At 55.1% G+C, this 82,899-nt stretch carries 84 protein-coding genes, 5 tRNA genes and 2 pseudogenes (1 of these 91 running past the window's edge); 53 read left to right on the forward strand and 38 right to left on the reverse strand.

Going from position 1 to position 82,899, the window contains the following annotated elements; all coding sequences use genetic code 11:
• Nucleotides 1–235, forward strand: partial view of a hypothetical protein gene (locus ACMWJS_RS07650; protein WP_414746885.1) — the 3' portion only. The gene continues 83 nt to the left of window position 1, outside the view; only the last 235 of its 318 coding nucleotides appear in the window; its start codon lies beyond the left edge, outside the window; the stop codon is at nt 233–235.
• A gap of 8 nt (nt 236–243) precedes the next feature.
• On the opposite strand, the gene ACMWJS_RS07655 is transcribed toward ACMWJS_RS07650, so the two are convergent.
• On the reverse strand, nt 244–426 hold the full coding sequence (locus tag ACMWJS_RS07655; RefSeq protein ID WP_414746886.1) for a hypothetical protein: 183 nt from the start codon (nt 424–426) through the stop codon (nt 244–246).
• Between the two features lie 761 nt (nt 427–1,187).
• Here ACMWJS_RS07655 and ACMWJS_RS07660 point away from each other — a divergent pair.
• From ACMWJS_RS07660 to ACMWJS_RS07705, 10 genes are read left to right on the forward strand one after another with little or no spacing between them, the layout of a single operon-like run.
• Entirely contained in the window at nt 1,188–1,442 is a 255-nt protein-coding gene (locus ACMWJS_RS07660) for a hypothetical protein (RefSeq protein ID WP_023305898.1), read from the forward strand.
• A gap of 58 nt (nt 1,443–1,500) precedes the next feature.
• Nucleotides 1,501–1,860: a hypothetical protein gene (locus ACMWJS_RS07665; protein WP_414746887.1), complete on the forward strand. Its 360-nt coding sequence runs from the start codon at nt 1,501–1,503 to the stop codon at nt 1,858–1,860.
• Nucleotides 1,860–2,684 carry a chromosome partitioning protein ParB gene (locus ACMWJS_RS07670; protein WP_414746888.1) on the forward strand — a complete coding sequence of 275 codons (825 nt, stop codon included), beginning with the start codon at nt 1,860–1,862 and terminating at the stop codon, nt 2,682–2,684. The genes ACMWJS_RS07665 and ACMWJS_RS07670 overlap by 1 nt, the downstream gene beginning before the upstream one ends.
• The gene (locus ACMWJS_RS07675; protein WP_414746889.1) at nt 2,684–3,763 is read left to right on the forward strand and encodes a DGQHR domain-containing protein; all 1,080 of its coding nucleotides are present in this window, start codon (nt 2,684–2,686) and stop codon (nt 3,761–3,763) included. The genes ACMWJS_RS07670 and ACMWJS_RS07675 overlap by 1 nt, the downstream gene beginning before the upstream one ends.
• Nucleotides 3,760–4,269 carry a hypothetical protein gene (locus ACMWJS_RS07680; RefSeq protein WP_414746890.1) on the forward strand — a complete coding sequence of 170 codons (510 nt, stop codon included), beginning with the start codon at nt 3,760–3,762 and terminating at the stop codon, nt 4,267–4,269. The genes ACMWJS_RS07675 and ACMWJS_RS07680 overlap by 4 nt, the downstream gene beginning before the upstream one ends.
• Entirely contained in the window at nt 4,266–4,610 is a 345-nt protein-coding gene (locus ACMWJS_RS07685; protein ID WP_143344951.1) for a hypothetical protein, read from the forward strand. The genes ACMWJS_RS07680 and ACMWJS_RS07685 overlap by 4 nt, the downstream gene beginning before the upstream one ends.
• Nucleotides 4,603–4,908: an ASCH domain-containing protein gene (locus tag ACMWJS_RS07690; protein WP_414746891.1), complete on the forward strand. Its 306-nt coding sequence runs from the start codon at nt 4,603–4,605 to the stop codon at nt 4,906–4,908. Before ACMWJS_RS07685 ends, ACMWJS_RS07690 begins: the two co-directional genes overlap by 8 nt.
• Entirely contained in the window at nt 4,898–5,167 is a 270-nt protein-coding gene (locus ACMWJS_RS07695; protein ID WP_414746892.1) for a hypothetical protein, read from the forward strand. The genes ACMWJS_RS07690 and ACMWJS_RS07695 overlap by 11 nt, the downstream gene beginning before the upstream one ends.
• Nucleotides 5,168–5,200: 33 nt before the next feature.
• Nucleotides 5,201–5,428 carry a DUF4224 domain-containing protein gene (locus ACMWJS_RS07700; protein ID WP_016063584.1) on the forward strand — a complete coding sequence of 76 codons (228 nt, stop codon included), beginning with the start codon at nt 5,201–5,203 and terminating at the stop codon, nt 5,426–5,428.
• Nucleotides 5,428–6,438 carry a tyrosine-type recombinase/integrase gene (locus tag ACMWJS_RS07705; protein WP_414746893.1) on the forward strand — a complete coding sequence of 337 codons (1,011 nt, stop codon included), beginning with the start codon at nt 5,428–5,430 and terminating at the stop codon, nt 6,436–6,438. The genes ACMWJS_RS07700 and ACMWJS_RS07705 overlap by 1 nt, the downstream gene beginning before the upstream one ends.
• 126 nt (nt 6,439–6,564) lie before the next feature.
• On the opposite strand, the gene ACMWJS_RS07710 is transcribed toward ACMWJS_RS07705, so the two are convergent.
• The 6 genes from ACMWJS_RS07710 to uvrY form a co-directional block, all read right to left on the reverse strand.
• Nucleotides 6,565–6,651, reverse strand: a tRNA-Leu gene (locus ACMWJS_RS07710).
• 11 nt (nt 6,652–6,662) lie between these two features.
• Nucleotides 6,663–6,736, reverse strand: a tRNA-Cys gene (locus ACMWJS_RS07715).
• Nucleotides 6,737–6,782: 46 nt separating this feature from the next.
• Nucleotides 6,783–6,858: transfer RNA gene (locus ACMWJS_RS07720), tRNA-Gly, on the reverse strand.
• A gap of 152 nt (nt 6,859–7,010) precedes the next feature.
• The gene (gene pgsA, locus ACMWJS_RS07725) at nt 7,011–7,559 is read right to left on the reverse strand and encodes a CDP-diacylglycerol--glycerol-3-phosphate 3-phosphatidyltransferase (RefSeq protein ID WP_008500348.1); all 549 of its coding nucleotides are present in this window, start codon (nt 7,557–7,559) and stop codon (nt 7,011–7,013) included.
• A gap of 56 nt (nt 7,560–7,615) precedes the next feature.
• Nucleotides 7,616–9,448 carry an excinuclease ABC subunit UvrC gene (gene uvrC / locus ACMWJS_RS07730; RefSeq protein WP_008500347.1) on the reverse strand — a complete coding sequence of 611 codons (1,833 nt, stop codon included), beginning with the start codon at nt 9,446–9,448 and terminating at the stop codon, nt 7,616–7,618.
• Nucleotides 9,445–10,101, reverse strand: a complete 657-nt coding sequence (gene uvrY, locus ACMWJS_RS07735) for a UvrY/SirA/GacA family response regulator transcription factor (protein ID WP_008500346.1) — start codon at nt 10,099–10,101, stop codon at nt 9,445–9,447. Before uvrY ends, uvrC begins: the two co-directional genes overlap by 4 nt.
• A gap of 465 nt (nt 10,102–10,566) precedes the next feature.
• On the opposite strand from uvrY, the gene ACMWJS_RS07740 reads away from it, so the two are divergent.
• Entirely contained in the window at nt 10,567–10,791 is a 225-nt protein-coding gene (locus ACMWJS_RS07740) for a DUF2594 family protein (RefSeq protein ID WP_008500345.1), read from the forward strand.
• A gap of 66 nt (nt 10,792–10,857) precedes the next feature.
• On the opposite strand, the gene sdiA is transcribed toward ACMWJS_RS07740, so the two are convergent.
• From sdiA to ACMWJS_RS07785, 9 genes are all read right to left on the reverse strand, one after another.
• On the reverse strand, nt 10,858–11,580 hold the full coding sequence (gene sdiA / locus ACMWJS_RS07745; protein ID WP_045908171.1) for a transcriptional regulator SdiA: 723 nt from the start codon (nt 11,578–11,580) through the stop codon (nt 10,858–10,860).
• A gap of 221 nt (nt 11,581–11,801) precedes the next feature.
• The gene (gene tcyN, locus ACMWJS_RS07750) at nt 11,802–12,554 is read right to left on the reverse strand and encodes an L-cystine ABC transporter ATP-binding protein TcyN (protein WP_008500343.1); all 753 of its coding nucleotides are present in this window, start codon (nt 12,552–12,554) and stop codon (nt 11,802–11,804) included.
• Nucleotides 12,551–13,219, reverse strand: coding sequence for a cystine ABC transporter permease (gene tcyL, locus ACMWJS_RS07755; protein WP_014884380.1), 669 nt, complete (start codon nt 13,217–13,219; stop codon nt 12,551–12,553). Before tcyL ends, tcyN begins: the two co-directional genes overlap by 4 nt.
• Before the next feature lie 21 nt (nt 13,220–13,240).
• Entirely contained in the window at nt 13,241–14,227 is a 987-nt protein-coding gene (gene dcyD / locus ACMWJS_RS07760; protein WP_134350728.1) for a D-cysteine desulfhydrase, read from the reverse strand.
• A gap of 107 nt (nt 14,228–14,334) precedes the next feature.
• Nucleotides 14,335–15,135: a cystine ABC transporter substrate-binding protein gene (gene tcyJ, locus ACMWJS_RS07765; protein ID WP_045908169.1), complete on the reverse strand. Its 801-nt coding sequence runs from the start codon at nt 15,133–15,135 to the stop codon at nt 14,335–14,337.
• A gap of 86 nt (nt 15,136–15,221) precedes the next feature.
• The gene (fliZ, locus tag ACMWJS_RS07770; protein WP_008500339.1) at nt 15,222–15,773 is read right to left on the reverse strand and encodes a flagella biosynthesis regulatory protein FliZ; all 552 of its coding nucleotides are present in this window, start codon (nt 15,771–15,773) and stop codon (nt 15,222–15,224) included.
• 54 nt (nt 15,774–15,827) lie between these two features.
• The gene (locus ACMWJS_RS07775; protein WP_008500338.1) at nt 15,828–16,547 is read right to left on the reverse strand and encodes an RNA polymerase sigma factor FliA; all 720 of its coding nucleotides are present in this window, start codon (nt 16,545–16,547) and stop codon (nt 15,828–15,830) included.
• A 129-nt stretch (nt 16,548–16,676) separates the two neighbouring features.
• Nucleotides 16,677–17,882: a flagellin lysine-N-methylase gene (fliB, locus tag ACMWJS_RS07780; protein WP_414746894.1), complete on the reverse strand. Its 1,206-nt coding sequence runs from the start codon at nt 17,880–17,882 to the stop codon at nt 16,677–16,679.
• Between the two features lie 62 nt (nt 17,883–17,944).
• Entirely contained in the window at nt 17,945–18,769 is an 825-nt protein-coding gene (locus tag ACMWJS_RS07785) for a flagellin (protein ID WP_045908167.1), read from the reverse strand.
• A 401-nt stretch (nt 18,770–19,170) separates the two neighbouring features.
• Here ACMWJS_RS07785 and fliD point away from each other — a divergent pair, with 401 nt between their 5' ends.
• Genes fliD through amyA form a run of 4 tightly spaced genes read left to right on the forward strand, consistent with a single transcriptional unit; the run spans nt 19,171 to nt 22,940 of the window.
• Nucleotides 19,171–20,595 carry a flagellar filament capping protein FliD gene (fliD, locus tag ACMWJS_RS07790; RefSeq protein WP_045908166.1) on the forward strand — a complete coding sequence of 475 codons (1,425 nt, stop codon included), beginning with the start codon at nt 19,171–19,173 and terminating at the stop codon, nt 20,593–20,595.
• 21 nt (nt 20,596–20,616) lie between these two features.
• Nucleotides 20,617–21,021 carry a flagellar export chaperone FliS gene (gene fliS, locus ACMWJS_RS07795; RefSeq protein ID WP_023312296.1) on the forward strand — a complete coding sequence of 135 codons (405 nt, stop codon included), beginning with the start codon at nt 20,617–20,619 and terminating at the stop codon, nt 21,019–21,021.
• 5 nt (nt 21,022–21,026) lie between these two features.
• On the forward strand, nt 21,027–21,401 hold the full coding sequence (gene fliT / locus ACMWJS_RS07800) for a flagella biosynthesis regulatory protein FliT (protein ID WP_045908165.1): 375 nt from the start codon (nt 21,027–21,029) through the stop codon (nt 21,399–21,401).
• 51 nt (nt 21,402–21,452) lie between these two features.
• A complete protein-coding gene (gene amyA / locus ACMWJS_RS07805) occupies nt 21,453–22,940 on the forward strand; it encodes an alpha-amylase (RefSeq protein WP_048029478.1) in 1,488 nt (495 codons plus the stop codon).
• Between the two features lie 44 nt (nt 22,941–22,984).
• Here the strand turns inward: amyA and yedD are convergent, their stop codons facing one another.
• Together yedD and fliE are read right to left on the reverse strand one after the other, a co-directional pair.
• Nucleotides 22,985–23,398, reverse strand: coding sequence for a lipoprotein YedD (gene yedD, locus ACMWJS_RS07810; protein WP_048029396.1), 414 nt, complete (start codon nt 23,396–23,398; stop codon nt 22,985–22,987).
• Nucleotides 23,399–23,472: 74 nt separating this feature from the next.
• The gene (fliE, locus tag ACMWJS_RS07815) at nt 23,473–23,787 is read right to left on the reverse strand and encodes a flagellar hook-basal body complex protein FliE (protein WP_008500329.1); all 315 of its coding nucleotides are present in this window, start codon (nt 23,785–23,787) and stop codon (nt 23,473–23,475) included.
• Between the two features lie 228 nt (nt 23,788–24,015).
• Between fliE and fliF the strand changes: the two genes are divergently transcribed.
• The 14 genes and pseudogenes from fliF to rcsA all read left to right on the forward strand — a co-directional run bounded on the left by fliF (nt 24,016) and on the right by rcsA (nt 35,550).
• Nucleotides 24,016–25,695, forward strand: a complete 1,680-nt coding sequence (fliF, locus tag ACMWJS_RS07820) for a flagellar basal-body MS-ring/collar protein FliF (RefSeq protein WP_048029395.1) — start codon at nt 24,016–24,018, stop codon at nt 25,693–25,695.
• Entirely contained in the window at nt 25,688–26,686 is a 999-nt protein-coding gene (gene fliG, locus ACMWJS_RS07825; protein ID WP_008500327.1) for a flagellar motor switch protein FliG, read from the forward strand. The genes fliF and fliG overlap by 8 nt, the downstream gene beginning before the upstream one ends.
• Nucleotides 26,679–27,386, forward strand: coding sequence for a flagellar assembly protein FliH (gene fliH / locus ACMWJS_RS07830; protein ID WP_045908162.1), 708 nt, complete (start codon nt 26,679–26,681; stop codon nt 27,384–27,386). Before fliG ends, fliH begins: the two co-directional genes overlap by 8 nt.
• On the forward strand, nt 27,386–28,756 hold the full coding sequence (gene fliI, locus ACMWJS_RS07835) for a flagellar protein export ATPase FliI (RefSeq protein WP_045908161.1): 1,371 nt from the start codon (nt 27,386–27,388) through the stop codon (nt 28,754–28,756). The genes fliH and fliI overlap by 1 nt, the downstream gene beginning before the upstream one ends.
• Nucleotides 28,757–28,777: 21 nt before the next feature.
• Nucleotides 28,778–29,221, forward strand: coding sequence for a flagellar export protein FliJ (gene fliJ / locus ACMWJS_RS07840; RefSeq protein ID WP_021241386.1), 444 nt, complete (start codon nt 28,778–28,780; stop codon nt 29,219–29,221).
• Nucleotides 29,218–30,450: a flagellar hook length control protein FliK gene (fliK, locus tag ACMWJS_RS07845; RefSeq protein WP_414746895.1), complete on the forward strand. Its 1,233-nt coding sequence runs from the start codon at nt 29,218–29,220 to the stop codon at nt 30,448–30,450. The genes fliJ and fliK overlap by 4 nt, the downstream gene beginning before the upstream one ends.
• 106 nt (nt 30,451–30,556) lie before the next feature.
• Nucleotides 30,557–31,027 (forward strand): flagellar basal body-associated protein FliL, encoded by a 471-nt coding sequence (gene fliL, locus ACMWJS_RS07850; RefSeq protein ID WP_021241388.1) that lies wholly within the window; start codon nt 30,557–30,559, stop codon nt 31,025–31,027.
• A 4-nt stretch (nt 31,028–31,031) separates the two neighbouring features.
• Nucleotides 31,032–32,036: a flagellar motor switch protein FliM gene (fliM, locus tag ACMWJS_RS07855; protein ID WP_008500320.1), complete on the forward strand. Its 1,005-nt coding sequence runs from the start codon at nt 31,032–31,034 to the stop codon at nt 32,034–32,036.
• Entirely contained in the window at nt 32,033–32,446 is a 414-nt protein-coding gene (gene fliN / locus ACMWJS_RS07860) for a flagellar motor switch protein FliN (RefSeq protein WP_008500318.1), read from the forward strand. Before fliM ends, fliN begins: the two co-directional genes overlap by 4 nt.
• Before the next feature lie 2 nt (nt 32,447–32,448).
• Nucleotides 32,449–32,823, forward strand: a complete 375-nt coding sequence (fliO, locus tag ACMWJS_RS07865) for a flagellar biosynthetic protein FliO (protein ID WP_028016024.1) — start codon at nt 32,449–32,451, stop codon at nt 32,821–32,823.
• Nucleotides 32,823–33,560 carry a flagellar type III secretion system pore protein FliP gene (gene fliP / locus ACMWJS_RS07870; protein ID WP_008500316.1) on the forward strand — a complete coding sequence of 246 codons (738 nt, stop codon included), beginning with the start codon at nt 32,823–32,825 and terminating at the stop codon, nt 33,558–33,560. Before fliO ends, fliP begins: the two co-directional genes overlap by 1 nt.
• Before the next feature lie 9 nt (nt 33,561–33,569).
• On the forward strand, nt 33,570–33,839 hold the full coding sequence (gene fliQ, locus ACMWJS_RS07875) for a flagellar biosynthesis protein FliQ (RefSeq protein WP_008500315.1): 270 nt from the start codon (nt 33,570–33,572) through the stop codon (nt 33,837–33,839).
• Between the two features lie 7 nt (nt 33,840–33,846).
• Nucleotides 33,847–34,639 (forward strand): annotated as a pseudogene (gene fliR, locus ACMWJS_RS07880) (flagellar biosynthetic protein FliR); the annotation flags it as partial.
• A gap of 287 nt (nt 34,640–34,926) precedes the next feature.
• A complete protein-coding gene (gene rcsA, locus ACMWJS_RS07885) occupies nt 34,927–35,550 on the forward strand; it encodes a transcriptional regulator RcsA (RefSeq protein ID WP_008500313.1) in 624 nt (207 codons plus the stop codon).
• 102 nt (nt 35,551–35,652) lie between these two features.
• Here rcsA and dsrB read toward each other — a convergent pair whose 3' ends face one another.
• The gene (gene dsrB / locus ACMWJS_RS07890) at nt 35,653–35,841 is read right to left on the reverse strand and encodes a protein DsrB (protein WP_008500312.1); all 189 of its coding nucleotides are present in this window, start codon (nt 35,839–35,841) and stop codon (nt 35,653–35,655) included.
• 129 nt (nt 35,842–35,970) lie between these two features.
• Here dsrB and yodD point away from each other — a divergent pair, with 129 nt between their 5' ends.
• The gene (yodD, locus tag ACMWJS_RS07895; RefSeq protein ID WP_013097742.1) at nt 35,971–36,198 is read left to right on the forward strand and encodes a YodD family peroxide/acid resistance protein; all 228 of its coding nucleotides are present in this window, start codon (nt 35,971–35,973) and stop codon (nt 36,196–36,198) included.
• A gap of 301 nt (nt 36,199–36,499) precedes the next feature.
• Nucleotides 36,500–37,300, forward strand: a complete 801-nt coding sequence (locus ACMWJS_RS07900) for a mannosyl-3-phosphoglycerate phosphatase-related protein (protein WP_262820916.1) — start codon at nt 36,500–36,502, stop codon at nt 37,298–37,300.
• Here the strand turns inward: ACMWJS_RS07900 and dgcQ are convergent.
• The 3 genes from dgcQ to ACMWJS_RS07915 form a co-directional block, all read right to left on the reverse strand.
• Nucleotides 37,285–38,985 carry a cellulose biosynthesis regulator diguanylate cyclase DgcQ gene (gene dgcQ / locus ACMWJS_RS07905; RefSeq protein ID WP_167211355.1) on the reverse strand — a complete coding sequence of 567 codons (1,701 nt, stop codon included), beginning with the start codon at nt 38,983–38,985 and terminating at the stop codon, nt 37,285–37,287. The two genes, ACMWJS_RS07900 and dgcQ, sit on opposite strands and share 16 nt — an antisense overlap.
• Before the next feature lie 73 nt (nt 38,986–39,058).
• Nucleotides 39,059–39,241, reverse strand: coding sequence for a YodC family protein (locus ACMWJS_RS07910; protein WP_023618677.1), 183 nt, complete (start codon nt 39,239–39,241; stop codon nt 39,059–39,061).
• Between the two features lie 78 nt (nt 39,242–39,319).
• Nucleotides 39,320–40,231: a DUF808 domain-containing protein gene (locus ACMWJS_RS07915; protein WP_008500306.1), complete on the reverse strand. Its 912-nt coding sequence runs from the start codon at nt 40,229–40,231 to the stop codon at nt 39,320–39,322.
• Between the two features lie 178 nt (nt 40,232–40,409).
• Here ACMWJS_RS07915 and yedA point away from each other — a divergent pair, with 178 nt between their 5' ends.
• A complete protein-coding gene (gene yedA / locus ACMWJS_RS07920) occupies nt 40,410–41,324 on the forward strand; it encodes a drug/metabolite exporter YedA (RefSeq protein WP_414746896.1) in 915 nt (304 codons plus the stop codon).
• Here the strand turns inward: yedA and ACMWJS_RS07925 are convergent.
• From ACMWJS_RS07925 to ACMWJS_RS07935, 3 genes are all read right to left on the reverse strand, one after another.
• Entirely contained in the window at nt 41,296–41,787 is a 492-nt protein-coding gene (locus ACMWJS_RS07925) for a very short patch repair endonuclease (protein ID WP_414746897.1), read from the reverse strand. The two genes, yedA and ACMWJS_RS07925, sit on opposite strands and share 29 nt — an antisense overlap.
• The gene (locus tag ACMWJS_RS07930; RefSeq protein WP_045908154.1) at nt 41,768–43,183 is read right to left on the reverse strand and encodes a DNA cytosine methyltransferase; all 1,416 of its coding nucleotides are present in this window, start codon (nt 43,181–43,183) and stop codon (nt 41,768–41,770) included. Before ACMWJS_RS07930 ends, ACMWJS_RS07925 begins: the two co-directional genes overlap by 20 nt.
• Nucleotides 43,184–43,244: 61 nt before the next feature.
• Nucleotides 43,245–43,946 (reverse strand): phosphohydrolase, encoded by a 702-nt coding sequence (locus ACMWJS_RS07935; protein WP_277719047.1) that lies wholly within the window; start codon nt 43,944–43,946, stop codon nt 43,245–43,247.
• Nucleotides 43,947–44,229: 283 nt separating this feature from the next.
• Here ACMWJS_RS07935 and ompC point away from each other — a divergent pair, with 283 nt between their 5' ends.
• Entirely contained in the window at nt 44,230–45,372 is a 1,143-nt protein-coding gene (gene ompC / locus ACMWJS_RS07940) for a porin OmpC (RefSeq protein WP_196346883.1), read from the forward strand.
• A gap of 57 nt (nt 45,373–45,429) precedes the next feature.
• Here ompC and ACMWJS_RS07945 read toward each other — a convergent pair whose 3' ends face one another.
• Entirely contained in the window at nt 45,430–46,293 is an 864-nt protein-coding gene (locus ACMWJS_RS07945; RefSeq protein WP_167211369.1) for an N-acetylmuramic acid 6-phosphate etherase, read from the reverse strand.
• A gap of 165 nt (nt 46,294–46,458) precedes the next feature.
• On the opposite strand from ACMWJS_RS07945, the gene ACMWJS_RS07950 reads away from it, so the two are divergent.
• Together ACMWJS_RS07950 and dcuR are read left to right on the forward strand one after the other, a co-directional pair.
• Nucleotides 46,459–48,075, forward strand: coding sequence for a sensor histidine kinase (locus ACMWJS_RS07950; RefSeq protein WP_048029384.1), 1,617 nt, complete (start codon nt 46,459–46,461; stop codon nt 48,073–48,075).
• Entirely contained in the window at nt 48,072–48,791 is a 720-nt protein-coding gene (gene dcuR, locus ACMWJS_RS07955) for a two-component system response regulator DcuR (RefSeq protein WP_069718955.1), read from the forward strand. The genes ACMWJS_RS07950 and dcuR overlap by 4 nt, the downstream gene beginning before the upstream one ends.
• Here dcuR and ACMWJS_RS07960 read toward each other — a convergent pair.
• Together ACMWJS_RS07960 and ACMWJS_RS07965 are read right to left on the reverse strand one after the other, a co-directional pair.
• Nucleotides 48,772–49,734, reverse strand: coding sequence for an FAD:protein FMN transferase (locus ACMWJS_RS07960; protein ID WP_414746898.1), 963 nt, complete (start codon nt 49,732–49,734; stop codon nt 48,772–48,774). The two genes, dcuR and ACMWJS_RS07960, sit on opposite strands and share 20 nt — an antisense overlap.
• Nucleotides 49,735–49,828: 94 nt before the next feature.
• Nucleotides 49,829–52,609: a flavocytochrome c gene (locus tag ACMWJS_RS07965; protein ID WP_196351842.1), complete on the reverse strand. Its 2,781-nt coding sequence runs from the start codon at nt 52,607–52,609 to the stop codon at nt 49,829–49,831.
• Nucleotides 52,610–53,217: 608 nt separating this feature from the next.
• On the opposite strand from ACMWJS_RS07965, the gene ACMWJS_RS07970 reads away from it, so the two are divergent.
• Both ACMWJS_RS07970 and fumA read left to right on the forward strand, forming a co-directional pair.
• A complete protein-coding gene (locus tag ACMWJS_RS07970) occupies nt 53,218–54,726 on the forward strand; it encodes an anion permease (protein WP_008500292.1) in 1,509 nt (502 codons plus the stop codon).
• 52 nt (nt 54,727–54,778) lie between these two features.
• Nucleotides 54,779–56,428 (forward strand): class I fumarate hydratase FumA, encoded by a 1,650-nt coding sequence (gene fumA / locus ACMWJS_RS07975; RefSeq protein WP_063622025.1) that lies wholly within the window; start codon nt 54,779–54,781, stop codon nt 56,426–56,428.
• On the opposite strand, the gene ACMWJS_RS07980 is transcribed toward fumA, so the two are convergent.
• Complete coding sequence (locus ACMWJS_RS07980) at nt 56,417–57,310, reverse strand: LysR family transcriptional regulator (protein WP_045908145.1); 894 nt, start codon at nt 57,308–57,310, stop codon at nt 56,417–56,419. The genes fumA and ACMWJS_RS07980 overlap by 12 nt on opposite strands.
• 106 nt (nt 57,311–57,416) lie before the next feature.
• On the opposite strand from ACMWJS_RS07980, the gene ACMWJS_RS07985 reads away from it, so the two are divergent.
• From ACMWJS_RS07985 to ACMWJS_RS07995, 3 genes are all read left to right on the forward strand, one after another.
• A complete protein-coding gene (locus ACMWJS_RS07985; RefSeq protein WP_414746899.1) occupies nt 57,417–58,715 on the forward strand; it encodes a serine hydrolase domain-containing protein in 1,299 nt (432 codons plus the stop codon).
• 280 nt (nt 58,716–58,995) lie between these two features.
• A complete protein-coding gene (locus ACMWJS_RS07990; protein WP_048223899.1) occupies nt 58,996–60,309 on the forward strand; it encodes an MFS transporter in 1,314 nt (437 codons plus the stop codon).
• A complete protein-coding gene (locus ACMWJS_RS07995; protein ID WP_414746900.1) occupies nt 60,306–61,094 on the forward strand; it encodes a substrate-binding domain-containing protein in 789 nt (262 codons plus the stop codon). Before ACMWJS_RS07990 ends, ACMWJS_RS07995 begins: the two co-directional genes overlap by 4 nt.
• Here the strand turns inward: ACMWJS_RS07995 and ACMWJS_RS08000 are convergent.
• The 3 genes from ACMWJS_RS08000 to ACMWJS_RS08010 all read right to left on the reverse strand — a co-directional run bounded on the left by ACMWJS_RS08000 (nt 61,069) and on the right by ACMWJS_RS08010 (nt 63,735).
• Nucleotides 61,069–61,968 carry a LysR family transcriptional regulator gene (locus tag ACMWJS_RS08000; protein WP_414746901.1) on the reverse strand — a complete coding sequence of 300 codons (900 nt, stop codon included), beginning with the start codon at nt 61,966–61,968 and terminating at the stop codon, nt 61,069–61,071. The two genes, ACMWJS_RS07995 and ACMWJS_RS08000, sit on opposite strands and share 26 nt — an antisense overlap.
• Nucleotides 61,969–62,062: 94 nt before the next feature.
• Nucleotides 62,063–63,592, reverse strand: coding sequence for a cryptochrome/photolyase family protein (locus tag ACMWJS_RS08005; RefSeq protein ID WP_414746902.1), 1,530 nt, complete (start codon nt 63,590–63,592; stop codon nt 62,063–62,065).
• On the reverse strand, nt 63,589–63,735 hold the full coding sequence (locus ACMWJS_RS08010) for a DUF2256 domain-containing protein (protein ID WP_414746903.1): 147 nt from the start codon (nt 63,733–63,735) through the stop codon (nt 63,589–63,591). Before ACMWJS_RS08010 ends, ACMWJS_RS08005 begins: the two co-directional genes overlap by 4 nt.
• Before the next feature lie 216 nt (nt 63,736–63,951).
• On the opposite strand from ACMWJS_RS08010, the gene mtfA reads away from it, so the two are divergent.
• The gene (gene mtfA, locus ACMWJS_RS08015) at nt 63,952–64,749 is read left to right on the forward strand and encodes a DgsA anti-repressor MtfA (RefSeq protein WP_048029376.1); all 798 of its coding nucleotides are present in this window, start codon (nt 63,952–63,954) and stop codon (nt 64,747–64,749) included.
• Here the strand turns inward: mtfA and ACMWJS_RS08020 are convergent.
• On the reverse strand, nt 64,746–65,957 hold the full coding sequence (locus ACMWJS_RS08020) for an MFS transporter (RefSeq protein WP_414746904.1): 1,212 nt from the start codon (nt 65,955–65,957) through the stop codon (nt 64,746–64,748). The two genes, mtfA and ACMWJS_RS08020, sit on opposite strands and share 4 nt — an antisense overlap.
• Before the next feature lie 138 nt (nt 65,958–66,095).
• Between ACMWJS_RS08020 and ACMWJS_RS08025 the strand changes: the two genes are divergently transcribed.
• From ACMWJS_RS08025 to ACMWJS_RS08050, 6 genes are all read left to right on the forward strand, one after another.
• Complete coding sequence (locus ACMWJS_RS08025; RefSeq protein ID WP_414746905.1) at nt 66,096–67,838, forward strand: IucA/IucC family protein; 1,743 nt, start codon at nt 66,096–66,098, stop codon at nt 67,836–67,838.
• Nucleotides 67,838–68,785: a GNAT family N-acetyltransferase gene (locus ACMWJS_RS08030; protein WP_414746906.1), complete on the forward strand. Its 948-nt coding sequence runs from the start codon at nt 67,838–67,840 to the stop codon at nt 68,783–68,785. The genes ACMWJS_RS08025 and ACMWJS_RS08030 overlap by 1 nt, the downstream gene beginning before the upstream one ends.
• A complete protein-coding gene (gene iucC, locus ACMWJS_RS08035; protein ID WP_414746907.1) occupies nt 68,782–70,524 on the forward strand; it encodes an aerobactin synthase IucC in 1,743 nt (580 codons plus the stop codon). Before ACMWJS_RS08030 ends, iucC begins: the two co-directional genes overlap by 4 nt.
• The gene (locus tag ACMWJS_RS08040) at nt 70,521–71,846 is read left to right on the forward strand and encodes a lysine N(6)-hydroxylase/L-ornithine N(5)-oxygenase family protein (RefSeq protein ID WP_223539215.1); all 1,326 of its coding nucleotides are present in this window, start codon (nt 70,521–70,523) and stop codon (nt 71,844–71,846) included. The genes iucC and ACMWJS_RS08040 overlap by 4 nt, the downstream gene beginning before the upstream one ends.
• A gap of 26 nt (nt 71,847–71,872) precedes the next feature.
• Entirely contained in the window at nt 71,873–74,062 is a 2,190-nt protein-coding gene (locus ACMWJS_RS08045; RefSeq protein ID WP_414746908.1) for a TonB-dependent siderophore receptor, read from the forward strand.
• Nucleotides 74,063–74,226: 164 nt separating this feature from the next.
• Nucleotides 74,227–74,302, forward strand: a tRNA-Asn gene (locus ACMWJS_RS08050).
• A gap of 143 nt (nt 74,303–74,445) precedes the next feature.
• Here the strand turns inward: ACMWJS_RS08050 and ACMWJS_RS08055 are convergent.
• Complete coding sequence (locus ACMWJS_RS08055) at nt 74,446–74,862, reverse strand: RidA family protein (protein WP_414746909.1); 417 nt, start codon at nt 74,860–74,862, stop codon at nt 74,446–74,448.
• Nucleotides 74,863–75,003: 141 nt separating this feature from the next.
• Between ACMWJS_RS08055 and ACMWJS_RS08060 the strand changes: the two genes are divergently transcribed.
• Together ACMWJS_RS08060 and ACMWJS_RS08065 are read left to right on the forward strand one after the other, a co-directional pair.
• Complete coding sequence (locus tag ACMWJS_RS08060) at nt 75,004–75,924, forward strand: LysR substrate-binding domain-containing protein (RefSeq protein WP_414746910.1); 921 nt, start codon at nt 75,004–75,006, stop codon at nt 75,922–75,924.
• Nucleotides 75,925–76,173: 249 nt separating this feature from the next.
• On the forward strand, nt 76,174–76,671 hold the full coding sequence (locus tag ACMWJS_RS08065; RefSeq protein WP_414746911.1) for a hypothetical protein: 498 nt from the start codon (nt 76,174–76,176) through the stop codon (nt 76,669–76,671).
• A gap of 130 nt (nt 76,672–76,801) precedes the next feature.
• Here ACMWJS_RS08065 and ACMWJS_RS08070 read toward each other — a convergent pair whose 3' ends face one another.
• A complete protein-coding gene (locus ACMWJS_RS08070) occupies nt 76,802–77,929 on the reverse strand; it encodes a cytoplasmic protein (protein ID WP_414746925.1) in 1,128 nt (375 codons plus the stop codon).
• A 132-nt stretch (nt 77,930–78,061) separates the two neighbouring features.
• Here ACMWJS_RS08070 and ACMWJS_RS08075 point away from each other — a divergent pair, with 132 nt between their 5' ends.
• On the forward strand, nt 78,062–79,615 hold the full coding sequence (locus tag ACMWJS_RS08075; protein WP_414746912.1) for a bifunctional metallophosphatase/5'-nucleotidase: 1,554 nt from the start codon (nt 78,062–78,064) through the stop codon (nt 79,613–79,615).
• 188 nt (nt 79,616–79,803) lie between these two features.
• Here the strand turns inward: ACMWJS_RS08075 and ACMWJS_RS08080 are convergent.
• Nucleotides 79,804–80,209: pseudogene (locus ACMWJS_RS08080) on the reverse strand (LysR substrate-binding domain-containing protein); the annotation flags it as partial.
• A 113-nt stretch (nt 80,210–80,322) separates the two neighbouring features.
• Here ACMWJS_RS08080 and ACMWJS_RS08085 point away from each other — a divergent pair.
• Complete coding sequence (locus ACMWJS_RS08085) at nt 80,323–80,478, forward strand: hypothetical protein (protein ID WP_414746913.1); 156 nt, start codon at nt 80,323–80,325, stop codon at nt 80,476–80,478.
• A 42-nt stretch (nt 80,479–80,520) separates the two neighbouring features.
• Here ACMWJS_RS08085 and cbl read toward each other — a convergent pair whose 3' ends face one another.
• The gene (gene cbl, locus ACMWJS_RS08090; RefSeq protein WP_414746914.1) at nt 80,521–81,471 is read right to left on the reverse strand and encodes an HTH-type transcriptional regulator Cbl; all 951 of its coding nucleotides are present in this window, start codon (nt 81,469–81,471) and stop codon (nt 80,521–80,523) included.
• Nucleotides 81,472–81,567: 96 nt separating this feature from the next.
• Nucleotides 81,568–82,485 carry a nitrogen assimilation transcriptional regulator NAC gene (gene nac, locus ACMWJS_RS08095; protein WP_045908128.1) on the reverse strand — a complete coding sequence of 306 codons (918 nt, stop codon included), beginning with the start codon at nt 82,483–82,485 and terminating at the stop codon, nt 81,568–81,570.
• Between the two features lie 320 nt (nt 82,486–82,805).
• Here nac and ACMWJS_RS08100 point away from each other — a divergent pair.
• Nucleotides 82,806–82,881: transfer RNA gene (locus ACMWJS_RS08100), tRNA-Asn, on the forward strand.
• Nucleotides 82,882–82,899 lie beyond the last annotated feature (18 nt).

The raw sequence follows: 82,899 nt of genomic DNA on the forward strand, positions 1-82,899 counted from the left end.
CTATGGTAATGGTGGAGGCGGTGGAGGAGATGACATGCTTCAGCGAGTTAAAGATCTTGAAAAAGATGTCCAACAAATGAAAACTGATATAGCAGTTATGCGCTCCAACTACGCAACAAAAACTGATGTCAGTGACGCTAAAAACTCGATCATTATCTGGGTCGTTGGTGCAGTGGTATTCTCTCAACTTATACCAGCGATACCAAACATACTGAAAGTTTTTACGCATCAATAGAACCCGATTTAGTATCGGGTTTTATTGCTTTTCTTCACAAAATCCGCAGCATCCCTGTTAAATCCCTTGCCGATCACATTGCCCTTCTCTCTGCGATAGTGTTCCAACTTCTCAATGATAGCTTCCTGCGTCACTGGTTGATCTGACAGCGATAAGCCCCCAACTTCCCTGCCTATAGCATGGGCCATCATACACACCCTTCCTTCGTCTAATCTCATAACCTCCCACTTCTTTGGTGATCTTTTAATCACATCATCGGTAATTAAAAATAAAAACGTTAATTTACAATAATTTATAAAACAAACCCCTCTTAATTGTACTTTTGGTACTTTACTTAATTGAACTATTAGTACATATTAAGTTCATCGGCATATGGCACATGTGCCGCAGCGGTCCGGGGATTCCTTGCAAGACAATATCCAGATCCAGCGGGTAGCCGGAATGTGCAAGCCAGTTGTGTACGACAGCCAGAGACGTTTCACCAGCGTGGCGATCAGGTGACAGCCCAGACGATATCTGAGTGGCTTAAAAAACAGATGGGAGCCGGTGGAATCCCGGCACACAACATGAAAGCGCACTCCATCAACTATCGGTTGTGGATGACAGGTAAGTAAACGAACGGAGTGCGCTTCCAGTTGTGTAAACCGTAGTCGCTGTACCAGATGCTGTGTGTAGTCTTGGCGGTCGGCAGTTTGAAATCCCTTAATGTCGACCGCCCCTTTTACACAACTGAAAGCGCGTTCAGCCGGTTCCTTGAGAGGCCTCAGTCGTTAAATCAACCTCAGGAGAACGCGCTCCCAATTGTGGAGAAGCTAACAGGCGGTGGCAGCCGCCCGTTTCACTAAGTGCCTTGGTTGGGTGCTTACTAAAACGAAACCCCTTTATGTTTTGTCGCCAAATGGCGAGGGATTCGTGCAACCAAAATTCAGCGGATGTTTCCACTGGAGGAACGATGAACCACCTCGAATTTATAGAGAAAAACGTGAGGGAACAGCTGATAAAGCAAGGCTTTTCCTCTTCGGTGGCTCAGGGGGGGGCGTGGCAAGCGATTGATTTATATAAGCGCATGTCACAGGCCAGTAAGAAGGGTGCGATTTTCGACGATGTAATGAGGCACGCAAAAGCCTGGGCAGACAAACAGGTTTCAAAGGCTGAAGTTACCAGGCGGAAACGAACCTCCCCTAAAGACCAAGGTGGCCTCTTCTAAGTTGTAAGGCCAAGAATTCCGCGCTGTGCAGAGCGCTTATAACACGGAGAAACTAATCATGACGAACACACAGAATGTCACCGAGTTACAACCACGCATGACCAGGGAGCAGCTTATTGACGCAGCTCGCAAGGCCGCCCCTCTCCTTCCTGCCGCTTATGGTTGGATGGTTAACGAACTGGCTAACCGCCTGGACTATACCAGCGTCGCACTGTGTGAAGCGCTGGCGCAGCGGAAGGAACTGGCTGACCAGAACGCCACCCTTCGCCAGGATGTAGCGAGTTGGGCCAAAGAGTGCGACCGCATTGTGGAACGCCACACTAAGACCCGAACCAATATGCACCTGCTGCAAGCTCAGCGAGAACTCCGTGAGCTGCCTCGTGTCGTCATTTCCATGAATAACGAGGTTGTTCTCTAATGGCTAACTCATTCAAGCAAATGACCAAGGCCGGTGTAATTAAGCGCACCGATACCGGGATGTTTATCGCTCTTTCAGATATCCACGTTCGTGAAGGATTCAACAAGCGTGAAGACGATGAACGCACCCGCCAGGCTGATGATGACCTGTTCAATTACCTGATGAACGGCGGTTCAGTTCCACCGCTGGAGGTTATCGCTCGTGATGAGGGTGGCGTGTGGGTTGTTGAAGGTCACCGCCGTCGTCGCTGCTATGCGCGCTGTGCTGAAGCTGGTAAGCCAGTAGACCGCATCCACATCATGCCGTTCAACGGTAACGATGTTCAGCGTCTGGCGCGGATCATGACCAGTAACAACCAGCTGCCGCTCTCCGATATGGAACAGGCTGCAGTCATTCAGGAGCTGCACAACGCCTTCAACCAGACCACCAGCGAGATCGCAAAACTGGTCAATAAGTCTGTACCTACTGTCGAAAAGCTCCTGCTACTTAGCACAGCTAACCAGGACGTTCAGAAAGAAGTTAAATCCGGAAACGTGTCCGTAGATGTGGCTGTTGATCGAGTAAAAGAGTTCGGCGAAAAGGCCGGTGAGGTTCTCCAGAAGGATAAAGCTTCCGCTGCCGCAAAGGGTAAGAAGAAAGTTACCCGCAGCGTTATAGCGCCGGAAGTTAGCGTGAAGAAAGCGCGTCGCCTTGTTGATCTTATTAGCAAAGCAGGCATCAGCGAAACAGGTGTTATCTGTCTTGAAGGTTTAGCACATGCCGAAGCAGTGCAAATTATTGATGAGCACAACTCGTTAGTTACATCACGTCAGGGAGAAGCCTAATGAGTAAGGTTGGAGATTATTTCTTTGAGTTCCCGGCGTCTCGAGGCACTCAGGGCAGCACAGTGACTTATATGATCACCGCACCTGCCCGCGCACTTACCCGTATTCTTGCGTCTGATAATCATGGCAGCACGCTCGAACGCTCTCAACGTGAAATCAATCAGGCTCGGGTTAAGAAGTTTTACCAATACCTCGTCAATGCATACCAAAACAAAGAGCCCTTCATCATCCCGCCGCTGGTCGGCAACTGCGACGCGGTTATTGAGTTTGAAGAGTTCGGCAATACGAATGTGGGCGTCGCACGCTTCCCTATGGATGCGGTTATCAAGCTGTTCGACGGCCAGCACCGCGCCGCCGGGTTAGCGGAGTTCTGCCGGACATACGGAGAGCCGATCAGCATCCCGCTGATGTTGACGCACAATCTTCCGCTGAAAGCCCGTCAGCAATTCTTCTCCGATATCAATAACAACGTGTCGAAACCATCGGCTGCGATAAACATGGCTTATGACGGGCGTAATGATGTTGCCCAGGGGATGGTGACGTTCTTGTCTCAGCACGACACCTTCGCAGAGGTGACAGACTTCGAACACAATGTCGTTCCAGCGAAAAGTAAGTTGTGGGTGAGTTTCAAGGCCCTTAGCGACGCGACTGCAAAGTTTGCAAGCGCGGGCAGTAAGCCGCTGGAAATGGGCGACATAGAATCAATCTGGGAGGCCTGGTTGTCTCTTACACAGATCGAAGCTATTCGCCACGGAACCTGCCAGGCAGACTACAAGCGTGACTACATTCAGTTCCACGCTGTGATGATCAACGCCTTCGGTTATGCGGTTCAGAGACTAATGGCAGAGAACTCAATAGTAGATATTGTCCAGATGATTAAGACTCTTGCCAGCGATGTTGGCTCATCTGCTATGGAAGATTTTTTCCTGATCTCGAAATGGGGTGGTATATGCGCAAATACAGCGAAAGAGAAACCTTCGGTCATTGCTAACGTGCCAGCGCAGAAAGCTGCAGCTGAGATGCTTGTAAAGGTAATTAGGAATTGTTCCATCAATGCAGCCTCGGAGACAGAACAATGACTGACGAACAAATGGATGAACTGATGATTGTTGCAGTCAACATGCAGCGCGATGCTGAGACCGATTGTAACCGCCCTTCCGCTATGTTCGCTTATGCAGTTCAGGTTGCTGTTCTGGAACTGCGTAAGGTTCGCAATGATGCTTCTGCGCTGGCTGCGGAGAATGAGCTTATGAAAAAATCGGAGCCAGCACCATTCAGTAAGCTGATGATGGAGGCGCTTGATGTTTATCAGGCCGGCGCTGATGAAGTGCCGGAGCTGGCAATGCTGAGTGCGTATAAAAAGCTGCGAGATGGCCTAAAAACCCCGGCGACGGACGCTTTCCTGGCTGAGATTCGGGCGCAGGCGAAAGCCGATGGCGTACAGGAATACGCCGATAGCTTCCGCCACTCTGCATCAAAGATCCGTGAATGTCATGGCGACACTATCCGTGTCCGCGCTCTTCTTCATGAAGCCAATAATGCCGATGAGTTCGCCGCCCAGCTTCGCAAAGGATTACAGTCATGAGCAAATCACTTAATTCTCGTTGCATTCGTCGCTGGGAAGTTGAGTTTAAGGGCGTCTGCGATTCAAAGTTAAGTCCATGGTGGCGCAAGCGTGACCTGCGCGGTTATATCCGCGATGCTGCGCTGACAACCGCTGACTGCATGGTTCAGAGCATGGCCGAAAGAAATGCCAGGGTTGATTTTTGTGGTGTCGATAACGGATGGTCTCCGGAGTTCTCTGCCTGGTATGGCGAACGTCGCGAACAATACCTTAAAGAGGCGCGAGACTACCTCAACGAAGAAGCCAGCAACGATGAAATCGACGAAGAGATTCAGAACGAGCTGGAGGCCTGGAATGACTAACCTGCAGTTAGCTGTTAACGGTGAATACTTCGACCAGATGAAGTCTGGTGAGAAAACCGAAGAGTATCGCCTGGTAAATCCATACTGGTGCCGAAGGCTCTCACATGGCCATAACCAGCAATTACCTCGTCGCTTCGACCGCCTGATTATCACCCGAGGCTATCCTAAGCGCGACGACGAGAACAAACGCATCGACGTTCCGTATGCTGGTTACGAAGTGAAGATGATAACACATCCGCACTTCGGGCCCGACCCGGTTAAGGTCTTTGCTATCAAGATCAATATCGATGGCCAGTAAACTCAAACATCGGCGCATGCGCCGCCTTAAAGCTGACGCAGCATGGTGGCGCGAGGAGGCAGAGGATTGCCGCTCCCGCCTGCTGGAACTGGCCGGAGAAATCGACAGGCTCAAAAAGCTGGTTATCCGCGTGCCGATGCCGGTTCTCATGCCGAAGGAGATGGTCCACCAGCTCTATTACACCGAAACAAAAAGATGTCGTACCTGCAATGATGGGCTCCGTGGCGGTTGCTCATCTTGCATTTTCTATAAGAGATAGCCGGGTGCAGCCGGTTAAGTGGAGAGCTATACGATGAGCGGACAAAGCCAACGTTTTCTTACCCCTGATGACCTCTATCAGCTTACTGGTTATCGTCGCCCTTCCCTTCAGTGCCGAGCGCTGAAAGAAAGCGGTGTATTTTTCGTGCCCCGAAAAGACGGCAGGCCAGGAACTACATGGGATCATGTAACTAATCCTGCAGGCCTAAAGCTGGTAGTGAACAATCCAGAGGAAGAAGAACCAAACTTTAAGGACATGTAATGCCCAGAATCCGCAAAAACCCAGATGATAACTGGATGCCGCCCCGCGTTCGCCGGGGCAAATCAGCATATGAGTTCAGAACCCCTGACGGAAGAACAGTCAGATTGTGCAACCACGATCTAACCAAGTCTCAGGTCTGGACAGCCTATGAAAACTTCATCAACGATATCAAGGCTGGTTCCAATTTCCATGCCCTATGCGAAGAGTTTTTTAACTCTGGTGACTTCCATGAGCTGGCAACAGAAACCAGAAAGGATTACCGGAAATATGGTTCAAAGGTAAATGTCGTTTTCGGAAAAATGAAACCAGAAAATATCAAGCCAGAGCACATCAGAAAGTATATGGATAAGAGGGGGGTTAAGAGCAGAGTTCAGGCGAACCGGGAGAAAGCCTTTATGTCTAGGGTATTCAGGTGGGCATATGAGCGCGGCAAAGTTAAAATGAATCCATGCCAGGGTGTGAAGCAGTTTAAAGAGCAGGCGCGCACCCGGTACGTGACGGACAAAGAATATGATGCACTATTCAGCGTTTCGTCGGTACCGGTGAAGATTGCCATGGAGTTGGCCTATTTATGCTGCGCACGCCAGGGAGACATTCTGGATCTTAAAAAGAGTCAGATACTGGATGAAGGGATTTTAATTCAGCAAAGCAAGACGGCAGTGAGTCAGATAAAGGCGTGGACAGTACGCCTGTCAAATGCGGTCACCCTGGCTGATTCTCTGCCTTTAAATAGTGGTATGGTGAGCCTTTACGTAATCCACCAGCAGTCTGGTTCTCGTTATACACGTGATGCTTTTAATGCTCAGTGGATGAAGGCGAAAAAGTTAGCCGCAGAAAAATTTCCTGAGCTCGAATTTAACTTCACGTTCCATGATCTGAAAGCTAAAGGGATATCTGATCTGGAAGGAACGCTGCATGAAAAACAGGAAATATCAGGCCACAAAAATGCTTCGCAGACTGCACGATATAACCGCAAAATATCTGTAGTCCCGGTGGTTGGGGGGCAGTAATGCCCTCTTTCTATGGCGAAGTTGAATGGCGAAACAATGGCGAATGGCGAAAAATAAGCAATAAAAAACCACCTTTCGGTGGTTTATACGACACTGCTTATCATTGATTTTATTCTAGTTTTCCCATGGTAGCCGGAGTGGGACTTGAACCCACACAGCGCGAACGCCGAGGGATTTTAAATCCCTTGTGTCTACCGATTCCACCATCCGGCCAGGGAAGAAAGTGGAGGCGCGTTCCGGAGTCGAACCGGACTAGACGGATTTGCAATCCGCTACATAACCGCTTTGCTAACGCGCCGTAAAACTTTTCAAACTGACACCCGCTAATGCGCATGTCTTTAATCTGGAGCGGGAAACGAGACTCGAACTCGCGACCCCGACCTTGGCAAGGTCGTGCTCTACCAACTGAGCTATTCCCGCATGTTATCAAGTAAATGTCTAACCACTTGATTTCATTATCGTCCGGCTGACTGTGCCGCCGTTCGATGCGTTGCATTCTACTGATATGACGTTATGAGTCAACGTTATTTTTTACATCCCCGGATCGTTTGCTGAAAATTACGGCGAAACGATCACTGATCAAGCAAATCCCCGCGCGCAGCGTTCAAATATTGCAGCATTGACCACAGCGTCAGCACTGCCGCCACCCACAGAAGGCCAATCCCCGCCCACTCAACCCAGGCGTTCGGACGCCACAGCATCCAGACCAGCGCCGCCATCTGCGCCGTCGTTTTCACTTTACCAATCCAGGAGACCGCCACGCTGCTGCGTTTTCCCAGCTCCGCCATCCACTCGCGCAGCGCAGAGATAATAATCTCACGGCCGATCATGGTTGCCGCAGGCAGCGTCACCCACCAGGTATGATAGTGCTCGGCCACCAGCACCATCGCAATCGCGACCATCACCTTATCCGCCACCGGATCGAGGAAGGCGCCGAAACGGGTGCTTTGATTCCAGCGGCGCGCCAGGTAGCCATCAAACCAGTCTGTGACCGCTGCAATAAGGAAGATCAATGCACAGGCAAAGGGTGCCCAGACAACCGGCAGGTAAAACGCCAGCACGAAGAACGGAATGAGTACGACACGAAAAAGAGTGAGCAACGTAGGGATATTATATTGCATAGTGACGGTAACTATTTGTTGTCAGTAAAATTTAGCTCTATGTTGCTACAGAGCCCTCAATGTTTCAACGAGTAGTAGATCTTTTCTGCCAGCCCTTGCGAAATACCCGGCACTTTTGCAATTTCCTCCATGCTGGCGTTGAGTAATCCTTGCAATCCGCCCATATACTTCAGCAGCATCTGGCGACGTTTTGGCCCCACGCCTTCTATAGTCTCGAGTGAACTGGTGTTTTTCACCTTCGCCCGTTTTTTGCGGTGACCGCTGATGGCGTGATCGTGCGATTCATCGCGAATATGCTGAATGACGTGCAGCGCCGGAGAGTCCGGCGGCAGGCTGAAGCCCTCACCTTCCGGCTCGAAGAACAGTGTCTCCAGACCGGCCTTACGATCGGCCCCTTTTGCAACGCCCAGCAGCAGCGGATGGTTTTTATCCCAGCTGACATCAAGCGATTCAAATACCGCTTTCGCCTGGCCGAGCTGCCCTTTCCCGCCGTCAATCAGGATCACATCCGGGATCTTGCTCTCTTCTATGGCTTTACCATAGCGACGACGCAGCACCTGATTCATCGCCGCATAGTCATCGCCCGGCGTGATGCCGGTGATGTTATAGCGGCGATACTCGGCGCGCAGCGGGCCGTTAGCATCAAACACCACGCAGGACGCGACCGTCTGTTCCCCCATCGTATGACTGATGTCGAAACACTCCATCCGTTTTACTTCCGGAAGCTTCAGCAGCGCCGCCAGGGCCGTTAAACGCTGGTGCACCGTCGACTGCTGCGACAGCTTCGTGCTCAGCGCCGTTGCCGCGTTGGTCCGCGCCAGCTTCAGATAGCGCGCACGATCGCCGCGCGGTTTGGTTTGTACATTGACCCGGCGTCCCGCCAGTTCAGAGAGTGAATCGGCCAGCAGGGTTTTATCGTCAAGATTAAAATCGAGCAGGATCTCAGAAGGCAGCGTGCGCATCTGGCTCCCCTGCAGATAGAACTGGCCGACAAAGGTTTCCACCACTTCGCCCAGTTCGGTACCGCCAGGCACTTTCGGGAAATAGCTGCGGCTGCCGAGCACTTTGCCCTGGCGTATGAACAGCACATGCACGCAGGCCATCCCGGCGTCAAAGGCCACGCCGATCACGTCGAGATCGTCACCGGTATTCGAGACAAACTGTTTCTCCGTGACTCTGCGCACCGCCTGGATTTGATCGCGGATACGCGCGGCCTCTTCGAACTCGAGTGCGGCGCTGGCTTTTTCCATCCGCGCAATCAGCTGCGTTAACACCTGATCGTCTTTACCGGCCAGGAACAGGCGCACGTACTCCACCTGCTGGGCATACTCTTCTTCACTCACCAGTCCGGCCACGCACGGCCCCAGGCAGCGTCCAATCTGGTACTGCAGGCACGGGCGCGAGCGGTTACGGTAAACGCTGTTTTCACACTGGCGGATCGGGAAGATTTTTTGCAGCAGCGCCAGCGTTTCACGCACAGCATAGCCGTTGGGGAACGGTCCGAAATATTCACCCTTCGCATGTTTTGCACCACGGTGCATGGCGAGGCGCGGATGGGTGTCACCGCTCAGAAAGATAAACGGATAGGATTTATCATCGCGCAACAGGACGTTATAGCGCGGCTGGTACAGCTTAATATAGTTGTGCTCAAGCAGCAGCGCTTCTGTCTCCGTGTGCGTGACGGTGACATCAATATTCTGGATGAGTGAGACCAGCGCTTCGGTTTTACGGGAGGCCAGGTTGCTGCGAAAATAGCTGGAAAGGCGTTTTTTAAGATCTTTTGCCTTCCCCACATAGATAACCGTACCGCCAGCGTCATACATGCGATAGACGCCAGGCTGGCTGGTTACGGTTTTCAGGAATGCTTTTGAATCGAACACATCACTCACTGACTTAACAACGTCTCCGCATTACACAAACCATGTCGGATGGCCAGATGCGTCAGTTCGACGTCACCATGAATGTTCAGTTTACTGAACATCCGATAACGATAGCTGTTTACCGTTTTCGGGCTGAGATTCAGCTGTTCCGAGATCTCATTCACCTTCTGACCTTTGGTGATCATCAGCATAATCTGCAATTCACGCTCGGACAAACTGGCAAACGGTGATTCGGTTTTCTCGGGCTCGATCTGACTCAGCGCCATCTGCTGAGCGATGTCGGACGCAATATAACGCTGTCCGGCAAACACGGAACGGATAGCATTGACGACTTCCTGCGGTGCAGCACCTTTACTCAGGTAACCCGCGGCCCCCGCCTGCATCACTTTCGCGGGCAGTGGATTTTCGGTATGCACGGTCAGCATGATGACTTTGGTGTCTACAAAGGTACGCGCGATTTTGCGTGTTGCCTCAAGACCACCGATACCGGGCATGTTCATATCCATCAGCACCACATCGGCGGAGTGAGTACGGCACCATTTTACCGCATCTTCACCACAGCATGCCTCACCGGCAACTTTAATACCTTTAATATCTTCAAGAATGCGTCGTATCCCTGCGCGCACCAGTTCGTGGTCATCAACAAGAAGGACGTTGATCAAAGGAAATGTCTCCAGAATAGGGATAACGCTACTGAGTGATAATTTGGTTTATATTAACGGTTTTCATGACAAGATTAAAACGTTAAAAAACCGGCTATTCGATTTTGCTCTCGTTTTTGGAAATTAGCCTGTACAGGCGGTGGAAAGAAAGCCCGTGTTTTTAGGGCTCTTGCGGCTTTTTTTAATCATCTGTATTCAAAAAGTTACAAAAAGCGTGCTGCCTTAACCTGCACAAAAACAGGGATCAACTTTTTGTAACAATAATTAACGGCAAGCGGACCCGGCCTAAACAATTAATAGTCATTAACCCAGTTGAGTTTACCGGTACGATCTGTTTACGCAATTAAACACCCGCGTAAAAGTACGAAAAACAACCGCTGCATTTTTTGCGTTAGCTTGTGGTATACTCCGCCGCCTTGACTTTCGTCGTCGCGCTCTAGCGCCGTTTAATAATGAGGAAAATAAATGAGCACACCTGAATTTGCCACTGCGGAGAATAACCAGGAACTGGCACAGGAAGTAAACTGCCTGAAGGCACTGCTGACGCTGATGCTGCAGGCGATGGGCCAGGCTGATGCCGGCCGTGTGATCATTAAAATGGAAAAACAAATCGCGGAGATGGAAGACCAGGCTGAATCAGCGGTATTTGCTAACACCGTTAAGCAAATCAAGCAAGCCTACCGCCAGTAACAAAAAACGGCTGGATGCAGTGCATTCAGCCGTTCGCTCGTCTGTCACGCAGAACGTTTTACGGAGTCAGATCAGTCCCGTTGCCGCCGCGTAACACGCGATCTGAGTCTTATTGGGCGCGTTAAATTTCTTCTGCATATTCTTCTGATGGAAGTTAACGGTATTCTCTGAGATCGAGAGAATGATCGCTATTTCCGCTGACGTCTTCCCTTCCGCAGTCCATTTCAGAATTTCACGCTCGCGCTTGCTGAATTTCATTTCGGGCGGCATGACCATCTCATGGTCAAAACGCATCAGGGAGGTTAAAGCCATTTGCACCAGCATTTGCAACCGCAGTTCTATTTCCTCATGGGCTAATGGCCCTTCCTGTACGCGACTACGGGAAACAGACAGGAAGCCGAGCGCATGATTCGGCAGCATCAGGCACTGCGTTATTCCGGCGCGTAAACCGTGGTCCTGGGCGCTATGCCATAATTCCTGCGCCTCAGCGAATAATGCGTCTGTCCAGGGGAGATGCCCCTGAATGAAATTCTCCGGTTTTAAAACCGGATCGATCGCGAAATAGTTCGCGGATTGATATTGCGCCATCCACAGTTTTGGGTAAGTGGTATGCAGGGAGATCTTAGGGCGCGTAAATGGCACGGGATGGCGCACACAGAGCGCATAATAATCGAATTCCAGCGCCTGAGTTTGACGCTCCAGCTCCTGATATACCTCGGCGGCACAGGTCAATTCCTGAAACCGGAGGGAGCATTCCCGTCGCCAGGTGAAAAAGTCTAAATCCTTCATACTTACTAAATGAAGCCTCTGAACAGATAATCATTATTATGGTGAATATAAGCTAACACAGAAAACTTTTTTCTAACCACAAAATATCGGCAATAGCACAATTAACTTTACTATCGATAAGGTTTATCCGATCCGGATGGAATAAAAAAACAGGGGACCTCGTCCAGAGGGAGAATAATTTGCTCCAGAGTAAATTTCTGGAGCAAATGCGTGCAAAAATGCTACTGCATAAGGAATTTTTCAAGGAATTGACGGGTTCGCGGCTGTTGAGGGTTAGCGAACAGGCTTTTCGCTGGCCCCTGCTCCACAATCCGCCCCTGATCCATGAAGATGGCTCTGTCAGCGACATCGCGCGCAAAGCTCATTTCATGGGTCACGATCACCATCGTACGTTTCTCCTGTGCCAGCTGGCGAATGGTGTTCAGCACCTCACCCACCAGTTCCGGATCGAGCGCAGAGGTCGGTTCATCAAACAGGATCACGTCAGGGCGCATCGCCAGCGCACGCGCTATCGCCACGCGCTGCTGTTGGCCGCCAGACAGGCGACGCGGATAGCTGGTCTCTTTTCCCGCCAGCCCAACTTTGGCGAGCAGTTCGCGAGCCCGCGCCGTCGCTTCCTCTTTGGGCTCACCTTTAACGATAACCGGCCCCTCAATGATGTTCTCCAGTACCGTACGATGTGGGAAAAGATTGAAGTTCTGGAAAACAAAGCCGACATGCTGGCGCAAGCGGCGAATCAACCCTTTCTGCTGGCTGATGGATTTCCCGGTATCAATCGTTATCTCCCCGACCCGGATGGTGCCGCCTTCCGGCTGTTCAAGCAGGTTAATGCTGCGCAGCAGCGTCGTCTTTCCCGAACCGCTCGGTCCGATAATCGCCACCACTTCGCCCTGCTCGACCTCCAGATCGATTCCATGAAGCACCGTTTGACCGTGGAATTTCTTCACCAGGTTTTTGACGTCAATTGCACTCATTTTGGATCACGCTCCTGGCGGTTAAGCTGGTTTTCGAAATAGTTTTGCAGAGCAGAGAGCACTGTCGCCATCACCCAGTAAATCAGCGAGGCGGCCAGATACATGGTAAAGACCTCGAGCGTACGGGAGGTGATGAGCTGTGCCTGACGGAAAAGCTCCGGAACCTGAATCGTTGCCGCCAGAGAGGTATCTTTCACCAGGCTGATAAAGCTGTTGCTGAGCGGCGGAAGCGCCACGCGCGCCGCCTGCGGCAGAATGGCGCGGCGCAGCGTCTGCCAGGGCGTCATCCCGATACTGGCCGCCGCTTCCCACTGCCCTTTGTCAATGGAGGAGATGGCCGCTCGCAGGGTTTCGGAGGTGTACGCCGCGGTGTTGAGCGACAGGCCAATCATTGCTGCCGGGATCGGATCCAGCTCAATACCAAACTGTGGTAAGCCGTAGTAAATCATAAAGAGCTGGGCGATAAGCGGCGTACCGCGAAACACGGAGATGTAAAAGCGCGCCAGCCAGCGCACCGGCAGGATAGGCGACATGCGCATCAAGGCCAGCACAAATCCCAGAACCAGCCCAAAGAACATCCCGCCGATACTAAGCTGTAACGTAAATACCGCACCTTTCAGCAGATACGGCAGAGAATCAATAACCAGTTGAATACTTTCTTGCATTATTATTTTTCGACCTGATTTTTAGACATGAGGATGGTAGGCAAACAGCGCAGGCGCTCCGCCGGTATGGACAAATAAAATCGGCCCTTCATCCTTAAAGCGTTTTTGCGCAATGCCGTCGATCAGTCCGGCCATCGCTTTGCCGGTATAGACCGGATCGAGCAGTATGCCCTCGAGGCGCGCCAGCAGTTTCACCGCTTCCATTCCCTCTTCGTTCGGCGTGCCGTAACCCGGCGCAAAATAGTCATCCCAGAGCAGAATATCGGCCTTTGCCTTCAGCTCCAGCTGCTCTGCGACCGCCTGCTGTAACGTAACCACTTTTGGCTTCTGATCCGCGATGCTGCGGGACACCGTCACGCCAATCAGTTCGACGTCCGGCAGCAGTTGCTCCAGCCCCACCGCCAGCCCGGCATGGGTACCCGCACTGCCGGACGCGACCACCACGGAGGAAAGACTCACCGCGCCCTCGCACTGCTGCGCGATCTCCAGCGCGCTTTCCACATACCCCAGCGCACCCAGCGCATTCGACCCGCCGACGGGGATAACGTAGGGGCGGAACCCCTGCGCTTCCAGACGCGTCGCCAGCTCATCGAGCTGGGCGGTCGGGTCGGTCAGCGCGTCAACCATCTCAACCTGCACGTTAAACAGATCCAGCAGCAGGCGGTTACCGTTGGTGAGATAGTTTTCAGCCCGCGTGCCAATCGGGTTTTCCAGCAACGCCACGCAGTGGAGCCCAAGTTTCGCCGCTACGGCCGCCGTCTGGCGAACGTGGTTGGACTGGATGGCCCCGGCAGTGATGAGCGTATCCGCGCCTTCACGCAGGGCGTCCGCCGCCAGAAACTCCAGCTTGCGCAGCTTGTTGCCACCCATCGCCATGGGCGTCACGTCATCACGCTTAATAAAAATATCGCGCCCTAAATAATCAGAAAATCGCGGCAGATACTCCAGCGGCGTCGGCGCGCCGATAAACTCCAGGCGAGGAAAGCGCGTTAAATTCTGTAGTGACATGGATGCTCCGGTAACTCTGACAAAATGTAATATTTTTCATTATGCACGCAGACGCGTAAGAAATAAAAAAGGCGCTTTTAAAAGCGCCTTTTTTTTACGTCCGAAACTTATTTCGTGACGTCTGCCCCGAACCACTTCTCGGAAAGCGCTTTCAGGCTGCCGTCTTTTTGCATATCCGCAATCGCCGCATCAATCGCTTTCACCAGGTCTTCGTTACCTTTACGAACAGCCACACCGGATTCCTGACGAGAGAACGCATCACCCGCGACCGCCAGGGTGTTGTTGGTTTTCTTCACCAGATCCAACGCCGCCAGGCGGTCAACCAGAATGGCGTCGATACGGCCCACGCGCAGATCCTGGTACTTCGTCGGGTCATCATCATAGGTACGGATATCTACGCCCTGCACGTTCTGGCGCAACCACTCTTCGTAGTTGGTTCCCAGACCGACACCGACTTTCTTCCCTTTCAGGTCCGCGGCGGTTTTAATCCCACCTTCATTGCCTTTCTTCACCAGCGCCTGAATACCGGATACGGTATACGGGGTGGAGAAGTCATACTTCTTCTTACGCTCGTCAGAAATGGTGACCTGGTTGATGACCACATCAATACGTTTCGAATCCAGCGACGCCAGCATACCGTCCCATTTGGTCGGTTTCAGGGATGCTTTCACGCCGAGGTGTTTCGCCAGCTCTTCAGCAAACTCCACTTCAAAACCGGTCAGCTTACCGTCATCGCCCTGGAAGCTGAACGGAGGATAGGTTCCTTCCAGCCCGACCAGCAGCGTACCGCGCTCTTTCACTTTATTCAGCAGGTTTTCTGCGGCGAACGTTTTCACGCTCATGCCTGCAACCAGCGCAACGGCCATAACACCCATCAGCGCCTGACGACCCAGAAGTGCAAATTTCATAAATACCCCGATATAGTGGAATTTTTACGTAGTGTAGAGAAATCGCCTGCAACGTCAAAGGCGACTGCGCTACATCTTATTCTTTTTTAATATATATCAGAAGTTGTTCCGGCGTGGGCTTTCTGCTTTATCGCACCCGGCATTTGTACCTTATATTGTGCATACTTGCGCAGCGCAATTCGGTAGTTGTTGGTGCTGGTCGCAGGCAGCCACGGCTCCAGGTTCTCGTCCAGATAACCGGTTTTCAGCAGATCGCGCGAAATGTTGTTCACGGTCAGATGTTGTCCGAGGCGACGCAGGCGAACCACATATTCGCGAACGGTGCCGTGGCTCATCTCCGTTTGTTCAAACAGGAATTGCTTGAAGCCGATAATGTCGAAGAAGTCGCTTTGCTCTTTGCAGTGGAGATCGCCACAGAAACGGCAAAGCGCCACCCACTCTTTTTGCTCTTCGAGCCATGCTGCTTCGTCCATCAACGTGTCGAGGCGAGAAATCGCGATCTTATTGACGATTTCGCCACGGCGAACCAGCGTGATACGATCGAGTAACTTGTTACAGTGGGCGCAATGCGTCTGGCTGTGTTTAAAGTCTTTCAGGTAGCGGCTTAAAGGCCGTCTTTTAGATTGCTGCACCGTCATGATAACTCCTGGTTGTCAATACGTTGTGCGGCATTTTTAAGGTGAATCAATCACCTATAACTTACCCAGCTTGGTTCGTAAGCGTTTAATGGCCTGGCTGTGCAGCTGGCTCACCCGCGACTCTCCCACCTCCAGAACAGCGCCAATCTCTTTGAGGTTAAGCTCTTCCTGGTAATAAAGGGTCAATACCAGCTGTTCGCGTTCAGGCAGAGCTTCAATAGCTTCCATGACGCGCTGGCGTAAATTCCCTTCCATTAAATGGTGTAACGGGTTTTCTTGCTGGTGCTCATCCGTCACCAGCTCGATGCTATCGCCATGCTCTTCTCGCCACTCGTCATAAGAGAAGAGTTGGCTATTATTGGTATCGAGCAACATCTGACGATACTCTTCAACAGCAATGCCAAGACGATCCGCCACTTCGGTTTCCGTTGCGTTGCGTCCCAGTTCCTGTTCCAGCTGCCCCATCGCATGCGCCACTTCGCGTGCGTTGCGGCGAACACTGCGCGGTACCCAGTCACGGCTGCGCAGCTCGTCCAGCATCGCACCACGAATACGCTGAACTGCGTAAGTCGTAAATGCCGTTCCTTGCAGAGCGTCGTATCGGTCAACTGCATTCAATAACCCGATACCGCCCGCCTGTAGCAGATCGTCGAGTTCCACGCTCGCCGGCAAGCGCACCTGGAGGCGCAATGCTTCGTGACGCACCAACGGGACATAACGCTGCCACAGCGAGTGTTTATCCATTACACCTTCAGCGGTATAGAGTGAATTCACGATAAACAGCCCTGCGTTAGTTGAGTTATCGGCATGATTATCCGATTCTGCAGGGCGTTCAATTGGATGAAAAAGGGGGATAAAGTGAGGTTATTCTGAGGTTGCCCTCAACCGGGGCAACTTTTCTGCCTAAATTAACAGTTGCAACAATGAAAGATCGTCGCCCAGTTTGACGCTATCTATATGTTGATGAAAGAGCTTTCCCGCTTCCTGATTATGCTGGCTAAGGGAGTGGAAGCTGTAAATAACATCAATGATATTATCTTGTTCAATTTTCCCCGCCACGATAGCCTGACCAGCAAGTAACGTTTTAAGGAAATAGTACTCCGCAACGATTAAATAAAGATTATTCAACATGCTGCGGCCGTTGTTCTGCGGAAAGGCCTGCTCCCACAGTTTGTATTTAAAAAAGTTCTTAAATAAATGGTCGTTGGTCGCCAGGTAACTGCCCGCCACATCGCCCCAGACGGACTCGATGTTCTCCATGACCTTCTCTGCCGGTACGGCATCACCGACAGATTCGAACTGTTGATAAAGCTGGGCAAAATAGTGATTTAACACCGCACCACCGCGGGCCGTCGCTTTCTTCGTAAAGTAACTCTGGATGAGCGAAATTAACGCGAATTTCAGACTGTAGTTCTGATTAAATCCGCCCAGCTCCGTCTTGATTTTACCGCTCACCAGTTCGTTAACCAGCGAGAAATAAACCGTTTCGAGCGTGCCGATATTTTCTTCCAGGTTTTCGAGTTTTTCAGCCACCATGAGGAACTTCACCACGGCGTAAACCTGTTCTTCAACGCTAACGTCCTCAACGCTGAATATATTCTGGCAGAAGAGATTGATGACTTTTGCCTTTAAATCAATCATCGGCGCAGTATTGACGTCCTGCTGGACAATGACCGATTCCATCATCGACATAGACTCCCGATCGTTCAACAGAAGTCGGGTGACTTCCGGACACGAGAGATTCAATGATTTTTCGATTTCATTTTTATAGACCCGGTTTGTCCGTGGAAACGACGAACAGGTTGGGCTTAAGGCCTGCGCGCCCATGGCGCTGTGAATAGAACAGAGTTTTTCCGTATCCATAAACGGACAGTTTTTACTTTCCGTATGGAAAATCACTTCGCCCCAGTGGCCATACTGTTTTTTGGTAACTTTTATCGCCGTTTTCGCCGTGTGACGAATGGCAGCATTTTTACTGTTCAGATAGCGATTAACGGAGGATTTATCAAATGCGATGGTCCAGCCCTGACAACAATGTTCACGGCATTCCCCACCGACACATGAAAAATCTGCGACCAGCTTTGGTTGAGTGACACTGATTTGTTTCACAGGCGGATTCTCAAATAGCAGAGATAAAAAAACCCCGCCGAAGCGGGGTTTCGTGCGTAAAATTAACGCAGCAGAGACAGAACGGTCTGTGGAACCTGGTTTGCCTGAGACAGAACAGAAGTACCAGCCTGCTGCAGGATCTGCGCGCGAGACATGTTGGAAACTTCAGTTGCGTAGTCAGCGTCCTGGATACGGGACTGAGCAGCAGACAGGTTGTTAGAGGTGTTGTTCAGGTTGTTGATTGCAGAAGTGAAGCGGTTCTGCACAGCACCCAGGCCTGAACGTGCTTTATCAACGGTAGCGATAGCTTTGTCGATGGTGTCCAGATCGGTAGCACCCATAGCTTTCAGGTCGATTGCGTTCACGCCCAGAGTCGTGGTGTCAGCTTTAGCGCCGCTCAGGTCCAGATCGATGGTGTCGCCGTCGTTCACGCCAACCTGAATTTTAACAACGCCCGCAGTACCTGCAGTGCCGTCCAGCAGTTTGATGCCGTTGAAGTCAGTTTTGCCCGCAACACGGTTGATTTCAGCCAGACGAGCGGTAACTTCATCCTGCAGAGAAGCCAGGTCAGATGCGCTGTTGGTGCCGTTGCTTGCCTGAACAGCCAGTTCACGTACACGCTGCAGGTTGTTGTTGATTTCGTTCAGAGAACCTTCAGCAGTCTGCGCCATGGAGATACCGTCGTTGGCGTTACGTGCTGCCTGGGTCATCCCTTTGATCTGAGCGGTCATGCGGTTTGCAATCGCCTGGCCAGCAGCATCGTCTTTCGCGCTGTTAATACGCAGACCGGAAGACAGACGCTCGATAGCAGTGCCCAGAGAAGACTGAGATTTGTTCAGGTTGTTCTGAGTGGTCAGGGACAACAGGTTAGTATTGATAACTGCCATAATTTTCTTTCCTTCAAAAATTGGGTTTTAGGTCCGGTGCCTAACACTCACAGCGTCTCTCACCGTCAACAAGGTTATCGACGGGTCCCCAAAAGACTTTAGAATCAATTTTGAAAAAATTACAAGCAACTGATTATTAACGTATTTATTTTTAAAAAATCAATTAAGGTCCGTCAACGTGTTATTATTTACGCTTTTTTAACGCGCAAAAAGATGACAAAAAAGGCACACACTTATTCGTGTTTTCAATGCGCGGATAATGATCCTAAAGTGCAATCCTTTCATTTACCCCGCCAGGACGTGCCTATTCTTTGGATTATTTTTTTCTCACCATCGTAAACTTTTACGTTAAGAGGCCGATAAGAGTCCTGAACTACTTTCGTATTTTAAGGAAAATATGCATGGCTACTATCAGTAACCTCGGGATAGGTTCTGCAGGACTCGGGGATTTATATAATCAGTTGGAAGCGGCAGAGAAAACCAAGCTGACGACGATTACTTCCCAGCAATCAACGTATAACGCACAGTTAAGCGCTTACGGCAAGCTGCAGAGCGCCATGACATCGCTGCAGACTGCCACCGCTGCACTGGGTAAAGCCACCACCTGGAACTCAACGTCCGTGAGCAGCACCAACACGGCCTTTACCGCCACGACGACAGCTGATGCGTCCGTGGGTTCCTTTGTGGTTAACGTCAACCAGGTTGCAAAAGCACAGGCGCTCACTACCGGCTCCTATGCAAACAACACGGATCTGCTCGGCGATACGACAGGGACGACGCGTAAAATCACCATCACCCAGCCGGGCACGAAAACGCCTTTAGAGGTCACGCTGGCCGATGGCGATACGTCTCTGGCCGGGATCGCGAGCGCCATTAATAAAGCGAACGGCAATGTCACCGCCAGCGTCATTAAAGCGAAAGACGGTGATTACCGCCTGATGCTGTCATCAAAAACCACCGGTACCGATGGTGCGATGACCGTCAGCGTCACTGGCGACGCCAAGCTGCAAAGCGCCATTGGCTACGACTCAACCACTAAAACGGGCGCGCTGACGGTGAACACCGACGCGCAGAACGCCATCGTGGTGGTGAACAACATCTCTATCGAGCGCCAGTCGAATACCATTACCGATGCGCTGCCTGGCGTCACCTTCTCGGTGAAGGCCGAAAGCAAAGCTGATGAAACCCTTGAGGTTTCACGCGCAACGGATGCAAACCAGAAGGCGATTACGGACTGGGTCACGGCGTACAACTCGCTGCAGTCCACCATTAACAGCCTGACGAAATATGTGCCAGTCGATGCAGGCTCCGGCAGCCAGTCTACCAGCAACGGCGCGCTGGTCGGTGATGCGAACGTGCGCGGAGTTCAGTCTCAGCTGCGCGGTCTGCTGACCGAAGTGCAGGCCGGCTCGGTTCAGATCATGGCCCAACTGGGGATTACCCAGGACCCGGTTAAAGGCTCAGACGGCACCGTCGGTAACCTGAAGGTCGATACCGACAAGCTGAAAAAAGCGCTGACCGACAACCCGAACGCCGTACAGCAGTACTTTGTCGGTGACGGAAAGAAAACCGGTATGGCCACGCAGATGAACAACACGCTGACCGCCATGCTCAGCACCAGTACCGGTAGCGCCGGGGTGATCCAGAACGCGAAAGACGGGATCAACAAAACGCTGAAAACCCTGGGCGAACGCTACGATGCCATGGATGCCCAAATTGAAGCCACCATGGCGCGTTACAAAACCCAGTTCACCAGCCTGGACGTATTAGTCACCAAAATGACCAGTACAGCCAACTACCTGACCCAACAGTTCTCACAAAAATAGTCGTCGCATTGAGGAGTGGAAATGTATAAGACCTCTGGTGTTCAATCCTATCAGCAGATAGGAGTCGAAAGTGCAGTGATGAATGCCAGTCCACACCAGCTGATTGTCATGTTGTTCGACGGGGCGCATAGCGCCCTTGTTCGCGCGCGTTTGTTCATGGAAGCCGGACAAATTCGTGAGAAAGGCGAAGCGTTATCGAAAGCCATCAACATCATCGACAACGGTTTAAAAGCAGGACTGAACATGGAGGTTGAGAGCGAGTTGTCCGGTAACCTTGCCTCCTTGTACGAATATATGGTTCGACGTTTGTTACTGGCGAATGTCAGTAATGACGTAGACGCAATTGTTGAAGTCGAGGGTTTATTAAACAACATTGCGGATGCGTGGAAGCAAATCGGCCCCAATGCGTCCTCTATTTCAGGATAATTTTGATGAATAATCCCAGCGCAGCGCTTAGCCACTGGCAGGCGTTACATGCTCAGAGCATTGCTATGCTAAATCTCGCACATTCTGGTCAATGGGATGCGCTTATCGAGCAGGAAATGCATTACGTACAACTGGTGGAAAGGATTTCTCAAACGCCCATCATGTCATGCCCTCCGGCTCAGGTTGAGCAAGCGCGTGCGCTGCTGGAAATGATCCTTGAAAATGAAAATGCGCTTAAGGCGCTGCTGAAAGTCCGCATGGACGAACTGCGCAGTCTGATCGATCAAACCGGCAAACAGCAATCCATCACGTCTACCTATGGAAAGCTGTCAGGGAATATTCTTTATCCAGAAAGTTTTACCCGCGACACACAACTATGATTTCTTCATCCATACTCCAGAAGTCTGCCAATGGCTTCTGGAGCAAGGATGATGAAAAACCCCACCCTGTTACAATGTTTTCACTGGTACTACCCTGCTGGCGGTGAATTGTGGCGAGAGGTCACGGCGTTAGCACCCAATCTTAACGAAATCGGTATCAACATGATCTGGCTACCGCCCGCCTATAAAGGCGCGTCAGGCGGCTATTCTGTCGGCTATGACTCCTATGACCTGTTCGATCTGGGCGAGTTTGACCAGAAAGGCAGTATCGCCACCAAATACGGTGACAAAGCGCAACTGCTGGAGGCCATCGACGCCCTCAAGCGCAACGACATTGCCGTGCTGCTGGACGTGGTGGTCAACCACAAAATGGGCGCCGATGAAAAAGAGCCTGTGCGCGTTCAGCGCGTGAACGAGCAGGATCGCACGCAAATCGATGATGAGGTCATCGAGTGTGAAGCCTGGACCCGCTATACCTTCCCTGCCCGCGCCGGGCAATATTCCCAGTTCATCTGGGACTACAAATGCTTCAGCGGCGTCGACCACATTGAAAACCCCGATGAAGACGGCATCTTTAAAATCGTCAACGACTACACCGGCGAAGGCTGGAACGATCAGGTTGATGATGAGATGGGTAATTTCGACTATCTGATGGGCGAAAATATCGACTTTCGCAATCACGCCGTCACCGAGGAGATCAAATACTGGGCCCGTTGGGTCATGGAACAGACGGGCTGCGACGGTTTTCGTCTGGACGCCGTCAAGCATATTCCCGCCTGGTTCTACAAAGAGTGGATTGAGCACGTCCAGGAAGTCGCCGACCAGCCGCTGTTTATCGTGGCGGAATACTGGTCCCACGAGGTGGATAAGCTTCAGGCCTATATTGACCAGGTCGAAGGCAAAACCATGCTGTTTGATGCCCCCCTGCAGATGAAATTCCACGAGGCGTCACGTCAGGGTCGGGATTACGACATGAGCCAAATCTTCACCGGCACGCTGGTGGAAGCCGATCCGTTTCATGCGGTGACCCTCGTCGCGAACCATGACACCCAGCCTTTGCAGGCGCTGGAAGCCCCGGTCGAAGCCTGGTTTAAACCGCTGGCGTATGCGCTGATCCTGCTGCGGGAAAATGGCGTGCCGAGCGTCTTTTATCCGGACCTCTTTGGCGCCAGCTATGACGATACGGGTGGAGACGGAGAGACGTACCATATTGATATGCCGGTCATTGAGCAGCTCCACGAGCTGATCCTCGCGCGCCAGCGTTTTGCCCACGGCGTGCAGACGCTGTTTTTTGACCATCCTAACTGCATCGCCTTCAGCCGCAGCGGTACGGATGACGATCCCGGCTGCGTGGTGGTGATGTCGAACGGCGACGACGGCGAGAAGGTAATTTGCCTGGGGGAAAACTACGGTAATAAAACGTGGCGTGATTTTCTCGGCAATCGCGAAGAAACGGTCACCACAGCGGCGGATGGCGAAGGAACGTTTACCTGCAAAGGCGGAAGCGTCAGCGTGTGGGTGATTGAGGATGCGTTGTAGAAACAATGCCGGGTGGCGCTGACGCTTACCCGGCAAAAAAACGGCTACGGTAGTTTACTCGCCAGCGGATTCTTGCTCAGGTAATCGGCACACTCAACCGTTGGGCGATCGACCTTCTGCAGCTCCAGCCCGTCGTACTCAAGCGTCGAGCCATCGCGCTCCAGCGGATAGATATCCAGCTTACGCGTCACGTTGTAATAACTGTCTGAACGCAGCATGATTTTACCCGGCACGGCAATCACGCGCTGCCACTGACGGCAGTCCAGCGTATCGCCCTCTTCCGTCACCACCAGCGTGGCAATCGCTTCAGGGCTGACCATGTTGCTCTGCGGCCCTTTCGACTGCCAGTATCCCGCCAGATGCGCCGGGACAGGATGCTTGATCACGTCGTTATAATTATCGACCTGAACGCACCCGGTCAGTGCCAGCAGCGCGCCAGCAATTGCTATTTTTTTCATCATCTTTCCTGCATTCGAAGAAAAAAATATTGTGGCATTAAAGCGCTGCGGCTGCCAGCGAAGATCGACAGGTCTTAGACCTGCATCCCCATCACTTCCTGGTAGGCCGACACCAGCTTGTTACGCACCTGGATCCCCATCTGCAGGGAAACCGAGGCTTTTTGCAAATCGGTCATCACATCATTTAGCGCCACGCCCGGCTCGCCGAGGGTGAACTTCTCAGCCTGAGTGCGCGCTGCTGTCTGGGTATCACTGATACGGTCAAGAGCGGCATGCAGTTGCCCTGCAAAGCTGATGCTTGGCTGCTGATCTGCCACATTCTGGTTACGGGCCGTCATCGCCGTTGCCTGCAACTGACTGATTACCCCTTCAATGCCCTGTATAGCCATGACTCTCCCCTGGATGGTTTTTTACGCGGTCAAGACTAACAGCTTGTCAATAAGATAATGGCGGTAAATAGCATGAAAAAACCAGGTTATTTGACGCATAGAAAATCACGAATCATCAAATAATGGCAGGGCCATCAATATGGAACTTTTGTCGTGTTTGCCGACCCGGGAGTCAGTTTTGTTTCTCTACACGAATAACGTAAACCACCAGGATTTAAGAGGTGCGCAATGAGTGCAACAGCATCGACAGCGCCGCAGAATAAATCACTCGAGTGGATGAACCGCCTTCGCGCGAATCCTAAAATCCCGTTGATCGTGGCAGGCGCTGCCGCAATTGCGATCCTTGTAGCGATGGTCCTGTGGGCGAAAAGCCCTGATTACCGGACGCTCTACAGTAACCTTTCCGATCAGGATGGTGGCGCCATCGTCACCCAGCTGACCCAGATGAACATCCCTTATCGCTTTGCCGATAATGGCGGTGCGCTGGAGGTCCCGGCAGATAAGGTGCACGAACTGCGTCTGCGCCTGGCCCAGCAGGGGCTGCCGAAAGGCGGCGCGGTAGGCTTTGAGCTACTGGATCAGGAAAAATTCGGTATCAGCCAGTTCAGCGAGCAGGTGAACTACCAGCGTGCGCTGGAAGGTGAACTGGCCCGCACCATTGAAACATTAGGCCCGGTGAAGAGCGCCCGCGTGCACCTGGCGATGCCTAAACCTTCCTTATTTGTCCGCGAACAGAAATCACCTTCGGCTTCCGTGACCGTGAACCTTGAGCCTGGCCGCGCGCTGGACGAAGGGCAAATCAGCGCGGTGACGCATCTCGTCTCCAGCGCCGTCGCCGGTCTGCCGCCGGGTAACGTGACGCTGGTTGACCAGAGCGGTCACCTGCTGACGCAATCCAACACCGCCGGTCGCGATCTGAATGACGCGCAGCTGAAATATGCCGCCGATGTCGAAAGCCGTCTCCAGCGTCGTATCGAAGCGATCCTCGGCCCGGTTGTGGGCAACAGCAACGTGCACGCGCAGGTCACCGCGCAGATCGACTTCTCGAATAAAGAACAAACCGAAGAGCAGTACAGCCCGAACGGCGATGCGGCTCAGGCGGTCATGCGTTCGCGTCAAATCAACTCCAGCGAGCAGGTTGGCGGTGCCTACCCGGGCGGCGTGCCGGGCGCGCTGTCTAACCAGCCTGCCCCGGCAAACGCGGCGCCGATCTCTACGCCGCCGGCCAATCAGCAGAACGGCCAGCAAAATAATCAGCAGACCACCTCTACGGCGAATAACAGCGGCCCACGAAACACCAGCCGTAACGAAACCACGAACTACGAAGTGGATAGAACGATTCGTCACACTAAACTGAACGTGGGCGATATTCAGCGTCTCTCTGTTGCGGTAGTGGTGAACTACAAAACGCTGGCGGATGGCAAACCGTTGCCGTTGACCGCCGAGCAGATGAAGCAGATTGAAAACCTGACCCGTGAAGCGATGGGTTACTCCGAGAAGCGCGGCGATACCCTCAACGTGGTGAACTCACCGTTCAACTCGGTTGAAGAGACCGGCGGTGAACTGCCGTTCTGGCAACAGCAGGCGTTTATCGACCAGCTGATGTCCGCAGGACGCTGGCTGCTGGTGCTGATTGTCGCGTGGCTGCTGTGGCGTAAGGGCGTTCGTCCACAGCTCCAGCGCCGTGCCGAAGCTGAAAAAGCGGCTCGCGAGCAGATGAATGCGCGTCAGGAAACGGAAGAAGCGGTTGAAGTTCGCCTCAGTAAAGATGAACAGATGCAGCAGCGCCGTGCTAACCAGCGCATGGGTGCCGAGGTGATGAGCCAGCGCATTCGCGAAATGTCAGATAACGATCCGCGCGTCGTGGCGCTGGTCATCCGCCAGTGGATGGGTAACGAACATGAGTAATACGCTTACGGGCACCGATAAAAGCGTCATCCTGTTGATGACCATTGGCGAAGATCGCGCGGCAGAGGTGTTTAAACACCTCTCCCAGCGAGAGGTACAGATTCTCAGTGCGGCCATGGCCAACGTGCGCCAAATCTCCAACAAACAGCTGACCGAAGTGCTGTCGGAGTTTGAGCAGGAAGCCGAACAGTTTGCCGCGCTCAACGTCAACGCCAACGACTACCTGCGTTCCGTGCTGGTCAAGGCGCTGGGCGAAGAGCGTGCCGCCAGCCTGCTGGAAGATATTCTGGAAACGCGCGATACCGCCAGCGGTATCGAAACGCTCAACTTTATGGAACCGCAGAGTGCCGCCGACCTTATTCGCGACGAGCACCCGCAGATTATCGCCACCATCCTTGTCCACCTCAAACGTGGTCAGGCAGCCGATATTCTGGCGCTGTTCGAAGAGCGCCTGCGTCACGATGTGATGCTGCGTATCGCCACCTTCGGCGGCGTCCAGCCTGCCGCGCTGGCGGAGCTGACCGAGGTGCTGAACAACCTGCTCGACGGTCAGAACCTCAAGCGCAGCAAAATGGGCGGCGTGAGAACGGCGGCGGAAATCATCAACCTGATGAAAACGCAGCAGGAAGAGGCCGTCATTACGGCGGTTCGCGAATTCGACGGCGAGCTGGCACAGAAAATCATCGACGAGATGTTCCTGTTCGAAAACCTCGTCGAAGTGGACGACCGCAGCATCCAGCGCCTGCTCCAGGAAGTGGATTCCGAGTCGCTGCTTATCGCCCTCAAAGGCGCCGAGCAGCCGCTGCGCGAGAAGTTCCTGCGCAACATGTCTCAGCGTGCGGCCGATATCCTGCGCGACGACCTTGCCAACCGCGGCCCGGTTCGTCTGTCTCAGGTGGAAAACGAACAGAAAGCCATTCTGCTTATTGTTCGTCGTCTGGCGGAAACCGGCGAGATGGTGATTGGCAGCGGAGACGACACCTATGTCTAATGAGCTGCCGTGGAAGCGCTGGACGCCGGACGATCTGGCCCCTCCCCTCTCCGAGTTCACGCCAGCCGTGATCCCGACCGAGGAGCTTGACCCGGACGTCGAACAGCCTGAGCTAAGCGAAGAAGAGCAGCAAGCACAGATGCTGGCTCAGCTGCAAATGCAGGCGCACGAGCAGGGCTACAATGCCGGTCTGAACGAAGGCCGGCAGAAAGGCCACGAGCTGGGGTATCAGGAAGGCCTGTCAAAAGGGTTAGAGCACGGTATCGATCAGGCGCGCCAGCAGCAGGCGCCGATCCATGCCCGCATGCAGCAGCTGGTCAGCGAGTTTCAGCACACGCTGGACGCGCTGGACAGCGTGATTGCCTCGCGACTGATGCAGATGGCGCTGGAAGCCGCGCGTCAGGTGATCGGCCAGACGCCCGTCGTGGATAACACGGCGCTGATCAAACAAATTCAGGGCCTGCTGCAGCAGGAGCCGCTGTTCAGCGGTAAGCCGCAGCTGCGCGTCCATCCGGACGACCTGCAGCGCGTGGAAGAGAGCCTGGGCGCGACGCTAAACCTGCACGGCTGGCGTCTGCGCGGCGATCCGTCGTTACATCACGGCGGCTGCAAAGTCTCAGCCGATGAAGGCGATCTGGATGCCAGCGTCGCCACCCGCTGGCAGGAACTGTGCCGCCTGGCGGCACCGGGAGTCGTCTGATGACCGCACGCCTCACCCGCTGGCTCACCACGCTCGACAATTTTGAGACGAAGATGGCGCAACTGCCCTCTGTTCGTCGTTATGGACGACTGACGCGCGCCACCGGTCTGGTACTGGAGGCCACCGGCCTGCAGCTGCCGCTGGGCGCGACCTGCGTGATCGAGCGTCAGGACGGTCTGGAAACGCGTGAAGTGGAAAGCGAAGTGGTCGGGTTCAACGGTCAGCGCCTGTTCCTGATGCCGCTTGAAGAGGTGGAAGGCATTCTGCCCGGCGCGCGCGTGTATGCCAAAAACACCTCTGGCGATGGGCTGCAAAGCGGGAAACAGCTGCCGCTTGGTCCTGCCCTGCTGGGGCGCGTGCTGGACGGCAGCGGGAAGCCGCTCGACGGGCTGCCCTCGCCGGACACCACCGAAACCGGCGCATTAATCACCCAGCCGTTTAACCCCCTGCAGCGAACCCCTATCGAGCATGTGCTCGATACCGGCGTACGCCCGATTAACGCCCTGCTGACCGTGGGACGCGGACAACGTATGGGCCTCTTCGCCGGGTCAGGCGTGGGTAAATCCGTTCTGCTCGGCATGATGGCGCGCTATACCCAGGCGGACGTTATCGTCGTGGGCCTGATCGGCGAACGTGGTCGCGAAGTTAAAGATTTCATTGAAAACATTCTGGGTGCGGAAGGCCGTGCCCGCTCGGTGGTCATTGCCGCACCGGCAGACGTATCGCCGTTACTGCGTATGCAGGGGGCAGCGTATGCCACCCGCATCGCCGAAGATTTTCGTGACCGCGGCAAGCACGTGCTGCTGATCATGGATTCGCTGACCCGCTACGCGATGGCGCAGCGTGAAATCGCGCTGGCTATCGGTGAGCCACCGGCGACCAAAGGCTACCCGCCTTCGGTCTTCGCCAAACTCCCTGCCCTGGTGGAACGTGCGGGGAACGGTATCAGCGGCGGCGGCTCCATCACCGCGTTCTATACGGTGCTGACCGAAGGCGATGACCAGCAGGATCCGATTGCCGACTCCGCGCGCGCGATCCTTGACGGCCACATTGTGCTGTCGCGTCGTCTCGCCGAAGCCGGACACTATCCGGCAATTGATATTGAAGCCTCTATCAGCCGCGCAATGACGGCGCTGATAACCGAGAAGCACTACGCCCGCGTGCGTAACTTTAAACAACTCCTCTCCAGCTTCCAGCGCAACCGCGATCTGGTCAGCGTGGGGGCGTATGCCAAAGGCAGCGACCCGATGCTCGACAAAGCGATTACCCTGTGGCCGCAGCTGGAGGCATTTTTACAACAAGGTATTTTTGAACGTGCCAACTGGGAAGATTCAATTCAGGCACTGGAGCTGATTTTCCCGCAGGTGTAACACAGGTGGAGGGCGAAGGTCATGGCGCAAAACAGCGCGTTATCAACGCTGAAAGATCTGGCTGAAAAAGAAGTTGATGATGCCGCATTGCAGCTTGGCGCAATGCGACGCGGGTGCCAGCAGGCTGAAGAACAGTTGAAGATGTTAATCGACTATCAGCATGAATATCGCACCAACCTCAATACCGATATGACACAGGGCATTGGAAGCCAGCGCTGGATTAACTATCAGCAGTTTATCCAGACGCTGGAGAAGGCGATAGATCAGCATCGCCAGCAGCTTCACCAGTGGACCCAGAAAGTCGATACCGCGCTGAATTTCTGGCGCGAGAAGAAGCAGCGACTGCAGGCCTGGCAGACCTTACAGGACCGACAGATTGCGGCAACGACCCTGGCGGAAAACCGTCTGGATCAGAAAAAAATGGATGAGTTTGCCCAGCGCGCATCAATGAGGAAACCGGAATGATCACACTGCAACAACTGCTGATGAGCGACAGCGACCTGTCAGGCGGTACGCAGACGGGGAAAGGCACCGACGGTGCACAGGACTTTCTCGCGCTGCTCGCGGGCTCCCTGTCGGACGCGACGGGCAAGGGCAAAGATGCGCCACTGACCCTGGCTGACCTTAAAGCCGCCGGCAGCAAGCTGTCCCACGTTGCTCAGGACGCCAAAGGGGATACCACCCTGCAGGCCAAAATTGCCGACCTGCTCTCGCGCCAAACCGCGCTGAATGGCGACGAGACGGCGCCCGTCACCTCGCTTGATACGCTGGTTTCCGGACTGGTGCCGCTGTCTAAAGGTGACGCACTGAAGACAATCAATGCCGCGAACAGCAAAGATGACGGTAAAAGCGAGCTGAGCGAAGAGGAGCTGGCCGGATTGAGCGCCCTGATGGCGATGCTGCCGCACCAGCAAACTACCGCCTCTCGTGTAGCTGGCAGTGACGGCGTTTCCGCCACCGCAACGCTGAGTACAGCGGCGCTTGCGCAAAACGGCGCGGGCCAACCGTCCCTGAACGCGCTTCCGGGAAGCCATGATAAAGCGCTGAGTGCTGCGCCTTATCAGAGCCAGGCGAAAAACAGCGACCCGGCCCTGTCGGGCAACGCGCCGGCCACGCCGGTCGTGGCTGCAACCACAGAGAAGCAGGAGCTCGCCAGCGCCTCCTCCTCATCATCGCCGACGGCTACCCTGGCACCGATTATGTCCAGCCATGCAACCAGTCAGACGGCCGCCACCGTTGCTCCCGCGCCGGTGTTAAGCCAGCCTCTGGGCACGCATGAATGGCAGCAGTCCCTGAGCCAGCACATCACCCTGTTCACCAAACAGGGCCAGCAGACGGCCGAGCTGCGTCTGCACCCGGAAGATCTGGGTCAGGTGCAAATTTCGCTTAAGCTGGATGATAACCAGGCGCAGTTGCAGATGGTCTCTGCGCACAGCCATGTCCGCGCGGCGCTGGAAGCCGCGCTGCCGGTACTGCGAACCTCGCTGGCAGAAAACGGCATTCAGCTTGCGCAGAGCAGCGTCAGCAGCGAGAGCTTTGCCGGGCAGCAGCAGTCCTCATCCCAGCAGCAGCACCAGGCTTCGCGTTCCGGCAACACCGGCGGTTTTAATGAAGAGAGCGATGAACTACTGCCCGTTCCTGCCGCCCTGCAATCCGCCGCGCGCGGTAACAGTGCCGTAGACATCTTCGCCTAAACGCCAGAGGTAGCGTGATTATCCCCGTCTTTTCCACGCTTTGACGACAGCAGGACACGGGATAATCACCTTATTAAGCTGTACCGAAACAGGAAGCTCGTATCAGATGACTGACTCCGCTATCACCAAAAAAAGTAAGCGTTCCATCTGGATCCCGCTGCTGGTGTTGATCACGCTCGCCGCCTGCGCTACCGCGGGCTATAGTTACTGGCGTATGCAGCAGGAACCTTCGACCGCTGCGGCCAAAGCCGAACCTGCACCGCCACCGGCGCCGGTATTTTTCCCTCTGGACACCTTCACCGTGAATCTCGGTGACGCGGATCGTGTGCTGTACGTCGGTATTACGCTGCGCCTGAAGGATGAAGCCACGCGCGCGCGTCTGAATGATTATCTTCCGGAGGTGCGTAGCCGCCTTCTGCTGCTGTTCTCTCGTCAGGACGCTTCGGCGCTGGCCACCGATGTGGGTAAGCAAAAGCTGGTCGACGCCATTAAACAAACGCTGGCGACCCCGCTGGTAAACGGCCAACCTAAGCAGGAAGTCACTGACGTTCTGTATACAGCCTTCATTCTGCGGTAACGACATGGGCGACAGTATTCTTTCTCAGGCAGAAATCGATGCGCTGCTCAACGGCGACAGCGATAAAAGTGATGATCCGCAACCGGGTATCGGCGGCGATAGCGATATTCGTCCCTATGACCCGAATACCCAGCGTCGCGTGGTACGTGAACGTCTGCAGGCGCTGGAGATCATTAACGAACGTTTTGCACGTCAGTTCCGTATGGGGCTGTTTAACCTGCTGCGTCGTAGCCCGGATATCACGGTCGGTGCGATCCGCATTCAGCCGTATCATGAGTTTGCCCGCAACCTGCCGGTGCCAACCAACCTTAACCTGATTCATCTGAAGCCGCTGCGCGGTACCGGTCTGGTGGTGTTTTCCCCAAGCCTGGTGTTCATTGCGGTGGATAACCTGTTCGGCGGCGACGGGCGTTTCCCGACCAAAGTAGAAGGTCGTGAATTCACCCACACCGAACAGCGCGTCATTAACCGCATGCTGAAGCTGGCGCTGGAGTCTTACAGCGACGCGTGGAAAGCGATTAACCCGCTGGAAGTGGAGTACGTCCGTTCTGAGATGCAGGTGAAATTTACCAATATCACCACCTCCCCGAACGATATCGTCGTGAACACCCCGTTCCACGTGGAGATCGGTAACCTGACCGGCGAGTTCAACATCTGCCTGCCGTTCAGCATGATCGAACCGCTGCGCGAGCTGCTGGTTAACCCGCCGCTGGAGAACTCTCGCAACGAAGACCAGAACTGGCGTGAAAACCTGGTCCGCCAGGTCCAGCATTCGCAGCTTGAGCTGGTGGCGAGCTTCGCCGATATCCCGCTGCGGTTATCTCAGATCCTGAAATTACAACCCGGTGATGTTTTGCCGATAGAAAAACCCGACCGCATTATTGCCCATGTGGATGGTGTCCCCGTGCTGACTAGCCAGTACGGCACGATTAACGGTCAGTATGCGTTACGCGTTGAGCACTTGATCAACCCGATTTTGAATTCGCTGAATGAGGAACAGCCCAAATGAGTGACATGAACAATCCGTCCGATGAAAACAGCGGAGCACTGGACGATCTGTGGGCTGACGCGTTAAACGAGCAAAAAGCGACCCCGGCCAAAAGCGCAGCGGATGCCGTATTCCAGCAGCTCGGCGGCGGTGATGTCAGCGGCACGCTGCAGGACATCGACCTGATTATGGATATCCCGGTTAAGCTGACCGTTGAACTGGGACGCACCCGTATGACCATTAAAGAGCTGCTGCGCCTGACGCAGGGTTCCGTGGTGGCCCTTGACGGCCTGGCCGGTGAGCCGCTGGATATTCTGATCAACGGCTATCTGATTGCTCAGGGTGAAGTGGTGGTGGTAGCCGATAAATACGGCGTACGTATCACCGACATCATTACCCCGTCTGAACGTATGCGTCGTCTGAGCCGTTAAGCATGAAAACCCAGGCAACACTATCGCAACCTTCTGCCGTTCCCGGCTCACCTCTGCTCCAGGTGAGCGGGGCGTTGTTCGGTATTATTGCCTTTATTCTTATCGCCGCCTGGCTGGCGAAGCGCTTTGGCCTGGCGGGGAAAACCGCCGGCGCCCGCGGGCTGAAGGTCAGCGCCAGCACCACCCTGGGACCACGTGAACGTGTGGTCATCGTCGAGGTGGACGATGCGCGTCTGGTTCTGGGCGTCACGGCGTCAAACATCAGCGTATTACATAAGCTGCCGCCCGCCCCTGCTGTGGTGGACGAGCGTGCAGAGGCCCCTGCGGATTTCCAGTCCGTGATGAAGAGTTTGCTTAAGCGTTCCGGGAGATCCTGATGCGCCGTTTGTTATCCCTGACGCTTGCGGGCGTTGGCCTGTTTGCTCCCGCGGTCTATGCGCAACTGCCCGGTCTGGTGTCAACCCCTCTCGCAGGCGGCGGCCAAAGCTGGTCGCTTCCGGTGCAGACGCTGGTGTTCATCACCTCGCTGACGTTTATTCCGGCTATCCTGCTGATGATGACCAGCTTCACCCGCATCATCATCGTTTTTGGTCTGCTGCGAAACGCGCTCGGCACCCCTTCCGCTCCGCCAAACCAGGTTCTGCTCGGACTGGCGCTGTTTTTGACCTTTTTCATTATGTCGCCGGTGATCGATAAGATTTACACCGACGCCTATCAGCCGTTCAGCGAAGATAAAATCTCCATGCAGGAAGCGCTGGATAAAGGCGCGCAGCCGCTGCGGGAATTTATGCTGCGCCAGACGCGCGAAGCGGATTTGGCCCTCTTTGCCCGCCTGTCCAACACCGGCGAGCTGCAAGGACCAGAAGCGGTACCCATGCGTATTCTGCTGCCCGCCTATGTGACCAGCGAGCTGAAAACCGCGTTCCAGATCGGCTTTACCATCTTTATCCCGTTCCTGATTATCGACCTGGTGATCGCCAGCGTCCTGATGGCGCTCGGGATGATGATGGTGCCGCCCGCGACCATCGCCCTGCCCTTTAAGATCATGCTCTTTGTGCTGGTCGACGGCTGGCAGCTTTTGGTCAGCTCGCTGGCGCAGAGTTTCTACAGTTAAGGAACGGCAATGACACCCGAATCGGTCATGATGATGGGCACGGAGGCGATGAAAATCGCGATTGCCGTTGCCGCTCCGCTGCTGCTTGTCGCGCTGGTTACCGGTCTGATTATCAGTATTCTGCAGGCCGCCACGCAGATTAACGAAATGACGCTGTCGTTCATCCCGAAAATCATCGCCGTGTTCGTGGCGATTATCGTGGCCGGACCGTGGATGCTGAACCTGCTGCTGGACTATATGCGCAACCTGTTTACCAATCTGCCGTACATCATCGGCTGACCTGACGATGCTGCACTTCACCAGCGACCAGTGGGTTCAGTGGCTCGGCGTCTACTTCTGGCCGATGCTGCGCATCATGGCGCTGATCTCCACCGCCCCCATTCTCAGCGAGAAATCGATACCCAAGCGTGTCAAAGTGGGGCTGGGGATTATCATCTCCATTATCGTCGCACCGTCTCTCCCTCCCGTGGATATTCCGATCTTCTCGGCGAATGCGGTGTGGGTCGCCCTGCAGCAGGTGATGATTGGCGTTGCCGTCGGCTTTACCATGCAGCTCGCTTTTGCCGCCGTGCGTACCGCGGGGGAACTGATTGGCCTGCAGATGGGGTTATCGTTCGCCACGTTTGTCGATCCCGGCAGTCATCTCAACATGCCGGTGCTGGCACGCATTATCGATCTGCTCGCCATGCTGCTGTTTCTGTCGTTCAACGGCCATCTGTGGCTTATCTCCATGCTGGTGGACACGTTCCATACGCTGCCGATTGGCGAAAATCCGGTAAACAGCAACGCTTTCCTGGCGCTCACTCGCGCCGCGGGGCTGATCTTCCTGAACGGGCTGATGCTGGCGCTGCCGATCATCACCCTGCTGCTGACCGTCAACCTGGCATTAGGTTTACTGAACCGAATGGCGCCGCAGCTTTCTGTGTTTGTCATTGGTTTTCCGTTAACGCTGACGGTCGGAATTTTATTAATGTCATTACTGATGCCACTGATCGCTCCCTTCTGTGAACATTTATTCGGCGAGATATTCAACCTGTTAGCGGATATTGTCAGCGAACTGCCTCGTAAATAATAGACCGTACTGTTGCTACTGTCTTTCTGAGGATATTCCTAAAATAAAACGCGAAAAACATCTTCCAGGATATATCTGACGCGGTTTAATTGTTTCTAACCACCTCACAATACTTAATATTTACTTTACTTTAAGAAGATTCCTGGCAAATTATACGTAACTTTACGGGATAGTGAGTCCGCCTGAAAGTCTTTGTCATGCTCACAGGTTTATTATTTTTTTCCATCCCGTATGGCTGTTTTGAGCTCTCAGGCAGATGGTGAATTATCGTTACGCATTGAGTGAGGGTATGCCATGTCAACGATCATTATGGATTTATGCAGCTACACCCGGCTAGGGTTAACCGGGTACCTGGCAAGCAGAGGGGTAAGAAAGAGAGACATCAACGATGCACACACCGTTGACGAACTCGCAGCCGCTTGTGACGAACTAAAACCAGGCGTGGTGTTTATTAATGAGGACTGTTTCATTCACGATCCAGCCAACAGTCAGCACATTAAGCAAATCATTAATCAGCATCCAAAAACCCTGTTTATTGTTTTTATGGCGATCGCGAATATCCATTTCGATGAGTATTTGTTGGTCCGTAAAAATTTATTGATCAGTTCTAAATCGATTAAACCCGAGTCGCTGGATGACATTTTGGGTGATTATTTGAATAAAGAAGTTAAAAATGTAGGAGCGGTTAACTTACCCACCCTATCATTAAGCAGGACTGAATCAAGTATGCTGCGAATGTGGATGGCGGGACAAGGAACTATTCAGATCTCCGACCAGATGAATATTAAAGCGAAAACCGTTTCATCACACAAAGGAAATATTAAACGGAAAATTAAAACGCATAATAAGCAAGTGATCTACCACGTGGTACGCCTGACCGATAATGTGACGAACGGGATTTTCGTCAACATGCGTTAGTCGCTTAAGACCCTGTGCACCCTACCTTTGATCTCTGGCCTGGCCAGAGATTTTTGCTTCTGCAGAGGGTGTCGGGCACGCGATATGCTACCCGACGCCGTGTTAGTCTGCTTTCTCAACAAAAATACCGTCCGGATGCCCCAGTTCGTTAAAAAACCAAATGCCGAGCGGGTAGTCTTCCAGTGATACCAGGTACATTGTCCCTTCGCTAAACTCTTCAATTGCCAGCACCACACCCGGGCGGCGCGGCCCACCGTCCGTTTTAACGGTTACCCGATCGTTGACCTTCATACATTCCTCCTCTGGTTTTGAGCCAGTGTAGAACAAAACGCAAAATCGCACATCGCCGCCCGGTGTGAATGGCGTTTTTATCTACAGTCTATACTTAGCGATGGACCCGGCTGAATGAGGAACCCCGCAATGAAGACCGATAAAGAGTACAGCGACACCATCAAGCGCGAAGTCGAGGTGGATGTCGATGCCCTGCTGGCCGCCATCAATGAGATTAGCGAGTCAGAAGTCCGCAGGACGGACGACAATTCGGACCGCGTCATTGTTAACGGAAGGGATTATCACACCTATCGTGAGCTGGCGGAGGCCTTCGAGCTCGATATTCACGACTTTAGCGTGTCGGAAGCCAATCGTTAGGGCGAAAAAAATCCCGGTCATGGGGATGACCGGGATCAAAACTTGCTTATGCAAGAAGCACTTGAAAATTCGTTACACCAGGAAATCTGATGTACAAGCCACACTATCCCCAACGAATTTGTCTGACAAGCATATATTCTTATGATGAATATAATATTTTTAACATAATGCTTTTCGTTATGAGCAATAACTTACGCCGAATGCGGGTTTGCCAGGGATTGTTCCCATTTCATCTGTTAACAATTCGGTTATTTTTTAGGAATTTTCTTAGAACGAAACGCAACCGTCATCGGGAGTCACTATGCCTTCACTGCGGGATACCTTGCTGATTTTTTCTGACCTGGATGGCGCGTTGCTGGATATTCATACCTACGACTGGCAACCCGCAATGCCCTGGCTGGACAGGCTACAGGATAACCAGATTCCGATTATTCTCTGCAGCAGCAAAACCGCGGCAGAGATGCTGGATATTCAGCAGGATCTGGGGCTGGAAGGCTTGCCGTTTATTGCCGAGAACGGCGCGGTAATACAGCCTGACGTGCGCTGGGACAAGGTCCAGCGTCAGATCCGGGGGATGACGCACCGGGATATTCGCCCGCGAATCGAGCAGATTCGTCTGCAGACGGGCTTTAAATTCACCACCTTTGACGATGTGGATGAGCACGTTATCAGCGAGTGGACCGGACTGACGCGCTACCGTTCGACGCTTGCCCGCAAGCATGAAGCCTCCGTCACGCTCATCTGGCGCGATACCGACGAGAAATTGGTCCAGTTTGAAGAGCAACTGGCGCACATCGGCCTCAAGTGTGTGCAGGGGGCGCGCTTCTGGCATATTCTCGACGCCCGCTGCGGTAAAGATGTGGCGGTTAGCTGGCTGATTGAACAGTATCGCGAGCAGGACGAGATCGAGCCCACCACGCTGGGGCTCGGCGATGGCCCTAACGATGCGCCGCTGCTCGACAGCATGGACTTCGCGGTGGTCATCAAGGGGATTAACCGCCAGGGCATCACGCTACGGGACGATAACCCTGAGCGGGTCTATCACACCCAACAGACCGGCCCGGCAGGCTGGCAGGAGGGGCTGGATCACTTCCTGTCCTGATCCCGCCACACGACCCGGTTACGCCCGCTCTGCTTAGCCTGATAGAGTCTGACGTCCGCCACGGACTGCAGCTGTTCAAAATCGTAGTTGCCCGTTTCATCCGCGCTGCTGACGCCCAGCGACGCGCTGATGCGCAGGGTGGTGCTCTTCTTCACCAGGATCTCCTTACTGGTGATTCGGCAACGAATGCGGTCAGCGACGCCTCTCGCCTCCTCCAGACCAATGCCGGGAAGGACCACACAAAACTCTTCTCCGCCGACGCGCCCGGCCACATCATTCTTGCGTAACGCGCTGGCAATCACGCCTGCTGTATGGGAAAGCACCTTATCACCGGCCTGATGGCCGAAACGGTCGTTAATGCTTTTAAAATGGTCGAGATCGATCTGAATCACCGAGAACGGCAGCGCCTGCTGGCGGCAGGTTTCCGCCAGCAATTTTGCGCGGTCGAACAGCGCGCCGCGATTATTGAGCCGTGTCAGCGGATCGTGCCAGGCCTGCCACTGGAGGGAGTGCTGAAGCGTGTACATGTTACTCACCATCCGACGGATCACCAGCCACGAGATCAACAGCATGGCGGTAAAGAGTGCCCACAGCAGCGCCAGCACGATACTGATACTGCCGAAATCATCCTGCACCCCTTCATGCAGGGTGTGGATCCGCAGGACGACGCCATCAAAGTGATCGAGCCGCTCCCAGGTGATAAACCGGCTCCCGAGGCGGATCCCGCCGCCGGTATCATGCTCAATCGCCTGAGCAATCTGCGCCGTTTCGCGTTCGTCAAAATGGTTAACCAGGCTTCCCGCGTGGGCAGAGGTGGCTATCATATTAAGCCGGGTATCGTACAGCTGATACTCCCCCTCCGTCCGGTCTTCCGTCGCGTCGGTCAGCAGACGCTGCATCGTGTCTAAGGTAAAGTCCATCGCCACGACGCCGTACCAGTAGTGATCGAAATAGATGGGGACGCTGGCGGTGATCGTGCGTTCATCCCCGGTCCAGGATGAAGGGGTAGAGATAAACCAGCGCACGGCGCGCGCGCGATTGTTACGCTCTGACTGCTGGGTAAACCAGGACTGCGTGACCAGATGATAATAGCGGGCGGTAATATCGCCCGCCCGATCCGGCGTATCCGTGGAAAGGAAAAAACCGGCGCGAGAGACGTAGATCACCCGCGCTTCTGTTTGTGCTCTCGATGATGCCAGCCTGAGCAGATACCCCACTTCGAGTGCGGCAGAAATTTCATGACTGATGCGCTCAGCGTCCCGGTTCAGAAGGGTGGTTTTATCCACGAATGCATCCGAGACCCCGTTAAGGGGAAGCGTGCGCTTTTTATCAACGGCAAGCTGCCAGGTGGGGAGCATGCGGACGGTATTAAAGCGTGACACCGCATCCTGTAAGACATCAAAGGCCAGCGGCGTCTCGATTGCATCATGCATGCCCTGGCGGAATAACAGCATCCTGTCGACGCTGTTCTGTAACTGCCTGTCCAGCGAACTGGCCACCGTATCCAGATGGTTGCGCTGGCTGGAGATGTACGCCTCTTCCAGCACTACCACCTCACGCCAGGTCAGGAGCGTGGAAAACACCAAAACGATCAGAAAACAGAGATTAACAATCCGCCCCGGATTGCTACGCTTATGCAGCCATTGCAAAAAAGTTTGTCTTACAACAAAGGTATCGCGCTGCACACACACTCCCTGATTACTGCTCTTTACCCGAAACCTGAGATAAAAACGCCCGGCAAAGCCGGGCGTTATGTGATTAAGCCTTGTCCCGCTGGTGCTGCCCGTCACCCGGCTGAAGCTCATCTTCACGGAATGCTTCCCGCTTGATGCTATAGCCATCGTGCCACCGACATTCCACCATTCCGCTGGAATACCCGGTGACGATCATACGTGGGCCGCCCTTCTTAGGCTTAACTTCATCACTGACCAAAAAGACCATACCTGCCTCCTGTATCAGGGTGAAACTTTTTCAATTTAGACGAGGAATGGTCTTTTTGCATCCTGCCGCGGGTAACAATTAGTGCGACGTGCCGCGAATTTTCTCAACCAGCTTCACCGCCGCGACGACGATAGCGCCAATGATAAAGCCCAGCACCAGATTCAGCAGCGTAGGCAGAATCGCCGCGATAACGGCCCCCTGCGTGGAGGAGAAATGTTCGATGGCATGGTGCAGCGGCGCAATGCCGTGAACCACAATTCCGCCGCCCACGAGGAACATCGCCAGCGTGCCCACCACCGACAAACTCTTCATCAGCCACGGGGCCAGCACCAGCAGGCTTTTGCCGATGCCTCTTGCTACCGCGCTCGATTTTTCCTCCAGCCAGTAGCCAATATCGTCCAGCTTGACGATCAGCCCCACCAGACCGTACACGCCCACGGTGACCAGAATCGCGATGCCGGAGAGGATCAGCACCTGATTCAGGAGCGGCGCGTCAGAGACAATGCCCAGCGTAATCGCGACGATTTCCGCAGACAGGATAAAGTCGGTCCGAATAGCGCCTTTGACCTTATCGCGCTCGAAGGTTTTCGGATCCTGCGCGGCCAGCGCTTCAAGACGCTGCTGGCGCACCTCCGGCGTATCGCTCTGCTTGCGCGCGCTAAAGGAGTGCAGCACCTTCTCCACGCCCTCGAAGCAGAGAAATGCCCCGCCAATCATCAGTAACGGCGTGATGGCCCAGGGAATAAACGCGCTGATCAGCAGCGCCAGCGGCACCAGAATCACCTTGTTCAGGAAGGAGCCTTTCGCCACGCCCCACACCACCGGCAGTTCACGGTTTGCCCTCACCCCACTCACCTGCTGGGCGTTAAGCGATAAATCATCGCCCAGCACGCCTGCGGTTTTCTTCGCCGCCAGTTTCCCCATCACTGAAATGTCGTCCAGTAAAGTGGCAATATCATCCAGCAATGTTAATAAGCTACTTCCTGCCAAAATCTTAATCCTTCATTTTTTGGTAATTAAGTGAATAGTATGGAGCAAAAGCGCCAACCCGGAAACAGGCACCTTACGTCAACAAAAAATTCACATCTGCCACACAATTAAAGGGCTCGCCAGCGAGATAGTTTTCGCGTTTACTATCAGCGAACTTTTTATTTCGTCGTGAGGGATTATGCGTTTCCGGCAATTGCTACCGCTCATCGGGGCACTCTTTTCGCTGTACATCATCTGGGGGTCAACCTACTTTGTCATTCGCATCGGCGTGGAAAGCTGGCCGCCGCTGATGATGGCGGGCATTCGCTTCCTCTCGGCGGGCATCCTGCTGCTGGCCTTCCTGCTCCTGCGCGGGCATAAGCTTCCTCCGCTACGCCCGATGCTGAATGCCGCCCTGATCGGCCTGCTGCTGCTGGCGGTGGGTAACGGGTTTGTGACGATTGCCGAGCACCAGAACGTCCCGTCCGGGATCGCCGCCGTGGTCGTTGCCACCGTACCGCTGTTTACCCTCTGCTTTAGCCGCCTTTTCGGCATCCGCACTCGCAAGCTGGAATGGCTGGGGATTGGGATTGGCCTGGCCGGCATTGTTCTGCTCAACAGCGGCGGCAACCTGAGCGGGAATCCGTGGGGCGCGGTGATTATCCTGATTGGCTCGATGAGCTGGGCGTTGGGTTCCGTCTACGGGTCGCGTATCGAACTGCCGACCGGCATGATGGCCGGTGCGATTGAGATGCTTGCCGCGGGGATTATCCTGCTGCTGGCTTCCGCGCTGACGGGAGAAACGCTGACGACCCTGCCGCCGCTGTCGGGCTTTCTGGCGGTTGGCTACCTGGCGCTGTTTGGCTCTATCATCGCCATTAACGCCTATATGTTCCTGATCCGCAATGTCTCTCCGGCTGTCGCCACCAGCTACGCCTACGTCAACCCGGTCGTGGCCGTGCTGCTCGGAACAGGACTGGGGGGAGAAACGCTCTCACCTGTGGAATGGATTGCTCTTGGCATCATCGTGTTTGCCGTCGTGCTGGTCACGCTGGGCAAATATCTGCTGCCGGCAAAACCGGTGGTCACGCCTTGCGAGGTGGAGAAACCGTAAGCAGGTGAATGCCCTGCGTGTCGATCTGCGCGGTCTGGCCGCCGCCGCAGATCCACTCTTCCAGCCGTTCGCTCAGATCGGCATCGTTCAGCTTTAATCTGCCTCTCAGCGCACACTCCCAGACGATCAGCACCCGCCAGCCCTGCGCCATCAGCGTGCCCAGATCCCGCCTGTCGCGCTCGACGTTCTTGCCAATCTTATCCAGCCAGAAATCGGTGCGCGTCGCCGGGACTTTAAACAGGTAGCAGTCGTGATGGTGCCAGAAACAGCCGTGGGTAAAGATGATGCACTGCCAGGCGTCGATGACGAAATCCGGGCGTCCCGCCAGGGCGGGATCCTGCACGCGGAAGTCAAACCCCGCCTGCGTCAGCAGCGCGGCCAGGCGCTTTTCAATGGCGGTGTCACGCGTGCCAATGGCACGCATGTTTTTACTGCGCGTCGCCTTATCGTGAACATCCGTCATTGACGGCCTCACCCTGACGAAGTGCCACCGCCTGTCGGATGCGCGAGGCCAGCAGTTTTGCGACAGCCGCGAACGCGGGAACCACCACCGAGTTACCAAACTGACGGTACGCCTGGGTGTCCGACACCGGAATGCGGAAGCGATAACCCTGCGGCGTTTCAAAGCCCATCAGCCGGGCGCATTCCCGCGGCGTTAAGCGCCGTGGGCGATGGCGCTGGTTGTGCGGATCGTCGAAATCTTTTTCACCCAGCGCCTTGTCCCAGCCTCTGTCGATCAGGATTTCCGCGCCGTCTTTATAGTAGCGAGCAGACAGCGTGCGGGTGACGCTGTGCGGATCGTTCGGGTTTACCATCCCAAAGCCGAAGCCGTTGCCTTTCGCCTGGTGCTTCTTGGCATAGCGGTAGAGGTATTTCCACAGCACCGGGGTCAGGATAAATTTCGCGTCGACGACGGGTTCCAGCAGATCGGCCACGGTGGGGCGGCGCTCGGGATACAGAGAAGGAATATCCCGCAGAGTAAAATCGCCTTTCAGATTGAGATCGCGGCGGAAACCCACCAGCACGATACGTTCGCGATGCTGGGGCAGGAAATGTTTCCCATCAATAATTTTAGGATCGTCCGCGCCCATGTCCTCTGAATCGGCCACGTCATAACCCAGCTCATCCAGCGTTTGCATGATAATGCGGAAGGTTTTCCCGCCGTCGTGGCTTTTTAAATTTTTGACGTTTTCCAGTACAAAAATGGCCGGACGACGGGCGTCAATAATGCGCGCCACGTCAAAAAACAGCGTTCCCTGCGTATCGCAGGCGAAACCGTGGGCGCGTCCAAGGGCATTCTTTTTGGAGACACCGGCCAGCGAGAACGGCTGACACGGGAAGCCTGCCAGCAGCACGTCATGCGCCGGGATCGTCTGACGAATGTGCTCGGCGGCCTGTTCATCGCTCACGCCGCTTTTATGGCTCAGGGTCACATCGCGGATATCCGCGTTGAAATGATGCTCGTGCGGATCGCAGTACCAGTTTGCCTTGTAGGTGCGCACGGCGTGCTTGTTCCACTCGCTGGTAAACACGCACTGTCCACCGATGGCTTCAAAACCGTGCCGAATGCCGCCGATACCGGCAAACAGATCGATAAACCGGAAGGCATAGTTCGGGTGCGCGGCAGAAGGACGCGGAAGCAGGTTTTGCAGATAACGAAACTCGCCTTCACTCAGGCGACGCCCTGCTCGCTCGCTGGTCAGCAGACGTTTAAGGATCGCCGGGCTCCAGTGGCTCTCGCCGTGCGCCACCAGCAGGCTGGCCAGCGTTTTAGCATCATAGATATCCAACAGCTGGCGCAGTAAGGCCTGCACCGTTGCCGTTGATTTCTCAGCCTGCGCGGGCGCGGGCTCTGTCACTGATCGATTTTCCTGCATTCTTTTAACCGGAGAGTAAAGACTGGGAACAGATTACCACAGTTCAGTTGCGCAAACTGCGACGGAAGCGGCTCAACACCTGGCTATCCAGCCCGAGGCAGTCGCCGTGTAATTCGGCGCTGAGTTTCGCCATAAACTGGATCAGGAAATCGGCATTGTGACGTGCCAGTTCGCGGCCCATGTCCGTTTGCATTGTATCAGGCAAACGCAGCAGCTTGGTCTGAAAATGGTCGAGGGCAAACGCGCGGTCGTCGAGGGGACGCGCATCGGCAAAGGGATCGTCCGCGTCAAATAGCGGCACGCCCAGTGCGCCCGAGACGGCAAAAACGCGCGCCAGGCCGATAGCGCCTAACGCTTCCAGCCGGTCAGCGTCCTGCACAATTTTGGCTTCTATACTTTGCGGCGCAATGCCGGCGCTGAAGCTGTGCGCCTCAATCGCGTGCGCGACGGCGGCAATATGCTCGGGCGGAAAGTCCGGGAAGTCGCGGCGCAGTATGTCGCTCGTCTTGCGAGCAGCAAGCCGTGAAGACTGGCTGCGTTCAGGATGGTTCTTCGGCAGGCTGACAATATCGTGAAAATAGCAGGCTGCCAGAATCACCCGCGGCTCGGCCGTGTGGTGAACCATGATTTTTTGCGCCGTCATCCACACCCGACGAAAATGCGAAATATCATGTGCGGTATCGTCGTTCTGGTGATTTTCCTTGAGCCAGCGCTCAAAGCCATGCTGCCACCGGGCCAGTTCCATCATCATGTCCTGTTGTTTAAAGAAGGTGAATTATAACATAGCCAAATTAAATGAATTTAAAAATAGCGCTGCGAAATATTTAATAATAATTACTCCTTATAAATCCACCCCAATAATTCACAAGAAAAATAATGAGATTAATAGAAATAATTTGAAATATTTCATCGAATTTAATTACATTTATTTTTGAAACTAAATCACAAGCCATAGAATAGTATCGAACCTGTAATTACGGAGGGTGATTACATATATTCATATAAATTATCTTTAAAGGGAATATATAATGAAAAGAAAAGTTCTGGCATTTCTGGTACCCGCGTTATTAATGGCAGGCGCAGCGAATGCGGCTGAAATGTATAACAAAAATGGCAACAAAGTTGACCTGTACGGTAAGGTTGACGCGCGTCATACCTTCTCTGACAACCCTGGTGATGATGGCGATGAAACCTATGTACAGGTTGGTTTCAAAGGCGAAACCCAGATTACTCGCGATCTGGTCGGTTACGGTCAGTGGGAATATAAAACGTTCGCTAACGATACCGAAGGCGCGGGTGACAAATCCTTTAACCGTCTGGCCTACGCTGGCCTGAAATATGGCGAATACGGTTCATTTGATTATGGCCGTAATTACGGCGTCGTGTACGACGTTGAAGCCTGGACCGATATGCTGCCGGTATTTGGCGGTGATTCTTACACCTGGACCGATAACTTTATGAATGGCCGTGCCAACGGTCTGGCAACCTACCGTAATAGCGATTTCTTCGGTCTGGTTGAGGGTCTGAATTTCGCGCTGCAGTATCAGGGTGCTAACGAAAGTGCAAACGCTAACGAAGATCAGGAAGGTACGAAAAACGGTCATAAAGACGTACGCTTCCAGAACGGTGACGGCTTCGGTATGTCTACCTCCTATGACTTCTCTGGCGATCTCTCCGGCCTGAGCCTGGGTGCGGCGTACTCTTCTTCTGATCGTACCAACGACCAGGTAGCTTACGGTAAGAGCCTTGAAGGTGTGGGTTTTGCGGGTGGCGAAAAAGCCGAAGCCTGGACTGTTGGCGCAAAATACGATGCTAACAGCGTCTACCTGGCGATGATGTATGCGGAAACCCGCAACATGACGCCTATTGGCAACTTTGGTATCGCCAACCAGACTCAGAACTTTGAAGCGGTGGCACAGTACCAGTTCGACTTCGGTCTGCGTCCTTCCCTGGCATGGGTTTACTCAAAAGGTAAAGACCTGGACGGTCAGGGATTCAATCAGGATCTGGTTAACTATATCGACCTGGGCATGACCTATAGCTTCAACAAAAACTTCTCCACCTATGTTGATTACAAAATCAACATGCTGGATCAGGACGAAGCGCTGTATGACGCATATGGTATTTCCACCGACGACATCGTTGGCGTCGGCATGACCTACCAGTTCTAATCTTTAAAAATACCAAAGGCCGCATCTGCGGCCTTTTTTATTTCTTCGCGGTCTGTGTTACGGCGCTTCCTGCAGCGCCACGCGGATGAACCCGTTATTCTGCGCCAGCAGTTCATGGGCTTTCCACGCATCCAGCCCTGTCAGCACCATCAATACCGCCGTTTTACAGTGATGGTTACAGCTCTCCAGCGCGGCTTTTGCCTCCGCCCGGGAGCATCCCCCTGCTTCCATCACAATGGCGATTTGGCGTTCGGCCCATTTGGTACTGCTTGCCTCGAGATCCACCCGCAGGTTGCTGTAAACGCGCCCGGTCCGAACGGCCAGCCCGGTGGCGATCATCGAGAGGATCATTTTCTGCGCAATCCCCGCTTTGGTGTTGAGATAGCCGGCCACCACATCGGCACCCAGTTCGGGAGCAATAACCATACTCGCCAGCTGCGCGGCTTCACTTTGCGCATCACCGGTAATGACGGCGACCGGCGCCCCCAGCGACCATGCATGGCGCATTGCCCCCCACACCCACGGTGTTTTTCCGCTGACGGTCACGGCCAGCATCATATCGTGTTCACCAAACTTAATGGCCTGCAGATCGGCAACGCCGCGCTCGTAGCTCCCTTCCCCCTCTTCTGCCGTGACGGCCACCACAGGGGTTTTGCCCGGCGCATAGTCATCAGCAACCTGTTGCGCGACCCGACCAGACGGTCCCGCCCCGACAATCACCAGACGGCCACCGTGATTGAGGGTCGCGGCAGCGTTATCCACCGCGCGGGCAATCACAGGTAAGCAAGGGGTGAGTGCAGCAGAAATGAGTGCATCATCCTGGTGAATGACTTTCAGCATGTCCAGCGTGGACAATCGATCGATATTCATCGTGCTGGCGTGCCGTCTTTCCTTGACCGAACCGGTAAGCAGAATGCTCATAAACAGCCTCCTTATTATGAGTACCCACATACTATAAAGTGTTTTATATAGATGACCTGCGAGAAGGGTCACGAAAAGAGGACCAAATCCACGCCTTTACATGGCTTTAAGAAAAGCGCGTCATCGGCGATAATTACCCCCTTACTTAATCATCGCGGAGTATTGATGAGCGATTTGCAGCCTTTCCTTCCGACGCGCAAGCGCCCCATGAAACTCAATACGCTGGTCACGCTGATGGTATGCGCGATTATCGGTTCAGTGCTGCTGGTGGTCTTTGCGCTCTATTCGGTGCAAATCACCCGCGCCACACGCGATGATGTCAAAGACACCGCGCTCGGCATTGCCCGCACCCTCGCCGACAGCCCCGAGATACAGCGCGGCCTGATGCAGGCGCCGCAGGAGAATATTATTCAGCCCATCGCCCAGGCGGTGACGAAACGAAACGATCTGCTGTTCACCGTGGTCACCGATATGCGCGGGATCCGCTATTCTCACCCGAACGAGGCGCTGCTAGGGCTGCATTTTATCGGCGACGATTTAACGCCCGCGCTGGAAGGCAAAGAGAACGTATCGGTTAACCGGGGTGCGCTCGCCGAAGCGCTGCGCGTATTTACCCCCGTCTACGACGGCCAGCACGAGCAGATTGGCGTGGTGGTGGTCGGTATCTCCCTCAATAAGGTGGAAGAGCAGATTACCCGCGGGCGGCTAAACGCCGTCTGGACCATTTTGTTCAGCATTTTTATGAGTTCGATGGCGATTTGGGGTCTGGTGCGGGTCCTGAAACGCATCCTGTTCGGACTCGAACCCTATGAAATTTCCGCCCTGTTCGAACAGCGCCAGGCGATGCTGCAGTCGCTTCGTGAAGGGGTGCTGGCCGTTGATATTCACGGGCGCGTGACGATGATCAATCAGACCGCCAGAGAAATATTGCTTCTCCCGTCCGGCAAGCAGACCGAAAACACCAGCGCACCCCTGCTGGCCAGCCTGCGTGACGTCTCGAAGACGGGCGTCGCGCGCCAGGATCAGGAGATCAGCTGCAACGGCCGGCTATTGCTGTGCAACATGGTCCCGGTGAAAAGCCAGGATCGGGTGATCGGCGCCATCACCACCTTCCGTGATAAAACGGAAATCAGCCAGCTGATGCAGCGTATTGATGGCATGGTGAATTACGTCGATGCCCTGCGCGCCCATACACACGAGTTTATGAATAAACTGCATGTGATCCTGGGCCTGCTGCACATGAAGCGCTACGACAAGCTGGAAGAGTACATCCTGCAGACGGCACATCATTACCAGACGGATATCGGTACGATACAGAGCAAGGTAAAATCCCCGGTGGTAGCCGGGTTCCTGCTGGGTAAAATCAACCGGGCGAAAGAAGCGGGCGTCACCCTGACGCTGGCGGATGAAAGCCAGATACCGGATACCGCAAGTGAAGAGCAGGTCGCGGTGCTGATCACCGCGCTGGGCAACCTCATTGAAAACGCGCTCGACGCGATGGAAGGACAGCAGGAAGGTGAGATTGGCCTGCTGCTGCATTATCAAAATGGCTGGCTCAGCTGTGAAGTCAGCGACGATGGCCCCGGCATTGATCCCACTCAGCTGGAGTCTATTTTTACAAAGGGCTTCTCAACAAAAGGCGACAACCGCGGCGTTGGGCTGTTCCTTGCTCGCCAGCAGATTCAGAACCTTGGCGGCGATATCAGCGTCGAGTCTGAGCCCGGCGTATTTACCCAATTTTTTGTTCACATCCCCTGGGATAGCGAGAGGAATATCGCGTGATAAATGTATTAATTGTCGATGATGACGCCATGGTGGCCGACCTCAACCGTCTGTACGTCAACCGTGTTGAAGGCTTTACCTGCTGTGGCGTCGCCTCCACGCTAAACCAGGCCGAGGCCATCATTAATGACCCCAGCCATCCTGTCGATCTGGTGCTGCTGGATGTCTATATGCAGCAGGATAACGGGCTGGATCTGCTGCCCGTCATTCGCGCATCCGGCCGCCAAATCGATGTGATCATGATCACCTCGGCCGCCGACGCCGCCACGATCCAGACCTCCATCCATTATGGCGTGGTGGATTATCTGATTAAGCCGTTCCAGTTCCCGCGCTTTGAAGAGGCGTTGAACGGCTGGAAGGCAAAGCACAGCCTGATGGGGTCGCATCAGTATTACGAGCAGGCGGACGTCGACCGTCTGATCCACGGCGGGGCACCGGAACTGGCAGACAGCAAAAAGCTGCCGAAAGGGTTAACGCCGCAAACGCTGCGCACGATTTGCCAGTGGATTGACGCACACCCGGAGACGGAGTTTTCTACCGATGACCTGGCAAACGCGGTCAATATTTCCCGCGTGTCCTGCCGCAAATATCTGATCTGGCTGGCGCAAATCAATATTCTGTTCACCAGCATTCACTACGGCGCCACCGGGCGTCCGGTGTATCGCTACCGTCTCCAGCCGGAGCAGACGGGCCTGCTCAAGCAATACTGCCAGTAATGCGGTAGGTATCGTCCAGCAGGGTAAAGCGGAAGTGGTGTGCTGAAGAGAACACCACTTCTTTTGTTTTGGTCACAAAGATCGCTTCTATGTCTGGACGCGCACGCAGCGCGGCGCAGCCCTTCTCCACACCCATGCCGTACATCAGCGTGGTCCAGATATCGCCGTCGATGGAATCTTTTGAAATGATGGTCACGCTGTCCAGTTCGTTGTCCAGCGGATACCCGGTGCGCGGATCGAGAATGTGGTGATAGCGTTTGCCGTTGTGTTCAAAGTAGCGCTCGTACGTTCCCGACGTCACGACGGAGAGGTTCTCGACGACCATCGCGCCGATCAGCGCATCCCCGGCGAACGGTTTTTTCAGCCCGACGCTCCAGCCCCCTTCCGGGGAGCCTAAGGTCTGAATGTTTCCGCCAAGGTTAATCAGCCCCAGCTCAGCGCCCTCTTTACGCAGGTAATCCCGCACCCTGTCGGCAATATAGCCTTTGGCAATCGCCCCCAGATCGATCTCCATCCCCGCCCGGGTCAGAAACACGCTGCTGCTGGCCTCATCAAGGAGAACATCCTCTGGGCAGGTAATCGCCAGCAGCGACGCGATTTCATCGGCAGGCGGAACGCTGTCCCCCTGAAAACCAATCTTCCAGCGCTTCACCAGCGGACCGATCGCCAGATTAAAGGCGCTGTCCTTGAGCAGGCTTGCCGCTTTTGCACAGCGGATCAGATCAAACACTGGCCGACTGACGGTGACCGGATGCTGGCCGGCCGCATGGTTGATGTCCATCACCTGCGAGTGCGCACGGTTGACAGTGAGCAGGTCTTCGTACTGTTTGATCAGTCGAAACACGCGGGACGCGAGGGCTTCGTCATGTGAGAAGAGCTTCAGGAGGATGGGTGACCCCATCAGGACGGCGGAGTAACTGTAAACGCGATGGCTATCAGGCATGGCAGGAGTCCTCAGCTGAAGCCCCGGCAGGCACCGCGCCGCCGGGGAAAATGCCGGATAACGCTGCGCGTATCCGGCCTGGGATGCAGGAGCCTTACCTCTTTTTCGAACGCAGAGCCGCCTGATGTCCTGCAAGGGTACCAAAAATAATGATATCTGCCACCGCGTTACCGCCGATACGGTTAGCACCGTGGATCCCGCCGACCACTTCACCGGCTGCAAACGCGCCTGGCAGCACGTTGTGGTTGCTGTCCAGCACGCAGGTTTCGGTGTTGATGGTCACGCCGCCCATGGTGTGGTGCACGCCCGGCGCAATCTGAATGGCGTAGAATGGCCCTTCATTGATGGGCGCACGCAGCGCGGTGGTACGACCAAAGTCGTCATCATGCTGTTTTTCAACGAAACCGTTGTAACGTTCCAGGGTCGCCAGGAAAGCGTGGTAATCCATGCCGAGCGCTTCCGCCAGGGCTTTCGGCGAGCTGGCGCTGGTCACGAAGCCTTTGGCAATGTACTCATCCGCGGCTTTGTTTTTGGCGCGTACGTGCTCGTCAAAGACGATGTAAGCGTATTTCTCCGGCAGGGCGATGATTGACGCTGAGACTTTATCGCGGGTCGACATTTCGTTGTAGAAGCGTTCCCCTTTCTGATTGACCAGAATCGCCCCGCCCCCGCGGATGGATTCGGAAATCAGGTACGAGGTTTTCTGCTCTACGGTTGGGTGAATTTGAATCTCGCCCATATCGACAGTGCCAGCCCCGATACGCTCCAACAGCGCGATACCGCCACCGGTCGCCCCTTTATGGTTGGTGGTGACGAAACCTTCCAGATCCGGACGGTATTTCACGACCATCTGGCTGTTAGCGCTGAAGCCGCCGGTTGCCACAATCACGCTTTTCGCTGCCACGGTGATGGTTTCATTCTCTTCGGTGGTCAGGCGCACGCCGGTGACTTCACCGTTTTCGAAGAGAATGTCGCTGACGGAAGTATCCAGCATCACTTCGATGTTGCGTTTGTTGACATTACGCACCAGGCCGCTAATCAGGTAACCGCCCACCGCAGAACCGTCTTTTGGACGGTGAGTACGGTCGATGCTCATCCCGCCGGTGGTGGTGATGTCGTTCAGCATGATGCCGCGGGTTGCCAGCCACTCAATTGCCTGCGGCGCGTTCTCGACGAAGCGGCGCAGCAGTTCAGGGTTGTTCTTGTTGCCGCCACCTTTCAGGCTTTCCTGGTAGAACAGCTCTTTGCTGTCCTGAATGCCCTTCACACGCTGGAAGCGGGTTTCGGCGGCGTTCATCCCGGCAGAAGCTTTAATGGTGTTCCCGCCGATGGTTGGCATTTTCTCAACAATCAGCACGCTCGCGCCTTCGTCGTGAGCCTGAATCGCCGCCGCCAGACCGGCGCCGCCGCTGCCGACAACCACCACGTCCACGCTGCGGGTTTCGTTCGGGTCAACGCCCTCTTCCGCTGCCAGTGCTTTGCTGGATTTCAGCATTGCTTTAGAGACCGCTTTCTTCACCGCTTCACTCTGGCTGGTTGCGCCGGTGATGGCATCCACGTGCGGGGTATTGGCATCCAGAATGCGGGTGCGGATCTCTTCAAAGCTGGTGACGAACTCAACGTCTTCGCTCGGGCCAGACGCAAGCTCGATATCCGCAATGCGGTCAGTCTCCAGGCTGACGTTAATCACCAGCTCATTCGCGTCGTCCTGCACCTTCTCGGTGAACATGCCCGGTTTGAATTTTGATTCGCCCATGCTCATGTCGCGGATCATCGCTTCCACCAGCGAGAAGCGCCACAGCGGTTCAGGAATGTTCAGCGCCTCGCGCTGGGTGCTGTCCATAAACAGCTCCAGCGTTTCCCCGGCCGCGATGCGGTCGGTCCAGTCCGGATAGGCGATGGTGGCACGGCCCACGGCAATCAGGTCGTAACCGTGTTCCAGCGCTTCATTGGCATCGGCGGCATTTACCACGCCACCCACGCCCATGACCGGAACCTGCGCCAGCGTTTCAGAACGCATCGCGCAGTATTTTTCGATAAGCGGCGTTGGGTCCTGGGTGTCGACAATGGAAGGACGCAGGGTCGCGCCGACGGAGAAGTGCAGGTAATCCACGCCGCGCGCCGCCAGTTTTTCCAGCAGGTACATGGTGTCTTCAAAGCGGATGCCCGGCACTTCCAGCTCTTCGGGGGAGAAGCGGTAGCCAATAATAAAAGCGTCGTCCGCGTACTGCCGCACCATTTTGTGGGTGATATCCAGAACCGCCAGCGGGAACTTCGCGCGATTATCGCGGCTGCCGCCCCACTCGTCGTCACGCTGGTTAGAGTTTGGCGAATAGAATTGCTGAATCAGATAGGTGTTTGCCCCGTGGATTTCCACGCCGTCGAAGCCGGCCTGGATGGCGCGGCGCACCGCTTCACCAAACTTGCCGATCATGCCTTCGACTTCTTCGCCAGTCAGTGCCACTGGCGTTGCTGCGCCCTCACGCGGCGCGGCAACGGCACTTGGGCCAACCGGCGTACGGCCACCGATCAGTTTCGGGTCAACCATGCGGCCGCCGTGGTAGATCTGCAGCAGAGCCTTAGAGCCTTTGGATTTAATCGCCTCCGCGATTTTCGCCAGCCCGGCAATTTTCTCATCATTATCAATCCCGATCGCGCCCGGGAAGGCCAGACCGAGATCGTCGACGAAACAGCACTCCACAATGATGGTGCCGATACTGCCGGAACGGGCACGATAGTACTCCACCAGTTCACTGGTAACGGTGCCGTCGTAATAGCCGGTGCAGGTGGTCATAGGGGCCATTAACAAACGGTTTTTCAGTTCAGTGCCATTCGGTAATGTGAAGGGGCTAAGAATACGTTCGTTAGTGCTCATATTAGAAACTCCAAACTTTTAAAAAATTAAGAATTCGTTATCGGATTAGTTTTTAGTTCGTCGTTATTTGCCGATGTCATGATATTAATATAATGATTTTTTTAGTTTCTAAAGTTATTACGTTAGTTAAAAAACTATTTAATCCCTGCAATAACACAAATAACACATTGGTGTTAGCGAATGTAATTCAGTCATTCACAATAATTTAAAATTCGTTAAATAAAAATTGGTAAAACCAATTTCCATAACACTTGCAAAACCATTAAAAACAAAAAGATACAAAACAAATAAAAAATATATGTTACGAAAATGATAAAACAAAACAATAAAACAGATAATACCCACATACGCCTGAGTGGTTATTAATAAAAGCATAAAAATAACGCTGCAATTCTGTTTTTTTGATCGCGATCAATAGTTATGGCATCCAAAAGCGCAATATAAAAACATCATAATTTTTTAATTTAGCGCCACCATAAAAGCGTTAAATTGCTATTACTGAAAATACAAAACCGCACCTTTAATAACTAAAAAAAGCAAAGAAACTTAAGAAAGTGATTTTGTTTTTTCAGTACGACCGAATCTTTGACAACTTAAGACGTGAAACTATGAATACAAAAACTGCTGTAACGCCCCCTGTGGCGAACCAGGCATCAAATGGAAACGCAAAACGTCTGCTGATGATGGCACTGCCCGTCATCGTCGCCGTACTGCTGCTGTTTGTTCCGGTACCGGAAGGTCTGCCTCCTTACGCATGGCACTATTTCGCTATCTTCGTTGGCGTGATCGTCGGTTTGATCTTCGAACCGCTGCCGGGCGCGGTGATCGGTCTGACCGGCGTGGTCGCCATTGCCCTGTGCAGCCAGTGGGTGCTGTTCAGCCCTGAACAGCTGGCTGATCCGAAATTCAAGCTGGCAGGCGCCTCCTTTAAGTGGGCGGTGAGCGGGTTTGGTAACTCGACCGTCTGGCTGATTTTCGGTGCCTTCATGTTCGCCGCAGGCTATGACAAAACCCGCTTCGGCCGCCGTCTGGCGCTGATTCTGGTGAAATACCTCGGCCGTCGCAGCCTGACGCTCGGTTACGCGATTACGTTTGCTGACCTGCTGCTGGCACCGTTCACCCCGTCCAACACCGCGCGCAGCGGCGGGACCATCTACCCGATCATCGCTAACCTGCCGCCGCTGTACGGTTCTAAACCGAACGACCCAAGCGCGCGTAAAATTGGTTCGTACCTAATGTGGGTGGCGATCACCGCGGCCTGTATCACCAGTTCAATGTTCCTCTCCGCCCTCGCGCCGAACCTTCTGGCGCTGGCGCTGGTGAAAAGTACGGTTGGGATCGATATTTCCTGGGGCACCTGGTTCCTCGCCTTCCTGCCGCTGGGTATCCTGCTGATTCTGGCCATGCCGCTGCTGGCCTACTGGTTCTACCCGCCAGAAGTGAAGGTGAACAACGAAGTGCCGCTGTGGGCGACCCGTGAGCTGGAAAAACTGGGCAAACTGTCCCGCAATGAAATTCTGCTGCTGGTGTTCGTGTGCTGTGCGCTGCTGATGTGGATCTTCGCCGCCGCGTGGATTGAACCCGCTATGGCTGCCCTGCTCATCGTCGGCCTGATGCTGTGGACCGGCGTGCTGGAGTGGAACGATATCACCGGTAACAAAGCGGCGTGGAACACCTTCGTCTGGTTCGCCACCCTGGTTGCGCTGGCGGACGGCCTCTCCTCTACCGGCTTCATCAGCTGGCTGGGTAAAGAAGGTGGTCTGTTAATGAGCGGTATCTCTCCGGGCGTGGCGACCATCGTCCTGCTGCTGGCGTTCTACCTGCTGCACTACCTGTTTGCCAGCACCACCGCGCACACCACGGCGCTGCTGCCAGCGATGCTGACCATCGCCTCCACCATTCCGGGCATGAATATGGAAGTGTTCGTTCTGCTGATGGTGACCTCGCTGGGCGTGATGGGGATCATCACCCCGTACGGTACTGGCCCAAGCCCGATCTACTACGGTAGCGGCTACCTGCCAACCAAAGACTACTGGCGCCTCGGCACCATCTTCGGTGCCATCTTCCTGGCGGCCCTGCTGCTGATTGGCTATCCGTGGATGTCCATGATGTTCTGATTTCTGACCGCCGGGGCCTTCCTCCGGCGGTTTTATTTTTGTGGAGCAAGCTATGTCAAACAAACCGTTTATCTACCAGAACCCCTTCCCTCTTTCGCATGACGACACCGAATACTACCTGCTGACCAAAGAGCACGTCTCCGTTGCCGAGTTCGAAGGCCAGGAAATCCTGAAAGTGGAGCCGGAAGCGCTGACCCTGCTGGCGCAGCAGGCCTTCCACGACGCCGCATTTATGCTGCGTCCTTCCCACCAGCAGCAGGTTGCCGCCATCCTCAACGACCCGGAAGCCAGCCAGAACGATAAGTACGTTGCCCTGCAGTTCCTGCGCAACTCCGAAATCGCGGCCAAAGGCGTGCTGCCGACCTGCCAGGATACCGGCACCGCGATCATCATGGGTAAAAAAGGCCAGCGCGTCTGGACCGGCGGCGGTGACGAAGCGGCCCTGAGCCAGGGCGTGTATAACACCTACATTGAAGACAACCTGCGCTACTCCCAGAATGCGGCGCTGGATATGTATAAAGAGGTGAATACCGGTACCAACCTGCCCGCGCAGATCGATCTCTACAGCGTTGACGGCGATGAATACAAATTCCTGTGCATGGCGAAAGGCGGCGGCTCTGCCAACAAAACCTATCTCTACCAGGAAACCAAAGCGCTGATCACCCCGGCTAAGCTGAAAAATTACCTGGTTGAGAAGATGCGTACCCTGGGGACGGCAGCCTGCCCGCCGTACCACATTGCCTTTGTTATCGGCGGAACCTCGGCGGAAGCCACGCTGAAAACCGTGAAGCTGGCTTCCACGCGCTACTACGACGCGCTGCCAACGGAAGGCAACGAACACGGCCAGGCGTTCCGCGATGTTCAACTGGAACAAGAGCTGCTCCAGGAAGCACAGAACCTCGGCCTCGGCGCGCAGTTTGGCGGTAAATACTTCGCCCACGACATCCGCGTGATCCGCCTGCCGCGCCACGGCGCGTCCTGCCCTATTGGCATGGGAGTTTCCTGCTCCGCGGACCGCAACATCAAAGCGAAAATCAACCGCGACGGGATCTGGATTGAGAAGCTGGAGCACAACCCGGGCCAGTACATTCCTGAATCGCTGCGCCAGCAGGGTGAAGGCGACGTGGTCAGCATCAACCTGAACAAGCCGATGAATGAGATCCTGGCGCAGCTTTCCGCGCACCCGGTCTCTACCCGCCTGTCGCTGAACGGAACCATCATCGTGGCGCGCGACATCGCCCACGCGAAGCTGAAAGAGCTGATCGACAACGGCGAAGAACTGCCGCAGTACGTCAAAGATCATCCGATTTACTACGCGGGCCCGGCCAAAACGCCGGAAGGCTACGCGTCTGGCTCACTCGGTCCAACCACCGCAGGGCGCATGGATTCGTATGTGGACTTACTGCAGTCCCACGGCGCGAGCATGATCATGCTGGCAAAAGGCAACCGCAGCCAGCAGGTGACGGACGCCTGCCATAAGCACGGCGGCTTCTACCTGGGCAGCATCGGCGGCCCGGCGGCGGTGCTGGCGCAAAACAGCATTAAGAGCCTGGAGTGCGTCGCGTATCCTGAGCTGGGAATGGAGGCCATCTGGAAAATTGAAGTCGAGAACTTCCCGGCGTTTATCCTGGTGGATGACAAAGGCAACGATTTCTTCCAGCAGATCCAGAACCAGCAGTGTAAAGGCTGTTCACAGCGCTGAGTGCTTCCATACGTCCGGCAAGAGCGACAGCGTTTCAGCGATCGTGCTGCGCTTGTCGCTCCCCGGCTTCCAGATGGTGACCATCGTCTGACCAATCCCCTGGCTGCCCACTTCAGTGTGCAGCCTTTTTACGTTTTGCCACTGCCCGGCGTGAAAATGCGTCGGTAAGAATCCCCAGCCGCAGCCGCGCTCCAGCAAACCGCGCAGCATCTCCGGTTCATTGGTAAAGAGGGTATGCCCGGAAATCTGCAGGCGGCGCGCCACCGGCTCGTCCGAGGCGGGGTGCATGATGACCTGGGGCACCAGGGAGAGATCGAGCAGCGACAGAGGCGAAGAACGGTCAGCAAACAGCCCGCTGGCGGCATAAAAATCCATATCGATGGCACCCAGGGCGCGCCATTCCATATCATTGCCCACGCTGCGGTTGCGTGCCTGGCAGATGGCGAGATCCGCGTCGTTGTTCGCCAGCAGCCGTTCCGATTCATCCCGCGAGGCGCAAATAAGGCTCAGGCGGATTTTTCGCACCGCCATTTCCGCAATCACCCCGTGCAGAAAGGCTCTGGGCGTAAAAGGATCGTAGACCAGCGTCAGGTCCTGCGTGGCACCGTGCGGCACCTCTCTGGCAAACGCCTCAAAGGCTTTTACCTGCCGCATCAGCAGGTGCGCCTGGCGCTGAAGCTGTTCCCCTTCGGGCGTGAGCCGCAGGGTACGGCCGTCGCGAATAAACAGCGCGTAACCTAACCCATCCTCAAGAAAATCAACCAGATCGCGAAGCGTCGTTCGGTCCTTCTTCAGCGCCACCGCGGCTTTACTCAGGCTCCCGTTCTCGGCCACGGCGGTAAATGCCTCGAGCTGTGCAAAAGAGTAAATCAGTCCCGCCACGCTACGCTCCTTCTGTTTTTTGGGGGGATTTTCCCCCGCTACGCGTTTTTTATTATAGCCCCGGGGTTTTTAAACTGAAGCCGTTCCTAACCTGTAAGAGACGGATATGAAAAACAGAAAAGTAAACCATGCCCTGCTGGCGGGCCTTGTCTTCAGCACCCTGCTCTCCCCTGCGGCAGTGGCGGCCTGTAAAGGCACCGACCTCAGCGCCTGCCCTACCCCCTTCGACACCACGCTGCCTGACACCCATAAGATGCTCACCTGGAGTCAGGCCGATCGGGTGGTGGGCTTTCGCAATGACTACCGCAACTACACCGGGGATGTTTTCCGCCACGGTAACTCTGTGCCGCTGGAAATGTCGGACAAGCCGCTCACGGACGCACACTATCAGGTCAACGGCAGGCGCTACGGCCTTCAGGAGTACCTCCAGCGCCAGAACGTCAGCGGCATGCTGGTGCTGAAGGACGGCAAAATCGCCTGGAAGTATCTTGGAGAGGGCAATACCGACTCGACGCTCTGGACCTCGCGCTCGGTTGGGAAATCGGTGGTATCGGCGCTGGTGGGCGTGGCCCTCAAAGAGGGAAAGATCCACTCGCTTGACGATCGGATCACGCGGTATGAACCCGACCTGAAAGGTACCGCGTGGGATGGCGTGACGCTCAGACAGCTGATCACCCATACCTCCGGCGTGGCCTGGAACGAGGATTACACCAACCCTCACTCCGACTTTGCGCAGCTCACCGAGTGCGAGGCGAAGCCGGGTACCTATGACTGCGTGCGCAAGCTGGTGAAGGGGTTACGCAGAGCGCATCCGGCCGGAGAGAGCTGGTCTTACTCTTCGGGTGGCGCCTGGCTGCTGGGTGACGTGCTGGAGCGGGCCACCGGCATGACGCTCGCAGCTTATCTGGAGAAAAGCATCTGGCAGCCTTACGGCATGGCGAGCGACGGCGTGTGGCATGCCTACAGCAAAGGCCAGCACGACGTCGGCGCGCACGGCTTTAACGCCACGCTGGAGGACTGGGGACGCTTCGGGCAATTTATCCTGAACAACGGTACGCTGCCGAACGGCAAGACCATCCTGCCGGAAAACTGGATCCGGCAGTCGTCAGACTGGACGAAGGCCAAAGGCTCGGTATCAGACGCCCATCCCGAGGGGCTGTACGGCTATCAATGGTGGAACAATGAAGTGCCCGCGAACGCCACGGGCGTAGAGCCAACGGCACAGGATTCGCTAAAAGGTTCGCTCTGGGCGCTGGGCATTTTCGGGCAGATGATCGTGGTCAACCCGAAGGAAAATCTGGTCATCGTCCAGTGGTCTACCTGGCCGCAGGCGGAGCCGTCCTTCAGCGCCCAGCCGCTGGAAGCTTCTCTGATGTTTAGCGCGATTGCCAGGGCGCTGCGCTAAAATGCATCCGCCGGGTAATGAAGCGGTTACCCGGCGCATTCTGAAACGGGCCTCTGCGCCACATCACAAAATCGCAATATCAGAGACTTACACAATATTGGTGAATAAAAAGCCAACGGTTTGTTAAGTTATTGTTGCCATTAATTGTATTTATCAGCCGAATTATATTCATGCAAGAAATGCATCAGTCGATGCGGCATTTGCGCTTATCTAATTCCTCATCCTGATCCAGTTTTCAGAAACAGACGCGTAAAACGTCAACAATAAACTGGAGATAACCATGTTTTCCTCAACCTCACCTGCAACCGTACGGTCGAAAGCGGGCGCGATACTTCGCGTCACGTCCGGCAACTTTCTTGAGCAATTCGATTTCTTTCTGTTCGGCTTCTATGCCACCTACATCGCCCACACGTTCTTCCCGGCGAGCAGTGAATTTGCGTCGCTGATGATGACCTTCGCCGTCTTCGGCGCGGGCTTTTTGATGCGTCCAATCGGGGCAATTGTGCTTGGCGCGTATATCGACAAGGTGGGGCGCAGAAAGGGGCTGATTGTCACGCTGTCCATCATGGCGGCGGGGACCTTCCTGATCGTGCTTATTCCGTCTTATCAAAGCATCGGTCTGTGGGCACCGCTGCTGGTGCTGACGGGCCGTCTGCTGCAGGGTTTTTCCGCCGGCGCGGAGCTTGGGGGCGTGTCGGTCTATCTGGCTGAAATCGCCACGCCGGGCCGCAAGGGTTTTTACACCAGCTGGCAGTCCGGTAGCCAGCAGGTCGCCATTATGGTCGCCGCCGCAATGGGCTTTGCGCTGAACGCGATGCTGGAAGAGAGCGCCATCCGCGAATGGGGCTGGCGCATCCCGTTCCTGTTCGGCTGTTTAATCGTGCCGTTTATCTTCTTCCTGCGCCGCAAGCTGGAAGAGACGGAAGAGTTCAGCGCGCGTCGCCATCATCTGGAGATGCGTCAGGTCTTTAAAACGCTGCTTGGCAACTGGCAGGTGGTGGTCGCGGGCATGCTGATGGTGGCGATGACCACCACGGCCTTTTATCTGATCACCGTCTACGCACCCACCTTTGGCAAAAAGGTGCTGATGCTGAGCGCGTCGGACAGCCTGCTGGTCACGCTGCTGGTGGCGATCTCTAACTTCATCTGGCTGCCGGTGGGCGGTGCCCTGTCGGACCGTTTCGGCCGCAAGCCGGTGCTGATTGCCATGACCCTGCTGGCGCTGGCGACCAGCTACCCGGCCCTGACGCTGCTGGCGAGCGCGCCCAGCTTCTCGATGATGCTGAGCGTGCTGCTGTGGCTCTCCTTCCTCTACGGCCTCTATAACGGCGCAATGATCCCGGCTCTGACGGAAATTATGCCGGCTGAAGTGCGCGTGGCGGGCTTCTCGCTGGCTTACAGCCTGGCAACGGCGGTCTTTGGCGGCTTTACCCCGGTCATGTCCACCGCGCTGATTGAATACACCGGCGACAAAGCCTCGCCGGGCTACTGGATGAGCTTCGCCGCGGTATGTGCCCTGCTGGCGACGCTCTACCTCTACCGCCGCCGCGCGGTATCGCTGCAAAACACCGTCAAGTCAGAGGGGGCAGTATGAAACGCACTTATCGCTATACCGCCAGCGCGCTGGTGCTGACGTTCCTGAGCGTCAATGCCTTTGCCCAGGACGTGAAGGTGATGATCTCAGGCGGTTTTAAAGCCGCCCTTGAAAAGCTGGCCCCGGAATATGAACAACGGACCGGGGATAAAATTGTGATTATCCCCGGCCCCTCAATGGGCAATACGCCGCAGGCGATCCCAAACCGACTGGCGCGCGGCGAGAAGGCCGACGTGGTGATTATGGTGGGCGATGCGCTGGAGAAGCTCGAAAAGGCCAGCCAGACCCAGCCGGGTTCGCGAACGGAACTCGCGGATTCTCCCGTTGGCATGGTGGTAAAAAAAGGAGCGAAAGTACCGGATATCAGCAGCGATGCGAAACTGCGTGAAACGCTGCTGCAGGCCAGCTCCATCGCCTACTCTGACAGCGCCAGCGGCAGGTACGTCAGCCAGGCATTATTCAAAAAGCTGGGAATAGAAAAAGAGGTGGCCGGTAAAGCGACAAAGGTCGAGCGTATTCCGGTCGCCTCAGAAGTGGCCAAAGGAAAATACACCCTCGGTTTCCAGCAGGTTAGCGAGCTGTTGCCGGTTCAGGGCGTCACCTTTGTCGGGAAAATCCCTGACAATGTGCAATACATCACGCGCTTCGCGGGCGCGGTTACCCGCCATGCAGAACATCCCGGGGAGGGGAAAGCGCTGTTGACCTATCTCGCCTCACCGCCCTCAAGGGCCGTCATTACGGAGACGGGGATGATCCCCGTTACGCCCGGCGATACTGCTCGGTGATCTGCTTTTCCAGTTCAGCCGCAATATAAGACTGGATACGCCCCCGGCGCCGGATAAGTCCCACGGTGCGTTTCACTTCCGGCGCCATCAGCGGCAGATGCGTCAACAGCGTGTGCTCTGAGGTCGGCATTGACATGGCGGGAACGGCAGCGATGCCGATCCCCGCCTCAACCATACCGAGCATCGTGGTAACGTGACGTGTTTCGCAGACGCTGGGCCGCTCGGGAACGATATCCCCCAGCATCCGGTCGAGCAGATTGCGGTTGCCTGACGTTTTATCGAGGGAGATATAATCCTGCTGGTAAAACGTCTTCCATGTCAGGTGACTCTTCTGCGCCAGAGGATGATCCTTTCTGCACGCCGCGACGTAGACATCCTCCACCAGCGGGAAAAATTCGATTTCAGACGGCAGGTTTCCTGCAAAGCAGATACCAAAATCCGCCTGACTGCGGGCCACGGCGTCAATCACATTGCCCGCACTGCTGTCGATGAGCTTAATGCGAACACGCGGATAGCGAGACTGAAAACGCCGGATCACGTCAGGCATAAAGTAACAGGCCGCGGAAGGTACCGTGGCAACCGTGATCAGCCCCGTCCGCTCTTCACTGGCCTTATCGACATCCGCGAGCATTGACTCAACGCTGTCGAGCAGCTGCGCGGAGCGCTCGGCAAAGTTTTGTCCGTAGAGCGTCAGCGCCACGCGGCGGGTGGTGCGATCGAACAGCCTGTTTCCCAGCGCGGCTTCCAGCTTTTCAATCCTGCGGCTCAGCGCCGACTGGGATAAACAGATAGATTCAGCGGCGACACGGAAGTTACCGTATTCCACTAACGCTCTGAAAGCATAAAGATCGTTAAGGTCAAAATTCACGGGCATAGCGTCTGGATGTCCTGTCAGGGAATACGCAACAAAGTCAAAAATAATAGCGTCTTATTGACCTGCCGCAACCGGCCAGGCGTTGAAATACCGATCAGAGGTCGTTGAGGTGCAGGCGGACGTGCGCGGCGCGGTCAGCAATGGCCTGCCGATCCTCTTCCGTCATGTCCGCAAGCTGTTTAAAGACAATGCCCAGGCGGGGATTGTTACCGAGACGCGCCTGATTGCGCGCAAAGAAGTCCCAGTAAAGGGCATTGAAGGGGCACGCCTGTTCGCCGGTACGCTGGTTGTGTTGATACCGGCACCCCTGACAGTAATTACTCATTTTATGAATATATGACGCGCTCGAGACGTAGGGTTTACTCGCCAGTAACCCGCCATCGCCAAACTGGCTCATGCCGAGGGTGTTGGGCAGCTCCACCCACTCAAAGGCATCAATATAGACTCCCAGATACCATTCATGGACCGCCTGCGGCGACAGGCCGCTGAGCAGGCTAAAGTTTCCAATGACCATCAGGCGCTGGATATGGTGGGCGTAAGCCTCGGTGAGCGACTGCCCAACGGCATGCGCCAGGCAGCGCATCTGCGTCTTCCCCGTCCAGAACCAGTCCGGCAGCGGGGCGTGCTGGTCTAAGGCATTCAGCTCCCGATAGCCCGGCATCTGCGACCAGTAGATCCCGCGCACATACTCCCGCCAGCCGAGAATTTGTCGGATAAACCCTTCAACGGCAGGCAGCGGCGCGTGGCCCGAACGCCACGCCTGCTGGGCGGCCGCGACCACTTCCCGCGGATTAAGCATTTTAGCGTTCAGCGCGAATGAAATTAACGAGTGGAAAAGAAAAGGTTCCTCCGCGTGCATCGCGTCCTGCCAGTTTCCAAACTGCGGGAGCACGTGCGCGATAAAATCATCCAGCCTGGCTTTGGCTTCCGCACGGTTGAGCGGCCAGCGAAAATTGTCGGCCTGCGGTTCGCCGAAGGTCTTTACGCCACAGCGTTGGATCTCCGCCCATAAGGCGGAACGATCGTGGCAGGGACGCGCGTCCACCGGCGCGGGAGGCTCGCCGGACCAGCGCTTGCGGTTTTCAGCATCGAAATTCCATTTCCCCCCTTCCGGCTCGCCTTCAGAGGTTAACAGGACGCCGTGCTGACGACGCATTTCCCGATAAAAGTACTCCATTCGCCAGCTTTTGCGTGACGCAAAGAACGCGCTGACCTGTTCCCGAGTGGTGAAAAAATGCTCACTGCTGACGCAGGCCGTTTCAACGGAGACCGTATTCGCCCACGCCTGCAGCTGCGTATCAAGACGCCATTCGTCGGGCTCCTGCCATATCACCCTATCCGCGCCGTAATGCGCGACAAGCGCGTTGAGATTGTCTTCCAGCGCGCCGCGGTTTGAGCTATCGGAGAGTCGGACATACCTCACCCGATGCCCCTTCTCCTTTAACGCAGAGGCAAACGCCCGCATGGCGGCGAAGATAGCGATAACTTTCTGGGCGTGATGAAGCACATAGGCGGTTTCTGCCCGGAGTTCCAGCATCACGTAAATGACGTTCGGACTGCAGGTATCAAACCAGCTGTGATGCGGATTAAGCTGATCGCCCAGGATCAGACGCAGCTCGGTCAACGGTGGCTCCTGCGGCAACGCTCAGAACAGTATTTAACCTGATTCCAGCATTTCGCCCATTTCTTGCGCCACGTCATGGGCCGCTGGCAGTGCACACACAGTCGACTGGGCAGGTCCTGCTTGTTACCTTTGAAATCGCTCATCTTTTCAATACCGCACTGATTAATTCACCCCACCTGCGGATAAAGGCCACGACAGACTTCACAAAATGAAGGTGATGCCCGCAAACCGCTACCCACCGCTACGTACGAAATGATAGTTTATTCAGGCTGGATTTGTCGCAGTGAGCGATTTTCTGGCATCTTAACCGAATCTGACTTTCCCATTTTTGTTCAAGTGACGAGTTTGCGAGCAAAGCGATGATAAAGTGGCCCTGGAAAACGAATGAGGCTGGCCGGGATGTGGCGCTGCCATGGGATGACGCGCTGACGATCCCTGTTCTGGCTAATCTAAACCCGGATGAACAATCGAAACTGGTTCAACTGGCGGATCGTTTTTTGCAGCAAAAACGCCTGGTGCCACTGCAGGGGTTTGAACTCGATCCCCTGAAAAACGCCCGCATCGCCCTGCTGTTCTGTCTGCCGGTGCTTGCACTCGGCATTGAGTGGCTGGACGGTTTCCACGAAGTGCTTATCTATCCCGCGCCGTTCGTGGTGGATGACGAATGGCAGGACGACATTGGGCTGGTGCATAACCAGCGCGTGGTGCAGTCCGGACAAAGCTGGCAGCAAGGGCCGATAATCCTCAACTGGCTCGATATTCAGGACTCGTTCGACGCCTCCGGCTTTAATCTGATTATTCATGAGGTGGCGCACAAGCTGGATACCCGCAACGGCGATCGCGCCAGCGGCGTCCCGCTGATCCCGCTTCGCGAGGTCGCGGGCTGGGAGCACGATCTGCACGCGGCGATGGATAACATTCAGGATGAAATAGACCTTGTGGGCGAGAGCGCGGCCAGCATTGACGCCTATGCGGCAACCGACCCCGCTGAGTGCTTTGCGGTGCTCTCCGAGTATTTCTTCAGCGCGCCAGAGCTTTTCGCGCCCCGTTTCCCGGCCCTGTGGCAACGTTTCTGCCAGTTTTATCAGCAGGATCCGCTCCAGCGCCTGCGGCAGAATGAGGCGTCTGGCGGGCATTCGTCCCGCCAGGTTCATTAAGCTTTTTCAGCAGGGGTACGCTCAGTTGACCATACCCCTATGCTCAGGGCTAAAAACAGCAGCGCCATTCCCCATGCGGCCACCGTTAACGAGTGCTCCCCGTAAAAGCGCGTCACGACCGGCACCAGCAGTGCGCTGACGCCGTAGCCTAACGTGTGGCTGGTGGCGATGACGCCCGCGCCTTTCCCTGTGGTCAGCCGATCGTTCAGCAGAAGCTGGTAGCCCGGCGTGGCCATCGCCGCCCCGAGTGACGTGATAACAATCCCCACGTAGAACAACATTAAACCGGCAACAGACATCAGCCCAAGCCCTGCCACCATCAGCACCGCCGCGATGCAGAGCAATGTCACCGGGCTGAAATGCTGCGGGCGGACCACCAGAAACTGTGCCGCGAGCGTGGCCAGCGCGGCCAGGCTCAGCAGGAGCGCGACATGATGGCTGATCTCCCGGGCGTTACCGTCCAGCAACGGGCTAAGATGCGGTGACAGGCCAATCTGCATCAGGCTCACCAGCGCCGCCAGCAGCAGCGCCAGCAGCAGGAACGGCAGCATGGAGGCCTGCAGGCGGGTTGCCTGGTGGGCTACCGGCGGCAGCGGCGGGTCAGCAACTTCGCGAAGCACCAGCAGCAGAGCGATAAGCGGCCCAACCGCCATCAGCCAGAGCGGTGCTACCGGATTAACGCTGAGCATCAGCGCCGCCAGCGGCGGGCCGAGCAAACGCCCGCAGCTGAGGCCGGAGCTTATCGTCGCCAGCGCCGCCATTCTTTTCTCCAGTCCCGCACGCTGAATCGCCCACGTCTGGGCCGCAGGCACCAGCCCCGAGACCGTCAGTCCGTAGAGCAGGCGCGAGAATATAAGCCCCGCCAGCCCCCAGACCGTATCCAGCCTTCCGGCCGCCATCGCCCAGACCACCAGCGCCATCACAACAAAACTGGCCAGATAGCCGCTTAGTGAGGCCAGCATGACGGACTTACACCCCTTCCGCTCGCTCTGACGCCCCCACCAGGGCGATGCCGGTAAAAAGAGCATGGATCCAAACATCAACAGCCCGGCCCAGACCGAGAGTGACAGCCCGGTCAGGGTCACCAGCTGCGGGAGCATCACCAGCAAACCGTTTTGCCCGATGCCCAGTAAACCCGCAGATAGCGCCAGGGGCCAGTTAGCTTTTGAGGTGACGTTTTCCGTCAAGGTTTCAGAGTCAGCGCGCATGAGAATGTGAACATAGTGTCAATAAATGTGTGGAAATTATGAAGTTTATGAAAACAAATATTGCAAAAATGGTTGCGACTGTAAACAGAATGAATATCATAACGAGAATTATTATCAATCATGGAATGAGGTACATCTATGCGTGCTCTGCTCCGCGCCGCCGGTACAGACGTTGCAGCCCAGTGTTTTTTAAACGCCCTGTTGCGCGAAACGAAGGACTGGCGCTATCTCCCCGCTACCGATGCGGATGCGCTATCTGAGATCCATATCCCGCTTTCCCAAACCCAGGCGCTTCGGGTGCCGGTACGCTATTTCTCTCCCACCCAGCATCATCAGTACCGTTTCCCGGCAACGCTTATTCAGAGCAACAGCGACCGCAGTGACGCTGTCACATTCTCTCAACTGGTTGATTTAATTCTTGAAAAACCGTCCGTAAAAGGCTCGCTGGATGCCGATACGCTGGCGCGTTTTAAGCAGCGCGTTCTCGAAAGCCATGTCCATACCTGGCAGGCGATTGATTTACGCCACCGCTGGGCAACCCTGCGCGATAAGCCTCTGACGTTTGCCGACGCGGAACAGGCGCTGCTGGTCGGCCATGCGTTTCACCCGGCACCGAAGTCGCACGAGCCGTTCAACGAAACCGAGGCGCGTCGCTACCTGCCTGATTTCGCCTCCCGCTTCCCGCTGCGCTGGTTTGCCGTTGAGAGCACGCTCGTTGCCGGCGACAGCCTGAACGTCTCCCTGCGTGAACGTCTGCTGCGCTTTGCGGCCCAGAGCGCGCCCGAGTTGCTCAGCCACTTCACCGACACCCGTTGGCTGCTGCCGATGCACCCGTGGCAAGCCGACTATCTGCTGGAGCAGAACTGGTGCCAGCGTCTGGCGAAAGACGGTTCACTGCAGGATCTGGGTGAAGCGGGCGCACAGTGGCTGCCCACCAGCTCCTCCCGCTCGCTGTACAGCGAGACCAACAGCGACATGATTAAGTTCTCCCTCAGCGTGCGCCTGACCAACTCCGTGCGCACGCTGTCGGTGAAAGAGGTGAAGCGCGGCATGCGCCTGGCGCGTCTGGCAAAAACGGAACGCTGGCAGGAATTACAGGCGCGCTACCCGACCATGCGCGTGATGCAGGAAGACGGCTGGGCGGGCCTGCGCGATAACAGCGGCGTCATTCAGGAAGAGAGCCTGATGGCCCTGCGCGTTAATCTGCTGTTCGATACGCCAGACACCCAGACCAACGTGCTGGTGAGCCTGACGCAGGCCGCGCCGGACGGCGGTGACAGCCTGCTCGCTGCGGCGGTGCGCCGTCTGAGCCAGCGTCTTGATTTACCGCTCGCCCAGGCCGCCCGCTGCTGGCTGGACGCCTACTGCGACCGCGTATTGCTTCCGCTGTTCAGCGCCGAGGCGGACTACGGTCTGGTCCTGCTGGCGCACCAGCAAAATATCCTCGTTGAGATGCAGCAGGATTTCCCGGTCGGGCTGATCTATCGCGACTGCCAGGGCAGCGCGTGGACCGAAAGCGCCGACGCGTGGCTGAAAGAGGCGGGTGAAACTGAGGTGGAAAACCGCTTTGGCGAGAGCCAGCTGCTGCGCTACTTCCCTTACTACCTGCTGCTGAACTCTACCCTTGCCGTTACCGCCGCCCTTGCTGCCGCCGGTTTTGACAGCGAGGAGAACCTGATGTCCCGGGTGCGCGACGCGCTGGCGGAACTGCGCCGCACGGCGAAGCAGACCCGCTGCCTCGACTACGTGCTCGACAGCCCGACCTGGAACTGCAAAGGCAACTTCTTCTGCTACCTGCACGATCGCAATGAAAACACCATCGCCGATCCGGCGGTGATCTATTTCGACTTTAGCAACCCGTTTTACAAGGAGAAGGCGTGATGGCTATCGCGAATATCGTCCATTCCGGCTATGGCTTTCGCTGCACCACAACGGATCGCACCCTGCCGCTGGCGTTGGGTCTCGACGGCAGCGCGGTGCTGGAGCGTCTGAAGGGGATCCCGGACGGCTGGCTGGTGGAAGCCCTGGATCAGCTGTTTGTGGCCGCCCCCGCGCTGACCGGCATTACGTTGCCGTGGGCGGACTGGCAGGATGAACCCCAGGCGCAGGCGCTGTTTGGCCTGGCCCACGGTGATTATCTGGCGCGCAATGCCTTCTGGCAGTTGCCGCTGTGGCTGAAAGGCGAACGGCATCAGGCGAGCGGCGGAATGCAGTTTGACGAGAGCCGTCAACTGTACTTCCCGCTGCGCCCTCACCGCCCGCAGGGCGAAGTGTATCGCCGTTACGATCCGCAAATTAAGCGCACCCTCAGCTTCCGCGTGGCCGACGTGGCGCTGGACGGCGAGCGCTTTACCCGCTGGATGAACAACCCGCGCGTGAACGCCTTCTGGGAGATGGCGGGCCCGCAGGCCGAGCAGGAAAACTACCTGCGCCGTCAGCTCGACTCGACCTACTGCTACCCGGTTATCGGCTGCTTCGACGACCAGCCGTTCGGCTATTTTGAACTCTACTGGGCGGCGGAAGACCGTATTGGCCGCCACTACCGCTGGCAGCCGTTTGACCGCGGGCTGCACATGCTGGTGGGCGAAGAGAACTGGCGCGGTGCGCAGTATATCCGCAGCTGGCTGCGCGGTCTGAGCCACTACCTGTATCTTGATGAACCGCGCACCACGCGGATTGTCGCCGAGCCACGCTTCGACAACCAGCGCCTGTTCCGCCATCTGGACTCTGCTGGTTTCGACACGGTGAAAGAGTTCGACTTCCCGCATAAACGCTCGCGCCTCATTATGAGCCAGCGTCACCGCTTCTTCAGCGAGGTGGGCCTGTGAACGCGCTCTGGGAAAAAGTTAACCGCGAGATGGTGGCGAAGATCCTCGCCGAGCTGGAGTATGAACGCACCCTGCGCGCCGAGCCGCTTGCGTCTGACGCCTGGCGCATCACCATGGGCAACGAGTCCTGGCAGTTTAGCGCCACGCGCGGGATCTGGGGCTGGTTGCATATCGACCCGGACAGCCTGACCACCGCCAGCGGTGCCGCCGTGGAGGCGGAGAGCGCGCTGCTGCAGCTGGCGAAGGTGCTGGAGATGAGTGACGCGCAGACGGCGGAGCACATGGAAGATCTCTACGCCACGCTGCGCGGCGACATACAGCTGCTGCAGGCGCGTGAAGCGCTGGACGCGGACGCGCTGATCCACCTCGACCCGGACGAATTACAGTGCCTGATGCGCGGTCACCCGAAGTTTATTTTCAACAAAGGCCGCCGCGGCTGGGGTCTGGACGCGCTGCGTCAGTACGCACCGGAGTATCGCGGACGTTTTCGTCTGCACTGGGTCGCCGTTCAGCGGGAGCATCTGGTCTGGAGCAGCGACGTCGATTGCGATATCAGCGCCCTGCTGGCCAGCGCCATGGACAACGCCGAGCGCGCCCGCTTTGACGCCCGCAGGCAGGCGCTGGGCCTCGACGAGAGCTGGCTGCCGGTGCCGCTGCACCCGTGGCAGTGGCAGCAGAAGATCGCCATTCATTTCCTGGCGCAGCTGGCACGCGGTGAGATGGTTGAGCTGGGCGAGTTTGGCGATGAGTACCTGGCACAGCAGTCCCTGCGCACGCTCACCAACGCCAGCCGTCGCGCGCCGTTTGACATCAAGCTCCCGCTGACAATCTACAACACCTCCTGCTATCGCGGTATTCCGGGCAAATACATTGCCGCCGGGCCGCTGGCCTCGCGCTGGCTGCAGCAGCAGTTCGCCAGCGACGCCACGCTTGCCCGCTCTGGCGCGCAGGTGCTGGGTGAGCCCGCTGCTGGATACCTCTCGCACCCGGGCTATGCGGCGCTGCCGAAAGCGCCCTATCGCTACCAGGAGATGCTGGGCGTGATCTGGCGCGAGAACCCGTCCTGCTATCTGCAGGACGGCGAACAGGCGGTGCTGCTGGCGGCGCTAATGGAAACCGACAACGCCGGGTGTGCGCTGATCGACGCGTGGATCAGTCGCTCCGGGTTAAGCGCCGACGCATGGCTGGAAAAAATGTTTGAGGCATCGGTGATCCCGTTCTATCACCTGCTCTGCCGCTACGGCGTGGCGCTGATCGCCCACGGCCAGAACGTGACGCTTGTAATGAAGAATTACGTCCCGCAGCGCATCCTGCTGAAGGATTTTCAGGGCGATATGCGCCTTGTGGATGAAGATTTCCCGCAGGCCCAGAGCCTGCCTGATCAGGTGAAGGCCGTCACGGCACGCCTGAGCGCGGATTACATCATCCACGATCTGCAAACCGGCAACTTTGTCACGGTGCTGCGTTTTATCTCACGCCTCACGCTGCAAAGTGGCGTCAGCGAAACGCGTTTCTATCAGATCCTCGCCGGGGTTCTGCACCGCTATATGGCCGCGCACCCCGAGCTTGCCGACCGCTTCGCGAAGTTCGACCTGTTTAAGCCGCAAATTATTCGCGTGATCCTCAACCCGGTCAAACTGACCTTCTCCGAACACGACGGCGGCAGCCGCATGCTGCCGAACTACGTCACCGACCTTGATAACCCTCTTTTTCTGGCCTCCCGGGAGTCAGCGCAATGAAAACCTATGATTTCATCGGCATTGGTATCGGCCCGTTTAACCTCAGCATCGCCGCGCTGGCGGAAGGGCTGGACGGCTTTAGCTCGCTGTTTCTTGAGCGCAAACCGCACTTTTCCTGGCACCCGGGGATGATGGTGCCGGACTGCCACATGCAGACCAGCTTCCTGAAGGATCTGGTCAGCGCCGTGGAGCCGACCAACCGCCACAGCTTCCTGAACTACCTGGTGCAGCGTAAAAAGTTCTACCGCTTCCTGACCACCGAACAGCGCACCGTTTCGCGGGAAGAATTTGCCGATTACCTGTGCTGGGCGGCGGACAACCTCACCAACCTGTCCTTTAGCCAGCAGGTGCAGCAGGTGAGCTTTGATGAGAAAAGCGGCCTGTTTGAGGTGGTGACCCAGCGCGACCGCTTCCTGGCGCGCCACGTCTGCGTAGGGATCGGTAAGCAGATCAACCTGCCGGACTGCGTCACCGTGCAGGACGATACCTGCTTCCACGCCAGCGAGATGATGCTGCGCACGCCGGATCTTACGGGCAAGCGCGTCACCGTCGTCGGCGGCGGCCAGAGCGGCGCCGACCTGTTCCTGAATATTTTCCGTGGCGAATGGGGCCAGCCGCTGAGCCTGAACTGGGTCTCGCGCCGCAACAACTACAACGCGCTGGATGAAGCCGCCTTTGCTAACGAGTATTTCACGCCGGAGTACGTGGACAGCTTCTCCACGCTCGGTGAAGAGGCGCGTCGGCAGATGCTGCACGAGCAGAAGATGACCTCCGACGGCATCACCACCGAGTCACTGCTGGCGATTTACCGCGCGATGTATCACCGCTTCGAAGTGCTGCGTGAAAAACCCTGGGCGCACCTGATGCCGTCCCGCTCGGTGACAGCCCTGACGCGCCTGGAAAACGGCCAGCGCCTGAGCATACAGCATCACCTCGATGGCGGCCGCGAGCAGCTGGAGAGCGACGTGACGATCTTTGCCACCGGCTATCGCGCCGTGCAGCCTGCGTTCCTGGCGCCGCTGTCTCACCGCCTGCATCTGGATACGGACGAAGCCTTCTGCATCAACAACGATTTCACCCTCGAATGGGACGGTCCGCAGAGCAACCGCCTGTTTGCCGTGAATGCCGGGATGCACCGTCTCGGCATTGCCGAACCCCAGCTCAGCCTGATGGCCTGGCGCGCGGCGCGCATTCTGAATCGCGCGCACGCCGACGAGCCGTTTGAGCTGGCTACCACCCCTGGCGTTATCCACTGGCGAAGCACCACCAGCCCGGAGAACAGCCAGGTTTTTAAATCATTAGCAAAAACCACCGAGTACTGACACACACAATCAGGGTCAACATAACAATGAAACGTTCTCATCTTTGGGTTTTAAATCCTTGTTTGCTTGCAATGCTTTCTACCTCTGCGTGGGCGGAAGAACAAAAGGAAGAAAATATCGTGGTCTCCGCCAGCCGTGCGCACCGCAGCGTGGCGGAGATGGCGCAGACCACCTGGGTCATTGAGCGGGCTGAAATTGAGCAGCAGGTTCAGGGTGGGAAAGAGATTAAAGAAGTGCTGGCCCAGCTGATCCCGGGCATGGACGTCAGCAGCCAGGGGCGTACCAACTACGGCATGAACCTGCGCGGCCGCTCCATGATGGTGATGGTGGACGGCGTGCGCCTGAACTCGTCCCGCAGCGACAGCCGCCAGCTGGACTCTATCGATCCGTTCAACATTGACCGTATCGAGGTTATCTCCGGCGCCACGTCACTCTACGGCGGCGGCAGCACCGGTGGTCTGGTGAATATCGTCACCAAAAAGGGCCAGCCTGAGACCGAAGTCGAGTTCCAGACGGGTGCTAAAAGCGGGTTCAACAGCCACAACGACCATGATGAGAACGTATCGGCAGCGGTCAGCGGCGGCAACGATAACGCGTCCGGTCGTCTGTCGGTGTCGTATCAGCGCTACGGCGGCTGGTATGACGGCAACGGCGACGAGGTGATTATTGATAACACCCAGACCGGCTTACAGTATTCCGACCGTATCGATGTGATGGGCACAGGCACCCTCAATATTGACGATCACCAGCAGCTGCAGCTGACCACTCAGTACTACAAGAGCGAGTCCGACGGCAAGCATGGTCTGTATCTCGGGAAGAACTTCTCGGCGGTCACGGGGGATGCGACCGCGTACAACAAAGGTAACCTCGATTCTGACCGCGTGCCGGGTACCGAGCGCCATCTGATCAACCTGCAGTACTCTAATACCGACTTCTGGGGCCAGGATCTGGTCGCGCAGATTTACTATCGCGACGAGAGCCTGACCTACTATCCGTTCCCGACCCTGACCAAAGGCGTGGTCAGCAGCATCGGCGCGTCGCAGCAGAAAACCGATTTTTACGGCGGCAAGCTGACGCTGAACAGCAAGCCGGTGGATGATTTGACGCTGACCTGGGGTATGGATGCCGACCACGAAATCTTCGACGCCAACCAGCAGTTCTTTAACCTGAGCAAAGCCGCGGCGAGCGGCGGCATGGAGCTGGATAACGCCTACAACGTGGGCCGCTACCCGGGCTACAGCATCACCAACCTCGCCCCGTTCCTGCAGGCCAGCTACGATATTGACGCCATCACCCTGAGCGGCGGCGTGCGCTACCAGTACACCGAGAACAAGGTAGACGATTTTGTCGGTTACACCCAGCAGCAGGCCATCGCTACCGGGAAAGCCACCTCCGCCGACGCGGTGCCGGGTGGGAAAACCGATTACAACAACTTCCTGTTTAACGCCGGGATCCTTGGTCGCCTGACCGAACAGCAGCAGGTGTGGTTTAACTTCTCTCAGGGCTTCGAAATTCCGGACCTGGCGAAGTACTACGGCTCCGGGACCTATCAGCTCAGCAACGGTCACTATCGCCTGCTGAACAGCGTCAACGTCAACGACTCGAAGCTGGACGGTATCAAGGTCAACGCTTATGAGCTGGGCTGGCGCTACACCGGGGATAACCTGCGCACGCAGGTTGCGGCGTATTACTCGCTCTCGGATAAAACCATCACCATCAACAAGACGGACATGACCATCAACCTGGAAGACGACAAGCGTCGTATCTACGGGGTGGAAGGCCAGGTGGACTATTTCTTCACCGACAGCGACTGGAGCACGGGCGCGAACTTTAACGCCATTAAGTCTGAAACCCGCGAAAACGGGAAATGGGAGAAGCTGACGGTCGACAGCGCCAGCCCGTCAAAAGCCAGCGCGTGGATCAACTGGGCGCCGGGCGACTGGACCCTGCGCGTACAGAGCACGCAGACCTTTGACGTCTCTGACGCCGACGGCAAGAAGATCGATGGCTACAACACGGTCGACTTCCTGGGCAGCTACGCCCTGCCGGTGGGTAAAGTCAGCTTCAGCGTGGAAAACCTGCTGGACAAAGACTACACCACCGCCTGGGGCCAGCGCGCGCCGGGGCTGTATAGCCCAACCTATGGTGCACCAGGTCTGTATACCTACAAAGGCCGCGGACGGACGTTTGGTCTGAACTACTCCGTTCTGTTCTAATCCTGCGCGCCGCCTGCGGGCGGCGCATTTTGCTGTGTAATTTCGAAGCGAATTTACTATTAAATCAGCGATTTGCTGAAATTGTCGGCAAACGAACGAAAAGTGCGTTTTCACCCTTTGACAAGGCGTAGTGAGGTCGCTACTATGCGCCTCGTTCACACGATTCCTCTGTAGTTCAGTCGGTAGAACGGCGGACTGTTAATCCGTATGTCACTGGTTCGAGTCCAGTCAGAGGAGCCAAATTTGAAAAGCCTGCTTTTAAAGCAGGCTTTTTGCTTTTCTGCGTCGGGTAAAATTGTCGGGTGGCGGCTTCGCCTTACCCGACCTACGGGACCGTAGGCACGGTAAGCGCAGCGCCACCGGGCAATAAACCGCTGTTTTCATCAATTTACCTCTGTCTTATCGTGACTCGTGGGCAGCCGGGCAATCACCTTTATCTCAAACTGGAATCCGTACAGCCACGTCACGCCGATCCCCGTCAACGTAGGGTAAGGCGCTTCCCCCCAATATTCTGGCAGGATACTCCAGATAGCGTCGAGGTTTGACTCGGGATCGACGACAAAGAGAGTCACGTCAACCACGTCACTGAACGTGCAGCCCGCAGCCGCTAGGACAGCATTAAGGTTATCGAATGCCAGCCGGACCTGCGCTTTCAGATCGGGTTCAGGCGAACCATCCTCGCGGCTACCCACCTGCCCCGAAACAAACAGGAAACCGTTGGATTTGATGGCGGGTGAATACCGATTGCGCTCATAGAGCACCTGCCGACCGGAGGGGAAAACTGCTTCGCGTGCTGTCATGTTTGTACCTTTGCAATGAGGCGAAATCTGCCCGGTGAACATACAGACACTTTACAGGTGCAGGTTCTGGCGGATAAACAAGCGACTTTGTCCATCATTGTTTGTAATATCCAAACAATCGGTGAAAAGAGAGGACAAGTGATGGATCGTTTCGATGCGATGCGCGCCTTTGCTCGCGTGGTGGAGGCAGGTAGCTTCACAAAGGCTGCCCAAACGCTTCATATGAGCAAAACCACGGTGACGCAGCTTATTCAGCAGTTGGAAGCGCGCCTGCGCGTCAAGCTGCTCCATCGCACCACCCGCAGGCTCGGCGTCACTCCCGATGGCGCGATCTACTACGAGCGCGTCATCCGCCTGCTGGCGGACATAGAAGATGCTGAAAACAGCCTGTCCAGCGCGACGATGACGCCCAGGGGACGCCTGCGGATAGATGTGCCCACTCCTCTCGCCCGCCTGGTGCTGGTGCCCGCGCTGCCGACTTTTCACGCACGCTATCCTGATATCCAGTTCGACATGGGTGTGAGTGACCGGGTGGTGGATCTGATCGGCGACAACGTAGATTGCGTCCTGCGCGGTGGCGAAATTAACGACCAGTCCCTGATCGCACGCCATGTCGGCGATTTGCAAATCGGTGTTTACGTCGCACCGAGCTATGTGGAACGCCTTGGCGCCCCTGCGCATCCGCGTGAGCTGGACAACACCGACCATCGCATAGTGGGATTCTTATCCTCACGCACCGGTAAGATTGATCCTCTGGTACTGCACAGCGAGAGTGAACATATTGAAATCAAGGGCAGCTACGTGCTTGCAGTGGATGATGGCAATGCTTACCTCGAAGCTGGGTTAGCGGGATTAGGCGTAATTGCGCTACCCGTCTATATGGCAGAAGCGCATCAGGCTTGTGGTTCCTTGATTCGGCTGTTCGAACATTGGCGTATTAAGCCAATGCCCCTGTACCTGGCATTTCCACCTAACCGCCATGTCAACGCCAGACTGCGCGTTTTTATTGATTGGATCGTTGAATTGATGCAGCAGCATGTCCCAAATTCCAATAATAAGTAGCAATATCCCAGCCTCTGATTCGCTTTTCTGAGTATTGTTTTATCTCCTGCCGTCACCAAATAAAAATCACTTCCCCGCTCTGCCACCGGAGCGAAATCATCTCGGGTAAGACCACGAACGCTGAAGGCCAGAGCGTCACGGTTACAGCATACTTTCTTTACTGAATCCGTTAATTACCGCGCTACCGTAATATCCCTTCTCCTACTGGTTCCTCTTATATATTCCATTGCTAAAAATGATGCTCACACTGTGTGCATCACGAATAATAGTGCATTTGCAGAATATATCGACCCGACAGTAGGAAAATTCGTTTTATCTGTCTTTGATAATCTATCTTGTCTTGATGCAAATGAAAATCCTGTTATTCGCCCGATGAATGACAATGCAACAAGCGATGCTTATTCAACACCTCCGGCTCGCATTCTTTTCTATGCAGTAGACTTAGCTGCCAAAACAGCTGTGGAAATTCATGCACCGATTGAACTGCCCACAAAACCTATCGTCCAGTGGACTGATTTTATGGGTGGCGTTTTTGACCATGATGATTACTTCGCTATTTTTACCTGCCACGCTCGTTCATTCTTTATTAGCGATGTGAATGGTAATATGATTGCAACTATCTACGATGTAATTTCTTTACCTGATGGTGCGCCTCAATTCCCTGGGGAGGCCTATCGTGCAAGATTGTTTAACGAAAAGGAGCTTACTGACGTAATCACTACGGCACCCATTCATGCAAATTTGTAAAAAAGTATAATTATAATAAATAGATGCAATTGATCATCAGATTTTTATAACCAATTGACTTCTCTGCATAAATTAAAAGGGTTCATGTATCTACATGAACCCTTGACGAAATACACCACGTATTGAGAACCTATCCCGCAAGTTTATCGTTATAGTCATGCATCAGGGAAAGAAGAACCTGCGTTACACGCCCTGCAGAGAGTTTGGCACTATGGGTAAAATTCGTTTGTTTGTATAGCCAATCGATAAAGTGCCTACTGGCCTTCAAAGAGAGCATTTTAGCATTATTGATATCACCACCGGTTAACGGGCAAACCATCTTGAGATTTTTGCCCTGCCCCCAAAGCTGCCACTGAGTTTGCCACCAGCCGTGCTGTGTTGTTCGCTGAAAAGTCCAGGGTATATCGCACTCCCCCTCATGGATCTCCTCTTCTATAAACCAAAGCTCGCCTTGCCGCTCGCGAAACAGATCTGCCCAGGCGGTAATGGCGGCTCCACGAAGAAAGCATTCGTGTGAAATAACGTGCATTTTTACCTCAGGAAAAAGGATGTTCAGCACGCGAAAATGCCCGTGAGCGGCGATGACGGGACGCAGTATCGCACCTCTGGCATTACGCTTGAGGGCCGCACTGCCATACTGAATTTCATCAAACTGGCTCCGACGTAGAAATTGCATTTCACGCATATCAACACGACTGACAATATCATGTTGATGCAGATCGGGCTCACGCTTCCCTCGCCAGCGATAACGCAAAGTCTCACCAATATCATGCTGAGTAAAATTTGTGGAAAGATGAAGAATATGACCACTGTCAGCATCGAAGCTAAGCAGAACATACAATTTCTGTTCTGCACAACTTCCCTGGAACGGCACAATAAGTGGAACCGTTTCAATGCATGCAGGGGTTACTCTTTTTCTTTGTTTTTGCTGTTTGGGTGTCCAGACTTTCCTGCAAATTCGGCACTGAACGCGCTGTGTTCCCTGCGGGTTATAACCATAAAAAATAATATCTTGCCTATAACATTCAGGACAAAAATAACCGTTTTCTGAAGCATAGGCGCGTAAGTGCGCAGACAACCATTCATTAAAGTGTTGCTCATCAAAAAGCGGGGGATAACTTCCGCATGCCCGACAGTGTAATGCCGGAAATCCCAGTCTGTAGTCTGGCCAACTGTAGTCTGTAGAGGCAGATATGGGTAGCCCTAAATTTCGGCAACCAAACGATTTGCAGGTATTAATCGTAAATAGAGTCACTATGCGTCACCAACGATTTCAAGAGGTCGATGATTTTGCCTCATACCTCCAGACTGATTGTGTGAGCAGACTCGCATAAAAAATGCTTTCAGAACGTAAAGTAACGCATCTTTATATAACTGAAAGGAACGGGTTATGAATATAAAAGCGGTTACCGCAGGTATTTTGTTGGCATTACCATTTTGGGCATGCGCCAAGGATGTCACGCTTATTTATACCAACGATCTCCATGCGCATGTGGAACCTTATAAAGTCCCCTGGATTGCTGACGGGAAACGCGATGTTGGTGGTTGGGCGAATATCACCACCCTGGTGAAAGAGGAAAAAACCAAAAGTAAAGCAACATGGTTTTTTGATGCAGGCGACTATTTTACAGGCCCTTATATTAGTAGTTTAACGAAGGGAAAGGCTATTATTGACATTATGAACACCATGTCGTTTGATGCTGTCACGATAGGTAATCATGAATTTGATCATGGCTGGGATAATACGTTATTACAGTTAAGCCAGGCGAAATTCCCTGTTGTACAGGGCAATATATTTTATCAGAACAGCAACAAACTATTCTGGGATAAACCTTATACCATTGTCGAAAAAGATGGCGTGAAAATTGGCGTCATTGGTTTGCACGGCGTGTTTGCCTTCAATGATACCGTTTCTGCGGCCACGCGCGTAGGTATTGAAGCGCGAGATGAAATTAAGTGGCTGCAGAGCTATCTCGATGAACTGAAAGGAAAAGCTGACCTGACCGTATTGTTGGTTCATGAAGGCACGCCGGCGCGTCAGTCCAGTATGGGAGGGACAGACGTACGCCGTGCCCTGGATAAAGATATTCAAACGGCAAGCCAGGTGAAAGGTCTGGACATTCTGATTACGGGACATGCGCATGTCGGTACGCCGGAACCGATTAAAGTCGGCAAGACGCTGATCCTCTCGACCGACAGCGGCGGTATTGATGTGGGTAAACTGGTACTGGACTACACGAAGCCGCATCAGTTTACGATGAAAAAATTTGAGCTTAAAACCATTTATGCAGATGAGTGGAAGCCCGACCCGCAGACGAAACGGGTAATCGACGGCTGGAATAAGAAACTTGATGAAGAGGTTCAAAAAACGGTGGCGCAGTCGCCGGTTGAATTGACGCGTGCGTATGGTGAATCAGCCTCTCTGGGAAATCTGGCTGCGGATGCTTTGCTGGTGGCAGCGGGTAAAAATACACAGCTCGCCTTAACAAACTCGGGGGGTATCCGCAATGAGATCCCGTCTGGTGCGATTACAATAGGCGGCGTGATCAGTACGTTCCCCTTCCCTAACGAACTGGCCACGATGGATCTCACGGGTAAACAGTTGCGTACGTTGATGGAACATGCCGCAGGCCTAACTAATGGCGTTTTGCAGGTATCAAAAGGCGTGGAAATGAAGTATGACAGCAGTAAACCCATCGGTCAGCGGGTCGTCTCATTTACCCTTAATGGTAAACCGATTGAGGATGCGACAGTCTATCACATTGCCACCCAGAGCTTCCTTGCCGACGGCGGAGATGGTTTTACCACATTTACCGAGGGTAAAACGCGTAATACAACAGGCGGTTACTACGTTTCTAACGCCGTGATCGATTACTTCAAAGCGGGCAATACCATTACTGATGAACAGCTTAACGGCATGCGCGTAGTTGATGTTAAAAAATAAAGGCTAAGATCGCAGACATATTCCAGAAGCGACTATTCCGTTAACAATCAATTTGACCGCATAGCGTAAAAGGGTTCTTGCATTTGCACGGACCCTTAACAGGAATAGTACGCTTTTTGAAAGGGACGGATTATTAAGCTACAGCTATGGACATGATTATGAATAAAGCGTTCAGGATCCGGTCAACTGCCGGCAGGCACGATCTCTTTCTTAAGCCCCGCATTCACGCACCACGTTTTCCACGACTCCATGGAAAAATAAGATGACTCTTTGCAATGTCAGACGGCGTAGCGGGCAGCACGCCCCCGTTATAGCCCGGTGCGGCCCCCACAATAAGCTCATCGGAAAAAAGATAATGGCTTTCACTCCCTTCCCGGTTCCCCTGCCCCATCCGTATCGCCATATCTATCCCTTCCTGCTGCAGGCGCTGGCCTGGATGCGCAGGGTGATAAGCGGATATTTGGCCCGAAAACGAGCCAGTTGCGGTAATAACCAGTGGCATCCAAATGACGGCACCATCGCCAGCATCACGCAGCCAGGACGGGCGACGGCTTCAAAGCTTCGTAAACTGGCAATGGGTGGGAAATCCGACATGAAAGGACTTCCTTATCTGCGCTGGATATACAGCGGCAACCTGACCATATGTCAGTAATACTAACCCTTGATACTGAAGAAATAGATTACTGCAGGTGCGTCCGGTCACCACAGTGCCTAATCAGGTGGCCATTACCAGCACGGTTGTCTGGACGTTTATGCAGTCGATGATCCCGCACGTCGTTAGTGCAGCGGAGTTTAGCGCGATCCAGTCGCTTGCCGAATCATTCGAATCACAGGCGGTCTTTAGAAAATACCCATTCAGCTAAGTGGCGAGCCCGGTAAGCACTCGCCACCGGGCAAACCCGCACCTAAATCTGATAATCAATCGCCACTTCTTCCGGCTCCATGACCTGACGTTTAATCTCATCCACCGACAGCCCGGCGTTGCAGAGCTCGATAAAGCGCCACACATAGTTGCGCTGCAGCTGTCCACGCTTCAGGCCGAGCCATACGGTGTTGGCGTCAAACAGATGACGTGTGTCAAGACGCACCAGGTTCCCGTCTTCGCGTTCTCCACTGGACTGTTCCGCCACCAGCCCAATGCCCAGCCCCAGTTCGACGTAGGTTTTGATCACATCAGAATCCTGCGCGCTCAGCACGATGTCCGGCGTTAACCCTTTACGGTTGAAGGCTTCATCAATACGCGAGCGTCCGGTGATCCCCTGGCGGTAGGTAATGAGTGGCCATTTCGCAATGTCTTCCAGCGTCAGGGGAGAAACCTGATTCAGCGGATGATCGACCGGAAGTAATAAGCAGTGGTACCAGCGGAACCAGGGGAAAGCCACCAGCAGCGGATCGTTGCTCAGGCGTTCGCTGGCAATGCCGATATCCGCCCCACCGTTTTGCAGCAGCACTTCAATTTCCTGCGGCGTGCCCTGGATAAGCTCCAGACGGACGTCAGGGAAAAGTTCGCGGAACGCTTTAATCACCGGCGGCAGGCTGTAGCGCGCCTGGGTGTGGGTGGTGGCGATGGTGAGCACGCCCGAGGCGTCATTGGTGAAGAGATCCGCCAGGCGACGCACGTTGCTGGCCTCGTTGAGGATCCGCTCAGCGATGGTGAGCAAAGCCTTACCCGGCTCCGTCATGCCGAGCAGCCGCTTGCCGCGACGGATAAAGATCTCTATGCCCAGTTCCTCTTCCAGCTCGCGGATATGGCGGCTGACGCCGGACTGGGAGGTATAAAGCATATTGGCGACCTCGGTCAGGTTGTAGTCCCGCCTGGCCGCCTCACGGATAATTTTAAGTTGCTGGAAATTCACGATTCACTCCGGCGCATCTGACATAGCTCTATTGTTAGAGTCAGCCGTGCTGCAGAACAAATAATAAAAACCAGCATCTTATGCTTTTATGGAATATCAGCTCACGAGCTGGAGTTCACGGTTCTCAAGCGATGGCTTGCTGACCAGCGACATCAAAATCTCTTTTACCGCCTGCGCCTGTGGCGACAGCGAACCGCGTGCGGACATGTTCAGCGACAGCGGCAGGCTCATGGAAGGCGTGGTGATCCGCGCCATCCAGCCGTTTGCCGCACTGCACAGCGAGCGTGCTGCGGATTCCGGCAGAACGGTCACCCCCATGCCGCTGGCAATGGCTGCGGTCAGCGTGGAGATCGAGTCGATTTCGCCTATGATTTTGGCCGTCAGGCGGCGCAGGGAGAACGCTTCGTCCACGCGCACGCGCACGGCACTGTAGTCGCGCGGCAGATAGAGGTTCATTTCTGCCACGGCGGTAAGGTCGACGCTCTGGCCCGGGCAGTCGCGGGTGCCCACGAGGTAGAGATCTTCTTTCAGCAGCGGCTGGCTGGTGATCCCGGCAACCGGAGAGCGATCGTAAAGGACCGCCATGTCCAGCTGGCCACTGAGCAGTTTATCATTCAGGACAGAACCGCTGTTTTCGTGCAGATAGACCAGCACTTCAGGCAGCTCAGCGCGGACGGCCTGCAGAAGCGGCATGGTAATGGACGATGCCGCCGTACCCGGCGCCAGCCCGATGGACACGTGTCCGCTCAGGGTCTGGCCCACGTTATTCACCGCCAGCTGCGCCTGTTCACACTGGCGAAGAATGGTGCGCGCATGGGTATACAGGATCTTACCGGCTTCCGTTGGCGTGACGCCGCGTTTGGTGCGGATCAACAGCTGCTGATCCATCTCGCCTTCCAGAGTAGCCACCTGCTGGCTCAGCGCAGGCTGCGCGATATGCAGCACTTCTGCCGCTTGAGTCAGGCTGCCGATATCGACGATTTTTACGAAGTATTTCAGTCGTCTTAAGTTCATTTTGCCCCCTGTTCGAAATGCTGTGCCGGAACCGGCTGTCGTTGTTGAACAGGTTTTGCAATATGAATGCCACTTTTACCAGGCGGTCTGAATTGGGCGCTAAGCGCCTGAAAATAAGGAAACCTAATCATGGAGGGGGGTTTTATTACCGAAACAGCAGTTTATGATCTGCCCCATTAGAGGTATATCCGCACCAAAGCGGTGCATTCCGCTGTCAAAAACATCACTTTGCCGATTTTGTCAGCAAACGATCAAAAGGCGGCGATCCACCCTTTGACAAGGTGAACGCAGGTCGATAATATGCGCCCCGTTCACACGATTCCTCTGTAGTTCAGTCGGTAGAACGGCGGACTGTTAATCCGTATGTCACTGGTTCGAGTCCAGTCAGAGGAGCCAAATTTGAAAAGCCTGCTT

Source organism: Enterobacter sp. HK-058-C-ECC (genome assembly GCF_047531125.1).
Taxonomy (GTDB): Bacteria; Pseudomonadota; Gammaproteobacteria; order Enterobacterales; family Enterobacteriaceae; genus Enterobacter; species Enterobacter quasiroggenkampii.

Coding starts and splice junctions, on each gene's coding strand:
- ACMWJS_RS07655 (WP_414746886.1), bottom strand. CDS start 426: ATGATGGCCCATGCTATAGGCAGGGAAGTTGGGGGCTTATCGCTGTCA.
- ACMWJS_RS07660 (WP_023305898.1), top strand. CDS start 1,188: ATGAACCACCTCGAATTTATAGAGAAAAACGTGAGGGAACAGCTGATA.
- ACMWJS_RS07665 (WP_414746887.1), top strand. CDS start 1,501: ATGACGAACACACAGAATGTCACCGAGTTACAACCACGCATGACCAGG.
- ACMWJS_RS07670 (WP_414746888.1), top strand. CDS start 1,860: ATGGCTAACTCATTCAAGCAAATGACCAAGGCCGGTGTAATTAAGCGC.
- ACMWJS_RS07675 (WP_414746889.1), top strand. CDS start 2,684: ATGAGTAAGGTTGGAGATTATTTCTTTGAGTTCCCGGCGTCTCGAGGC.
- ACMWJS_RS07680 (WP_414746890.1), top strand. CDS start 3,760: ATGACTGACGAACAAATGGATGAACTGATGATTGTTGCAGTCAACATG.
- ACMWJS_RS07685 (WP_143344951.1), top strand. CDS start 4,266: ATGAGCAAATCACTTAATTCTCGTTGCATTCGTCGCTGGGAAGTTGAG.
- ACMWJS_RS07690 (WP_414746891.1), top strand. CDS start 4,603: ATGACTAACCTGCAGTTAGCTGTTAACGGTGAATACTTCGACCAGATG.
- ACMWJS_RS07695 (WP_414746892.1), top strand. CDS start 4,898: ATGGCCAGTAAACTCAAACATCGGCGCATGCGCCGCCTTAAAGCTGAC.
- ACMWJS_RS07700 (WP_016063584.1), top strand. CDS start 5,201: ATGAGCGGACAAAGCCAACGTTTTCTTACCCCTGATGACCTCTATCAG.
- ACMWJS_RS07705 (WP_414746893.1), top strand. CDS start 5,428: ATGCCCAGAATCCGCAAAAACCCAGATGATAACTGGATGCCGCCCCGC.
- pgsA (WP_008500348.1), bottom strand. CDS start 7,559: ATGCAATATAATATCCCTACGTTGCTCACTCTTTTTCGTGTCGTACTC.
- ACMWJS_RS07740 (WP_008500345.1), top strand. CDS start 10,567: ATGAGCACACCTGAATTTGCCACTGCGGAGAATAACCAGGAACTGGCA.
- sdiA (WP_045908171.1), bottom strand. CDS start 11,580: ATGAAGGATTTAGACTTTTTCACCTGGCGACGGGAATGCTCCCTCCGG.
- tcyN (WP_008500343.1), bottom strand. CDS start 12,554: ATGAGTGCAATTGACGTCAAAAACCTGGTGAAGAAATTCCACGGTCAA.
- tcyL (WP_014884380.1), bottom strand. CDS start 13,219: ATGCAAGAAAGTATTCAACTGGTTATTGATTCTCTGCCGTATCTGCTG.
- dcyD (WP_134350728.1), bottom strand. CDS start 14,227: ATGTCACTACAGAATTTAACGCGCTTTCCTCGCCTGGAGTTTATCGGC.
- tcyJ (WP_045908169.1), bottom strand. CDS start 15,135: ATGAAATTTGCACTTCTGGGTCGTCAGGCGCTGATGGGTGTTATGGCC.
- fliZ (WP_008500339.1), bottom strand. CDS start 15,773: ATGACGGTGCAGCAATCTAAAAGACGGCCTTTAAGCCGCTACCTGAAA.
- ACMWJS_RS07785 (WP_045908167.1), bottom strand. CDS start 18,769: ATGGCAGTTATCAATACTAACCTGTTGTCCCTGACCACTCAGAACAAC.
- fliD (WP_045908166.1), top strand. CDS start 19,171: ATGGCTACTATCAGTAACCTCGGGATAGGTTCTGCAGGACTCGGGGAT.
- fliS (WP_023312296.1), top strand. CDS start 20,617: ATGTATAAGACCTCTGGTGTTCAATCCTATCAGCAGATAGGAGTCGAA.
- fliT (WP_045908165.1), top strand. CDS start 21,027: ATGAATAATCCCAGCGCAGCGCTTAGCCACTGGCAGGCGTTACATGCT.
- amyA (WP_048029478.1), top strand. CDS start 21,453: ATGAAAAACCCCACCCTGTTACAATGTTTTCACTGGTACTACCCTGCT.
- yedD (WP_048029396.1), bottom strand. CDS start 23,398: ATGAAAAAAATAGCAATTGCTGGCGCGCTGCTGGCACTGACCGGGTGC.
- fliE (WP_008500329.1), bottom strand. CDS start 23,787: ATGGCTATACAGGGCATTGAAGGGGTAATCAGTCAGTTGCAGGCAACG.
- fliF (WP_048029395.1), top strand. CDS start 24,016: ATGAGTGCAACAGCATCGACAGCGCCGCAGAATAAATCACTCGAGTGG.
- fliG (WP_008500327.1), top strand. CDS start 25,688: ATGAGTAATACGCTTACGGGCACCGATAAAAGCGTCATCCTGTTGATG.
- fliH (WP_045908162.1), top strand. CDS start 26,679: ATGTCTAATGAGCTGCCGTGGAAGCGCTGGACGCCGGACGATCTGGCC.
- fliI (WP_045908161.1), top strand. CDS start 27,386: ATGACCGCACGCCTCACCCGCTGGCTCACCACGCTCGACAATTTTGAG.
- fliJ (WP_021241386.1), top strand. CDS start 28,778: ATGGCGCAAAACAGCGCGTTATCAACGCTGAAAGATCTGGCTGAAAAA.
- fliK (WP_414746895.1), top strand. CDS start 29,218: ATGATCACACTGCAACAACTGCTGATGAGCGACAGCGACCTGTCAGGC.
- fliL (WP_021241388.1), top strand. CDS start 30,557: ATGACTGACTCCGCTATCACCAAAAAAAGTAAGCGTTCCATCTGGATC.
- fliM (WP_008500320.1), top strand. CDS start 31,032: ATGGGCGACAGTATTCTTTCTCAGGCAGAAATCGATGCGCTGCTCAAC.
- fliN (WP_008500318.1), top strand. CDS start 32,033: ATGAGTGACATGAACAATCCGTCCGATGAAAACAGCGGAGCACTGGAC.
- fliO (WP_028016024.1), top strand. CDS start 32,449: ATGAAAACCCAGGCAACACTATCGCAACCTTCTGCCGTTCCCGGCTCA.
- fliP (WP_008500316.1), top strand. CDS start 32,823: ATGCGCCGTTTGTTATCCCTGACGCTTGCGGGCGTTGGCCTGTTTGCT.
- fliQ (WP_008500315.1), top strand. CDS start 33,570: ATGACACCCGAATCGGTCATGATGATGGGCACGGAGGCGATGAAAATC.
- rcsA (WP_008500313.1), top strand. CDS start 34,927: ATGTCAACGATCATTATGGATTTATGCAGCTACACCCGGCTAGGGTTA.
- dsrB (WP_008500312.1), bottom strand. CDS start 35,841: ATGAAGGTCAACGATCGGGTAACCGTTAAAACGGACGGTGGGCCGCGC.
- yodD (WP_013097742.1), top strand. CDS start 35,971: ATGAAGACCGATAAAGAGTACAGCGACACCATCAAGCGCGAAGTCGAG.
- ACMWJS_RS07900 (WP_262820916.1), top strand. CDS start 36,500: ATGCCTTCACTGCGGGATACCTTGCTGATTTTTTCTGACCTGGATGGC.
- ACMWJS_RS07910 (WP_023618677.1), bottom strand. CDS start 39,241: ATGGTCTTTTTGGTCAGTGATGAAGTTAAGCCTAAGAAGGGCGGCCCA.
- yedA (WP_414746896.1), top strand. CDS start 40,410: ATGCGTTTCCGGCAATTGCTACCGCTCATCGGGGCACTCTTTTCGCTG.
- ACMWJS_RS07925 (WP_414746897.1), bottom strand. CDS start 41,787: ATGACGGATGTTCACGATAAGGCGACGCGCAGTAAAAACATGCGTGCC.
- ACMWJS_RS07935 (WP_277719047.1), bottom strand. CDS start 43,946: ATGGAACTGGCCCGGTGGCAGCATGGCTTTGAGCGCTGGCTCAAGGAA.
- ompC (WP_196346883.1), top strand. CDS start 44,230: ATGAAAAGAAAAGTTCTGGCATTTCTGGTACCCGCGTTATTAATGGCA.
- ACMWJS_RS07945 (WP_167211369.1), bottom strand. CDS start 46,293: ATGAGCATTCTGCTTACCGGTTCGGTCAAGGAAAGACGGCACGCCAGC.
- ACMWJS_RS07950 (WP_048029384.1), top strand. CDS start 46,459: ATGAGCGATTTGCAGCCTTTCCTTCCGACGCGCAAGCGCCCCATGAAA.
- ACMWJS_RS07960 (WP_414746898.1), bottom strand. CDS start 49,734: ATGCCTGATAGCCATCGCGTTTACAGTTACTCCGCCGTCCTGATGGGG.
- ACMWJS_RS07965 (WP_196351842.1), bottom strand. CDS start 52,609: ATGAGCACTAACGAACGTATTCTTAGCCCCTTCACATTACCGAATGGC.
- ACMWJS_RS07970 (WP_008500292.1), top strand. CDS start 53,218: ATGAATACAAAAACTGCTGTAACGCCCCCTGTGGCGAACCAGGCATCA.
- fumA (WP_063622025.1), top strand. CDS start 54,779: ATGTCAAACAAACCGTTTATCTACCAGAACCCCTTCCCTCTTTCGCAT.
- ACMWJS_RS07985 (WP_414746899.1), top strand. CDS start 57,417: ATGAAAAACAGAAAAGTAAACCATGCCCTGCTGGCGGGCCTTGTCTTC.
- ACMWJS_RS07990 (WP_048223899.1), top strand. CDS start 58,996: ATGTTTTCCTCAACCTCACCTGCAACCGTACGGTCGAAAGCGGGCGCG.
- ACMWJS_RS07995 (WP_414746900.1), top strand. CDS start 60,306: ATGAAACGCACTTATCGCTATACCGCCAGCGCGCTGGTGCTGACGTTC.
- ACMWJS_RS08000 (WP_414746901.1), bottom strand. CDS start 61,968: ATGCCCGTGAATTTTGACCTTAACGATCTTTATGCTTTCAGAGCGTTA.
- ACMWJS_RS08010 (WP_414746903.1), bottom strand. CDS start 63,735: ATGAGCGATTTCAAAGGTAACAAGCAGGACCTGCCCAGTCGACTGTGT.
- mtfA (WP_048029376.1), top strand. CDS start 63,952: ATGATAAAGTGGCCCTGGAAAACGAATGAGGCTGGCCGGGATGTGGCG.
- ACMWJS_RS08020 (WP_414746904.1), bottom strand. CDS start 65,957: ATGCGCGCTGACTCTGAAACCTTGACGGAAAACGTCACCTCAAAAGCT.
- ACMWJS_RS08025 (WP_414746905.1), top strand. CDS start 66,096: ATGCGTGCTCTGCTCCGCGCCGCCGGTACAGACGTTGCAGCCCAGTGT.
- ACMWJS_RS08030 (WP_414746906.1), top strand. CDS start 67,838: ATGGCTATCGCGAATATCGTCCATTCCGGCTATGGCTTTCGCTGCACC.
- ACMWJS_RS08040 (WP_223539215.1), top strand. CDS start 70,521: ATGAAAACCTATGATTTCATCGGCATTGGTATCGGCCCGTTTAACCTC.
- ACMWJS_RS08045 (WP_414746908.1), top strand. CDS start 71,873: ATGAAACGTTCTCATCTTTGGGTTTTAAATCCTTGTTTGCTTGCAATG.
- ACMWJS_RS08055 (WP_414746909.1), bottom strand. CDS start 74,862: ATGACAGCACGCGAAGCAGTTTTCCCCTCCGGTCGGCAGGTGCTCTAT.
- ACMWJS_RS08060 (WP_414746910.1), top strand. CDS start 75,004: ATGGATCGTTTCGATGCGATGCGCGCCTTTGCTCGCGTGGTGGAGGCA.
- ACMWJS_RS08075 (WP_414746912.1), top strand. CDS start 78,062: ATGAATATAAAAGCGGTTACCGCAGGTATTTTGTTGGCATTACCATTT.
- nac (WP_045908128.1), bottom strand. CDS start 82,485: ATGAACTTAAGACGACTGAAATACTTCGTAAAAATCGTCGATATCGGC.